Origin of the sequence: Stenotrophomonas sp. GZD-301, from assembly GCF_049310345.1 — a bacterium.
Classification (GTDB): Bacteria; Pseudomonadota; Gammaproteobacteria; order Xanthomonadales; family Xanthomonadaceae; genus Stenotrophomonas.
The window spans coordinates 1-100,985 of record NZ_JBMOWY010000051.1 but is presented as its reverse complement, the minus strand read 5'-3'; the positions used below and the strand labels follow the sequence as shown (position 1 = coordinate 100,985).

Genomic DNA, 100,985 nt, shown 5'->3' with positions numbered 1-100,985 from the left:
CCCCCCCCCCTTCCCCCCCCCCCCCACTACGGGCGCAGCTTGAGCGTCTGCGATTCGTCCAGGCTGCCGTCCGGCTGCAGCACCACGTAGCGTTCTCCGCTGCGATCGAACAGCACCGGGATCGGGTCGCGGAACAGCGGGCGGCGGACGAAGCGCAGCTGCCAGCCGAAGTGCTCCAGCGTCTCCACCGCCTGCCGCTGCTCGGCGGTCAGGCCAGCCCGCAGCTGGGCGGGGTCTGGCGGTTGGCGGCGTTCAGACGTGGTCATCGGGCAGGGCAGGGCGGCAAACGGAATCCACGCTGCTGCAAGCCCCATACCGGCGGCGCGTCGCGGCAGTGCCAGGGCAGGCGGTCACCAGCTGTAGAGCTTCCAGTAGACCGGCGATACGCCGTCCTTGTCGTTGTCCATCCGGCCATCTCCGTTGCGGTCGTACATGTAGTACGCCGGGCCACGCGAGGGCGTTACCTTGACCATGCGCAGCTGGCCGCTGACCCGGTATTCCTCGACGGTATCGCCGTTGTCCAGGGTGCGCTTGGAGATGTCCGCGCCGCTGACATCGACCGGGGGAGTACCCGCGCCGCCGGTGGAGGCGCAGCCAGCCAGTGCGAGCAGGGCAGCCAGCAACAGGATTTTCATGGGCCGTAGGTCCTTGGACAGGGAAGCCCGGATTATGCCCCATGCGTTGTGAGCCCGGTGCCGCGAACCGCGCGGGCCGGGCGCGTAGAATCGTCGCATGAGCCGATTAGTCCTGATTGACGGGTCCAGTTACCTGTATCGCGCGTTCCACGCGCTCCCGCCGCTGACCAACGCGCACGGTGAACCCACCGGCGCGCTGTTCGGCGTGGTCAACATGCTGCGCGCCACGCTGAAGGAGCGCCCCGAGTACGTCGCCTTCGTGGTCGATGCGCCCGGCAAGACCTTCCGCGACGACCTGTATGCCGACTACAAGGCCAACCGCCCGCCGATGCCCGACGACCTGCGCCCGCAGATCGAGCCGATGTGCCGCATCGTCGAAGCGCTTGGCCTGAGCATCCTGCGCATTCCCGGCGTGGAAGCCGACGATGTGATCGGCACGCTGGCGCTGCAGGGCCACCGCGACGGCCTGCAGGTCACCATCTCCACCGGCGACAAGGACTTCGCCCAGCTGGTCCGTCCGGGCATCGAGCTGGTCAACACGATGACCGGCAGCCGCATGGACTCGGACGCGGCGGTGATGGAGAAGTTCGGCGTGCGTGCCGACCAGATCGTCGACCTGCTGGCGCTGATGGGCGACGCCGTCGACAACGTGCCCGGTGTGGACAAGTGCGGCCCCAAGACCGCCGCCAAGTGGCTGGCCGAGTACCAGCACCTGGATGGGGTGATGGCCGCCGCGGCGACCATGAAGGGCAAGATCGGCGAGAACCTGCGCGCGGCGCTTGAGCGCCTGCCGCTCAACCGCGAGCTGGTCACCATCCGCACCGATGTGCCGCTGGACGTCACGCCGCAGACGCTGCCGCTGCGTGATCCGGACGTGCCCGCCCTGGGCGAGCTGTACCTGCGCTACGGCTTCACCCAGGCGCTGAAGGAGCTGGGGGGGCCGGTCCCCGCTCCGGCCGGCGCCACCGACGCCCCGGTGAGCCTGCGCGGCACGGCCGCCGGCTTCGCACGCAACACCCCGGCCGAGGCCGACGCCGCGCTCGATCCGGCGCTGTCGGCACCGGGTGAATACGAGACCGTGCTCACCACCGAGCAGCTCACCGCGTGGGTGGCGCGTGCGGAGGCGGCCGATCTGATCGCCTTCGACACCGAAACCGACGCGCTCGATGCGATGCGCGCCAACCTGGTCGGCATCAGCCTGGCGGTCGAACCCGGCCGGGCGGCCTATATCCCGGTGGGCCACGACTATCCCGGCGCGCCGGCCCAGCTGCCGCGCGAGCAGGTCCTGGCCGCGCTGCGCCCGGTGCTGGAGAACCCGGACAAGAAGAAGCTCGGCCAGCACGGCAAGTACGACCTGCACGTGCTGCGCCGGCATGGCATCGAGGTGCGCGGCTACCACGACGACACCATGCTCGAGAGCTTCGTGCTCAACTCCACCGCCACCCGCCACGACATGGATTCGCTGGCGATGCGCTACCTCGGCTACACCACCATCAAATTCGAGGATGTCGCCGGCAAGGGGGCCAAGCAGATCTCCTTCTCCCAGGTGGGCCTGGACGAAGCCGGCCGCTATGCCGCCGAAGATGCCGACATCACCCTGCGCCTGCACCGCGCGCTGCAGCCGCAGCTGCTGGCGGTGCCGGCGCTGGACAGCGTCTACCGCGATATCGAGATGCCGCTGGTGCCGGTGCTGGCCAGGATCGAAGCCAATGGCGTGCACATCGACATGGCCGAGCTGCGCCGGCAAAGCCAGGACCTCGGCGTGCGCATGCTGGCCGCCCAGCAGAAGGCCACCGAGCTGGCCGGCCACACCTTCAACCTGGATTCGCCCAAGCAGCTGCAGGCCGTGCTGTTCGACGAGCTGAAGCTGCCGGCCCTGGTGAAGACCCCCAAGGGCCAGCCAAGCACCAATGAAGAGGCGCTGGAGGCGATCGCCGAACAGCACGAGCTGCCGCGCGTGATCCTGGAGTACCGCGGGCTGGCCAAGCTGCGCAGCACCTATACCGACAAGCTGCCGGAGATGGTCAATCCCGATACCGGGCGCGTCCACACCAGCTACCACCAGTCCGGTGCGGCCACCGGGCGGTTGTCGTCCTCCGACCCGAACCTGCAGAACATCCCGATCCGCACCGACGACGGCCGCCGCATCCGCCGCGCGTTCGTGGCGCCGCCGGGGCGCACGCTGCTGGCCTGCGACTACTCGCAGATCGAGCTGCGGATCATGGCCCACCTGTCCGAGGACCCGGGCCTGGTACGTGCGTTCGAGCAGGGCGCGGACGTGCATCGCGCCACTGCCGCCGAAGTGTTCGGGCGCGCGCTGGACGAGGTCACCACCAATGAGCGTCGTGCGGCCAAGGCGATCAACTTCGGCCTGATGTACGGCATGAGCGCATTCGGTCTGGCGCGCAACCTGGGCATCGACCGTGGCCAGGCACAGGATTATGTCGCGCTGTACTTCAGCCGCTATCCGGGTGTGCGCGATTTCATGGAGCGCATGCGCCAGCAGGCGCGCGAGCAGGGCTATGTGGAAACCCTGTTCGGGCGGCGGCTGTACCTGAACGACATCAACGCCCGCAACCAGGGCCTGCGCGCCGGCGCTGAACGGGCAGCGATCAATGCGCCGATGCAGGGCACGGCGGCCGACATCATCAAGCGCGCGATGGTGCGGGTGGATGACTGGCTGCAGACCCAGGACGGCCAGGCCCGGATGATCCTGCAGGTACACGATGAACTGGTGTTCGAAACCGAAAGCAGTTTCCTGGAAACCTTGCGTTCCCAGGTCGTCTCGCTGATGTCCTCGGCGGCGGAGCTGCGCGTACCGCTGGTGGTGGACGCCGGCGTCGGCGACAACTGGGATGAGGCGCATTGACGGGTTTTCGGCCGCAAATGGATGAACTCGTTCATTACGTGGCCGGAATCTGACTCTTCGATGAATGTTTCCGTGATGCGGCGAGGATTAATTGGGCCCCTTCACGAACTATCAATGTTCGGGGTGCTTTTATAGACCTCGACAGGCGCAATGCCTGTTGTGGATCTCTCCCATCCCCTGGAGCAGATCTCGGAACGGGGGCTCCTCCCCAAGCGCCCGTTCCCCGGCCCCGCTGACCTCCCCCTGGTCGGCGGGGCTTTTTATTTGGGCCGTTGTCAGCCGCACTGCCGCCCGGGGTGGCCCCTTGTCGCATCTGCCGATTGCCTGCTGCCCGCGCTCTGGCCCATCCTGCCTGCACGTTTCGGGGAGAGTGCAATGAGCGACCTGTTTGCCTTGGCCATGCCGTGGTGGGAATTCATCCTGCGCGCAGTGGTTGTCTATGTGGTGGTGCTGGGCATGGTGCGTCTGTCCGGCAAGCGCGCGCTGGGCCAGATCACCCCCTTCGACGTGCTGCTGATCGTGCTGCTCGGCAATGCGGTACAGAACGCGCTGCTGGGGCAGGACACTTCACTGGGCGGTGGCCTGCTGCTGGCCGCCACGCTGATCCTGATCAACTATTCGGTCGGCTGGCTCAGTACGCGCAGCCGTCGCATCGAAACACTGGTCGAAGGCGAGCCGGTGCTGATCGCACGCGACGGCAAACTGCTGGCCTCGATACTGAAGCGCGAACTGGTGACCCAGGCCGATTTCAACGCGGCGATGCGTCAGCAGGGCTGCAGCGATGTCAGCGAAGTGGAGATGGCACTGCTGGAGATCAACGGCCACATCACCATCGTGCCCAAGGACAAGACGTAACGCCGGGTTGCCGCGTCACACCCAGTCGCGCGGCACCAGGTAATCGGCCAGCCGCGCTTCGTCGCTGCCGCTCTCGGGCTGGAAGCCATACTCCCAGCGCACGCGCGGCGGCAGGCTCATCAGGATGCTCTCGCTGCGCCCGCCACTCTGCAGGCCGAACAGCGTGCCGCGATCGTAGACCAGGTTGAACTCCACGTAGCGGCCACGCCGGTACAGCTGGAACTCGCGTTCGCGCTCGCCATAGACGGCGTTCTTGCGGCGCTCCACCAGCGGCAGGTACGCATCCAGGAAGCCATCGCCGACCGCACGCAGGTAGGCGAAATCGCGCTCGAAGTCGCCATGCAGATCGTCGAAGAACAGGCCGCCGACGCCGCGCGTTTCATTGCGATGGCGCAGGAAGAAGTACTCGTCGCACCAGCGCTTGTGCGCCGCATAGCGCTCATCGCCGTACGGTGCGCACAGGTCGTGCGCGACCTGGTGCCAATGCTGCACGTCTTCATCGAACGGATAGAACGGGGTCAGATCGAAGCCACCGCCGAACCACGAGGCCACTTCCACGCCATCACGCTCGGCGCGGAAGTAGCGCACGTTGGCGTGCGTGGTGGGCAGGTACGGATTGAGCGGGTGGAACACCAGCGATACCCCGGTCGCCCGCCACGAGGCACCGGCCAGCTCCGGCCGGTTGGCCGAGGCCGAGGGCGGCAGGCGGGTGCCGGATACGTCTGAGAAACCGATGCCGGCCTGCTCGAACACCGCGCCATCGCGCAGGATGCGGGTACGGCCACCGCCGCCCTCGGCACGCTGCCAGAGGTCTTCGGTGAACCGCGCGCGGCCGTCGGCGGCCTCGATGGCCGCGCAGATGCGGTCCTGCAGGTCGGTCAGGTAGCTGCGTACGCGTTCGAATTCGTTCATGGCGCGTACTTTACCGCAGCCGCGAGCGGTGCCTGCAGCCGGCCGGCCGCAGGCACCGGGGGCTCAGCGGCCGCCTTTGCGGTTGCGGTTGGACGCCGCGGGCGCATCGCCTGCGTCGGGCGCGGTATCGGTGTCCGTTCCGGTGTCGTCTTCTTCTTCCCGGCTCAGGCGTTCGGCCATCCGTTCCAGGTTGCCCGACAGCTGCAGCATCGCCCAGTTGCGGGTGGCGTGCACATCGCAGGCAACGTGGGTGCCCTTGCCATCGCGCGCGCACACGGCCTGCAGCGCGTCGGGAATGCTCTCATCGCCGGTGTGCTCGTACACGGTGGCCAGGTTCTCGCAGCCTTCGCGCACGCCGGCCGTGCACATCTTCTGGTAGTAGGGCGCCGCCTCGGCCCAGCGATCGCCCAGCGCCAGGCGATGGCCCATCGCGTTGCAGCCCTGCAGGCGGCCAGCATCGCAGCAGGCCTGCGCGCCACGCTCGCTGCCGCCGGTGGGGCAGTCCTGGGTCAGCGGCACCTCGACGAACACCACCGACGCGGCGCATTGGCCGGCCTCGCCTTCGCGGGTGTAATAGGCGTAGCGGTTCCAGGTGTCCACGCCGATCAGGCTGCCGTTGGCGAGCGGCTGCAGCACGAAGTCATCGCCCTTGTCGTGGCGGATGCGGATCTGCCCGTCCTCCAGGCGCGCGCGCAGCTGGCCGGCGAGCGGTATCTGCACCAGCCCACCATCGCCGAAGGCCAGGCTGTCCATCAGCCCGGTGGCGGCCGTGTACTGGCCACAGGGCAGGGACGTGGCGGCGACCGGCAGCATGTCGGCGGCCGTCAGGCCCTGCAGCGGCGCAGCGGCGGTGCAGCTCTCGGGATTGCCGCCCTTGGTGCAGGCCAGCTGCAGTGCATCGCGGGCCGGCAGCCAGCGCCCGGCGGTCCACAGGGCCTGGGCGACGTCCTGGCAGAACGTGCCGGCGGGGTAGGCACGGCACAGCGCGGTCACGTCGTCCAGCGCGGCCGCCGGCAGCGGGGCCGGCTTCTGGCTGCTCAGCAGGATGCCGGCGAATGCCTTGGCCATCGCCATGCTGGCCGCTTCCTTGCAGGCCTCGGCATCGTACTGGCCGCTGTCGGGCCGGCACGCCGCCGGCTCCTGCAGATCCGGATCGTCCTCGGCCACGTCTTCACGGGTAGCGGCCTCGCGCGCCTCGGATTCGTAGCTGGACAGCAGCGCCTTGCAGGCCGCCGGCACGCCTTCCGCGCACCACGGGCGCAGCACGTCGCGGTCGGCCATGCGGATGTCATCCAGGCAGGTGCCGATGCTGGCGCGGCAGCTGTTTTCCGGGAAACGCACGGCCGGTTTGCAGCGCGCCGGCTCGCTGAGCTCGTAGGTGAGGTAGCCCGCCTCGAGGCGGCGGCCGCCGTCGGTGATGTCCGCTTCCAGCACCACCCCGGCATCGGGGTCGGCCATCTTCACCTGCTGGCCCAGGCGCCGCAGCAGATACGGTTCACGCGCCATCCCGGGAATCTGGCGGTACCCCTGGTTGGGGCTTTCGATGACGATCCGGGTGGGATTGTCGATCGCCTGGTAGGTGCCGCATTGCAGGGCGACGGGCGGGGCGGATGCCGGGGCCGCCGACAGCAGCGCCACCGGCGCCGCCAGGCCGGCCAGCGTGGCCAGTACACGAATCAAGGACATGGAAAGTACCTGTACGAAAAAGTGGATCAGGAAGCGGTGTCGGTGCGGCCGCCGGCCGGCAGGCACGCCAGCGCGCCCACACGCCGCCGCCGCTGCGTCACGGGAAGAACCGCGCGCGCACGTCGGCGTGCCACAGCCGCAGCACCAGCCACAGGTGCAGCACGAAGTACACGATCGCCGCCAGCGCGAGCAGGCCGGTCCAGATCGCGCGCTGTACGCGCAACGACGCGCGCAGCGCCTGGATGTCCGGGCTCTGCACGGCGGTGGCCAGTTCGGCCTGCAGGTTCTGCAGGAACAGGTCCAGCAGCCACGGCACCGCGAAATTGAGCAGCGCGGTCAGCACCAGCAGGAACGTGAAACCCACCAGTGCCCAGCGCTGGAAGCGCAGCAGGCCCCAGCAGGCAGCCACGCCGAACAGGCTGAGCAGCAGGGCGGCAGCGGTCAGTGCCTGGGCATGCGCGATGCCCAGCACGACCGGCTCAGGTAGCAGCGGCCACCAGTCGCTCTGCCACATCGCCATCAACGTGGGGACGTCCAGCAGCAGCGGCAGGGCGAGCATCTGCACCGCGAACCACAGGCTGGAGGCGGCGCACACCAGCAGCGACGCCTTGGCCACCGGCACGATGAAGTCGTCGGCGCGCGGTGTACGCAGTGGCAAATGGGGAGGAGGCAATGACATCCGGTGTCCTGGTTGACCAGACCGCGATGTCAGATCGCGGCCACCGCACGTGCGGCCGCGGGCAGGATATGGTCTGCGCTCAATGGTGCCAAGCGGCAATCGTGCGGCGGTACGGGCGCAGTCCAGCGCAGCGCGGCGATCTCGGCGCGTGCCTGCGGCGTTCCCGTGACCCGCACCATCCAGGCGCGGGCGCGAACCCGGCGGCCGGGTTCGTTCACTGCCCAGGCCTCGAACCGCCCCAGCGGCACGGCGCTGCCGGCCTCCAGCAGTACGCCCAGTTCCTCGTGCAGCTCGCGGGCGAGCGCCTCCAGCGGCGCCTCGCCCGGTTCGGGTTTGCCACCGGGCTGGATGAACGTGTCCGAGCCCTGCTTGCGTACCACCAGCACGCGGCCGGCGGTATCGCGGATGACCGCGGCGACGATCTCGATCGGCGCCGCGTCGTGGCTCACTTCAGGTTCTCTTCGAACAGCTTGAGGATGCGCTTGTACTGGTCAAGCCAGGAGTCCGGACGCACGTAGCCGTGGCGTTCCAGCGGGTACGGCGCGATCGTCCAGTTGTCCTTGTGCAGCTCGATCAGCTTCTGGGTCAGATTCACCGAGTCCTGGAAGAACACGTTGTCATCCATCATCCCGTGCGCGATCAGCAGGTGGTCCTGCAGGCCGTCGGCGTACTCGATCGGCGACGACGTGCGGTACGCCTCCGGATCGATGTCGGGGGTGTTGAGGATGTTGGCGGTGTAGCCGTGGTTGTACTGGTGCCAATCGACCACCGGGCGCAGCGCGGCGCCGGCCTTGAACGTGCCCGGCGAGCGGAACAGCGCCATGAAGGTCATGAAGCCGCCGTAGGAGCCGCCGTAGATGCCGGCGTGGTCGCGGTCGCCCTGCTTGGTGTCCACCAGCCAGTCCAGGCCGTCCTTGTAGTCTTCCAGTTCCGGGTGGCCCATGTTGCGGTAGATCGCCGTGCGCCAGTTGCGGCCGTAGCCTTCGCTGCCGCGGTAATCCATGTCCAGCACGATGTAGCCCTTCTGCACCAGCAGGTTGTGGAACATCTGCTCGCGGAAGTAGGCCGGGTAGCGCTGGTGCACGTTCTGCAGGTAGCCGGCACCGTGCACGAACATGGCGATCGGATACTGCTTGCCCGGCTCGGGGGTTTCCGGTCCGTAGTACTTGGCCCAGACCACGCCGGCGCCATGCCTGGACGGCACCTGCACCAGCTTGGGCTGGATCCACTCGCGCGCCTTGAAGGCGGCCGTACGGGTGTCGGTCAGCACCTTGGCCTGGCCGCCGCTGGTGGGCACCACCGCCAGCTGCGCCGGCAGGTAGGCGCCGGAGTAGCGCACCAGCAGCTGCTGGCCGTCCGGGGACAGCGAGAAGTCTTCCACGCCGTTGAGCGACGTCAGCTCACGCACCTGCCGGCTGGCGGTGTCCACTGCACACACTTCGTAGTCGCCGGGCGACTGCTGGTTGCACAGGACGTAGAAGCCGCGGCCGTCGGCGCTGGGCACCGGCATCGAGGTTTCCCACGTGCCGCTGGTCAGCGCCTGCGGCTTGGCCGTGCCCTGCTGCGTGTACAGGTGTGAATAGCCCGATTCCTCGGACAGCAGCCACAGCGTGCGGTTGTCGCCGGACCAGCCGAAATCGTTGAAGCCCCAGTTGATCCAGGCGCTGTCGGTCAGCCGGTGGCGGTTCTCCAGCTTCGCGCTGGCTGCGGAGACGCTGGCGATCCAGCGGTCCTTGTTGTCGTTGGCGCGCAGCATGATGGCCGCCTGCTGGCCATCGGCGCTCCAGCGGATGCCGGGGCTGCCCGGGCCGCCCAGCACTTCCAGCGGGCGATTGCCCTTCAGGGCATCCTTGCCGGCGGCCTTGCGCAGCGCGGCCAGCGGGTCGGTGCCGATGCCGGGCAGGCCGTCCAGCGACAGCGGCTTGACCGTGCCGGCCACTGCGTCGACCAGCCACAGCGCGTGCGGCTCGGGATCGTTGCGGCCCACGCGGGTGCGGGTGTCTTCGAATTCTTCGTAGCCCGATTCGGTGACGTATTTGGGCATCTTGCCGCCGCGGCCTTCATCGAAGCTCTTCGGCTTGGTCACCACGATCAGCGTGCGGGCATCGGGCGACAGCACGCTGTCCACGATCTCCACATCGGCGCCCAGGTACACCGGACCCGGCGCACGGGTGCTGTCGGCGCGGCGCCAGCTTGCTTCCTGCTGCTTGAGCGCCTCGCGCTGCGCGCGGTCGTTGCGCAGCGTGGCCAGGGTGCGCAGCTGCTGGTCGCGCAGCACATCGGCCTTGGGCGCGTCATCGGGGTTCTTCTCCGCCTTCAGGCTGGCCACCTGCTGCACGCCGGCGGCGGCGGTCCAGTGGAACCAGTTCTGGCCGGTGCGCCAGATCACCCCACCGTCGCGGGCGAACGCCACCGCACCGGACTTCTCCGTGCTGCGGGTCAGCTGGGTCAACGCGCCGCTGCGCAGGTCGCGCAGGAACACATCGCCGTTGCGCACGAACACCGCACGCTGGCGCGCGCTGTCGTACACCGGGCTGTCCACGTCCAGCGTGCCGCGCTGGTCGTCGCCGACCTGCACCGCCACGCCACCGGCAATCGGCTGGCGGAAGGTGTCGCGGACCGGGCTGCCGGTGCGCTTGAGCTGGTACTCGACCTGCTGGCTGTTCCAGGACCACCACGCGCTCTCGACCGGCGGCCCGATCCAGTCCGGGTCGGCCATCGCCTGCTCGATGGTGATCGGCGTCGGCGCGGCGTGGGCGGTACCGCCGAGGGCGGCGAGCAGCAGCAGGGACAAGGGCAGCGTTCTGGGCATTGCGGGCGGCACCGTAGAGGAAAACCCGGCAAGCGTAGCAGCCGTCAGGGCCCGCCGAAGCGGCCACAGGTCATGGGGACAGGATCGGAAAAGTCGCGCGTGCGCGGATGCCGGGGATCGGTGACGGGCCGTCGGCGAAGCGCTCGGCGTCACAGTTCGAGCGCAGAGGAAAGTCTGGGTGGATGAATTCTCAAGATTTCATAGAAACATCAATCGCTTATTCAAACTTTTCCTATGGTGCCGCCGCATCCCCTCCGCCCAGAATTCACGCGGTGACGCACGGTGCGGGGTACTCCCGCCCGGCCATCGGATGGCGCAGAGCCTCTGTGCCAACAAGGAGTGGATCGGTCATGGAAGGGATGCATGCGCTGCAGGCTGCACTGGCCGCCGCCGCGCAGGGGCAGTGCCACCTGCGGCTGGATACCCTGTTGGGCGAGCGGCTGGGTGCGGTCGAGGCGTTCAACGGGGTCGAGCAGGTCGATGGGGCGGGCTTCGTGCTGGACGTCGTCGTGCTGTCGCTGGAAGTTGGCCTGCCGCTGGAGCGGTTGTGCGGCACCCCCGCGCTGCTGCAGATGCAGACCACCGGCGCGCCGCGCGCGTTCCACGGCCATGTCACGGCCGTTGAGCGGCTCGGCAGCAACGGTGGTCTGGCGCGCTATCGGCTGCGCCTGCAGCCGTGGCTGGCCTTCCTCGCCCAGCGCGTGGACAGCTACGTGTTCCATGACCGCAGCGTGGTGGAGATCGTCGAGGACGTCTTCGCCGACTATCCCGGGCTGGTGCCGGCCTGGCGCTGGTCGCTGACCGACCGCAGCCAGTACGCCCGCCGCAGCCTGACCACGCAGTACCAGGAGTCGGACCTGGCCTTCCTGCAGCGGCTGCTGGCCGAGGAAGGCATCTACTACTGGTTCGAGCATGCCGGCGACCCCGGCAGCGCACGCCTGGGCGCACACACGCTGGTACTGGCCGATCACCACGATGACGTTCCCCGGCTGGGTACCGTGCGTTACCACCGCCGCGATGCCACCGAACGCAGCGACAGCGTGCAGCACTGGCGCGTGTCGCGGCGCTGGTGTCCTGCCGCCGTGTCACGCAGCAGCTGGGATCACCGCACCGCCACGCTGCGCCACGCGCATGCCGAGGTCCCGTCGGGGGTGTCGGGCATCGGCGAAGACATTGACACCAGCGGCCCGTACGGCTGGCAGGACAACGCCCGCGGTCAGCGCCGCGCGCAGCAGCACCTGGATGCGCTGCGCGTGCGCGCGCACACCATCGAGGGGCAGGGCAGCTGGCGCCAGCTGGTGCCCGGCGCGCAGTTCCAGCTGGGCCAGCATCCGGGCGTGGACGGCGGTACCGCCTTCCTGTGCCTGTCGGTGCAGCACCAGGCCCGCAACAACCTCGAGGCCGACATCCTCGATGCGCTCGAGCAGCAGCTCGGCCCGGTCGCGCAGGCGCCGCTGGCGCTGCCGGTCGCGTTGGCCGGTCTGGCCGCCGCCGCACCCGCGCAGGCGGTGACATCGACCTTCTACGACAACCGTTTCGTGGTGATTCCCGCTGACGTGGTGTATCGCCCGCAGACCGAGGACGGCCACGGCGTGCGCCTGCACCCGCGCCCATCGATCACCGGCACGCTCAGCGCGATCGTGGTCAGCGACGGTGAGCCGCTGCAGTCCGACCGCGACCACCGCATCAAGGTGCAGTTCCCGTGGCAGCGCGGCGGTGCGTCCAGCACCGGCCAGGCGCACCCGGGCGGCGACGACAACGCGCCGGCCAACGGTGGCGCCTGGACCTGGGTGCGGGTGATGACCCCGTGGGCCGGTGACAACTGGGGCGGGGTGGTGCTGCCCCGGCGCGGCCAGGAAGTGCTGGTGGCATTCCTGGAGGGCGACATCGACCGCCCGGTGGTGGTCGGTGCGGTCTACAACGGCCGCGGCCAGAACGAGGCGTCGCACAACCAGGTCGCGAGCGGCGGCGCGCAGGCCACCGGCAATGCCGCCGCCTGGTTCGAAGGCAACGACCACTGCGCGGTGTTCACCGGCTTCAAGAGCCAGGCGCTGGCCGACAGCCAGGGCGGCGCGGGCGGCTACCAGCAGCTGCGCCTGGACGACACGCCGGGGCAGGGCCGTGCGCAGCTGTCCACCACCCAGCATGCGACCACGCTGACCCTGGGGCATCTCAAGGGCGGTGAGGACAACGTGCGCGAGGCCGACCGCGGCTTCGGCGCGGAGCTGTCCAGCCAGGCGTTCGGCGCACTGCGCGCGGGCAAGGGCCTGCTGCTCAGCACCGAAGGCGGCGAGCCGCAGCTGGCGGCCAACCAGGCGATGGCGCAGCTGCAGGAAAGCACCGAGCTGGTGGCCACGCTCAACGAATCGGCCCACAACCAGCAGGCGATGCTGCCGCAGGAACCGAGCGAGCTGCCGGCGCACCAGGCACTGCTGCAGCTGCAGGAAAAACTGGGCGGCATCCAGAGCGGTGGCCCGGCCGGCAGCATCCAGGGCGGTGATGGCGAAGCGCCGGGCTGGGACGCGCCAACGCTGATGGGCAGCGGCGTGGCCGGGGTGATGAGCCTGACCCCAGCCGACCAGGTCTGGGTCAGCGGCACGCAGACCACGCTGGCCAGCGGGGTGGCATTGAACTGGCTGAGCCAGGGCTCGATCACGCTGGCGGTGTCCGGCGGGCTGGTGCTGTACACCGCCGGCAACGAGGCCAAGGCCGACAGCCCCAACACCGAACGCGGCATCGTGCTGCACGCCGCGCAGGGCAAGGTCAGCGCCCGCGCGCACAAGAACGTGGCGCAGCTGGCGGCCAAGACCGCGGTCAAGATCGCCAGCACCGAAGCAGACGTGCTGGTGTCGGCACCGGCCAAGCATGTGCTGGCCACTGCGGCCGGTGCGTACCTGCGCATCGAGGGCGACAACATCGAACTGGGCGCGCCGGGCAAGGTGGACCTGAAGGGGGTGTTGCGGGAGTGGACGGATCCGCAGCTCCTGTCTGACGCGGCCGCGTTGAAGAGCGCGGCCCACAAAGGATGTGAGCCGCACCTGATGTCTGCGCAATCACGCTATGAGGGTACGGCCGATGTTGGATAACGCACTCTGCGAGCAGCTGGTCGCTCTCAATGATCGTGCTGGGGGGAACTGCTATCTATTGATGCAGAACGGACACCAGGAAACAGAGGCGGACACGCGCTTCAATGACCTCGCAGAACAGATCCAGATCTGCTCGATGCCCGTACGGCATCCCGCGCTACCGCCGCGGTTCTCGCCCTACCTGCTCCGCATACGCATGAATGAAGGCATGCCGGCAACGCTGTCTTCCCTGGCCGTTTCAATGGCCCTTGCAGACAAGGCGACGAGCGCACTCAGGCGGGGTGTCGTACAACGCGCCTGCGCGTGGATATGGACGTCGGAAACGGCCGAGCAGCTCTCAGACAACATCGCAAAACGCCTGATATCCCCGTGTGCATCCGCGTACGCCGGGAGACGATGGCTCCGCTACTACGATCCCATGGTCACGGATCTGTTCCTGCAGGCGTGCACGCCGGCGAACCGGGCACATTACTTCGATGGCATCACCCATTGGGCCTTCATCGACAGATGGAAGCGGTTGTCGGTACATACACCAGAAGCTGAAGCGCCCGTCGGTTGTCGAAACGTCAACTGGAGCCCCATCCGTTGCATCGGCGCAGTGAACCAGGCATGGATTCGAGCACGCCTGGAAGCCGTCGATGTTCTACCTGAAGCGTTCGACCTGGCGCTCGACGCGGTCGCCATTGCACATCGGCAGGGCATGACAGAACAGGCGGATCTCGACTTGTTCGCATGGCAGAGCTTTTCCTTGGGGCCACGATTCCATGCACACGACGTTGTGCGGGCGCTGCTCAGCGCTGTGGCGGCGGGCAAGCGCTATGACGAGATGGTCTATCAGATTGACGAGTCGACCTGGCAACGAGTCGCCCGCGAGGCAGGGCTGCATGGCCCCAGGTCAACCGGCTGGGGTGAACGATGAGCCGTCAGCAAGGTTCTCACGGGGGGAGCGCCAGCCCAGAAGTCTCTGATCTCCCCGCAGTCAAAGCCGTCCTACCTGCCGAAGACGACCTGAAAGACGCATGCGATATATGCCGCAGCACCGGCCTGGCGATCCTTCCCGTTCGCTACACCGTCGTTCCCGATGCGTGTCCCGGCGCGGGCCTGGGCATCCTGCGCGGCGGCCGTGCCTGCGCCGAGGCGATTGCGGCGTCAGGCTACACGTATGCCCTCAGAACATTGCGACAAGGCATGCTCTACCTGTTCTATGAACAGGGTGGGCCCTACGGCCCGAGGCATTGGGAAGCCTACTCGGTAGCCGAGAACGGGACGCTCTGGCTCCAGCCGTCCGCATTCACTGCCCGCGCCGTGGAAGGCGCCGGCCTGCCGGCCTGCAGCCGAAGCGCGCACGACCCCATGCGTACCGAGTTCATCACCATCCAGCGCCCCCATCTGTGTGGCACGGTCTGGCTTGCATTCTCCCAGCACGTATGGACACCTGCCACGCTGGATCGATATGCAACGGACGAGAAGCTGCGGGCAGAGCGGATGCAGCCCATCACGCCGGCAACGTGGATTCAATCACCTGCGTCGACCGCGGACTACGCCCCCATCAATGACGCATCGATTCTGTCGAGCATCATGGAGTACAGGCAAACGAAGGACCCGGCGAAAGAGCCCGCCGAGCTTCCGCACCTTGCCGCTCCTCGCGCGATCAGTCGATCCGACGGGACATTCTTCGGGGAGGTGTTGAGGGCCAACGCAACCCGCTATCCGTGGTCGCGACGCACCCGTTGGCGTGACGCCAATGCGACCGATCCCCTTCAGGATCGGTACCAGCTGCTTTGTACGCATAGCAGCAACGGTCGCGTCGCGGAGAACCTGAAAAACTACGCCCCAATGCTGATTGGTCTGTGGGATGCCGTTGGCGTCGTCCACGAGCTCAATGGCTACTGCCACGACGTCATCGGAAACATCGAGCGCTACAAGCAGGAAAGAGCATTGGAGCTGAACGCCGTTGGGCATATCGAGCAGATATGCAGCCTCCTGGAGCTCAATGGCGCCGTACTGTCTGACAACTACGCCAAGGCAAGCCTCGCTGAACTTGAGAGGCTCTATGAAGAGAAGCAATCGAGATCGCGACATGCCACGGGTGGCAGGAAGATGGAGCCCGTTCTCTCTGAAGAGGACAAGAAGCAGTTCATCGATCATCTCTCTCGAGCGCTCCTTCCACTGTATCAACAGGAGGCGCGAAACAAGTGGAACAAGAAGTACTGGCCTCGGATCGATGAGCCTTCATTCAAAGCGTTCAAGGGAAACCTTGAGGGATTCATGGACGCTGCGCTGTCCTGCCTGGAGCCAAGAACAAAGGCGCTTGGGTTGTGGTTGCGCAACGAGCTCTTCCTGGTAACGCTTGAGGACTTTGATGGAACGTCACCGGGCTGTGGCCTGAGGTTCGAAGAGGTTGTGACCGATGCCATCGAGGGGCTTGGCATCAGCAAAGAAGGTCGCAGGATTCTGACCATGCTGTCAGCGAATACGCACGTTACCCAACGAGAGTGCCTCCTATGGCGTGTCATCGCCCAGAACCAGGACGATGCGCGACAAGAACTTGAGCAGACCCTCGCGGAGGCCAACGCACATCGTGATCTCGCTCTCAATGCATCGGGCGCCGCCTGGTTGACATTCGTGTCCGCCACTTCACACCTAAAAAAGTACCTGGACTACTACAGGAAGTTCGAGGCGGTGCAGAAGGAGACAGTGCCGACGACGGCAGCAAGCAGGATCCTCCGGGACAGCGGTGTAGATCGCTTCGTCACCACAGCAGGTGCCTTCATGCTGAACTGCTTCCCGTTGAAAGGCATCCAGGACAAGGCAGGCAATGCAATGGTCCGCTTTGTCTTCTACACCCGGGCGTTGATGAGTGCCGAAGAGGCCTCGGATCTAATCTCCAAGGAAGCCAGTGCCGGCGTCGAGGTCAAGCGGTACTTCCTCGACCGTGTGAATCACTATCGCTCCCAGAAGATCACAAAGGGCACGCCCATGATGTTTGCGCTCCGGGATGTGGAGCGGCATCACGGCACCAGGTTGATGCAACAGCGTTGGAAGGCAGCGGCCGACAGCAGCCGGAACGTTGTCCGCCTCAACACCCTGACGGGCGTTCTGGAGCTGGTGAACTTCATCAACCTCACGCTGAAGGCTGATAAGAGAGCGCGGGACTATGCCACCTTGCTGGCGTCAGGCATGTCGCTCATTGCCGTGTACACCAGCATTTCCGAAGCTGTCAGCAAGGAATTCTATGGCAGTGCGAGCCGGAGTGTTGGCCGGATGAAAGTTGTCGGTGGACTCGCTGGCGGGGCTGGCAGCTTCATCGGCGTTTACTACGATGCAGGCGATGTAGTGAGCGCCTACAGAGGGCAGCGATACGAAGCTGCGACGGCACTTTTCGCAAAGGCATTCGCTGGCGGTGCAATTGGCGGTGCTCAGTTCCTGACTGCACTCGCGTATTCATCGCCTGTGATCAAGCGCGTCGTTGGAAGCAGCGCCGTGACGGTCGCTTTAGACGGAGTAAAAGCAGGCCTGACCGCAGCCGCTTCGAAGGGCTCTGCGTCGGCTCTCGCGTCGCAGTCGATGAAGCGAATCGGAGTATGGATCCTCAGATTGGGTGGCTGGAAAGCGGCAGTGGTGATGGCCGCCATTGAGGGAACCGTGTGGGCACTTAGCCCGAATGATCTCGAACTATGGTGTGAAAAGAATGCGTTCGGGAAGGTTGAAGAGGGATGGCTATTCGGGCTCGGGGCGAGTGGTCCGAAGTTCCGATCCGCAAAAGAGCAGGAGGAAGCATTCATGGCTGCAATGGGGAGCGTTTCGACCAGATCCAGCGAGGGGAAAGCTGCTGATGCATAGGGCGAATCTTGGTTCATTGGAGGTTATCCAAGGAGAAGCAGGTAAAGCAGCGGTTGAAGTCGTACTTGTAAACACGCTCGGCCACAAAGGTGACCGCGAAGGCATGGCCGCTACGGGCGTCATTGCTGCCGCGATGGGATTGAGCGGCGCGGCTGCCTACATGGCGGCGTCTTCGGTGGAGGACATGGAGGAGCCGGTGGCGAAGGTGAGCGTCGAGCTTTCAGGTCAGCCGGTTGAGGGGTTGCTATGGAGATGGCCGTTCAAGGAGGGTGATCAGCTCACAGCCATTGGCAATCGTGTTCCCGGCGGTGGCTTCGTCGCACTTGCGGTAATGAACGAAGCGGAGCGGATAATAGCCCTCTACCCACACGTGAGTGCAGGAAGGCACGCGCATTGGTGGAGAGTGCTGCGGTACTCGCTAGCCATCGGCATCCCGGGGATCGTCCTCACGCTGGCAGTTGTCTGCATCGGACTCGCATCGATGGGTGAGAACGTCTTAAAGGAACTTCCTATGTTGTTGCTGATATCGCTCCCGAGTATCGGAATATGCCTTGGGATTGGCTACAGCCTGGGACGGCGCTTCACGCCCTACACCAGAATGGCCGAGGCCGTGTTCACGGCCATTGGCTGGAACGATGTCAAGTGGGTCAACCTCAGGGCAGACGTCAAGAAGCTAAGAAAGCCAAGTGATCCGCCTACGCTTGGCGACAGCTATTTCAGGTACTGATCGATTCGGAGGAGTGTGCTGGAGATCGAAGCAAGGCTCTCAACAGGAAGCGATTGTTGATGCTCAAGGCGAATCTCTGCTCATTGGATGATATCCATGAAGTGGAACGTAATGCAGCGGTTGAGGACGGACGTGTAAGTACGCTCGGCGGCACAAGTGACCGTGAGGGCGTGGTCGCTACAGGGTTGGTAGCCACCGCTATCGTCTGAGTGGCGCGGCTGCCCCGCATGGCAACCTTTTCAATGGAGGAGTGAGCCGGTGGCCAAGGTGAGCTTTGAGATTTCAGGCCAGCCGGTTGAACGGGTGCTATGGAGATGGTCGTTCAACGAGCGTGGTCGACTCAGAGGCACTCATGTTCCCGAAAGGACTTCGTCGTGCTTGCGGTAACGAACGAGGCAGAACAAATAGTTACCCTGGATATCAAACTGATGGAATCACCAGTTCTACGCAGCCTGCGAAAGAAAGGAGCCGATTGCGGTGTATCTCTTTGAGATGATTTTCTGGAAGGCAAAGCTAGGCGAAGGTGACAGCGATCAAGGGGGCGCGCCACCAGACGAATCCGTCGATGACGCCACTGATCTACGGCAGCGAATCAAGAGAGAGCCGCGCGATGAGTCCGCAGTCTTCGCCGTGAACAGACGCTTCATGGACGTTCAAGGCGCATGGCAGGAAGACAAGCGAGGCGTCATCACCTTTGTCTTCGTCGGCGTCATGTTCGTCCTGCAAGGGCAGTTTCTAGTTGGGATAATCATCCCCGGCGTGCAGCACATGATCTCCGGGATCGGCTATTTTGGTAGGCCGCTTGCTTCAGAGAATTATATTGTATTACCCATGTTCATTCTGATGTGGGCAATGGCAAACATTGTCTTCTTCAGGCTCTGCTGGCGCTGGGTACGATTGGAGCTGTTTGTGCAGCGACGCATCATCGTTCGTTTCAATCGCGTCACTCGTCAAGTGCACATCAACAGACCTACCTCCGCAGGTGGAACGGTCACCCTCCCATGGGATGCCACGATCATGGAGATGACAGGCGGGGAACCAGGCTCCCGCACCGGTGATGGAACGCTCGTCATGGGCTGGCCAGGGGATCACACGGGCGCGGGATTCGACGAGATATGCATGCTTGGTGGCCTCCTTGATGATCAAGGCAGCGCAGAGGCTCTGGGCGAATACATCCGTCGCTACATGGAGGAAGGCCCCGACGCTGTGCCGCAACCCAAACGCTTGCGTGCAACGTTTCCCTGGCCTTGGGATTCCGTGCGCTCCACGTTGAGCTTCCTGCTCCCGTCCTGGCGTACCGGCGACAAGGGTCTCGTGCTGACCTTCGCGCTGCTGCTGTCTCCTCTGCTGCTGCTGCACAGCTTCTGCCACTGGATTTCATTGCTGCTGTGCTGGCCCACCTGGTGGCCACGCATCATCCGCCGCGCCGGCCTGCCCGGGGCGCCACTCCCGGCACTCACAGTGGCCGAGGACTATGGCCCGGAGATCGCGCAGAAGTTGCGGGCATCAGCAATGAAGCTCGCTCAGCCATCTGCTGAAGCCGAGTCTGTGTCTGATGCATAAGGCAAATCTGGGTTCATTGGAGGTTATCCAAGGAGAAGCAGTTAATGCAACGGTTGAGGGCGTACTTGTAAACACGCTCGGCCGCGCAGGTGACCGCGAAGGCATGGCCGCCACGGGTGTGATTGCCGCCGCGATGGGATTGAGCGGCGCGGCTGCCCACATGGCGGCGTCTTCAATGGAAGAGATGGAAGAGCCGGTGGCCAAGGTGAGCTTCGAGCTTTCGGGTCAGCCGGTTGAGGGGTTGCTATGGAGATGGCCGTTCAAAGAGGGTGATCAGCTCACAGCCATTGGCAATCGTGTTCCCGGCGGGGGCTTCGTCGCACTTGCGGTAATGAACGAGGCGGATCGAATCATCACTCTTTATCCCCATGTGAGTGCAGGGCGTCGTGCGCACTGGTGGAGAGTGTTTCGATACTCGTTTGCTGTCGGCGTGCTGGCTGTCTTCATTGGCCTTATCGCCATCTGCATCGCACTCTTCCCAATGGATGACAGCGACGCAAGGCAACTCCTTGTTATGGGGCTCGGATTGATACCGAGCATCGCGATTTTTCTTTGGATTGGCTACAGTCTGGGCCGCCGCTTCACGCCCTACACCAGAATGGCCGAGGCCGTGTTCACGGCGATTGGCTGGAGCGACGTCAAGTGGGTAAATCTCAGGGCAGACGTGAAGAAGCGAAGAATGCCTGGTGACCCGCCTGCGCTTGGCGACAGCTACTTCAGGTACTGATCCCGGCGCAGCCACGCATCATCCGCCGCGCCGGCCTGCCCGGGGCGCCACTACCGGCACTCACAGTGGCCGAAGACTATGGCCCGGACATCGCCAGGAAGCTCCGGGCGTCGGCAATGAAGCCCGCCGCCCCCTCACCCTGAACGCTCCACCAACCCTGAACCCGCCTCCACCTGCGACAAAGTGAAGCAGCGCGTCACCGGGTCGCATGTGCCTTTAACGAATACCGGCCCAGACTGGTGCGGATTCCAGAATGCAGGCGGAGGCGTCAGGTGGACGCGTTGTTGTTGTCGCGGATCCAGTTCGGGTTCGTCATCAGTTTTCATGTGCTGTTCCCGGCCTTCACCATCGGTACGGCCAGTTGGCTGGCGTTCGTGGAATGGCGCTGGCTGCGTACCCGCAACCCGGTGTGGCGCGAGCTGTACTTCTTCTGGCAGAAGATCTTCGCCGTGTCCTTCGGCATGGGCGTGGTCAGCGGCATCGTGATGGCCTTCCAGTTCGGCACGAACTGGCCGCGGCTGAGCGAGGTGGCCGGCAGCGTGATCGGCCCGCTGCTCACCTATGAGGTGCTCACCGCCTTCTTCCTGGAAGCCAGCTTCCTGGGCGTGATGATGTTCGGCTGGGGCCGGGTGTCGCCACGCCTGCACTTCTTCTCGACCTGCATGGTGGCGCTGGGCACGCTGTTCTCCACGTTCTGGATCCTGTCGTCCAACAGCTGGCTGCAGACGCCGGCCGGCTATGAACTGATCGACGGCATCGTGCATCCGCAGGACTGGTGGCAGGTGGTGTTCAATCCCTCCTTCCCGTATCGCCTGGCGCACATGGCGCTGGGGTCGTTCATCACCACCTGCTTCGTGATCGGCGGGGTGGGGGCGTGGTACCTGCGCAAGGGCACCCACGTGGAGGCCGGCCGCACCATGCTGCTGGCGGCGGTGGCGTTCGCCGCGCTGACCGTCCCGGTGCAGATATTCGTCGGCGACATGCATGGCCTGAACACGCTCAAGCACCAGCCGATGAAGATCGCGGCGATGGAAGCACATTGGCACGCCGAAGACGAAGGAAAGGGCGTGCCGCTGGTGGTGTTCGCCCTGCCCAATGAAAAGGCCGAGCGCAACGATTACGAGATCGCGATTCCGCGCCTGGGCAGCCTGATCCTCACCCACTCGATGGACGGCACCTTCGATCCGCTGACGTCGGTGCCGGCCAGCGAGCGTCCGCCGGTGGTGCCGGTGTTCTTCGCGTTCCGGATCATGGTCGGGCTGGGCACGTTGATGCTGGTCCTGGCCTGGGTGTCGGCGTTCCAGTGGTGGCGGGGCCGGCTGCTGCAGTCGCGTTGGCTGATCCGCGGCTGGAACTGGATGCTGCCCAGCGGTTTCATCGCGCTGCTGTCGGGGTGGTTCGTGACCGAAATGGGCCGCCAACCCTGGGTGGTGTATGGCGTGCTGCGCACCGCCGACGCGGTCGGGCCGCAGAGCGTGTGGATGACCGCGCTGTCGCTGGGGGTTTACGTGGTGGGCTACGCGTTCGTGTTCGGCTGGGGCATCTGGTACCTGGTCAAGATCATCCGTACCGGGCCCAAGCCGCATGATCCGGCACCGGCGCTGGACGCCGGCAGCCATACCCCGGCACGGCCGCTGTCGGCCGCCGACGAACCGCTGGAGGAGCGCTGACATGGAGATGACGACGTGGCTGCCGGTGGCGTGGTTCGCGGTGATCGGCTTTGGCGTGCTGATGTACGTGGTGCTGGACGGCTTCGTGCTCGGCATCGGCATCCTGGCGCCGATGGCCGAGGATGAGGAACAGCTGGACGTGATGATGAATACCGCCGCGCCGATCTGGGACGGCAACGAGACCTGGCTGGTGCTGGGCGGGGCAGGGCTGATGGCGGCGTTCCCCAAGGCGTACGCGGCGATGCTGTCGGCGCTGTACCTGCCGGTGCTGCTGCTGGTGGTGGCGCTGGTGTTCCGCGGGGTGGCGTTCGAGTTCCGGTTCAAGGCACACCGTTCGCGCCGGTTGTGGAGCGTGGCCTTCGGGCTGGGCTCGTTGCTGGCGGCCTTCGCGCAGGGAGTGATCCTGGGCGCGCTGGTGCAGGGCCTGCAGGTGGTGGACGGGCGCTATGTGGGCGGTGCGTTCGGCTGGTTCAGTCCGTTCTCGATGCTGACCGGGGCGGCGGTGGTGTTCGGTTACGCGCTGCTGGGCAGCACCTGGCTGATCCTCAAGACCGAAGGCCGCGAGCAGGCCTTCGCGCGCACCCTGACCCGGCCGCTGGTGGTGGCGGTGATCGTGTTCATGGGGCTGGTCAGCGCCTGGCTGCCGTTCCTGGATTCGCGCCTGATGGCGCGCTGGTTCAGCGATGGCAATTTCTGGTGGCTGTCGCCGGTGCCCCTGCTGACCCTGGGCGTAGCGGTGGCGCTGTGGCGCAGCGCGATGCACCCGCGCCGCGACCTGCCGCCGTTCCTGCTGACGCTGGGGCTGTTCGTGTTGGGCTTCATCGGGCTGGTGCTGGGCATGTGGCCGTACCTGCTGCCGCGCAGCATGACCCTGTGGCAGGCGGCCGCACCGGCATCGTCGCTGGGCTTCAGCCTGGTCGGGCTGGTGGTGCTGCTGCCGGTGATCCTGGGCTACACCGCGTGGTCGTACCGGGTGTTCCGCGGCAAGGTGACCGCCGATGCGGGCTATCACTGACCGGGTGGCCGCGCCGCGTGCGCGGCGCTACCCGTGCAGGCCTTCGATCTCGACCAGCAGTTCGGCCCGGCACACCTCGGCGTGGAGCACCACGAACGCGGGCGCTGCCGGCAGGGCGGCCAGCTGCGCAGCCACCGCGTCCATGTCGCTGGCATTGCGCACGTAGACTTTCAGCAGCGAGGTGCTGCCCAGCGCCGGCGACAATGTCGGCCGCTGGCCACGTGCGGTATCCACGAGGCTTTGCAGGTTGGTCAGGGTTTCAGCGAGCTGTTCAGCCAGCGCGCCGGTGTGCTGCGAGGCATGCCCGATGATCGCAGCGGTGCCGGACTGCAGCAGTGGCAGGCCGGTCGATGGCGGTGGCAGCAGGGCCCGCGCGAAGCTCGGCGACTGTGGCCCGTACTGGCGCGGGTAGCGGAACGCGCTGACCTGGCGGGGGTTTTCCAGCGGCACCCCGGGTTCGCGGGCGGACAGCCAGTACACCTGCAGCCGGCGCACGCCGTCGACGCGGCCGATGCAGGTGGCGGCGGGCAGGGCGGCTTCGTCCAGCGCCTGCAGGCCGTCGACGCGGCCGACGCAGAAGCGCCGGTAGCGTTCCTGATCGCCGTCGCCTTCGGTGACGGCATCAAGGTAGTTCCAGGTACGCAGCAGATGGGGATACGCGCCCTGTGCGAGGAAGGCGCTCATCCGGGCGTAAGCCTGCTCGGTGGCGGCGGCGATATCGCCGTCCACTTCGTCGATCTCCAGCGCGCCGAACTGCACCTCCCCGTTGTGCGACCAGCGCACCCCGCTGGTGCGACCGTGGTGGACCGGGTGGGCGCTGCGCCAGATCTCGATGCGGGCCGGGCCCTGCTGGGCCAGGGGTATCTGAAGCCAGCGCGGGTCGTCGGTCGGCGTGGGCAGGGTGCCGAAGCCGAACACGACCAGCGTCTGTGGATCGGCGAGGGCATTGTCGCGGTCGGCGGCCGGCGCGTAACGGGCATCGAACAACGCGGGGCCGGGCGGGGGGAACGCGTGCGCCGGCGGGGGTGCGTTGTCGGGGGTGGTGCTCATTTCAGATTGTGAAAGCTGCCAGTGCCAAGGCTGTCATGATAGCGTGCGCTCCTTTCCCGGCGCCGCCAAACGGTGCCTGACGATGTCGATGACAGGCGCGGAACGGCTGCAGTGGGGGAGCCGGAACGCGTCGCCGCCAAGGCTCGTACCCTTTTTGTGCCCATCGACAGTTGGCGGGAATGATTGAGTTTTCAGTAGTGGATTGGTCGGCCTGGGCCCCGGGTCTGACCGCGAAGGCGGATTGGCAGGCATGGGCGCAGGCGCCAACGCTGCCGGTGGGCGATGACACGCCGGCGCTGGCCGAAGTGCCGGCCATGCAGCGCCGGCGCATCGAGCGTCTGGGGCGCATGGCGATCCAGGCCGCCTGCTGGTGCGAACAGCCCGAGGACGCCGGCCAGGTGCCGCTGGTGTTCGCCTCGCGCCACGGCGATGTCGCCCGCTCGATGGAACTGCTCGATACCCTGACCGCCGACGCCGGCCTGTCGCCGACCGCGTTCGGTCTGTCGGTGCACAACGCGATCGCTGCGCTGTATTCGATTGCCCGCGGCCATCGCGGCAACTACCTGGCCCTGGCGGCCGGGCGGGCCACGGTGGAAGCCGCCTGCCTGGAAGCCTTCGGGTTGCTGGCCGATGGCGCGCCGGAGGTGCGGGTGATCGTGTACGAATCCCCGTTGCCCCCCATCTACGCCGACTTCCGCGACGAACCGGACCCGTACTTCGCCTGGTGCTGGCGGCTGCAGGCCGCCGATCGCCCGGGCACGCGGGTGTCGCTGGACTGGGCTGGCGCGACGGGCGACGACGCGCCGGCCGGTGGCCTGCCGCACAGCCTGGAGGCGTTGCGGTTCCTGCTCTCCGGCCAGCCGACCCTGGGCCTGCAGGTCGACGGGCAGGCCTGGCAGTGGCGGCGCCGTGACTGAGGCCCGGGGCAGCCGGCTCGACCATGCCTGGCGGGTGCTGGGTACGGGGCTGAGCTTTGCGGTGTTTGGCATCGGCGGGCTGGTGCTCGGCGGGGTGCTGTTCCCGCTGCTGTTCCTGGTCCGCGACCCGGTCCGGCGGCGGACCCTGGCCCGGCGGCTGGTGCAGCTGAGCTTTGCCAGCCACGTCGGCCTGATGCACCGGCTGGGGGTGATGACCTATGAGATCCAGGGCGGCGAGCGCCTGCAGCGCAACGGGCTGCTGATCCTGGCCAACCACCCGACCCTGATCGACGTGGTGCTGCTGATCGCCCAGCTGCCCAACGCGGACTGCGTGGTCAAGCAGGCGGTGGCCCGCAACCCGTTCATGCGTGGCCCGGTGCGCGCGGCCGGCTATGTGTCCAATGACGACGGCGCCGGCCTGATCGACGACTGCATCGCTGCGGTGCAGGCCGGCGGCAACCTGGTGATCTTCCCGGAAGGCACGCGCAGCGTGCCGGGGCAGCCGCCGCGGCTGCAGCGCGGGGCGGCCAATATCGCGGTCCGGGGCGGGCTGGACATCACCCCGGTCCGGATCACCTGTACCCCGCCTACCCTGACCAAGGGTCAGAAATGGTATCGTGTACCGTCACGGCGCTTTCACGTTCAGCTGGAAGTCGGGGAGGATCTCCCGATCGCGCCCTTTCTGACGGGTACCGGCGACACGCCCAGGGGGGATGCCCTGGCGGCCAGGCGCGTGACCGACCACCTTGCCCACTACTTCGACTTCGCTGGAGACAAGACCCGTGCAGGCACTTGAGCACGAGATCAAGGAATTGATCATTTCATCGCTTTCATTGGAAGACATCGCTCCCGAAGATATCGACCCGGTCGCCCCCCTGTTCGTCGAGGGATTGGGCCTGGATTCGATCGACGCGCTTGAACTTGGATTGGCCCTGCAGAAAAAGTACGGTGTCAGCCTGTCGGCCGATTCGGAAGAGACCCGTCGCCATTTCTCCAGTGTGCGTGCGCTGAGCGAGTTCGTCGCCGCACGCCAGTCGCTGTAACGGCGCCAGGATTTACCCATGACCAAGAACGAACTTTTCGATCGCATCGTCAAGATCCTCAAGGACAGCTTTGAGATCGAGCCGGCGCGCATCACGCCCGAGGCGCGTCTGTACGACGACCTGGACATCGACAGCATCGACGCCGTGGACCTGATCGTGCAGCTCAAGCCGCTGCTCGGCCGCAACCTGCAGCCGGAGGCATTCAAGTCGGTGCGTACGGTGCAGGACATCGTGGATGTGGTTCACGGGCTGCTGCCCGGGCAAGCGGCCGCCTGACGGCGGCGGCAGACGGCAGACATGGTCCGGGTGCGCGTTGCGGCGTTTGCGTTGCTGTCGCTGGCGTACCCGCTGGTGGTCTACCTGTCGCTGGGGCATTTCGAGCCACGCTGGTTGTCGCTGCTGCTGTTCGCGCTCGCGGCCCTGCGCGCCCTGACCACCCGGCAGCCGGTGTGGTGGGTGGCGGCGCTGGGCACCGGCGTGCTGGCCCTGGTGGCCACGGCCTTCAACCAGTCGCTGCCGCTGAAGCTCTACCCGGCGCTGGTGAACGCGGTGATGCTGGTTATCTTCGCCACCAGCCTGCGCTTCCCGCCGAGTGCGGTGGAGCGGCTGGCGCGGCTGAGCGAGCCGGAACTGCCACCGTTCGCAGTGGTCTATACCCGCCACGTCACCCAGGTCTGGTGTGGCTTTTTCATTCTCAACGGGGGCCTTGCCCTGGTGACGGCGCTGTGGGCGTCCGACCAGGTCTGGGCGTTGTACAACGGATTGTTGGCGTACGTGATGATGGGTGTCCTGTTTGCCGGGGAATGGCTGGTGCGTCGGCGGGTGAAGGCGGCGCACGGTCATGGCTGAGTGGATCGCACTGGATCGGCTGGCGGTGGCGCCACAGCCGGGCCGCGCCGTGGGCGTGGTAGACGCCGGCGTGCTCGACCACCCCACCTTCGTGGGCCAGGTACAGCGCTGGCAGCAGGCGTTCGCTCAGGCGCCGGGCCGCGACTGGGCGCTGTACTTCGATGACACGCTGGCCTTCGCTGCGGCCCTGTTCGGTGCCTGGCATGCCGGCAAGCGGGTGTTCCTGGGCGGCGACAACCTGCCCGCCACGCTGGACGGGCTGAGCCCGCGCGTGGCCGGGTTCGCCGGCGACGTGCCGGACCGATACGCCCCGCTGCACCCGGCCGATGTCAGCCTGTCCCCGACGCCGTTGGCGCCGCTGGACGAGGACGCGCTGGAGCTGGTGGTGTTCACCTCCGGCAGCACCGGCGCGCCCACGGCCATTGCCAAGCGCATGCGCCAGCTCACCCGTGAGGTCGATGCGCTGCAGGCCGCGTTCGGGCAACAGCTCGATGGCGCGCAGATCCACGGCACCGTGTCGCACCAGCACATCTACGGTCTGCTGTTCCGCGTGCTGTGGCCGTTGGCGGCCGGCCGTGTGATCCAGCCGCGCCGGTTCTTCCATGAAGACCTGGTCAGTGCGCTGGCCGCGCAGGATTCGGTGCTGGTGGCCACCCCGGCGCACCTCAAGCGCCTGCCGGAGCAACTGGACTGGTCCTCGCTGAACGGACGGCTGCGGGCGGTGTTCTCGTCCGGCGGGCCGCTGCCCGCCGAGGCCGCCTTGCAGGTGCGCGCGCTGCTCAGCGTGGCGCCTACGGAGGTGTTCGGCAGCAGCGAGACCGGCGGCATTGCCTGGCGCCGCTGGAGCGCTGAGCAGCCGCAATGGCACCCCCTGCCGGGCGTGGCCTGGCGGATCCAGGATGGCTGTCTGGCGGTGTCCTCGCCGCACCTGGACGCCGCCGGCTGGTGGCAGACCCAGGACCGTGTCGCGGCCGATGAAGGGGACAGCTTCCGCCTGCTTGGCCGTGCCGACCGCATCGTCAAGATCGAGGAACGCCGGGTCTCGCTGGACGCCCTGGAGCAGGCGCTGCGCGACCACCCGATGGTGCAGGACGTGCGCGTGCTGGTGCTGCCAGGTGCGCGCGACCAGCTCGCCGCCGTGGTGGTGCCGCGGCAGACCGGCGCCGGGCAATGGTCCGATGGGGAGCGCCGCCGCCTGGCGCAGCAGCTCGGCACGGCGCTGGCCGGCAGCCACGACGCGGTCACGCGGCCACGTCGCTGGCGCTTCGTCGAGGAACTGCCGTTCAACGCGCAGGGCAAGGTCACGGCGGCCGCGCTGGCGGCGTTGTTCCGGCCGCTGATGCCGGCCGCGGAGTGGCTGCAGCGGGATGCCGATGCGGCCATGCTGCGCCTGCCGCTGGAGCCGGACCTGGTCGCCTTCGACGGCCACTTCCCGCAGGCGAAGATCCTGCCGGGCGTGATCCAGCTCGACTGGGCGATCCATTACGGGCGCGCGGCCTTCACGATGCCGCCGCGCTTCCTGCGCATGGATGCGCTCAAATTCCAGCACGTGGCGAGGCCGGGCGACTGCCTGCAGCTCGCACTGGCCTGGGATGCCGCCAAGGCGACGCTGGGCTTCCGCTACACCTCCGACCACGGCGTGCACGCCAGCGGCAGGGTGGTCTTCGGCGATGCATGACCCTGCCGGCAGCACCGCTGCGGCGGCCTTCGTGCCGCTGGTGGTGATCCCCGTCTACGACCATGCCGGCGCGATCGGCGCGGTGGTGCAGGGCGTGCTCGCCAGTGGCGCGCCGTGCCTGCTGGTGGACGATGGCTCGCATGCACCGTGTGCGCAGGTGCTCGATGCGCTGGTGCAGGCGCATGCGCCGGCGGTGACGCTGCTGCGCCTGGCAGAGAACCAGGGCAAGGGTGGGGCGATGCTGGCCGGCTTCGCCGAGGCGGCGCGGCAGGGGTACACCCACGTGCTGCAGATCGATGCCGATGGCCAGCACGACACCGTCGACATCCCCCGCTTCCTGGCGTTGTCGCAGCAGCACCCGCAGACGGTGATCTGCGGCACGCCGGCCTACGATGCCAGCGTGCCCAAGGCCCGCCTGTACGGCCGCTACGCCACCCACATCTGGGTGTGGATCAATACCCTGTCGCTGCATCTGCGCGATTCGATGTGTGGCTTCCGCGTGTACCCGCTGCCGCCGGTGACCCGGCTGGCCGCCGAGGAAACCATCGGCCGCCGCATGGATTTCGACAGCGAGATCCTGGTGCGGCTGTTCTGGCGCGGGGTGGCGGTGATCAACCTGCCCACGCGGGTCACCTACCCCAGCGACGGGGTCTCGCATTTCGACGTCTGGCGCGACAACGTGCGCATCAGCTGCATGCATACCCGGTTGTTCTTCGGCATGCTGCGCCGCGCGCCGCGCCTGCTGTGGCGCCGCGCCTCCGGCCCGCGCGCATGACCGCACCGACCGCCACGCCGCACTGGGCCGATCTCGGCGAGAGCACCTCCGCAGCCGGGGTGCTGTTCCTGTGCTGGGTGCACCGCTGGTTAGGGCGCTGGCCGTTCCGCCTGTGCGTGTATCCGGTGGTGCTGTGCCACTGGCTGACCAACGGCGTGGCACGGCGTGCGTCGCTGCAGTACCTGCAGCGCCTGCAGGCCCATACCGGCGTGTTCGGGCGCAGGCCAGGGGCGTGGCAGAGCCTGAAGCACTTCGCGCTGTTTGCCGACACGCTGCTGGACAAGCTGCTCGGGCTTGGCGGGCGCTATCCGCCCGACCGCATCCACCTGCAGCGCGACCTGATGCTGGAGAAGATCGCGCGCCGCGAGGGAGGGGTGATCCTCACCGCGCACATCGGCTGCCTGGAGTTGTGCCAGGTGCTGGCCGAACAGGTCCCCGGTTTCCGCATCACCGTGCTGGTGCACACCGCGCACGCGCAGCGTTTCAATCGCCTGATGCAGCGGCTGGATCCGCTGGCGTCGGTGGAGCTGATGCAGGTCACCGACATGGGTCCGGCCACGGCCGTGGAGCTGCAGCGCCGCGTGGAAGACGGCGGTTTTGTCGCGATCGTCGGCGATCGTGTGCCGCTGCGCGGCGGTCGTACCGTACCGGCACCCTTCCTGGGCCACATCGCACAGTTCCCGATCGGCGCCTATGTGCTTGCCGCTGCGCTGGCCTGCCCGGTGTACAGCATGGCCTGCCTGCACGAAGGCCGCGGCTACCGCGTGCGCTTTGAACACTTCAGTGATCGCATCGTGCTGCCGCGCGGCTCGCGCGATGCGGCGCTGACCGAACAGGCGCAGCATTTCGCCCGGTGGCTCGAAGTTCAGGTCACCCAGGCACCCTTGGACTGGTTCAATTTCTTCCCCTTCTGGGATCAGGCATCGCATGGCAAGTAAGGCCCACCCCGATCAGGCAACCCCCCTCCGCTTCGGCGATGCGCCGCTGACCATCGAAGACGTGGTCGCGCTGTCGCAGCGCCGGGCCACGGCGGTCGTCTCCGACGACCCGGACTTCACCGCGCGCATCCAGCGCGGTGCCGATTTCCTCGACCGCCTGCTGCGCGAGGACGGCGTCATCTACGGGGTGACCACCGGCTACGGCGATTCGTGCACGGTCAATATTCCGCCGGCGCTGGTGGCCGAGCTGCCGCACCACCTGTTCACCTATCACGGCTGCGGCCTGGGTCGGTTCCTGGACGCGCAGGAGACGCGCGCGGTGATCGCCGCGCGCCTGGCCTCGCTGGTGCGCGGCATGTCCGGGGTCAGCCACCCGCTGCTGCAGGGCCTGGCCACGCTGCTGCGCCACGACGTGCTGCCGTTGATTCCGGCCGAAGGCTCGGTCGGTGCCAGTGGCGACCTGACCCCGCTGTCGTACGTGGCCGCCGTGCTGTGCGGCGAGCGCGAAGTGATGTACCAGGGCACGCGCCGCGCGGCGGCCGAGGTACTGGCCGAGATCGGCATGGCGCCGCTGCGCCTGCGCCCGAAGGAAGGCCTGGCGATCATGAACGGCACTGCGGTGATGACCGCGCTGGCCTGCCTGGCCTTCGATCGCGCCGACTACCTGACCCGGCTGGCCACGCGCCTGACCGCGTTCAACGTGCTGGCCAGCGACGGCAACGCGCATCACTTCGACGAGATGCTGTTTGCCGCCAAGCCGCATCCGGGCCAGATGCAGATCGCCGCGCGCCTGCGCGAGGACCTGCACAGCGACCGCCCGCCGCGCAATGAGCAGCGCCTGCAGGACCGGTACTCGCTGCGCTGCGCGCCGCACGTGATCGGCGTGGTGCAGGACGCGCTGCCGTTCCTGCGCCAGCTGATCGAAACCGAACTCAACAGCGCCAACGACAACCCGCTGATCGATGCCGACGGCGAGCGCATCCTGCATGGCGGCCACTTCTATGGCGGCCATATCGCCTTTGCGATGGATGCGCTGAAGAACACCATTGCCAATCTGGCCGACCTGCTGGACCGGCAGATGGCGCTGGTGGTGGACGCGCGTTTCAACCACGGCCTGCCGGCCAACCTGTCGGCCGCCACCGGCGAACGCGCGGCGATCAACCACGGCTTGAAGGCGCTGCAGATCAGCGTCTCGGCGTGGACCGCCGAAGCGCTGAAGCAGACCATGCCGGCCTCGGTGTTCTCGCGTTCGACCGAATGCCACAACCAGGACAAAGTGAGCATGGGCACCATCGCCGCACGCGACTGCCTGCGCGTGATCGAGCTGACCGAACAGGTCGTGGCCGCGCTGCTGATCACGGCCCGCCAGGGCGTGGCACTGCGCCAGCGGGTGGGCATGAACGCCACGCTGCACGGCGCGCTCGACGCGATGTACCAGGACCTCTGCGCGCGCATCGCGCTGGTGGACGAGGACCGCGCGCTGGACGGTGAACTGCGCGGCCTGCTCGAGGACATCCGCGCACAGCGCTGGGAGCTGTATGGCCAGCAATGACCTGACCTGGGAAGTGACGCTGTCGCCGGCCTTCCACGACTGCGATCCGATGCACGTGGTGTGGCACGGCAACTACTTCAAGTACTTCGAGATCGCGCGCTGCGCGCTGCTGCAGCGCTACGACTACGACTACCCGCAGATGCGCGATTCCGGCTACCTGTGGCCGGTGGTCGACGCGCGCGTGAAGTTCATCCGCCCGCTGCTGTACGGCCAGGCGCTGCGCGTGCGCGCCACCATCACCGAATGGGAGAACCGCTTGAAGATCGCCTACGAGATCCTCGATGCGGACACCGGCACCGTACTGACCCGCGCGCACACCATCCAGGTGGCGGTCGATGCGGCCACCAATGAAATGCTGTACCTGTGCCCGCGCGTGCTGTGGGACCGTCTGGGAGTGGAAGCGCCATGAACCGTCTGCTGCGCACGCTGGTCGTGCTGATGTCGTTGCTCGTGGCGGTACCGGTGCTGGCTGCGCCGCCGGCCGACGTGGACCTGGTCAAACAGCGCGTGGCCAAGGTCGAGGTGCTGCGCGGTGAGTTCACCCAGGAGAAGCAGGTTGCCGGGTTCAAAAACCCGCTGCGCTCGCAGGGCCGGTTCGTGCTGGCGCAGGATCACGGGGTGATCTGGACCACGCTCAAGCCGTTCCCTTCCGAGGTCGTGGTTACCCGTGACCGCATCCTCAGCCGCCAGCATGACGGCAGCAGCCGGGTCGAGCTGGACGGTCGCCAGCAGCCGGCGATGCGGTCGGTGAACGCGATCATGTTCGCCCTGATGAGCGGCGACGCGCAGGCCTTGTCGGCGCAGTTCACGGTCAAGGTGCAGGCGTTGCCGGACAACGGCTGGACCATGCAGCTGAGTCCGCGCTCGGCCATGCTCGGCAAGGTGTTCACCGCACTGAAACTGAGCGGAGACCGCTACGTGCGCGAGGTCGAGATCACCGAGGCCAACCAGGACGTCACCCGGATCCATTTCGCCGGCATGCGCGACACCCCGGCGCAGCTGAGCGCGGACGAGGGTGGCCGGTTTGAATGACGCGTTGAACAGCGGCCGCCTGCAGCGTGTCTGGCGCTGGCTGGCCATCGCCTGGCTGCTGGTGCTGGTCGGGCTGGGTGTGCAGCAGTGGCAGCTGTGGAAGAGCGCGCCGCGGATCGATACCGACATCCTCGCGCTGCTGCCGCAGGACGCGCACGACCGGTTGCTGTCCGATGTCACCCGGCGCATCGCCGATGCCAACGCGCGGCAGATCGTGGTGCTGCTCGGCAGCACCGACGCGACGCGGACCAAGGCGGCCGAAGCGGCCTTCCGCCGTACCCTGGACGACAGCGCGGCGGGCAAGGCCCTGCTGCGCGAGAGCGGGTCGATCGAGGGCTGGTTCGATCAGGCGCGCGCGTTCTACGCTCCCTACCGCGACCGTCTGCTGACGACCGGGCAGCGCGAGCGCCTGCAGTCCGAGCCGGTTGACGGTCTGGCGGCGTCGGCGCTGGCCGCGCTGTACGGTCCGATGGGCGCGCCGCGCCTGACCGAGTGGCGCCAGGACCCGTTGTCGCTGTGGCCGCAGTGGTGGCAGGAGCGCGCGCTGGGCTCCGGGCTGCAGATGGGCGATGACGGCCTGCTCGAGGCCGATGGAAAGCACTGGTCGATCGTGCAGTACGACACGGTGGGGTCGGCGTTCCAGCTCGATGGCGAGCGCCATATCGATGTCCTGCTCGACCAGGCGGCCGAGGCGGCGGGCAAGCAGGCACCGGGCCTGGAGGTGCTGCGCGCCGGCGTACCGCTGCATGCCGAAGCCGCCGCCGTGCAGGCCAACCGCGAGATCAACACGATCGGCTGGGGTTCGCTGGCCGCCGTGCTGCTGCTGGTATGGCTGGCCTTCCGCTCGCTGCGCCCGATCCTGCTGGTGGGTGCGTCGCTGCTGATCGGCTGCGGCGTGGCGCTGGCGGTGACGGTGCTGGTGTTCGGCAAGGTGCACGTGCTCACCCTGGTGTTCGGCGCCTCGCTGGTCGGCGTGGCCGAGGACTACGGCATCCACTGGTTCGCTTCGCGCCAGGCCGAGCCGGCCGATCGCCGCTGGCGCCTGTTGCGGCACCTGCTGCCGGGCCTGTGGCTGGCCCTGCTGACCAGCGCGCTGGCCTATCTGGCGCTGGGTCTGGCCCCGTTCCCCGGCCTGCGCCAGATGGCGCTGTTCTCGGTGGTGGGCCTGGCGGCGGCGTTCCTGACCGTGATTTTCTGGTTCCCGTGGCTGGATGGCGGCGAGATCCGCCCCACCGGTTTCTCGCGGTGGCTGGGCAACACGCTCGACCGCTGGCCCCGCCTGCACGGGCGGCGGCCGGTGACCCTGTTCCTCGGCGCGGCGGCGCTGCTGTCGGCAATCGGCATCGCCCGGCTGGACAGCAATGACGACCTGCGCAGCCTGCAGTCTTCCCCCCCGGACCTGATCGCCCAGCAGATCCGCATCAGCCAGATGCTGGGCATGCCCAGCCCGGCGCAGTTCTTCCTGGTGCAGGGCGACAGCGCCGAGCAGGTTCTGCAGCGCGAGGAAGCGCTGGTGGATCGCCTGCGCGGCCTGGCGGCCGACCGGCAGATCGGCGGCTACCGCGCGATCAGCGACTGGTTGCCGTCGGTGCAGCGGCAGCACGCCGATGCCGCGCTGACCGCCACGGTTGAACCGCAGGTGCTGGCGCAGGTGGGCGAGGCGGTGGGCGAGCCGCTGGCACGGCCGGGCTATGCCAGTGCCGACCTCGACGCGGCGGCGTTCCTGGCCTCGCCGGCGGCGATGCCGTTCCGCCATTTGTGGCTGGGCAAGGTCGGTGGCGGACTGGCCTCGGTGGTGATGGTCGACGACCTGTCGCGTGCCGATGCGTTGACCCTGCTCGAAGCGCAGGCCAAGGGCATCGACGGCGTGCGCTGGGTCGATCGCACCGCCGATTTCTCCACGCTGCTCAAGCACTACCGCAAGCTGATGAGCGGACTGCTGCTGGTCGGCATCGTGCTGGTGTTTGCCGTGCTGTACTGGCGTTACCGCGCGCAGGCCTGGCGCGTGTTCGCGCCGACGCTGGTGGCCGGTGCGCTGACGCTCGGCCTGCTCGGCCTGTTCGGTCAGCCGTTGCAGCTGTTCAACGTGCTCGCGCTGATGCTGCTGCTGGGCATGGGCATCGACTACGGCATCTTCCTGATCGAACACCGCGGCGATGCCAGTGCATGGCTGGCCGTGTGCGTGGGCGCGGCCAGCACCTGGCTGTCGTTCGGCCTGCTCGGCCTGTCGGCGACCCCGGCGCTGCGCGCGTTCGGTCTTACCCTCCTGTTCGGCATCGGTCTGGTCTGGATGATTTCCCCGCTGTTCCGGCCGCCTCCGCACGACGCACCGCACTGAGCACCTGCGCCGTTCCCCCTATTCGTGATCAAGGATGTATCGATGAACCCGCAACTCGAAACCACCGACGTACTGGTGATCGGCGCCGGCCCGGCCGGCTCTGTTGCTGCCGCCATGCTGCGCAAGCAGGGCCGCCAGGTGCTGATGCTGGAGCGCCAGCAGTTCCCGCGCTTCTCCATCGGCGAAAGCCTGCTGCCGCAGAGCATGGAGTACATCGAGGCGGCGGGACTGCTGCAGGACGTGGTCCAGGCCGGCTTCCAGTACAAGAACGGCGCCGCCTTCGTGCGCGGCGAGGCCACCACCGAGTTCGACTTCCGCGACAAGTTCTCGCCGGGTTGGGGCACCACCTACCAGGTGCAGCGCGCCGATTTCGATGACGTGCTGGCGCGCGGTGCCGAGCGCATGGGCGCCACGCTGCGTTTCGGCGATGAAGTGCTGGCGGTGGAACCGGGCCGGCCGGCACGCGTGCAGGTGCGCCGACCGGACGGCAGCGAGTACACCATCGAGGCCGGCTTCATCCTCGACGCGAGCGGCTTCGCGCGGCTGCTGCCACGCCTGCTGAAGCTGGAGTCGCCGTCCAACTTCCCGGTCCGCGGCGCGATCTTCTGCCACGTGCGCGACCATATTCCGGCCGACGCCGGCTTCGACCGCAACAAGATCCTGATCACCACCCATCCCGAGCATGTGGACGTGTGGTACTGGACGATTCCGTTCTCCAACGGCTGCTGCTCGCTGGGCGTGGTGGCCGAGCCGAGCTTCTTCGAGCGCTATTCCGGCAGCGATCTCGACAAGCTGCAGGCCATTGTCGGCGAAGACCCCAATCTGACCCGACTGCTGAAGAACGCCGAGTGGGCGGTGCTGCCGGTGCGCACCATCACCGGCTACTCGGCCAACGTCTCTTCGCTGTGGGGCGAGGGCTATGCGCTGCTCGGCAACGCCGGCGAGTTCCTCGACCCGGTGTTCTCCTCGGGTGTGACCATCGCCTTCAAGTCGGCGCAGCTGGCCAGCGATTGCCTGGCACGCGAGCATGCCGGCGAGACCGTGGACTGGGAACAGGAGTTCGCCATTCCGCTGCGCGCCGGTGTGAAGACCTTCCGACGCTTCGTCGAGGCCTGGTATGCCGGTGGCTTCCAGAAAATCATCTACCATCCGACGCAGCAGCCCGCCGTGCGCCGCATGATCTCCTCGATCCTGGCCGGCTATGCGTGGGACACCAACAACCCGTACGTGGCCGATGCTACCGGCCGCCGCCTGCGGGTGCTGGAGGAACTGTGCAGCGCCTGATCGTCGCCCTGCTGCTGTGCGTGCTGCTGGCCGCGTGCGCCAGCACGCGCATGCCCGCGCCGCTGGCGCAGTTGCCGGTGCTGCAGTTGGCGCCGTCGGCGCTGCCGCAGCCGCTGCAGCTGCAGCAGCGCCTGCAGTTCCGCTTCGGCAGCCATGAGCGCGATCTGGACGCGCTGCTGGAAGCGGATGGTGAGCAGGTGCGGTTGGCGGTACAGGCGATGGGCCAGACCGGGGTGCGCATGGTGTGGGATGGCAACACGCTGACGCAGACGCGGGCCCCGTGGCTGCCGGCGCAGGTGCGCGGCGAACGCGTGCTGGACGACCTGCAGTTCGCGCTGTGGCCGGCCGGCGCGATCCGCGCCGCCCTGCCGCCCGGCTGGACGCTGATCGAGTCCGACGGCAGCCGCCGCCTGGAGCAGGACGGCCATGCCTGGCTGGTGCTGGAGCCGCTGGGGCCGGGCCGGCAGCGCCTGCGCAACCTGGCCGAAGGCTACGAACTGGTGATCGAATCGTTGGACATGGAACAGACACAGCCGTGAGCAGCCCTGCCATCTATCTGAACGAACTGGGCGTGGTCTGCGCGTTGGGCGCCGACCGCGCGCAGGTGCGCGACGGCCTGTTCGCCGACCAGCCCGGCGGCCTGCGCGATACCGATGCGGTGATCGCCGGGCGCACGCTGGCGCTCGGCGAAGTGGCCACGCCGCTGCCGGATCTGTCGGCCCTGCCGGTGGCGCTGCGTGGGCGCAACAACGCCCTGCTGGAAGCGGCCCTGCAGCAGATCCGCGGCGGCGTCGACGCCGCGATCGCGCGGTACGGCGCGGCGCGCGTGGCGGTGATTGTCGGCACCAGCACCTCGGGTATCGGCGAGTCGGAGAACGCGTTGCGCACGCAGCGCGACCACGGCCACTGGCCGGACGACTTCCATTACGCGCAGCAGGAAATGGGCACCGCCGCGCGCTATGTGCGGACGCGCATCGGCAGCGAGGGCCCGGCCTGGACGATCTCCACCGCGTGCTCGTCCAGTGCCAAGGCGTTGATGTCGGCCGCGCGGCTGCTGCGCGCCGGCGTGGTCGACGCCGTGGTCGCCGGTGGCGCCGACTCGATGTGCCGCTTCACCGTGGCCGGTTTCAGCGCGCTGGAATCGGTCTCGGCCACGCGCTGCAACCCGTTCTCGGCCAACCGCAACGGCATCAACATCGGCGAAGGCGCGGCGTTGTTCCTGATGACCCGCGAGACCGGTCCGGTGGAGCTGTCCGGCTGGGGCGAGTCCTCCGATGCGCACCACATGTCGGCACCGGACCCGCAGGCGCGCGGCGCGATCGACGCCATGCAGCAGGCGCTGGCGCGGGCCGGGCTCGCCGCCGCGCAGATCGACTACGTGAACCTGCATGGCACCGCCACCGGTCACAACGATGCGATGGAAAGCCAGGCGGTGGCCGCCGTACTGGGCACGCACGTACCGGCCAGTTCCACCAAGCCGCTGACCGGGCACACCCTGGGGGCGTCCGGCGCGATCGAGGCGGCACTGTGCTGGATGGTGCTGGCCGACAACCCGCAGCAGCAGTTGCCCACCCACTGGTGGGACGGGCAGGCCGATGCCGCGCTGCCGGCATTGGCGCTGGTGGCGCCTGGCACCCGCGCGGCGTTGCCGCCGCAGCATGTGCTCAGCCATTCGTTCGCCTTCGGCGGCAGCAATGCCGTGCTGGCCCTGGCGCGGAGGTGAGCATGCAGCTGCCCTGCGATATCGATGATGTGCTGCCGCACCGCGACAGCATGCGCTTGATCGACCGCCTGCTGGACTGGCAGGACTCCTCGGTCGTGGTCGAGGTGGATGTGCCGTCGCACGGCCTGTTCGCCACCCCCGACGGGGTGCCGGCCTGGGTTGGCGTGGAGTACATGGCCCAGGCAATTGCCGCCTGGGCGGGTGCGAAGGCACGCCAGGCCGGCGGCGTACCGTCCATCGGCTTCCTGCTGGGCACGCGGCGCTACACCGCGCACCAGCCCTTCTTCGCTGCGGGCAGTTGCCTGCGGGTAGAGGCGCATTGCGAGCTGATGGGCGAAAATGGCCTGGGCATGTTCGCCTGCCGGATCCTGGCAGGCGATACCGAATTGGCGGTCGCCAACGTGTCCGTGTTCGAACCACGCGATGCGATGGCTTATCTGGAGAGTGGACAGGCATGACTGGAAATCTGACCGTGCTGGTGACCGGCGCCAGCCGGGGCATCGGCCGTGCCGTGGCGCTGCGGATGGCGCGCGACGGCTTCGACGTGGTGGTGCATTGCCGCAGCCGTATCGAGGACGCGCAGGCGGTGGTCGCCGACATCCAGGCACTCGGGCGCCAGGCGCGCGTGCTGATGTTCGATGTCTCCGACCGCGACGCCGCGCGCGCAGCGCTGGAGGCGGACGTGGAGGCCCACGGCGCCTGTTACGGGGTGGTGTGCAACGCCGGCATCGCCCGCGACGGCGCCTTCCCGGCGATGCCGGCCGAGGACTGGGATGCCGTGGTGCATACCAACCTGGACAGCTTCTACAACGTGCTGCATCCGCTGGTGATGCCGATGGTGCGGCGGCGCAGGCCGGGCCGCATCGTCACCCTGTCCTCGGTGTCGGGGCTGGTCGGCAACCGCGGGCAGACCAACTACAGCGCGGCCAAGGCCGGCATCATCGGTGCCACCAAGGCGCTGGCGCTGGAACTGGCCAGCCGCGCGATCACCGTCAACTGCGTGGCACCGGGCCTGATCGAGACCGAGATGGTGAACCAGGAGGTGGTCGAGCATGCGCTCAAGCTCATCCCTGCCGGACGCCTGGGCCAGCCCGAGGAAGTCGCGGCGGCCGTCTCGTTCCTGATGTCCGAATCGGCCGGCTACATCACCCGCCAGGTGATCTCGGTCAATGGAGGGATGGTCTGATGGGCCGCATCGATCGTCGCGTGGTGGTCACCGGTGCCGCCGCGCTCAGCCCGCTGGGCCATGACTGGGCCAGCATCCGCGAGCGCCTGCACGCCCGCGTCAACGCGGTGCGCTACATCCCCGAGTGGGAAGTGTTCGACGGCCTCAACACCCGTCTGGCCGCGCCGGTGCAGGACTACGACCTGCCGCCGAACTACAACCGCAAAACCACCCGCAGCATGGGCAAGGTCGCGGTGATGTCGGTGCGCGCCACCGAGCTGGCGCTGGAATCGGCCGGTCTGCTCGGCCACCCGGTCCTGCGCAGCGGCATGGCCGGCGTGGCCTATGGCTCGTCGTCCGGCAGCCACGAGGCGACCGCCGAGTTCGGCCGGATGCTCCACGAGCACACCACCGAAGGCATCAGCGCCACCACCTACCTGAAGATGATGAGCCACACCTCGCCGGTCAACATCGGCGTGTTCTTCGGCTTGTCCGGCCGCGTCTACACCACCTCCAGCGCCTGTACGTCCGGCAGCCAGGGCGTGGGCGCCGGCTATGAAGCGATCCGCAGCGGCAAGCAGCTGGTGATGGTCACCGGCGGCGCCGAGCAGCTCGACGCCACCGCCGCGGCGGTGTTCGACACCCTGTTCGCCACCAGCGTGCGCAACGATGCCCCGCAGACCACGCCCAGCCCGTTCGACGCGCACCGCGACGGCCTGGTGCTGGGCGAGGGCGCCGGTACGCTGATCCTGGAAGAGCTCGAGCATGCGCGCGCGCGCGGCGCGACGATCCTGGCCGAGGTGGTCGGCTACGGCACCAACAGCGATGGCCAGCACGTCACCCAGCCCAGCGCCGACACGATGGCCCAGGCGATGCGCCTGGCACTGGAGGACGCGGGCCTGGAGCCGGCGCAGATCGGCTACGTCAACGCGCACGGCACCGCCACCGACCACGGCGACATCGCCGAAACCCAGGCCACCGCGCAGGTGTTCGGGCCGGCCGGCGTGCCGATCAGCTCGCTCAAGAGCTACGTCGGCCACATGCTGGGTGCCTGCGGTGCGTTCGAAGCGTGGCTGAGCATCGAGATGATGCGTGAAGGCTGGTTCGCGCCCACCCTGAACCTGACCGAGGTCGATCCGCGCTGCGGCGCGCTCGACTACATCCGGGGCGAAGGCCGCACCCTGCACACCGATTACGTCATGAGCAACAACTTCGCCTTCGGCGGCATCAACACCTCGTTGATCTTCCGTCGCTGGGCCGAATCCTGATCCACCGCGGCCCGCCACCGGGCCGCGCATCGCTTACCATCCCGCGCCACACCAACAAGGAGTTCGTTGAATGCGTCGTTTTGCCCTGATCGCCACCGCTGCCCTGCTTGCCGTATCGAGCGCCGCCTCGGCCCGCGACACCCGCGTGGAGCAGTCCCTGCACGACCTGATCAATTCCGATGAAGCCCGCAATGCCGGTATCGATGGCAGCGTGCGCTTCTTCCTGGCCGGCGAGAAGGTCAGCGTCCAGCAGCGCCTGGGTGAAGATGTGACCAACAAAAAGACCAACGCCGCCAACAAGAGCGACGCCGACGCCTGCCGTTGGGTTGCCCTGTCGGCGCTGCGCGCCCTGCAGGACGGCGCCAAGTCGCGCGGTGCCAATGCCGTGGTGGACATCGTCAGCTACTACAAGAAGAACGAGTTCAAGAGCAGCACCAACTACGAGTGCTATGCCGGCACCCTGATGGCCGGTGTTGCCTTGAAGGGCACCTACGCCAAGGTCAAGTAAGCGCAGGACCCCGCTGCCAGCGCCGTTTCGGTGGCGCTGGCAGCTACCCCAGCCAGCCCACGCCCGGTCCGTGTCGCCCTCCGGAACTGAACGGGTCCGCGACATTGATGAACCTGAATCTGCCGCGCGCCGGAAAACCGTCGCCCGGACACCGCAGCAGCTTTCGCCCTTGCGCGGTTTCATCCACAATCATCCCACTCACTCCCAGGGCAAAGCCCCGCGGGCATGCAAGCCTACGTCTATAAAAGCCAACGCAAGCAGGACACCTACGTCTACCTCGCCGTCCGCGATGACTTCAGCGCCGTTCCCGACGCACTGAAGGCCACGCTGGCGCCGTTCGCATTCGTCCTGGAAGTTGCCCTTACTCCCGACCGTCGCCTTGCCCTGGCTGATGCCGGGCAGGTGCGCGCGAACCTGGCCGAGCGCGGCTTCCACCTGCAGATGCCGCCCCCGCCGGTCGCGCCGGTGCGGGTACCGCGCCGCGATGACCCACGATGACTGACCTTCCGCGCTCCCGCGCCAGTGCCATCGCAGTCGCCGTCGGCGCCCTGCTGGCGCTGGCGGCGGTGCTCGGCGGCGTGCCCGGCGCGCTTGCGGCCGTTCTGGCCCAGCCGGCGTTCGCCCTCGGTGTGTCCTGGTGGCGCCGCACACGTGCCGTGCCGGCCCTGCCGGTTCTGCTGCGCCGCGATCTGCCCGCGCTGCTCGCCCTCTGGCTGCCCGGCCCGCTGCTGCTGGCCGCGCTGGTCGCCTGGCCGCTGGCCGCCCTGCATGACAGCGGCAGCCTCGGCGCGGTGCTGGGGTTGAGCGTGGCGGTCAGCGCCGCGCTGCTCGGTGTCTGGCGCACCTGGCCGGTGTGGAACGATATCGAACGCAGCGAAGGCAGCCTGGCGCGCCACTGGCAGACCCTCGCCGGTCGCGACCTCACGGCGTGGCGCGGCCTGGCCGTGGCGGCCGTGGTCGTCGCGGTCTGCGCGCTGATCGTTCTGCCCGCATGGCCGGGCCTGGTCCCGGACGACGCGCGCTGGCCGCTGGCCGTGGCCACGCTGCTGCTGTCGCCGTTGGCCCACCTGCTGCTGCAGACCGTGCAGCCCGCCGCCGCCCTGTCAGACGCCGCTTCGCGCTCGCCGGACGCCAGCACCGATGCCGACCTGCTGGCCGACAGCGCGCAGCCGCCGGGTCCGCTGGAACCGCTCGGCCAGCATGAACGCCTGCCGGCGCTGTACGACGCGGCGCGCAGCGGCCGCGTGGATCGCGCCCTGCAGCTGCTGCAGGCCGGCGCCGACCCCCACGGCCTGCCCGATCCGCAGTGGCGCGACCAGCGCAGTCTGGCCGTGCTGGCCGCCGTGCTGCCCGACCTGCGCCTGCTGCGCGAGCTCATCGCCCGCGGGGTGGACCTCAACGCCGCGCCGCGCGGGATGACGCCCCTGCTGGCGGCCACCCGCGACAGCTGGCACGGGCGGCCCGAAGCGGTGATGACCCTGCTCGCCAACGGCGCCGATTCGCGCGCGGCCGACACCGACGGCAACACCCCCCTTCACCACGCCGCACGCAGCTCCGACCCGGGCGTGGCCGCGCTGCTGCGCGATGCCGCCGCCGAAGTGGATGCGCTCAACCTGGACGGCTGGTCGCCGCTGGCAGTGGCCTGCCAGGTCGGCAACTGGCGGCTGGCGCGGTTCCTGCTCGAACGCGGCGCCAAGACCGAACCGGCCGACGGCACCCCCGTTCTGCTGGCTGCGGCCGGCACCGAGGAAGACGATCCGGCCGGCGTGCAGCTGCTGCTCAAGCACAAGGCCCGCGCCGACGCGCGTGACCGCCAGCGGCGCAGCGCGCTGCACGAAGCGGCCCTGGCCGGCCATGTGGACATCATCGATGTCCTGCTCGCCGCCGGCGCCAACCTGGAAGCGCGCGACGCCCTTGCCCGGACCCCGTGGCTGGAAGCCGCCCGCGGCGGCCGTGCCGCCGTGGTCGAACACCTGCTGCCGCACCATCCCGATCTCAACGCCGTGGACGGCGAAGGCCGCAATGCAGTGCTGCTGGCGTGCATGGCCGATACCGTGTCGCCGTTGCTGGTCCGCCGCCTGCTGGACCTCGGCATTCCCGCCGACGCGACCGACCCGCAGGGCCGCCGCGCGGTGGACATCGCCGCGGGTGCCGGCCGCTGGGCAATCGTGTCGTTGCTGGATCCGGCCTATCCGCTGCCGGCCGCGGTCAGCGATGGCCTGAGCGCCGGCGGCGATGCCGACCCCACCGCGAACACACTGCCGGACCGCCCCCCGCTGGACCTGCTGCGCGAAGCGCTGGGCTTCGGCAACGTGGAGGGCCTGCCGGCGCTCGCGCGCCTGTGCGGCGCCGACGAACTGGGCGCCCTGCTGCACGATGGCGAGCTGGCGCTGGACCCGCATGCGGTGGATTGGCTGCTCCAGCACGGTGCCGCCCCGGAGGTGCTCGACGCCTGTGGCGACACGCCCATGTTTGCGCTGCTCGCACGCGGCATCGATGCCGTGCCGGCGTTGCAGGTTCTGCTGCGCCACGGCCTGTCGCCGGCCGGTCGCGGCGGCCTGGCGCGCCTGCTCAGCGCCTGCGCACAGCATGACCATGCGTCGCGCGGGCTGGAGCAGCTCGCGCTGGAACTGCTGGAACGCGGTGCCGATCCCTTCGCCGCGTCGCCGGCCGGCGATCCGCCGCTGTCGCTCGCGGTCCGGTTGGGCTGGCTGCGCCTGCAGCACGCGCTGCTGGCGCTGGGCGTGGACCGCGAAGCCCGCGACAGCCACGGCATGACCGCCCTGCACCTGGCGACCGCGCTGGCCCGCGAAGGGTCGATCAAGCTGCTGGTGCAGCAGGGCGCATCGCCGGAAGCGCGGGCAGCGGACGGACAGACGCCGCTCGGCGTGGCCTTGTCCATCGGTCGCCGCGATCTGGCCGACTGGCTCGACTGGCGTGTGTGGCCGCTGCCGCGCCGCGCGCTGCGCGACGGCGACCTGCCCGCCGCGGCGATGGCCGGCGATGCCGATGCCGTGCGCCGCCTGATCGACCTGGGCTTCGCCGTGGACGTGGTCGACGCACAGGGCTGCACCGCGCTGCTGCGCGCGTCCGGCGGCGGCCACCTGGCGGTGGTCGACCTGCTGCTGGCGCGTGGCGCCAATCCGCAGCACGCCGCCGCGAGCGGCGCTACGCCGTTGTCGGCAGCGGTCAGCATGCGTCAGATCGAGATCGTCTCGGCGCTGCTCGATGCCGGTGCCGAACTGGAATACCGCCTGCCGGGCGGGGTGACCGTGCTGATGCTGGCCTCGGCGCTGGGCCTGCCGGATATCGTGGCGCGGCTGCTCACGGCCGGTGCCAACGTGCATGCCGGTGATGCCCAGCAACTCGGGCCGCTGCATTGCGCGGCGCTGTACGGCTTCAGTGCGCGCGACCGTTCGCGCCTGCTGGCGCTGCTGGATACGCTGCTGCTGGCCGGTGCCGAACCGGACCAGGCGGCAGCCGGCTCGGTGACGCCGCTGCTGCTGCTGCTCGGCGCCCGCGCCGAACCGGGCACCGCCTGCGACGAGCAGGTGGTGCTGGCCGCCGTCGAGCGCCTGCTCGATGAGGACGTGTCGCTGGACGTGCGCGATCCGCGTGGGTTTGGCCCGCTGCACCTGGCCGCGCTGCATGGCCTGCCGTTGCTCGTGCAGCGGTTGCTGCGTGCCGGTGCCGATCCCGACGTGCGCGACGCGCTGAACCGCAGCCCGCGCGAGATCGCGGTGATGCGCGGCTTCATCGATGTAGCCGGCGAGTTCGAACCGCTGGTGCCGGGCGTGTCGTCGATGGCCCGGTTCCTGCGCGACAACGGCTGACGCCGTCGCGACCGGTCAGTCGCGCCGGTCGCTGTCGGGTGTGCGGTCGCGTTCCGCATCCGCTTCGAACAGATGCATCAGGTCCGCGCGCGCATCGCGCGAGGTCTGGATCACCGCCGCCTCGTCGTCGTACACCAGGTACTGGTCGCGCAGCAGTTTCTCGTCGTGCTCGCGGAACCGCTGCACGTGGCTGCGCGCGGTGTCGGCCGGAATGCCCAGTGCGATCAGCATGCGTTCGCTGAGTTCCAGGCTGGTGCCGAACACCTCGCGGAACGGCTCGGCCGACATGTCCATCAACCGCCACGCATGCTGGCGGTTGCGTGCCCGCACCAGCACCACGGCATTGGGATACATGCGTCGGATCAGACGGGTGGCGCGCATGTTCGCGTCCGGATCGTCCAGGGTCACCACGTAGACGCGGATGAACTCACCGCCGGCCGCGCGCAGCATCTCCGGCCGGGTCGGGTCGCCGTAGTAGAGCTTGTTGCCGAACCGCCGCAGGTCCGAGACCGTGTCGGGGTTGGATTCCAGTGCCACGAACGGGATCTTCTGCGCGGTCAGCAGACGTGCCACGACCTGGCCGAAGCGGCCCATGCCGGCGATCATCACCTGCGGCTGGCTGCCTTCGGTGTCCACCGTATCGGCTGGCCGCGCGCTCGCCTTGGGCCCATCGTCGCGGCCGAGCAGGCGCAGCAGCGCGATCATCAGCAGCGGCGTGATCGCCATCGACAGACCGACGATTGCCACCAGCCGGTCGTGGTTGGCATTGCCCAGCAGGTTCGCGCGCTGCGCTTCGTTGAACACCACGAAGGCGAACTCGCCGCCCAGCCACAGCACACTGCCCAGCAGCACCGCGTGCCGCGTACGCAGCTTGGCCAGCTTGCCGATGGTGAACAGCAGGCCGAACTTCACCACCAGCAGGATGGCCACGCCGGCTGCGATCATCGCCGGCTCGGCAACGATCCGGTCCAGGTCGATGCCCATGCCCACTGCGATGAAGAACAGGCCCAGCAGCAGTCCCTTGAACGGCTCGATCTGCGATTCCAGTTCGTGCCGGAACTCCGAATCGGACAGCAGCACGCCGGCCAGGAAGGCACCCAGGCTGGGGCTCAGCCCGGCTTCCTGCATGAACCACGCCGTGCCCAGCACCACCAGCAGCGCCATCGCGGTGAATACTTCCGGGCTGCGGGTGCGCGCGATGATGTTGAACAGCCGGCGCAGCACCGGGCGCCCGCACAGGATCACCACCGCCAGCGCACCCAGCGCCACGGCCACGTCGCTCCACTGCAGGGTGTCGTTGCGGGCCCCGCCGAGCAGCGGAATGGCGGCCAGCAGCGGAATGGCGATGAGGTCCTGGAACAGCAGGATCGCAAAGCCCAGGCGGCCGTAATCGCTGTTGATCGCCTTGTGCTCGGACAGCAGCTGCAGCCCCACCGCGGTGGACGACAACGCCAGCGCGATCCCCACGATCAACGCGCTCTTCCACTGGAAGTGGTCGAGCAGCAGCAGGCCGCCGAGCACCAGCGCGCTCAGCGCAACCTGCAGGGCACCGGCCCCGAACACCGAGCGCCGCATCACCTTCAGCCGGGCCGGGGACAGTTCCAGGCCGATCACGAACAGCAGCATCACCACGCCGATCTCGGCCGCGCTCAGGATGCGGTCGGCGTCCTGCACGAAGCCCAGCCCGTCCGGGCCAAGCACGACACCGGCGGCCAGATAGCCCAGCACGGCGCCCAGCCCCAGTTTCTTGAACACCGGCACGGCGATCACCGCCGCCAGCAGCAGCACCAGGGCCAGCTCGAGCGCGCCGCTATGCATGGAAGGACCTGCTCATGACATCGATGACCCGGGTGGTTCAGGGAACACGCGGTGGTGAATCCTGGCGGTGGTGAATCCTGGCCGTGAGGGAACCGGGCCCACCGCCATTATGCGACGCACGCGCGACGGCAACGACAATGCCGCCGCAACGGCCCGCCGCCGCCGGGTTGACCTCGCCGCCGGGGAGGTCCAGACTGCCCGCCGCTGCTGGCGCGTCCGCGCTGTCGGCAGTACACCCATCCGGAGTCCCCAACCCATGTCCAGCGACAGTAGAAGTCGACCTTGCTCGACGCCAGCGATGGCTACCGCCTGACACGGGTCGGTTCGCCAGCGTTGGCGTTGCGCAATGCGACCCCGACAGGCGAATACGATGAACCAGAAAGACCTGCTGCGCCCGGTGGCTGATGCCGCCTCCCTGAGCGCGCCCCTCGAAGCCTTCAACACCGCCGATGCGGTGGAATTCCTCAACACCCTCGAGCTGTCGCGCGCCGCCGACACGCTGGCGGCGCTGCCGTTGCCGCGTGCGGTGAAGATGCTCGAGCAGCCCGAGCTCAACCGCAGCGGCGATCTGGTCGCGGCGATGCCGGTGGCCCGTGCCGCCGCGCTGCTCGGGCTGATGGCCGACGACCGCGCCACCGACATCGTCCATGAACTGGACGCCGACGACCGCGCCCGCCTGATCCCGCTGCTTTCGCCGGAATCGCGCCAGTCGATCCAGCAGCTGCTCAGCTACCCGGCGCATACGGCCGGTGCGTTGATGACCACCGAGTTCGTCAGCGTGCCCTCTGACTGGACCGTGGGCCGCACCCTGCAGCACATCCGCGACGTCGAACGCACCCGCGAAACCGTCTACGCCATCTACGTGCTGGACCCGCAGACGCGCGTGCTGGTGCAGGTGGTGACCATGCGCCGGCTGATCACCGGCCTGCCCGACGAACCCATTCTGGACGTGGCGCAGGTCAATCCGCCGGTCAGCGTGGATGCCATGCTCGACCAGGAGGAGGTCGCGCAGCTGATCCGCCGTCACGACCTGCTCGCCATCCCCGTGGTGGATGCGCAGCGCCACGTGCTCGGCATCGTCACCGTGGACGACATCCTCGACGCGCTGATCGAGGAGTCCACCGAAGACGTGCACAAGTTTGGCGGCATGGAGGCACTGGAAAAGCCGTACATGCAGATCGGCTTCTTCGAGATGCTGCGCAAGCGTGCCGGCTGGCTCAGCGTGCTGTTCCTCGGCGAAATGCTCACTGCCAGCGCCATGCAGCACTACGAGGACGAACTGGCCCGCGCCGTGGTGCTGACCCTGTTCATTCCACTGATCATGAGCTCCGGCGGCAATTCCGGCTCGCAGGCCACCTCGCTGCTGATCCGCAGCCTGGCCCTGCGCGAGCTGCGCCTGCGCGACTGGTGGCGGGTGGCGCTGCGCGAGATTCCCACCGGCGTCACCCTCGGCGCCATCCTTGGCGTGCTGGCCATCATCCGCATCGTGAGCTGGCAGCTGCTGGGCCTGCACGACTACGGCGAGCACTGGAAGCTGCTGGCGCTGACCATCGGCGCGGCGCTGGTCGGCATCGTCACCTTCGGCTCGCTGTCCGGGTCGATGCTGCCCTTCATCCTCAAGCGGCTCGGTTTCGACCCGGCCAGCGCATCGGCGCCGTTCGTGGCCACGCTGGTCGATGTGACCGGCCTGGTGATCTATTTCAGCATCGCCGCGATGATCCTGAGCGGAACGCTGCTGTAACCGCCACGACACGCAGGCGCCGGGTCCACGCCCGGCGCCTGCCATTGCGCCAGATCATCCCCACATCGCCGGCGCCCGTGTACCGTGTACCCACGTGTCCCGGTGACAGTTCGACCTCATGAGCACCTACCACCTGCAATCCGTGTTCCGCCCGCAGTCGGTCGCCGTGATCGGCGGCAGCCCGCGCGAGCGTTCCGCCGGCCGCGCCGTGATGCGCAACCTGCGCGCCACTGGTTTCCCCGGCAAAGTCGCGTGGATCAACCCGCGTTACAGCGACATCGACGGCATCCGCACCGTCAAGCGGCTCAAGGACCTCGACTGGGTGCCCGAACTGGTGGTGATCACCGCGCCGGCCAGCATCGTGCCGCAGGTGGTGGCCACGGCCGCCGAGCGCGGCGTCGCCGCCGCCATCATTCTTACCGCCAACCTCGGCCAGGGCCCCGGCTCGCTCGCCGCACAGGTGGAAGCGGCCGCGCGCGCCAAGGGCCTGCGCATCCTCGGTCCCCACTGTCTGGGCGTGATCGCGCCGCATGCGCGCCTCAATGCCAGCATCGCCGCCCACTTTCCGCAGGCCGGCGATCTGGCGCTGATCTCCGAGTCCAGCGCCATCGCCGCGGCGCTGGTGGAGTGGGGCGTGGCGCGCTCGGTCGGCTTCTCGGCCGTGGTCTCGCTCGGTGACACCCTGGATGTCGACTTCGGCGACCTGCTCGATTACTTCGCCACCGACTACCGCACCCGCGCCATCCTGCTCTACGTGGAGCACATCCGCGACGCGCGCAAGTTCATGTCGGCCGCGCGTGCGGCCGCGCGCGCCAAACCCGTGGTGGTGGTGAAGTCCGGCCGCCACATCCGCATCGACCCCGATGCCGACACCCATGTGCAGGCGCTGGCCAGCACCGATGCCGTGTACGGGGCCGCCTTCAACCGCGCCGGCCTGCTGCGGGTGAGCGCGCTGGACGAACTGTTCACCGCCGCCGAAACCCTGGGCCGGCTCGGCACCTTCCCCGGTCGCCGGCTGGCCATCCTCAGCAACGGTGGCGGGGTAGGGCGGTTGGCGGTGGACCAGCTGCTGGCGCTGCGCGGCAGCCTGGCCGAGCTGTCCCCGGCCACCGTCGCCCAGCTCGACGCGGTGCTGCCCGAGGGCTGGTCGCGCGGCAATCCGGTGGACATCGTGGTCGACGCCGACGGCGAGCGCTACGCGGCGGCCATCGAGGCACTGATGTCCGACACCGAGAACGATGCGGTGCTGGTGGTCAACGTGCCCACCGCCTTCACTTCCTCGGCCGATGCCGCGCAGGCGCTTACCCGCACCCTGGGCCTGCGCCCGCGTCACCACCGCGACAAGCCCGTGTTCGCGGTCTGGCTGGGCAACGACGACCGGGCCACCGCCACGCTCAATGCCGCGCGGGTGCCCACCTATCCCACCGAAGCAGAAGCCGTGCGCGGCTTCCAGCACCTGGTGCGCTACCGCGACGCGCAGGCCGCGCTGATGGAAACGCCACCCAGCCTGCCCGAGGATTTCGTGGTGGACACCGCCGCAGCGCGGGCGCTGGTGGACGCCGCGCTTGCCGCCGGGCAGCAGTGGCTCGATCCGATCGCCACCCACCAGCTGCTCACCGCCTACGGCATTCCGTCCGCGCCGGTGATGCAGGCGCGCGACGCGCACGAGGCGATGGACCTGGCCCAGCCACTGCTGGAACAGGGCGCCACCGTGGCGGTGAAGGTGTTCTCCGCCGACATCCCGCACAAATCCGATGTCGACGGCGTACGCCTCAACCTGGGCACCCTGCAGTCGGTGCACGCGGCGGCCACGTCGATCCTGGAGCGCGCCCATCGCCTGCGCCCGCAGGCGCGCATCGACGGCGTGCTGGTGCAGCCCACCATCGTGCGGCCGAAGGCGCGCGAGCTGATCGCCGGCATCGCCGACGATCCCACGTTCGGCCCGGTGGTGGTGTTCGGCCGGGGCGGCACCGCCGTGGAGGTCATCGACGACAAGGCCCTGGCGCTGCCGCCGCTGGACCTGCGGCTGTCGCATGAACTGATCGGCCGCACCCGGGTGTCGCGCATCCTCAAGGCGTACCGCGACGTACCGGCGGCCGACGAACGCGCGGTGGCGCTGGTGCTGGTCAAGCTGGCGCAGCTGGCGGCCGACATCCCCGAGATCCGCACGCTGGACATCAACCCGTTGCTGGCCGACCGCGACGGCGTGATCGCGCTGGACGCGCGCGTGGCCATCGCGCCGTCGCGCAAACTGCACAAGGGGCGTGGTCACCCGCGCTTTGCGGTGTTCCCGTATCCCAAGGAGTGGGAGCGCACCATTACCCTGTCCGATGGGGCGCCCGCCTTCGTGCGGCCGGTGCGGCCCGAAGATGACGCGCTGTTCCGCGCGTTCTTCGCCCGCGTCACCGACGACGACCTGCGGCTGCGTTTCTTCCAGTCGGTCAAGCACTTCAGCCATGAATTCATCGCGCGCCTGACCCAGCTCGACTACGCGCGCTCCATCGCCCTGGTCGCCATCGATCCGCGCAGCGGCGACATGCTCGGCGCAGTGCGGCTGCATGCCGATGCCGATTACGACCGTGGCGAGTACGGCATCCTGATCCGCTCGGATCTCAAGGGCCACGGCATCGGCTGGCGGCTGATGACGATCATGATCGAGTACGCCCAGTGGCTGGGCCTGAACATCGTCGAAGGCCAGGTGCTGCGCGAGAACAGCACCATGCTGGCGATGTGCCAGAGCCTGGGCTTCAAGACCCGGCTGGACCCGGACGATTCCACGGTGATGGTGGTGACGCTGCCGGTGCAGGGTGTACAGGTACCCCAGGTACCGGTGTGAGCATCGCCCGGCAGCATCGAAACGGCCGCTTCTACTGGAACTGGAATTCCTCGATCACCTTGCTGCACGCGTTGTCCAGCTCCACACTGAACGACTTGCGTTCATTCCTGCCCAGCGGATCTGCAAGATCGTCCTTGTGCAGGACGGCGAAGCCGCGGCCACCGACCAACGGTGGCGATGTGGACACCAGATAATCCGCCGGTGTCCACGTCCGCGTACGCCGGACGTATGCGTCCACAACGCGTACGCACTCCGGGTACTTCTGTGCCGCCAGAATATTGGCCTTTACCATCTCAGGCAGTGTCTGCAGCGCATCCTTGTCCGAGGCGTTGCACGCAGGGGGCAGGCAGGCGAGGACAAGGCACAGCGCGATCATGGGTACGTTGGACATCATTCACCTCACCGGACAGGTAGCTGAACATAAGTCGTGCAGACGCGAGCCGGAAGCAAGGCATCGCTCGTAGATCAGGCACAAGCGACAATACCGCGATGACCGACCGCATCCCCCTGCTGCTGCTCCCTGGCCTGCTCAACGACGCTGAACTCTGGCGCGGGCAGATCGCCGCGCTGTCCGACATCGCCGACTGCACGGTGGGCGACCAGACCCGTGGCGAGACGATGCAGGCGGTGGTGGACGACGTACTGGCACAGGCGCCGGACCGCTTCGCCCTGGCCGGGTTTTCGCTGGGCGGCTTCGTGGCCCAGCAGATCCTGCGTACCGCGCCGGAGCGGGTGCTGCGTCTGGCCCTGATCGACACCTCGATCCATGCCGATTCACCGGAACGCGCCGCCCAGCGCCGGTCGCAGCGCGCCAGCGTGCGCCTGCCCGGCACCTTCCACGGCTTCGGCGACACACTGATGCGCAGCTACATCGATGCCTCGCGGCTGGACGACTACGTGCTGGTGCAGCGCGTGCGCGACATGACCGCGCGGCTGGGGGCGGCGGTATTCCTGCGCCAAAGCGCGCTGGACCGCGTCGATGGCCACGACGTGCTGGCTGGCTATCGTGATCCGCTGCTGATCGTGTGCGGCGCCAACGACCGCATCACGCCATTGGCCATCAGCGAGGAAATGCATGCCCTGGTGCCAGGCTCCACCCTGGTGGTGGTGCCCGCGTGCGGCCACCTGGCGCCAATGGAACAGCCGGATGAAGTGAGCGGGGCGCTGCGCAGCTGGTTGCTGCACTAGCGCTGCCGGTCAATCCCAGGCCGGTGCGATCCCCTCGGGGTTGGCCAGGCGCTGGCCACGGTCCAGCGTGGCGATCTGCGCCATGTCCGCGTCGTCCAGGCGCAGGTCGGCCGCCAGCAGGTTGCTGGCCAGGTTCTCGCGCCGGGTGGAGGAGGGGATCACCGCGTAGCCCTGCTGCAGGGCCCAGGCCAGCGCGACCTGGGCCGGGGTGGCCTGGTGGCGGTCGGCAATGGCCTGGATCACCGGGTCCTTCAGCACCTCGCCGTAGGCCAGGCTCATGTAGGCGGTGACATGAATGCCCTGGTCCTTCAGGAAGGCGATCAACGCGCGGTTCTGCAGGTAGGGGTGCACTTCGATCTGGTTGGTGGCGATGGCGTCGGCACCCAGGATTCCGATCGCCTGGCGGGTCTGCGCGATGGTGAAGTTGGAGATGCCGATCTGCCGGGTCAGGCCCAGCGCCTTCGCCTCGGCCAGCGCGCCCAGGTATTCGTCCATCGGCACCGCGTCCTTGGGCGAGGGCCAATGGATCAGGGTCAGCTCGACGTGGTCGGTGCGCAGCTTGCGCAGGCTGTCGCGCAGGCTCTCCAGCAATGCGTCGTGGGCGAAGTTGGCGATCCAGATCTTGGTGGTGAGGAACAGATCATCGCGGGGCACGCCGGCGTCGGCGATGGCCTGGCCCACCTCGGCTTCGTTGTCGTAGATCTGCGCGGTATCGATGGCGCGGTAGCCCACCTCGAGCGCGTTGCGGACCGAGTCGATGACGGTCTGGCCCTTCAGGCGGAACGTGCCGAGGCCGAATGCGGGAATGCTCATGGAAACTCCTTCATGGGGGTGCGGTGCAGGCTACGCCGTGCACCGTTAAATGAAGCGCAGCAGACGGTGCGTCCGCTGCGCGAATGATCAATGCGCGGTGACGGCGATGCCGTCGGCACGGTCGGCGACACCGTCACGGCGGTCCAGGCGGCCGCTCAGCGCGGTCAGGCCGAAGGCGCCCAGCACCACCAGCGCACCCAGCCACGGGGTGTGCATCAGGCCGAGGTGATCGACCACCAGGCCGCCGAGCGAGGCACCCAGGGCGATGCCGACGTTGAACGCGGCGATGTTCAGGCCCGAGGCGACGTCGGCCGCCTGCGGGGCGAAGCGTTGCGCCTGCTTCACCACGTACACCTGCAGCCCCGGCACGTTGCCGAAAGCCACCGCGCCCAGCGCCAGCACGGTCAGCAGCACCAGCCAGGTGTTGTAGGCGGTGAAGGTCAGCACGAACAGCACGGCGGCCAGCAGGGCGAAGATCAGCTTCAGCGCCGGAATCGGCCCGCGACGGTCGGCCAGGCGGCCGCCCCACAGGTTGCCGATCGCCACTGACACGCCGTACACCAGCAGCACGCCGCTGACCGCATTGGCCGAGAAGCCGGTGACGTCCTGCAGGATCGAGGCCAGGTAGGTGAACGACAGGAAGGTGCCGCCGTAGCCCAGCGCGGTGATCGCATACACCAGCAGCAGGCGCGGCTGGGCCAGCACCGACAGCTGCTGGCCGAACGTGGCCGGCTCACTGCGCTGCAGGTTGCGCGGCACGAACAGCAGGCTGCCGATCAAGGCGATCACGCCCAGCGCCGCCACGGCCAGGAAGGTGGCGCGCCAGCCCAGATGCTGGCCGATGAAGGTGCCCAGCGGCACGCCGGTGACCAGGGCGACGGTCAGGCCGGTGAACATGATCGCGATCGCGCTGGCGGCCTTTTCCTTGGGCACCACCGAAGTGGCGATGATCGAGCCGATCGAGAAGAACACGCCGTGCGCCAGGCCGGTGAGCACGCGCGCCACGATCAGCGACCCATAGCCGGGCGCCATCCAGGCGATCACGTTGCCCAGGGTGAACAGCACCATCAGCGCCACCAGCAGGGTCTTGCGCGGCACCCGGCCGGTGAGGGCGGTCAGCACCGGCGCGCCGACCGCCACGCCCAGGGCGTACAGCGAGACCAGCAGGCCGGCCGAGGGCAGGGACACGCCGAGGTCGGCGGCGATGGTCGGGATCAACCCGACGATGACGAATTCGGTGGTGCCGATGGCGTACGCACCAAGCGTGAGCGCCAGCAGGGCCAGGGGGATGCCACGGGACATGGTGGACTACCGGTGGGAAGAGAGGCTGCGCAGTCTGCGCGCCGCACTCGTGCCGAAAAAGCGGTCTTCACGCCAATGACTATTGCCTGGTGGTCAATAATGGGCCACGTCCCTTGAATGCCGTCCGATGAAAACCACCCTCGACGAAATGCAGGCCTTCATCGCGGTGATCGACAGCGGCTCGATCACCGCCGCTGCCGAACAGCTGGCGCAGACGCCGTCCGGGGTCAGCCGTGCGCTGGGGCGGTTGGAAGAGAAGCTCGGCACCACCCTGCTGACCCGGACCACCCGGCGCCTGCAGCTCACCGAGGAAGGCGAGGCATTCCTGGCCCAGGCCCGCGCCATCGTCGCCTCGGTGGAAGCGGCTGAAGAGCAGATCGCCGCGCGTCGCGAGCGTCCGGCCGGGCGGTTGCGGGTGGATGCGGCAATGCCCTTCGTGCTGCACGTGATCACCCCGCTGGTCGCCGGCTATCGCGCGCGCTACCCGGAGGTGGCGCTGGAACTCAACAGCAGCGAGCGCTACATCGACCTGCTGGAACGCCGCACCGATGTCGCCATCCGGATCGGGCCGCTGGCCGATTCCACCCTGCATGCGCGCCCGCTGGCGCACAGCCGGCTGCGGGTGCTGGCCAGCCCGGCCTATCTGCAGCAGCACGGCACGCCGGCCCGCGTGGCCGACCTGCAGGCGCACACACTGCTGGGCTTCAACGAACCGGACTCGCTCAACCACTGGCCGTTGCCGGGCGACACCGACGCGCTGCTGCACGTGCGGCCGGCGGTGGCGGTGTCCAGTGGCGAAACCCTGCGCCGGCTGGCGCTGGAAGGCGTGGGCATCGTCTGCCTGTCCGACTTCATGACCCACCGCGACCGCACCGCAGGAACGCTGGTGCAGGTGCTGCCGACGCTCACGGTGGAAGTGCGCCAACCCATCCATGCGGTGTACTACCGCAACACCGCCGTGTCGGCGCGGATCAGCTCCTTCCTCGACCACCTGGCCGCCGCGATGATCGGCCCCCCCTACGCGTAGTGCCGGCCGCTGGCCGGCAACTCAGCGGTGCCCGCCGGCAACACCGTGGTGCCGGCCAACACCCCCCCCCTGGTCCGCCGTCGCCGGCACGCGCGTGCCGGCCGCGCTCCGGACGTCCAGCACGAACACGTCCACCGCCGCGTTCAACGCGACCGCCTGCTCTTCCATGCTGCGCGCCGCCGCCGATGCTTCCTCCACCAGGGCCGCGTTCTGCTGGGTCGCTTCGTCCATGTGCACCACGGTCTGGTTGACCTGCTCGATGCCGGCCGACTGCTCCTGCGACGCGGCCGAGATCTCGGCCATGATGTCGGTCACCCGCTGCACGCCGCCCACGATCTCCTGCATGGTCTGGCCTGCCTCGCGCACCAGGCGGGCACCGGTGGCGACGTCCTCGACCGAGGCGTCGATCAGGCCCTTGATCTCCTTTGCGGCGGCCGCCGAGCGCTGCGCCAGGGTGCGCACTTCGCTGGCCACCACCGCAAAGCCACGGCCCTGGTCGCCGGCACGTGCGGCTTCCACGGCGGCATTGAGCGCCAGGATGTTGGTCTGGAAGGCGATCCCGTCGATGACGCTGATGATGTCGGCGATGCGGCGCGACGAGGTTTCGATGACGCCCATCGTGACCACCACCTGGCCCACCACGTCACCGCCCTGGCTGGCCACGCCGTGCGCGCCGATCGCCAGCTGGTTGGCCTGGCGTGCGTGCTCGGCGTTCTGGCGCACGGTGGAGGTCAGCTCCTCCATCGAGGCGGCGGTTTCCTCCAGGTTCGCGGCCTGCTGCTCGGTGCGCTGGGACAGGTCGTTGTTGCCGGCGGCGATCTCGCCGGCGGCGGTCTGGATGGCCTGCGCGGCCTGCTTGATGTCGCCGACGATGCCGGTGAGCTGGCCGCTGGTACGCGCCACGTCGTCGCGCATGCGCGCGAACACGCCGTGGAAGTCGCCGTGCATGCGCGCGCTGAGATCGCCGCGTGCGATCGCCTGCAGCACCGCCGAGACCTGGCCCAGATCGTGTTCGGTGGTCTGCATCAGCTGGTTCAGGCCGGCCACCATCTCGCGGAAATCGTGCGCGTAGCGCGCTTCATCGCCGCGTTGGCTGAAGTCGCCCGCGGCGGCGGCCAGGGCCAGACGCTTGATCTCGGCGTTGATCGCGCCGAGATTGGCCTTGGCCGTGTCCAGCGCCTGGGTGATCACGGCCTTCTCGCCGGGCAGCCGTTCCATGTCCAGCGCCAGGTCGCCCACCGCATAGCGCCCCATGATCTCGATCGCGCGCAGCTTGACCTGGATATGCGCATCGACCAGCGCGTTGGCGTCGCGCACCATCTGCCCATAGCCGCCGGGGAAGGCGCGATCATCCATGCGATAGCTGATCTGGCCGGCGTCGTGGCGTTCGGCCATCGTCGCCTGGGCGGCCAGCACGTCCTTCAACGTGCGGGTGACCGCGCTCATGGCCTGGCCGAGACGGCCGATCTCATCGCCGCTGCGCACCTGCACGGTGTGCTCCAGGTCGCCGCGTGCCACCGCACGCGCGGCCGCCTCCACCGCCAGCACCGGCGCGATCACCGCGCGGCGCAGCCACACGGCCAGCAGTCCCATCAGCACCAGTGCGGCCAGCGCGGTGAGCAGCGCGCATACCACCAGCGTGCGTCGGGCCTGTTCCGAGCGCGCCTGCACCGCGCGGTCGGCCACCACCGCGGTGCGCTCGCCCAGCGCATCCAGGGTGGCGCCGAGCGCGCGGTCCTTGCCACGCACCAGCGCATCACCCTCCAGCGGGCTGTAGCCGCTGGCGGCAAACGCCTCCAGCGCGCCGTGGTAGGCCTGCTGGAGGGCCGTGTGCTGGGCCAGGAACGTGCCGGCCAGGCGCGCGGTGTCCGCATCGTCGGCACCGGCCAACGCCTGCGCCAGGGCCTGCGCCTTGTGGCCCTGGGCATCGAAGGCGGCTAGGTGGCGTTCGCGCAGCGCAGCGTCGCTGCCTCGGATCAGCACGTTCTTCCACTCCTGCACCTGCAGGCGGAACTCGCGTTGCAGGGTTTCGGCTTGCGCATTGCGCGCCACCTGCGGGGGCACCTCGGTGGACAGGTTCAGCCAGGCCGAGCCGAGCCCGGCCAGCGCGCAGACAACAACGATGAACAGGCCAAGCGACAGCGCGCCCAGCAACTTGAACTGCAGGCTCAGGGCGCGCGCGGGCGCGGCGGACAGCGTGGGCATGGGACGTGAGAAGTGAGGGAGGGCGATGCGGTATCGGACCCTCGCTTCATCTTCTGAAGTGGGAGGTACGTCACGCTTCCCGTTCCATTCAAAGATGTGAAATCTTTGTGACATCTCCCCAGGTCCACTCACTGGAACAACAGCACTGGACAGGCTGCCAATATGTAACTAATGTAGTTACATGAAATCCAGCAACCAGTTCTCCGACGCGCTGCACGTGATGGCCCATCTGGTCGGGCAGGACGGCCCGCGCACCTCCGAACAGCTGGCCACCTGCCTGCCCACCCACCCCGTGGTGATCCGGCGTCTGCTGGCAGCCCTGCAGAAGGGGGGCCTGGTCAGCAACGTGCGCGGTCACGGCGGCGGCAGCCAGCTGGCGCGCGACCCGGCCAGCATCACCCTGCACGACGTCTATGTCGCGGTCGGTGCGCCGCCGCTGCTGCACACCGGTGCACGCGAAGGCGGCCGTGGCTGCCCGGTGCAGCAGGTGGTCAACGCGGCGCTGGACGAAAGCTACCGGCAAGCCCAGGCGCTGCTCGAAACGCGTCTGCGCGCCACCACCCTGGACACGCTCGGCGCGGCCTTCGCCCGCCATCTGGCCCACCATGCAGCAGGAGTTCCCCATGACGTTTGATGCCGTGATCGTAGGGGGCAGTTTTGCCGGCCTGTCCGCTGCGCTGATGCTCGCGCGTGCCCGCCGCGAGGTGCTGGTGATCGACAGCGGCCTGCCGCGCAACCGTTTCGCCGCGCACTCCCACGGCGTCCTCGGCCTGGATGGCATCGCCGGCAGCGAGCTGCTGCGGCAGGCCAAGGCGCAGCTGCTGGACTACCCGACCGTACGCTGGCTCAGCGACACGGTGGATACCGCCTCACGCACTGCCGACGGCTTCGTCGTGCATACGGCCGGTGGCGAGACCTGGGCCGCGCGCAAGCTGCTGCTGGCCACCGGCATCCGCGATGAACTGCCCGCGCTGCCCGGGCTGGCCGAGCGCTGGGGTCACAGCGTTCTGCATTGCCCGTACTGCCACGGTTACGAGATTGGCGGCGGTGCGATCGGCCTGCTGGGCGGGCATCCGATGTCCAGCATGATGGCCGGGCTGCTCGCCGAGTGGGGTCAGGTGACCCTGTTCGCGCACGGCATGACGCTGGACGAGGAGGACGCGGCTCGTTTGCAGCGGCGCGGTGTCACCGTCGAGTACGCGCAGGTCGTCGGGCTGGAAGGCGAGGCCCCGCAGCTCAGCGCCGCGGTACTGGCCGACGGCCGCCGCATCGACCTGCGCGCGCTGTTCGTGGCGGCCCGACAGCACATGGGCGCGCCGCTGGTCGAACACCTCGGCTGCGCGCTGGATGAAAGTCCGCTCGGCGTGCTGGTGCGCGTGGACGCGCAGAAGCAGACCACGGTGCCCGGCGTCTACGCCGCCGGCGATGCCACCGTGGTCGGCAACATCACCCTGGCCAAGGCCGAAGGGGTGCGCGCGGGCATCAGCCTGCACCACGCGCTGGTGGCCGAGGACAGCGCGGTCATCCCTTGATGCACACCACCTGGCGCAGGGTGTGCACCACCTCCACCAGGTCGCGCTGCGCCGCCATCACCGCATCGATCGACTTGTAGGCGGCCGGCGATTCGTCGATGACCGCCGCGTCCTTGCGGCACTCCACATGCGCGGTGGCCTGGCGATGCTGCGCCAGCGTGATCTGCTGCCGCGCCGCCGTCCGGCTCAGCACGCGTCCGGCACCGTGGCTGCAGCTGTGGAAACTCTCCGCATTGCCCTTGCCACGCACGATGTAGCTGCAGTCCCCCATGCTGCCGGGAATGATCCCCAGCTCACCTGCGCGCGCGCTGACCGCGCCCTTGCGGGTGATCAGCAGTGGCTCGCCACCGTGGGTCTCGCGCTGCACGTAGTTGTGGTGGCAGTTCACCGCCAGCGCCTCCAGCTGGAACTTCGGCAGGCGCCTGCGCATCTCGGCCAGTACCCTCGCCATCATCGCCTCGCGGTTCTCGCGGGCGTAGTCCTGCGCCCACGAAACCGCCTCCACGTAGTCGTCGAACAGCGCTTCGCCTTCCATGAAGAACGCCAGGTCCTTGTCCGGCACGTGGAAGCCAAGTACCCGCCGGGCCAGCTGCTCACGCGCCTGCTCGATGAAGTACGTGCCGATCAGGTTGCCGGTGCCGCGAGAGCCACTGTGCAGCATCACCCACACCGCGCCGGTTTCATCCAGGCAGATCTCGATGAAGTGGTTGCCGCCGCCCAGCGTGCCGATCTGGCTCTCCAGCTTGTCGGTGCGGATGCGCCGATGACGCTGCTTGATCGCGTCCAGCCGCGTCACCAGGCCGGAGCGTTCGAACCGGGTGCGGATGCTGTCCGGCAGCTGCCGGTGTTCACCGCCACGCCCGTTGCCGACCGGCACGCTGCGCTCGATGCTGCTGCGCAGCTGGGCCAGGTTGTCGGGCAGGTCCTCGGCGCGCAGGGTGGTGCGCACCGCGGCCATGCCGCAGCCGATGTCCACGCCGACTGCAGCGGGGATGATCGCGCCGCGGGTCGGGATCACCGACCCGACCGTGGCGCCCTTGCCAACGTGCACGTCGGGCATCACCGCCACCCACGGGCCAACGAACGGTATCGCAGCGATGTTGGCCAGCTGCTCGCGGGCCAACGCGTCCACCGGTACGCCGCGCACCCAGCCCTTGATCGGGGTGGTGCTGCCTTCGGCGTGCAGCAATTCAAATGTGTGTTGCATGTTCATGGGTCATTCCCTTGGCTTCATCGTCACCAGCTGCTTCAGCACGCCATCCAGGCCGCCGAACACGGTGAGCGTGTCGATCTTCGCGGTGACCTTTTCCAGCGTCTCCAGCTCCTTGAGCCGCATCAGCACCGGGCTGTCCTCGATCAGCCGGGCGGTGTTGAGCAGCGAACGGGTGGCGTTGGCCTCTTCGCGGCGGCGCACCACATTGGCCTGCGCTTCCTTCTCGGCCTGCACCACGGCGTTGAAGATCTCGCGCATGTCGCCAGGCAGGATCACATCCTTGACGCCGACACCGAGCACCTCGGTACCCAGGCCCGCCACTTGTGCACGCACACGCATCAGGATCTCGGCATCCAGCGCGGCCTTGTCGGCCAGCAGCTCGTCCAGCGAACGTGCGGACACCGCCTGGCGCAACGCGAACTGCAGCTCGCGATAGACCTGCTCGCCGACCTTGGCCACCCCGGTACGTGCGGCCACCGGGTCGACCACGCGGGTGCTGGCCGACAGGTTCACCCGCAGCGAGACCTTGTCGCGGGTCAGCAGCTCCTGGCCACCCACCTCGACGGCCTGCAGGCGCAGGTCCACCACATCCACCACCACGCTGCTCTGCAGGCTCCAGAACGACACCGGGCCGGGGCCCAGCGTGCGCGCCAGCTGGCCATCGATGAACACCAGCGCGGCGTGCTGCTCCGGCACATGCGTGGTCACCGTGTAGCGCGACAGCAGGCCGATCTGGCGCAGCCGCAGTACGATGTCGGCCGGCACCACGGGTACCGCCTCCAGCGGCAGCGTCTCCACCCGCACCGGCACCAGCCCACGCCAGTAAAGCTGGCGTGCGTCCGGCGGCAGCACATCGCACAGACGGTCCTGGCCGTACACCAGGCCGATCTCGCGCGGGCCGATGTCGGCCAGCACGAAGGCCTGCTGGAGATCCGCGTCGTGACGGGCCATCAGCAGCTCGGCATCGTTGCCGGCGTAGCGCGGCGTGCGGATGTCGTGCAGCACGACCTCACGCTCGCCGCGCGGATCGAACCAGCGGTGGGTGCCGGGGCCGAGCACGGCCTCGAACTGACGGTTGCGATACACCAGGCCGCGCTCGCTTTCGCCGATCACGACCTTCCTGGTCCAGAACATGGGCAGTCTCCTGTGGGCTCTGGTGGTGGCATCCGGTGTGTCGACCGCGCGCCGCCCGGATACCGGCCACGACGCGCGGGGTGCCCCCACGGGGGCAGAAGAAGGTGGGAGCCCCGCGACACCAGCGGCGCGGAGCCAGGGCGCTGTCGGCGGCGTGCCGCGACGCACGCCACCACGGCTGGCATGGCGGAGCGTCGGGTCGTTGCGCGTCCAGGGCGCTGGCCCGGCGGCGGAAGCGTTGCCCGGCCACCGCACCGCGATGCAATGCGGTGCCGCGACAGAGCGGGGGATCCCGATTGGGCTTGCGCCCGGTTGCAACGGTCTGGAGCGGGATTCGAACCCGCAACACGCAGGGCGAACCTGCGGCTCTACCGATGAGCCATCCAATGACATGCCGGAATCGAACCGACCTGCGCGGCCTTCGCCGCTGCCCGCACCAGCAGGCCGATGTCGCGTCGGTGTCGATCATCCCGGCATACGCCACGACACGGTCGCGCGCACCAGGCAGGCGGAGAACCTGCACCGTTGAGATAATCGATCAAATCGACGCATCAATATCGGATAAACCGATATCAATATGTCATGCACATAATCACCCGTCGCCCGTGCCCCACACCAGGGCACAGCGCTTTCGCGCCTCTCAGCGACACGTCCTTGTGGTCAGGCAGTCCTTGCCCGGGTGTGGACGATGGGGGAATACGGCATGGTGATCCTGTGTTGAAGCGATGCCCGCGCAAACGAAAACGCCCCCGGATGCAGCATCCGAGGGCGTTGGCATGCCTCGGAGATCGGGGACCGATCTCCGTGCAGGGAAGATCAGTCGATGGCCAGCGTCAGTGCCTTGCCCGCGCAATCGCACGGACGCAGCGCGTGGGTCGCGCTTGGCAGTCGGTCGGCGATGGCGGAGAAACAACGGTGCATGACGGGCTCGGTTGAAGGGAAGGGATGCCGCACGCTGCGGCGATGGGCGCGAACATTACCGGGGTTTCAATCGGTGTGCAAGCGATTATTGAAACTATTTTATTATCCAGCATATTCCCGTGCGCGTCGGGCGCCTGCCGGAACTGAAACAGCCGCCTCGCGGCGGCTGTTTCATCACGGTGCCACGGCGGGCGTCAGTCCTCGGCGCTGGCCGCATCGAGCTGCGCGATATCCTGCGCGGACAGTGTCACCTGCGCGGCTGCCAGCACGTCCTTGAGTTGTTCGACGCTGGTGGCACTGACGATCGGCGCGGTGATGCCCGGGCGTGCGATCAGCCAGGCCAGCGCCACCTGCGATGCGCTGGCGCCGTGCGTGGCGGCGATGTCGTCCAGCGCGGTGAGAATGCGCAGGCCGCGCGGATTGAGGTACTTGTCGACCACGCTGCGGCCGCGCGCGCTGCTCTTGGCCGCATCGTCGGCATGCCGGTATTTGCCGCTGAGGAAACCACTGGCCAGCGAGTAGTAGCTGATCACGCCGATCTGCTGCTCGCGCACCAGCGGTTCCAGCTCGGCTTCATAGCCGGCACGGTCGTACAGGTTGTACTCCGGCTGCAGCGTTTCATAGCGCGGCAGCGTGTAGTCGGCCGATACCGCCAGCGCATCGCGCAGCCGCGACGCGCTGTAGTTGGAGGCGCCGATGGCGCGCACCTTGCCCTGGTCGATCAGCCGGCCGAACGCGGCCAGGGTGGTCTCCAGCGGCGTGGATTCGTCGTCTTCGTGGGCCTGGTAGAGATCGATCACATCGGTCTGCAGCCGCCGCAGCGAATCCTCCACGGCCGCGGCGATGTTGTCGGCCGACAGGCCGGGCCGCTCGGCCCACTTGGCCACTTTGGTGGCCAGCACCACCTGGTCACGCTTGCCGCTGCGCGTGAACCAGCGGCCGAGGATGGTTTCCGATTCGCCGCCGGCATTGCCCGGCACCCACGCCGAGTACGCATCGGCGGTATCGACCAGATTGAAGCCGGCATCGACGAACGCATCCAGCAACGCGAACGAGGTCTTCTCGTCGGCGCTCCAGCCGAATACGTTGCCGCCGAAGGCGATGGGGTGGACCGAAAGGCCGGAGCGGCCAAGTTCGCGCGATGCAGTCATGGGCGATGTCATCCTTCTGAAAGCCAGAGCGACAGGATAAGTCGATGCTGATGACCGCGTTGCGGCAGCAGACACAAAACAGTGTTCCGCCGTGCTGCATCGCACTAACGTTTTGTGAACACCTGGGGCGCCTTGGCTGCTAGTCTCGCCGCAACCCGCCGCCAGGAAACCGCCGATGAAAACCCGTTCGCTGACCACTGCCTGCCTGTTCACCCTGTCCACGCTGCTGCTGTCCGCACCGGCGCTGGCGACCAAGCCGGCCGGCCCCAACGCGCAGATCGCGATCACCCCGGCCGTGCAGACCGCCGTGCAGGGCAGCTGGCGTGATCCGGCCAACGTCAAGCGCGATCCGTGGCGCCACCCGGCGCAGACGCTGTCGTTCTTCAACGTGGCACCGGGCAGTACCGTCATCGAGATCACCCCGGGTGGCGGCTGGTATTCGGAGATCCTGGCCCCGCTGCTGCGCGACAACGGCACCTACGTGGCGGCGGTGGTGGATCCGATGGCCGTCGCCGAAGGCCGTGGCCGCGATTACCAGCAGCGCAGTCGCGATGGCCTGGAGAAGAAGTTTGCCGGCAACGCCGCGCTGTACGACAAGACCCGCGTGGTGGCCTACAACCCGGATGCGCCGCAGTTTGGCCCCGCCAATTCGGCCGACGTGGTGCTGACCTTCCGCAACGTGCACAACTGGCGCAGTGCCAACCAGGCTGAAGGCATGTTCAAGGGCTTCTACAGTGTGCTCAAGCCCGGCGGCGTGCTGGGCGTGGTTGAACACCGCGCCAAGGCCGACGTGCCGGCCGATGACAAGAGCGGCTACGTCGGGCAGAAGCAGGTGATCGCAATGGCCGAGGCCGCCGGCTTCACGCTGGCCGGCAGCAGCGAGATCAATGCGAACCCGCGCGACACCAAGGACCATCCGAACGGCGTGTGGACGTTGCCGCCGTCCAACAACCACGCGGCGGCCGACGCGGCGAAGTACCAGGCCATCGGCGAAAGCGACCGCATGACCCTGCGCTTCGTCAAACCCGCCAAGTAACCGACCGGGCCGGCCGCGCGCCGGCAACGCGTCGCACGGCCCCGGGGGATGGGACAATGTCCCGTCCCCCGTTGTCTTCTCCACCATGCTGATCGCCTTCAACAAACCGTTCAACGTGCTGTGCCAGTTCACCGACCGCAGCCAGCCGCCGCGCGCGACGCTGGCCGGGTTCGGGCTGCCGCCGGACGTGTATGCCGCCGGTCGCCTGGACTACGACAGCGAAGGCCTGCTGCTGCTCACCGATGATGGCGGCCTGGCGCATACCCTCACCGATCCGCGCCACAAGGCCGACAAGACCTATTGGGTGCAGGTTGAAGGCACTGTCACCGATGCGCAGCTGCAGGCGCTGCGTGCGGGCGTGCAGCTCAACGACGGGCCCACGTTGCCGGCCGGGGTGGAATCCCTGGAACCGCCGCCGACGCTATGGCCGCGTACGCCGCCGGTGCGGTTCCGCAAGACGGTGCCCGATGCGTGGCTGGCGATCACCCTGCGCGAGGGGCGCAACCGCCAGGTGCGGCGGATGACCGCTGCGGTCGGCCTGCCCACGCTGCGGCTGGTACGGGTGGCGATGGGCGCACACGCGCTGGATGGCCTGCAACCCGGGCAATGGCGGCGGATCGACTGAGACGCGGCGGGAGATGATCCAAAAAGAAACCGCCGGCAGTGCCGGCGGTTCCGATGTCACGCAGATGTCGCCGCGCGATCAGGCATCGCTGCCGATGTCGCTGTGCTCGTCCACCACGGTGTCATTGCGGCGGTTGCGTGCGCTGATGCGCTGCGCCTGGCCGTTGACCACGCCACCGTTGGCGAGTTTCTTCTTCTGCTGCTTGCGGTACAGCGCGTAGCCCAGCAGGCCGACACCGACGGCGGCGGCGGCGATGGTCACGGCCGGGTTGCGGCGTACCACCTTGGCGGCCACCTTGCTGCCGGTCTTGACCGCACCCAGCGCGGCGCCGGTCTTGATCCAGTCGGTAGCCTGCGGGCCGAAGTGGCGCAGGTTGGTACCGGCATGCTTGAGGCCGTCGCCGGCACTGCTGGCCAGGTCCAGGGCGCGCTCGAGGGCGCGGTCGGTAATCACGGTCAATCTGCTCATGGGGGGTCCTTTGCCTCGGTTCCTGTCCAGTGTCGCGCGTGGGCCGTGTAGGGCGTGTTATCCGCTCCGCACAGCCGGATCACGACTGTAGCGGCTTGCGTGCAGCGATGTCGCCGCACCCGCAGGGCCGGTCAGCCGCCAGCCATGAATGCGCACGGCGCGTTACGCCCGGCCTCACGTGCCGCGCGGTTTGGCCCGATGCGTGGCGGTGGCCGTCCACGGGTCGTCCGGCCACGGATGCTTGGGGTAGCGCCCCTTCATCTCCTTCTTCACCTCGGCATAGGTGTTGGCCCAGAAGTTGCGCAGGTCCTGGGTCACCTGCAGCGGTCGCCCACCGGGCGACAGCAGGTGCAGGGTCAGTGCGACGCGGTTGTCGGCAATGCGCGGCGTGTCGGCCAGGCCGAACAGCTCCTGCAGCTTCACCGCCAGCACCGGCGCCTGCGGGGTGCTGCCGTCGGCGTCGACGGCGTAGTGGATCGCGCGCTCCATGCCCGAGGGCACGGTCATGCGCAGCGGCGCGTGGCGATCAACCAGCTGGCGCTGCGCCCACGGCAGTGCCGACTTCAGGGCGTCGCCGAGGGTGGCTTCGTCCAGCGCGTCCAGCCGGGTCCGGCCGGCGAACGCCGGCGTCAGCCAGCGCGGCAACGTGGCCATCAGCGCGGCGTCGGAAACGTCGGGCAGCTCCAGCGCCGGCATCCAGCTGCGCAGGCCCAGCACGCGGGCCTGCCACTGGCGCAGGCCGTCAGTCCACGGCAACGCCGCCAGGCCGAGTTCGGCCACCGCCTCGGTCAGCGCCTGCGCGGCCAGCGCCGGATCCACGCGGCCGGCCGAACGGCTGTCGAGCACAATGCGGTCGAAGCGGGTTTCGCGGCGCGCGACCAGCGCCCGCTTGTCGGCGTCCCAGCGCACCACGTCTTCCTGCCTGAACCGCTCGGGGAAATCGCGGCGCAGGCGGTTCTCATCGACCGGTGCCGCACGCAGCAGCAATGCATCGCGCGCCTCGTAGCGCAGCTCCACCGCCACCAGCCACGGTTCGCCGCGCAGGTCGCTGGGATCGAACAGGCGCGCACTGCGCCCGTTGGCGAGCAGGTAGCGCAGCGGATCGGTGGGGTGACGCGCAGCGATGCGGTCGGGGAATGCGTGCGCCAGCAGATCGCCGAGGCGGTGCGCCTCGACCGAGGTGGGGGGCAACGTGTCGCAGCGCAGCCGGCGCCGCCACTGTTTGCTGGCCGCATCGATGGTGGCCAGCGCGCCGCGGTTGGCGTCGTGCGGTGCGCGCCCCTGCCGGAAGGCGGCCAGCGCACGCCAGCGTGCGGCCAGTGCATCGCCGCCCTGGCGCAGCGGGTCGCGTGCTTCCACCAGCGCGGCCAGGTCGCAGGCCAGTGCCTGCTCCTCGCCGTTGCCGGCGGCCAACAGCATTGCGGCCAGCCGTGGATGCGTACCCAGCGCCAGCATGCGCCGGCCGGGTGCGGTGAGCGCGCCGCTGTCGCTGATCGCGCCGAGCCGCTGCAGCAGCTCGCGCGCGGCGGCCAGCGCGCCCACCGGCGGCGCATCGACGAAGCGCAGGTCGTCGCTGCCCCAGGCGGCCAGCTCCAGCGCCAGCGAGGCCAGTTCGACCTGGGCGATCTCCGGCCGCCGCTGCGCTTCGAGCCGCTGCGACTGCGGCCACAGCCGCCACGCCCATCCTTCCGCGACACGTCCGGCGCGTCCGGCGCGCTGATCGGCCGAGGCCTGCGCGATGCTGACCACATCCAGGCGCGCGAAGCCGCTGTTGGGATCGTAGCGGGGCTCGCGCGCCAGGCCGGCATCGATCACCACGCGCACGCCGGGCAGGGTCACCGACGATTCGGCCACATTGGTCGCCAGCACCACGCGGCGCTGACCGTGCGGATCGGGCTGCAGCACGCGGCTCTGCTGTTCCACCGGCAGCTCGCCGTGCAGCGGCAGTACCTGCACCGCCGACGCCAGCGCCTGCTCGAGCGCGGCCTGCGTGCGGGCAATCTCGCGCTGCCCGGGCAGGAACACCAGCACATCGCCAGGATGCTCGGCCAGCGCCTGTTCCACCGCGCGCCGGGCCTGCGCCTCCAGCGCTTCGTCGCGGCGGGCGGGGAAATGGCTGATCGCCACCGGGAAGCTGCGCCCTTCGCTGCTCAGGCGCGGCGCGTCGAGGAACTGCGCCAGCCGCTCGCCATCCAGCGTCGCCGACATCACCACAATGCGCAGGTCCTCGCGCAGCTGCGCCTGCACATCCAGCGCCAGCGCCAGGCCGAGATCGGCGGCGAGGTGGCGCTCGTGGAACTCGTCGAACAGCACCGCGCCGATGCCTTCCAGCATCGGATCGTCCTGCAGCATGCGGGTCAGGATGCCTTCGGTGACCACCTCCACCCGGGTGCGTGCGGACACCTTGTTCTCGAACCGGATGCGGTAGCCCACCGTTCCGCCGACCTCTTCGCCGCGCTGGCGCGCCATGAACTGCGCGGCACTGCGCGCGGCCACCCGGCGCGGCTCGAGCATGATGATCTTCCGGCCCTGCAGCCACGGCGCGTCCAGCAGCGCCAGCGGCACCTGGGTGGTCTTGCCTGCGCCGGGTGGCGCTTCCAGCACCAGGCGCGTGTGCGCCTCCAGTTCGTTCAGGACCTGGGGCAGCAGTGCGGCAATCGGGAAAATCGGGGTGCTCATCGCAGTAGGATACGGCGTCCGCACCGCTGCGCATTGCCAGCGCGCGGCCGGCGTGGTTCCCTGTGCCGCCCCGGAACCACGGTAGATCTGGATGCTCGGTGTTGTACGCGTGCTGCTGGTGCTGGTCTCGTGCGCGGTCGCGTCGTTTGCCACGTTCGCCGAGGAACCGGTGGATGCCGGCGCACCGCTGAACGCGCCGTACGACGGCAATCACTGGGCCATGCTGGTGCGCGCCCGGATCGAGGCGCGCTATCTGCCGGTGGGGTTGAGCGATGACGCCGCGATCCGGCGCGCGGTGGCCGACGGCACGCTGCGCGAGGCGGTGTATCCGAGCGTGCAGCTGGACGACGACGTCGCCTACCTCATGACCAACGTGCTGACCGGCAGCACCCTGGACCGCCGCAGGAACCTCCTGGCGTTGTGCCGGCAGGCCGACGGCTTCCAGTTGCTGCTCGACGACGCCGACCGCTGCGGCAACGACGGAGCACGCCACCTGCGTTTCGTGCAGGACGCATCCGGCGGGATGGTCTGCGCGGCCTGCGCCTCGCTGGGCCTGCCAACGCACTGGGAGCGCCATGACCGGCCCGCGCGCTGTCCGCTGCCGGCATGGGACCGGGCCGCCGCACAGCGCCAGTTCGACGTCTGGCAGCAGCGCTTCGCGCAGGACATGCAGCCGTACCTGCACGCTGCCAGTGACGCCCTTTGGCAGGCGCAGGTGGACGCTGGCCGGTCCGTGGACGCCACGGTAGTGCCGGCATCGCGCGCCAGTGCCGCGCTGATGGCGATGAGCACCGCGCCCGAGGCATTTGCCGACACCCTGGACGTGCCCGGCGAGCGGCGCAGCGATCTGCTGGCCCACCTGCTGACCCTGCTGCGCACGGCCACGGTCATCGGGCGCGGTGGCCTCTATCCCGAACCGGAGCCCGCGCTGGAGGCGACCTGTGCGCAGGTGTGGTACCTGCAGCTGCCGGGCACGGCCGGCCTGACGCCGGTGCCCGGCGATGACCGCTTCGTCCGCGGCGACGCGCCGTTCATCACCGTGCAGCAGCACGGCGGGCAGCTGCGGCTGGCCGGTCTGTCGCGGGAACTGGTGGAGGTTCTGCTGGCACCCGCGCGGGCTGACTGAGTCCGCGCGGCGAGCCGCTACAATGGCGGGGTTTCCCGTCCCGCAGCAGCCCCATGCATCTGATCGATATCGGCGCCAACCTCACCCACGACTCCTTCGACCGCGACCGCGACGCCGTGCTGGCGCGCGCCCGTGACGCCGGGGTGGTGCAGATGGTGATCACCGGCGCCAGCCGCGAGCATTCGCCGATGGCCCTGGACCTGGCACGCCAGCATCCCGGTTTCCTGTATGCCACCGCCGGCGTGCACCCGCACCACGCGGTGGAATACACCGACGAATGCGATGCGGAGATGCGCGCGCTGCATGCGCATGCCGAGGTGGTGGCCGTGGGCGAGTGCGGACTGGATTACTTCCGTGACTTCGCCCCGCGCCCGGCCCAGCACCGCGCCTTCGAGCGTCAGCTGCAGCTGGCGGCCGACGTGGTTGCTGCCGATGGGGCGCGCAAGCCGCTGTTCCTGCACCAGCGCGATGCGCACGCCGATTTCATGGCGCAGATGAAGAACTTTGACGGCCAACTGGGCGCGGCGGTGGTGCACTGCTTCACCGGCGAGCGCCAGGAACTGTTCGACTACCTGGACCAGGACTGGTACATCGGCATCACCGGCTGGTTGTGCGATGAACGTCGTGGCGGCCACCTGCGCGAGCTGGTGAAGCACATCCCGGCCAACCGCCTGATGATCGAAACCGACGCGCCGTACCTGCTGCCGCGCTCGCTCAAGCCGATGCCGAAGGACCGCCGCAACGAGCCGATGTTCCTGTCGCACATCGTCGAGGAGCTGGCGCGTGATCGGGGCGAAGACGTGGAGACCACGGCCGCCCATGCGACGGCGGCCACGCGCGCGTTCTTCCGCCTGCCTGACGTGGCCTGAGGCCCCGCGGTCGTGGGCTACCGGTGGCCGTCGCCGTTTGCCCAGGCGTCGGCCAGACCGTCGCGATACGTCGCGAATGTCGGCTGCCATTGCAGCGCCTCCCGCGTGCTGCGGCTGTCGATGCGCTTGTTGCTGGCGTAGAAGCGGCGCAGCGAGGCGGGGACGGCCGGGTCATCCCAGGCCTGCGCGGCGGGCAGCGGCAGGCCACTGAGCAACGCGGCATGGGCCAGCACGTCCTGCGGCGGGGCCGGTTCATCGTCGGCGGGCAGATACAGCGCGTGCCCCTGTGGGCGTCGCATCGCCGCCAGCACCACACCGGCCAGATCCTCCACATGCAGCCGGTTGAATACCAGCCCGGGCCGTACCACGTGCCGGGCCTTGCCCTGTGCCAGCTGCACCAGCGCGTTGCGCCCTCGACCGTACAGGGCGGGCAGGCGGAACACCGCCGAGGCGATGCCGCGTGCCTGCGCGAACGCGCGCCACTGCCGTTCGGCCTGCAGACGCCTCAGCGCGGTCGCGTCGGTGGCATCGGCCACGGCGTTCAGATCTATCCAGCCACCGTCCCGGTCGGCGTATACGGCGGTGGAGGAGAGGTAGCCCACCCAGCGCAGTGCAGGTGCATCCTGCAGCGCCTCGCCGAGCAGACGCAGCGCCGGGTCGCCCGCATCCTCCGGCGGCACGCTGCATACGATCGCGTCCGCGCGCCGGATCGCCGCGCGCAGCGCCTCATCGACCGGCATGCCGTCGGCCAGCCGATACCGCGTCAGCCCGTCATCGGCGGCCGTGCCGGGGTCACGCACGGTGCCGCTGCACGCGATGCCCTGGGCCTGCAGCAGGGCGGCCAGGTGCCGCCCGCTGTAGCCCATGCCCAGCACCAGCACGCGCGCCGGCGCGGCGGTGTCCATGCTCAGGCGTCGCGCTGGCGCTGGTAGGCCTGCAGGTGCGCGTAGGCCACCGCCAGCAGCGGTGCCGACTGCCCGGCGGCGCGCGCGCGGGCCAGCATGTCGCCCACGATCTGCCCGGCCTCCACCTGCCGGCCGGCCTCCAGGTCACGCAGCATCGAGGCCTTGAGCGTTGACCCGGCCTGGGTGGTGGCACCCAGCGCCGCGTCGCGGGCCTTGTCCGGAATCGGCTCGCCGGCCGCGTCGGCCACGGCCAGGCATTCGTCGTACAGGCCGCGCACGATCGCTGCGCCATCGTCGGTAGCCACGATCGTGCCGACATCGGCGCGCATCAGGCAGGTAGATGCCGCCAACGTGGTCAGGAAGGTGTACTTGATCCACTGCTCCTGGCCGATGGCATCGCTGGCCACGTGATCCACGTTGGCCTGCACGCAGGCGGCCGCCAGGGCCAGCACGCGCGCGCTGCTGCCGGTGCCGTCGCGCTCGCCGAAGGTGAGCTTGGCCGGGGGCGCCAGGTGCAGGACCGCCCCGTCGTCGGCCTTGGTCGCGCTGATGAAGCACAGCCCGCCCAGCACCGCATCGCGGCCGAAGCGGGCATCCAGCGCGGCGTAGTGGCGCAGCCCGTTGAGGATCGGCAGCACCGTGGTGCGCGAGGACATCGCCGGCGCGATGGCGTCGATCGAACTGTCCAGGTCGTAGGCCTTGCAGCTGAGCAGCACCAGATCGAACGGCTGCGCCGCCGCCAGCGCGGGCAGCGCCTCGGCAGTGACGTGCCGCACCGGGAACGCCGCGTCGCCGAGTGGGCTGCGGATGACCAGGCCGTCGCGGTCGAGCTGCGCCGCGCGTGCCGGGCGCACCAGGAACGTCACGTCCACGCCGGCCTGGGCCAGCCGGCCGCCGAAGTAACCGCCGGTACCACCGGCGCCCAATACCAGAATGCGCATCGTCACTGTTCCTTGTTTTCGAGAGCCGGCCAGCGGCCGGCACTACGTGTGCTTTGGAGCCGGCCAGCGGCCGGCACTACCTGTGCTTTGGGGCCGGCCAGCGGCCGGCGCTACGTCAGCTGCGCATGCCGACGCCACGGCGCAGCAGCCACAGGGCCAGGGCGGTCAGGGCCACCACGAAGCCGATCATCAGCGCGTAGGCCACCCACAGCGGTACGTCGCTGGTGCCCAGCAGGCCGTAGCGGAATGCGTTGACCATGTAGAAGATCGGGTTGGCATGGGTGGCCGCTTCGGCCCACGTCGGCAGCAGCTTCACCGAGTAGAACACGCCGCCCAGGTAGGTCAGCGGGGTCAGGATGAAGGTCGGCACGATCGCCACGTCGTCGAACTTCTTGGCGTACACGGCATTGATGAAGCCGGCCAGCGAGAAGATCGTCGCCCCCAGCAGCACCGTGGTCAGCGTCACCAGCGGATGCGGAATGCGCACCGGGGTGAAGAACATGGCGATGATCAGCACGATGACGCCGACCATCAGGCCGCGCAGTACCGCACCGGACACGTAGCCCCACAGGATCACCCAGTTCGGCATCGGGCTGACCAGCAGTTCTTCCACGTGTCGGCCGAACTTGGCACCGAAGAACGACGAGCTGATGTTGCCGTAGCTGTTCTGGATCACGCTCATCATCACCAGGCCCGGCACGATGAACTGCATGTAGCTGTAGCCGCCCATCTCGCCCACGCGCGAACCGATCAGGTTGCCGAAGATCAGGAAGTACAGGGTCATGGTGATCGCCGGCGGCACCAGGGTCTGGCCCCAGATGCGCAGGATGCGCGCCACTTCACGGCGCACGATGGTCATCAGCGCGATGCGGTTGCGCTGGCCGTCGGTCAGGACGGGGGTGGGGGTGCTGCTCATGCCACGTTCTCCTGGTTGCCGGTGAGGCGCACGAACAGCTCCTCCAGGCGGTTGCTCTTGGTCCGCATCGAGCGCACCCGGATACCGGCCGCGTTCAAGGTTTCAAACACCCGGTTGAGGTCCATCGCGCGCGGCATGTCCACGTCCAGCGTGTGGCCGTCGGTGGCGATCAGGGTGGCGCCGTCGATCACCGGCAGCTGCGCGGGCAGCGTGCCGTCGATGTCGAACAGGAAGCCTTCCACGTCCAGCTTGGCCAGCAGCTCGCGCATCGGGCCCTGGGTGACGATCTGGCCGTGGTTGATGATGGCCAGGTTGCGGCACAGGTGCTCGGCTTCTTCTAGGTAGTGCGTGGTGAGGATGATCGTGGTGCCGGCGGCGTTGATCTCCTTGAGCACGCGCCACATGTCGCGACGGATCTCGATGTCCACACCGGCGGTCGGCTCATCCAGAATCAGCAGGCGCGGGCGCGTCATCATCGCGCGGGCGATCATCAGCCGGCGCTTCATGCCACCGGACAGCGTGCGGCTCATCACCTGCGCCTTCTCCCACAGGTGGGCGCGCTTGAGCTCTTCCTCGGCCATCTTCTCGGCCTCGGCGCGGGCCACGCCGTAGAAACCGGCGTAGTTCACCAGGATGTCGAAGGGCTTCTCGAACAGGTTGAAGTTGATCTCCTGGGGCACCAGGCCGATCAGCCGCATGGTGGCGCTGCGGGCGCGCACCAGGTCGCTGCCGAACACCTCGACCCGGCCCTCGCTGAGATTCACCAGCGAGCTGATGATGCCGATCAGGGTCGACTTGCCGGCGCCGTTGGGGCCCAGCAGCGCAAAGAAGTCGCCCGGGGCGACGTCCAGCGAAACGCCTTTCAGCGCCTGGGTGCCGTTGTCGTACGTTTTGCGGAGGTCGCGCACCCGCAGGGCGGGGGCGGTCGTGGACGCGGGAGTGTTCTGGGAAGCCAAGCTCTTGCCTTCGCGCCCAGGGGCGGCGCTGGATAGGGGCGGGGAGCGGCTATTATAGAAGGCCCCGAGGGCTTGCCCCGGCTACACACTGTCCCGAACACGTGCCTGTTCAATTTCCTCTCAAATTGGTCGACCGGCGGATGCTGGCGCCCACCGTCGGCCACTACCAGTTCCTGCGCGATGACGGCCAGCCGCTGGATTTCCAGCCCGGCCAGTTCATCCAGGTCCACTTCGAGTACGCCGATGGCACTGCCACCAAGCGCAGCTACTCGCTGGCGACCATTCATGACCATGCCCTCGGCGCCGGCGACGCGGTCGATATCGCCGTCAGTTTCGTCCCCGGCGGGGCCGCCACGGCCCTGTTCGAGGGCCTGGATATCGGCGGCCATGTGACCGCCAGCGGTCCGTTCGGGCGGTTCTGCCTGATGCCGGGCGACCACAACGCCCGCTACCTGCTGATCGCCACCGGCACCGGGGTCACCCCGTACCGCTCGATGCTGCCCCTGCTGGCCACCGCCATGCGCGAGCGCGGCGTGGAGGTGGTGCTGCTGCAGGGCGCGCGGACCCCCACCGAACTGCTCTACAGCGACGACTTCTACGCGTTCGCGGCCGCCCACCCGGGCTTCCGCTACGTGCCGTGCCTGTCGCGCGAGCTGCCGGAGAACCCGCATCCGGATGTCCGCCACGGCTACGTCCAGCAGCACATGGTCGAGTTCGCGCCGAACCCGGCCACCGACATCGCCTACCTGTGCGGCAACCCGGACATGGTCGATGCCACGTTCGAGGCCCTGAAAGAGGCCGGCCTGCCGACCCCGCAGGTGCGCCGCGAGAAGTACGTCAGCAGCAAGTAACACCCGGGCCAAACGGGCGTGCCGGCCGCTGGCCGGCACCTGCCCCAACCGGCGCCCTGCCGGCCGCGGCTGCCGCAGGAAATCCCGCCAGACTCCCCCTGAACGTGTGGGATGCGGCCGCCCAAGCGGAGGCGATCGTGGGCGCCCGGGAAGTGGACCACGACGGGAAGCTCACCGGGACATTCGTCGAGACTGCCTGCTACCCCGGCCGCGCGTGATCCGGCGGAATGGATCAGATCCCCGGGTTGACACGCAGCAGGCGCCCGGATGTGTCGTAAATGTAGGTCCTGTCGAATCCAATCCCGTATATGCAGCGGCCCTCGTGGGCAGAGGGAACGAGGGCCATTACGGTCCAGGTAATGTCGTCCTTCGACACGAAAAAGTCGCACGCGCTGCCGCTTTCCACGCAATAGTTCCTGGAGTCCCTACGCACGGCTTGCAGAATTGCATCTGCTTCCGTCGCATTGGTTTCGTGGAAGCGTACCTCGCCGCCACACTGGACCTCAGGTTGCGGCTCCGAGCATCCGGAAAGCAGAACTGCAGCTGCGAGCAGCATGGACGTTGTCATCATTCGTTTCATGGGCGGGATCCATCCTTTCCGTGTGTTTTCTTCCGTACCTTGGGAAGGTAGCCCAAAGCGGTCACGCCCCTCAGGGCTGGGCGGTCAGCGATACCATCTTCGATATCGAACGCCCGCGCCAGCACGTCACGTCACGGCGCGGACGCCAGGCGCGGGACCTGGACCTGACCGGCGCGCTGCGCGTTGAGACGGTGTACCCGGCGTCGGCCGCCGGCCAACCACGCTAAGATGCGCGCGCCGCTCTGGCGCGCGAGGCTGCATGACCCTGGATTTTCCTACCGTCGCCGTCATCGGGTACCTGCTGTGCGTGGGCATCGCGATCGGGTTCTCACTGTTGCTGCTGGTGCTGCGCGGCCAGCCGGTGCTGCGTCTGTGGATGCTGAGTCTGTGGCTGCTGGCGGTGAGCGTCACCCTGTTGGGGCTGCGCGCGCAGTTGCCGCAGGTGCCGGCGATTCTGCTCGGCAACGCGACCATCGCCGCTGCCGGCGTGCTGATGCTGTGCGGGGTGGCGCGCCATCTCGACTACCGGCTGCCGCTCTGGCAGCCGCTGGCGCTGGCGGCGCTGTTCATGGCCGGCATCGCCGTGTTTCTCATCCCGTTTCCCAACCTGGCCATCCGGCTGGACGTGTTCAGCCTGTTCGCGGTGCTGCTCAATGGCTGGATGGTGAGGCTGCTGCTGCGGTACGCGCCCACGGCCCAGCGCACCAGTTGCCGCCTGGCCGCCGCCGTGTTCGCCGCCGAAGGGGCGGTGTATCTGGTCCGGTTGTTCCTGCCGGTGGCGCCCGACGCGGGCGAGGACATCCTGCGCACCGGCTCGCCGATGTTCCTGACCTACATCGCGGGCGTGATGCTGGAGCTGGCCCGCTGTTTCGCGCTGGTCCTGCTGCTGGTCGAGCGGATGCTGGTCGACCTGCGCCGGGTGGCGCGCACCGACGGGCTGACCGGCCTGCTCAACCGCAGCGCGGTGCTGGCCGATGGCGGAGCGCTGCTGGCGGCATGCCGGCAGCAGCAACGGCCGCTGGCGTTGCTGCTGCTGGATGTGGACCACTTCAAACAGATCAATGACCGCTGGGGCCATCTGGCCGGCGATGAGGTGCTGTGCAACTTCGCCGGGGTGCTGGCCGCCGCCGTGGCAGACCGGCCGCATCTGCTGGGGCGCTATGGCGGCGAGGAGTTCGTGCTGCTGCTGCCCGATGCCACGCCCCCACAGGCGCTGGCGTGGGCCGACCAGCTGCGCGGCCGGCTGCAGGCGGCGCCGGCCCGGGTGGGCAGCACGGCGGTGCCGGTCACCACCAGCATCGGGGTGGCGGCCGACACCGGCCAGGGCGATCTGGCCGGGCTGCTGGCCGCCGCCGACGCTGCGCTCTACCAGGCCAAGGCCGACGGGCGCGACCGGGCCGTCGGTGCCCGGGCCGACGCGGAGGCATGCCCTGTGGCCGTCGCCGCCGGCGCGGCGTCCGTGTAAGTTGAGTCACATCCGCCGCGCGGGTTCGTCGTGGTGGCATGACTTTCAACAAGGGGAAGCAGGGAAGATGTCCAGGAAACAGTTGAGGCTGGCCGGGGTGCTGGCCGTGGCCTTGTGCGCCGGCTGCAATGCGCCCGCGCCGGAAACCGCGTCGGACGGCACCGGCGCCAGCCGTAGTTACGGCACGCTCGCGTTCAAGCCCTGCACGCTGACCAGCGCGCAGGCCAGTGCCAATGTCGAAGCCCAGTGCGCGACGTTGCAGGTACCGGAGAATCCGGCGGCGCCCGACGGCCGCAGGATCGGTGTGCACATCGCCTGGCTGGAAGTCGGCAACCAGGGGGCGGGCAAGGCGGACCCGGTGTTCTTCCTTGCCGGTGGTCCCGGCCAGGCCGCCACCGAAGTGGCCGCACCGATCAACCAGGCCCTGCGCGAGGTGCGCAAGCAGCGCGACATCTTCCTGATCGACCAGCGTGGCACCGGCAAATCCAATCCGTTGACCTGCCTGGGTGCGGACGGCAAGGAACTGCCGCTGGACGAAAACGCGCCCCCCACCACGGCGCTGATCGCCGAGTACGCGCAGCGCTGCGCTGCATCGCTCAAGGACCGTGCGGACACGCGCTTCTACACCACCACCGAGGCCATCGGCGATCTCGACGCCGTGCGCGCCGCGCTGGGCGTGGACAAGGTCAACCTGGTCGGCGGTTCCTACGGCACGCGTGTCGCCCAGCATTACGCCGCGCGCTACCCGCAGCACACCCGCACCGTGGTGATCGACGGCGTGGCGCCCAACGACCTGGTGGTCGGTGGCGACTTCGCCAACACCTTCGAAGACGCCATCGCGCTGCAGTCGGCGCAGTGCCGCAAGGATGCCGCCTGCGCCAAGCGCTTCCCGGTGGATACCCGCACCCAGCTGCGCAACGTGATGACCACGCTGGCCACTGCGCCGGTCCAGGTGGAGTACCGCGATCCGGGCACCGCAGAGGTCAAGACCGACGTGCTGACCGCCGACACCGTCACCGGGCTGGCCTTCGCTTTCTCGTACATGCCCGAGCTGTCTTCGCTGCTGCCGGTGGTGCTGGACGAGGCGGGGCACGGCCGCTATGCGCCGCTGATGTCGCTCAGCCGGCTGGCCGGGCGCAGCCTCGGCGTGCAGATGAACCGCGGCATGCAGTGGTCGGTGATCTGCGCCGAAGACGCCGACCGTTACCAGGAACCGGCGGCCTCTGATCGCCTGCTGGGCCCGGATGTGTCGCGGATGTTCTTCGCGGCCTGCCCGGTATGGAACGTGGGCAGCCGCCCGAAGGACTTCACCGCGCCGTTCGCCTCGCCGCTGCCGGTGCTGCTGCTGTCGGGCCAGTTCGATCCGGTCACGCCGCCGCGCTACGCCGAACAGGTGCTCAAGCAGCTGCCCAACGGTCGCCACCTGCTCGCCAAGGGCCAGGGCCACGGCACCATCAACGCCGGTTGCATGCCGCGCCTGCTGGGCCAGTTCGTGGACAGCGCCGATGCCAAGGCGCTTGACGCCAGCTGCCTGGACGCACTGAGCCCGGTGCCGGCCTTCACTTCGTTCAACGGATGGGAACCATGATCGTCGCCGACAACCTGCACAAGGCCTTCAAGACCAAGACCGGCCTGATCAAGGCCGTCGAGAACGTCGGCTTCCAGGCCACAGACGGCCGCATCACCGGCCTGCTCGGCCCCAACGGTGCCGGCAAGACCACCACCATGCGCATGCTGTACACGCTGATGACGCCCGACCAGGGCCGGGTGATGGTCGATGGCATCGATGCGGCCAAGGACCCGGTGGCCGTGCGCCGCCAGCTGGGCGTGCTGCCCGATGCGCGGGGTGTCTACAAGCGTCTGACCGCGCGCGAGAACATCGCCTACTTCGGCCAGCTGCACGGCATGAGCGCCGCGCAGATCCGCGACCGCACCAAGGTGCTGTCGCAGGCGCTGGACATGGAAGACATCCTGGACCGCCAGACCGACGGTTTTTCGCAGGGCCAGCGCACCAAGACCGCCATCGCGCGCGCGCTGGTGCACGACCCCCGCAACGTCATCCTCGACGAACCCACCAACGGGCTGGACGTGATGACCACCCGGGCACTGCGCGGATTCCTGCGCGGGCTGCGCGAAGAGGGCCGCTGCGTGATCTTCTCCAGCCACATCATGCAGGAGGTGGCCGCACTCTGCGACCACATCGTGATCATCGCCAAGGGCACGGTCATGGCGGCCGGCAGCGCCGATGAGCTGCGCGCACAGACCGGGGAAACCAACCTGGAAGATGCCTTCGTGAAGGCGATCGGTTCGGAAGAGGGGTTGCACGCATGAGTTCGTTCGCTACGTTGTGGATCGTGATGCGCAAGGAACTGCGCGACCTCTCGCGTGACCGTCGCACGCTCGCGCTGACCCTGCTGCTGGGGCCGCTGCTGTATCCGCTGCTGTTCCTGGGGATGGGCAAGCTGGCCGAAAGCCGGGTCAAATCGCAGATCGACAAGCCGCTGGAGATCGCCACGATCGGGGCCGAGCACGCGCCGAATCTGGTGCGCTTCCTGGCGTCCCAAGGGCTCAACACGGTGGCGGCACCGCAGGACCTGACCACCGCCATCCGCGACCAGAAGATCGACGTCGCCCTGCGCATCTCGCCCGGGTTCGCCAAGGACTGGCAGGAAGGCCGCCCGGCGCTGGTGGAGATCGTCAAGGACAGCACGCGCCGCGCTGCGGACATTCCCAGCTCGCGTCTGGAAGCCGCATTGGGCGGGTACAGCCAGCAGGTGGGTGCGTTGCGCCTGCTCGCCCGCGGCATCGATGCCCAGGTTGCGCGGCCGCTGGACATCGCCACCCAGGACATGGCCACGGCCGAAGCCAAGCGTGGCCTGCTGCTGTCCGTGCTGCTGCCGCTGCTGCTGATCATCACCTCGTTCCTGGGCGGCGCCTACCTGGTGATGGACACCACCGCCGGTGAGCGCGAGCGGCAGTCGCTGGAGCCGTTGCTGGCCACGCCGGCGTCGCGCAGCGCCATCGTCAGCGGCAAGATCACCGCTGCGTGCGCGGTGGGCATGGCCTCGCTGCTGCTCACGCTGCTTGCCTTCAAGCTCAGCGCGCAGCTGTCCACCACCGGCCCCGGACGCCAGCTCAACATGGGCTTCCTGCCGATGATGCAGATGCTGCTGATCATGACGCCGATGCTGTTCATCGGCACCTCGCTGCTGACCTTCCTCTCGGCGGCCGCCAAGAGCATGAAGGAAGCGCAGAGCCACATGACCTGGTTGATGCTGCTGCCGATGCTGCCCAGCTATGCGTTGATGGTGTACCCGCTGAAGAGCGAGCTGTGGCAGTTCGCCGTGCCGTTCCTGGCGCAGAACCAGATGCTGCTCAAGATCATCCGCCACGAGACCATCAGTGCGCAGATGTGGGGCGTGTACCTGGCCGCCGGCTTCGGTCTGGCCGCCGTGCTCTGGTTCGCCGCCGTACGTCGCTACCACCAGGAGCGGCTGGCGATCTCGGGCTGATCGCGATGGGCTGGATGATCTTGTAATAGGCAGCGGCGATTCAAATCGCGAGCTATCCTTAAAATCGCAATCGTTGAACTGTGACGTCCTCGAACGGATGTCGGGTCTGGCTCTACTCTGCCAGGCGTGTCGTTCCTAGCCTTGGACGACGCCATCGACACTGCCCTTTCATGGACCTGGATTCCCCCGCCGCCGCCCCTGTCGCGCTGTGGCATCGCGTGTTTCTTGCGCAGACCCACGCGCTGATCGATCCGCGCCACGTAGCCCCGGCCCAGTTCGCCGACCTTCCCACCCACGTACTTCAGCCGGAAGGGCTGGCAGGACGCGCGCGCCATCCGCCGCTGCTGGTCACGCTGGAGGCGCTCGCGTGGGACCGCCGGCTGCAGCTGCTCGATCAGGCTGACGCGCATCTGCGCGAGTACGGCCGCCCGCTGTTCTGCGCGCTGCTGGCCTGCGACGATGCTCCCGCCGCCCGCAGTCACCTGCAGCGCGTGATGCGCCTTGTGCAGCCCGGCGTGGGACCGCACTGGCTGCGTCTGCACGATGCCGGCGTGTTCCGTCACCTGCGCTGGCTGTTGACGCCCGCGCAGATGGCCTGCGTGATGGGTCCGGTGGCAACGTGGCTCTGGCATGAGCCGGTGAGCGTCACTTGGCGCGCACAGGCCCGCCCGGCGGTGCCGCCCTCGCCAAGCGTGCTGCTGCAGCCGGGCCAATGGCTGGATCTGGCCCAGGTGGGCGTACTCAACCGCTGCCTGCGTGATCTGGCCGACGCCGGCGAAGGCGCGGGGGAGGGCGGGGTGCGTGCGTTGCTGGACGGCATCCGCGAGGCCCGCACCGCGGGCCTGCACGACCCGGCCGACCTGCGGCAGTACGCCTGCCAGCGCCTGCGCCACGGCAGCGGCTTCCAGCAGCGCCCGGAGGTGCGGCAGCGCCTGGCCCACGTGCGGGGGCGGGGCATGTCCTATGTCATGGCGTGCCAGTACGAACGTCGCGCCACCCTCGGGACGGCCGCATGACCGACCCGGTGAACGACCCCGCCTACTGCCCGAACTGCATCACCTTCGGCTTTCCCATCCTGCTGTCGCGCTACGCGGTGGCGCGCGCCGACCAGGACGTCCGGCGGCCCGCACCAGCGCTGGTGGCACCGTTCGGGGCCGGTGTGCAGGACATCGCCCTGCCGGCCGCCGATGCGCGCTACACCCTCCGCCTGCTGCGTGGCGGCTACGTCTATGCCTACAACGAAGCGCGCGACGAGTGGCTGGCCTGGCAGGTCAACGAACACGGGGACCTGTCCGCGTTCGACATCCGCGATGCCACCCCGCCGCCGCAGAGCGATGACACGCCGGCGCGCTGTTCGCGGCATGGCAGTGCCCTGTTCGCCAAATGCATCGTCGTTCCGGATGCCGCGTTCGGCACCGCGCTGTGGGTGGCGTTCAGCACTGCACCGTGGACGCAGCGGGTCTGGCAGCGGCACCGGGATGCGCGCTATCGCGCCCGCACCATGCGACGTATCGATGTCGGCCGATGGGCCGCATCGGCCACCGCACAACCGCATGTTGCCGCCCTGCACCAGGCAGTGGACCAGGTGGCCGAGTTCCACGCCGCAGCGGCCGACCGGCCGCGCTCGCACACGCCGGACGTGACCAACCTGCCGACCGTCAACGTGCTGCCCGGCGCCAAGACGCTGGAGCACAGCCTGTGCGCGCCCGATCAATACTCGCGCGCGCAGATCGATCTGCTGAGCGCGCAGGCCCGCCTGGCGGGGCGGCAGGTCACCCCCGGGCATCCACTGGCCGTGGCCCCGGCGCTGGTGGCGCTGGACGACCCGGTCGGCATCATCGCCGACCTAAACCAGCTTGCCATCGCCCGGATACTGGAATGGGAGAACGAACCCGAGCGGCAGGAAAAGCGCCAATCGGCCGCCGCCATCGCCGCGCTGCAGGCGGCGATCGGCCAGGGTGCGCTCGAAGACGAAGCGCACCGGCGTGGACGCAACGCCCGCCTGGGCAGGGGCGTGGTGACCGTGCTGGGTGGCAGGACCGGGTCGGATCAGCTGGCCCGGCCCCTGCCCACCTGGACCAACGACGTGTTCGCGGTACAGGACGAAGCGGAGGTTCTCCAGTTCGGGCAGGCCTCGTGGAAGAAGTACCGCAGGCACCTTCGCGACGACGACGGACACGCACGGTGGCTCACGCAGACCTACGCCGTGGAGCAGCAGGCGTTCTACGAGAAGAACATCGCGGCGCTCGACGATGCCTACATCGCCTGGCTGTCCGCCACGGCCTTCAGGCAGCATATGACCGGCCATTTCGACAGCGCCAACACCACCAGCGGTGTGCTCTACCAGGAAGTGGTCACCACGCTGCTGCGCGATGCGACCTCGCGCGGCAAGGTCTTCCAGTACGTGCTGGACTGCCTCACCCACGGCGATCCGCTCGACCCCGACGCCATCGTGCTGCGCGCCCAGATGTGGAACCAGGACGGGTTGATCGCGGTATGGAAGGACACCTTGTCCGATACCTCCACCGCACCCGGCGCGCGCGACTGGCTGGTGGCGGCCAATGGATTGTCCAACGCCCTCAAGGGTCTGCTGGATGCCGAAACGGACGCCAAGCTCGGCGGTATGTTCCAAGGCACGGCACGGCTGGTGGAACAGCTCTCCGGCCCGATGTCGCGCATCATCGGCACGGAGATCGGCAGCCTGGTCGCCCAGGACGTCGGTAGGCTGCCCGCTCGCTGGCAGGTAGGGCTGCTCACTGCGCTGGCGCAGTCCGCCTCACCCGGGACCGAGCTGGTCGATCTGGTCGGGCACACCACGCCCAAACGGGCGCGCAAGGCGTTGGCAATGCGCCTGGCAGCCCATGCAGGCCTCAACAGCGCGCAGCAGGCCGCCGCGGCGGCCGCCGAAGTGATTGAAACCACCGACGTCGACATCCGTGATGGCAGGTTCCGGTTCGGCATGGTCGCGCTGGTGGACGCCGATCGGCTGCGGCTGTTCAAGGCGCTCAACGCCAAGGCGGTCATCACCGGTCCTGGGCGCCAGGCCGAGCTGATGCGCACCCTGACCGTGCTGGACCTGCACGACGCGATGCGCGCAAGTCTGTCCAACCTGGGCAGCACCTCGCTCGGTTACGGCATGGCAGGTCTGGTCCTGGCATCGGCCAGCCTGGGCCAGCTCCACAAACAGTTCGCCACCGCGACCGCTGACACGCGCGGGATGCTCGCGGCCAACTTCAGTGCAGGCGTGGCGGCGCTGCTGGGTGATGCAGCGATGGTCATGGGGGAGGTCGGCACCAAGCTGCCGTGGTTCTCGCAGAAGCTCGCCGAACCGATGGGCCGGTGGATGTTCAGGGCTGACACGAAGGCAGCAGTGGTGAAGGCGGGTGGGCGTTGGTTGAGTGGTGTGGCGGGTGTGGTGTTGGGTGCACTCACGTTCGCAGATGGTTACAGGGATGCGAAACTCAACAGGGCATATGGAATCAGCATGATGGGGTTGGGATTTGTAGGCGCGTTGGCTTCTGCACTGATGATGTCCGGCTACGGAATACCGGTCGCAATCATTCTGCTGATCGTGGTTGCCATCGTCACCGTGGTGGTTGCGTGGTTCAAACCTGACGGCGTACAGCGCTGGTTGGATAAGACCATGCATTTCGGAGGGAACAAGACAGGGTGTTTTGCTGATCTGGAATCGCAGAACGCGGCGCTTAGAGCATTGAGGGCAGATCAAGGTGCTTAGTGGATGGCAGCCTCCCTTCAAATACGGCCGGAGCATCTCCAACGTTGAAGCGTTGGCAGAGCTGAATCCTTCAGGAGAGGAGCGAGCAGTACCTGACGACGCCGTCGGTTTGGTCAAATTCAACTCCGTCTACATCGAGTTTGTTGACCGCACGTTCAAGATCAAAGGAATGGCCCCGACGCTCATTCAGCTGGTGGTGTCGCTGGGGATTCTCGTGGGGTTGGTGGCCGTTGCCGAGCTCGTGATCACGATGCATGAAGAGATGACGGAGAGCCTTCTCTCGTTGCTGTTCCCTTTCGTCGCTGGCATAGGGGGGTGGTGGCTGTTCTGGACGCTGCACTTGAGAAAGGACCTTTTCCAGTACACCCACTACCCGGTTCGCTTCAACCGCGTCACCCGCAAGGTCTACTTCTTCCGCCACAACGGTCCCGGTGGCGTGGTCGTCGTGCCCTGGGGCTCGCCGAATGCGTTCTTCCACATCGGCCGTGGCGGGCAGGACCCCGGCCTGCGCGACCTGCGCTGCCATCTGCTCGACCGCCACCGGCAGGTGCAGCAGACCTTCACCATTGGCCACTTCTGGAATCACAACGACGATATCCGCGAGCAGTGGGCGTTGATCTGCCGCTATATGCGGGACGGGCCGGAACACTGTTTCGACGATCCGCTGGACCGGGTGATCACCCTCTCGCCGAAGGGCACGCTGCGCAACTGCTGGATGCTGGTGTGCCTGATGATGGGCACCACGCTGTTCCCGCTGCGCTGCACGCTGCTGTTTCCCATCTATGGCGCGTTGACGCTCAGCCGCTGGCTCACGTTCAAGACCTGCCGTGCACCGGTGTTTCCGCCAGAGCTGGAGGCCGAGTGCGCGATTGCACCGGATGACCCCCATGCATTGCCGGAGCCGCGCTTCATGGCTGAGTTTGCCAGCGATCCGGCCATCTACGCACGGGCGCAGCAGCGGCATCGGGAGCGGATGCTGTGGCGGTGAAGGCAGGGCGGCGCGCGCCGACCGGGCGCAGCGCAGACGTCACGCCCTGAAACAAAAAAGCCCGGCGTGTGCCGGGCTTCTTCAGAAATGCCGCGTGCTGCTCAACCGCCTTCGGGGGCGAAGGCCAGCGTACGGCGGGTGGTGACCGGCGCGCCGACCGGTTCGAACTTCCAGCGCTTCACCGCGTTGAGTGCCTCGCGATCGAACACGCGCGCAGGGTTGGCACGCAGCACGCGGGCGTTGGTTACCGAGCCGTCGGTGCCGACGGTGATTTCCACCAGCACCTCGCCCGAGGTACCCGAGCGCAACGCGTCGGCCGGGTAGCGCGGTGCCGGGGTGCTGACCGGGCGCAGGCTCGGCGAGGCGGCCGGGGTAGCGCGCGCGGCCGCGGCCTGTTGGGCGGCGGCCTGCTGCTGGCGCTGTTCGGCCTCGCGGCGCGCGGCGGCCTGGCGCTCGGCATCCTGGCGGTCGGTGTCGCGGCGGGCGGCTTCCTGCTGGGCGGCAATCTGGCGCGCCGCCTCGGCTTCGCCGGCCTGCTGCTGGGCCTGGCGCTGCTGCTCGACCAGCTGCTTGGCGCGGGTTTCGGCGTCCTTTTTGACCTTGTCGGTCTCTTCCTGGGTGCGCTTGAGCGCGGTCTGCATGCCGCCGGTGATGCCCTGCTTCAGGCGCGGCAGCGCCGGTGCGGTGGTATCGACCTTCTCGATCAGTGCGACCAGGCGCTGGGCTTCGTTGAAGTCCTCGCGGGTGAGGTTCTGTTCGGCCGCGATCAGCGTGTAGGGCAGCAGGTCGGTCAGCGCGCTTTTCACCGACGCATCGTCCGGGGTCTTGTCGCGCAGCGCCAGGTAGTACTCCATCGCGTTGTCGCCGGCCGGGGCGTACATGCGGTTCTCGCGCAGCGCCTTGCTGGCCAGTTCGCGCAGCTCTTCGGTGCCCAGCGACTGCACCTTGGCGGAGACGGCCGGCGCGGCAGGTGCCGCAGCGGCACCGGTGGCGGCGGGCGTGGCCGGCGCGTCGGCGGGTTTCGGTTCGTCCTTGCCCGAGCAGGCGGCCAGCGCCAGCAGCAGGGTGACCGGCGCGAGCAGGCGCGCCTTGGCAAACGTGGTGACGTGCGACATCCAACTTCCCCTTGAATACGACGGTACGTAAGACCTGAAGCGGTCAGGCCGGCCGACGCCCCTGGACGTTTCCCGGCGTCCACGGCGCTGCTGCAGGTGTGCAATCTAGCATCACCGGCGCGACGCAGGGGCCGGGCCGGTGGGACCAGCCGGCATCGTCGCCGATGCCGGCCGGAGGGCGCAACGTCAGTGCGCGTGGGCCTTGGACGACGGACCGGACATCAGTTTGTCGGTCCAGGCGATGCCGATCGCCGAGAGGATGAACACGCAGTGGATGATGGTCTGCCAGAGCACGCCGGCGCTGGTCATCGAGCTGCACTTGCTGGCGCCGATGTTGGAGGCGGCCGCGTTCATCAGTTCCGGCGGGCACAGCGGCAGGCCGTCCAGCGCGCCGGCGGCGATGAAGGTCTTGAGCAGGTGGATCGAGGAGATGCCGATGATCGACAGGGCCAGCTTGACCTTGAGCACGCTGGCGTTGACGTGGCTCAGCCACTCCGGCTGGTCGGGATGGCCTTCCAGGCCCAGGCGCGACACGAAGGTCTCGTAACCGCCCACGATCACCATCACCAGCAGGTTGGAGATCATCACCACGTCGATCAGACCGAGCACGATCAGCATGATCTGCTGCTCGCCCAGGCTGTTGGCGTCGTGGATGAGGTGCCACAGTTCCTTGCCGAACAGGAATACGTAGACGCACTGGGCCAGGATCAGCCCCAGGTACAGCGGCAGCTGCAGCCAGCGCGAGGCGAAGATCAGGGAGGACATGGGGCTGAGGCGGCGGGGCGGGGAAGGGGACATGCTGGAATGCTGCGTTGCGGGAGAGGCGGCAGCGTACCGGGCCGGATTGACCCTGCCAACCCAACTCACGCACTACACTCGGCCTTCGCCTTCGCCGAGCCCACGACATGATCGACCTGTACTACTGGCCTACCCCGAACGGCCACAAAGTCACGCTGATGCTGGAAGAAACCGGCCTGCCGTACCAGGTCAAACCCGTCAACATCGGCGCCGGCGACCAGTTCAAACCCGACTTCCTGGCCATTTCTCCCAACAACAAGATGCCGGCGCTGGTCGACCACCAGCCGACCGACGGCGGTGCGCCGCAGAGCGTGTTCGAATCCGGCGCCATCCTGCTGTACCTGGCCGAGAAGACCGGCAGCTTCCTGCCCGCCGACAGCCGCGGCCGCGTGGCGGTGCTGGAATGGCTGTTCTGGCAGATGGCCGGGCTGGGCCCGATGAGCGGGCAGATGGGCCACTTCAATGTCTACGCGCCCGAGCGCATCCCCTACGCGGTCGAGCGCTACAACAACGAGGTGCGCCGCCTGCACGGGGTGATGGACAAGCGTCTGGCCGCCAGCGCCTACCTGGGCGGGGACAGCTACAGCATCGCCGACATGGCCAGCTACCCCTGGATCGGCGCGTACGACGCGCTGCCGGTGGACTTCGCCGCCTTCCCCCACCTCAAGCGCTGGCACGACGCCATCGCCGCGCGCCCGGCCACCCAGCGTGCCTACGCGCTGCGTGCGCAGGTCAATCCCGATGCCGGCAAACCGCTGGGCGAGGAAGAGCGCAGACACCTGTTCGGCCCGCGTTGAGGCCCGATCGCGGCGCGCGCGGGTCCAAGGTCATGCTGCCTTCCCGCGCCGGCTTGGTTAGGATGAAGCGTTCCCTGCCGCGTGCGCGCGGCGGGGAGTCGCCCAGACGCTGCCGGAACCCTCCATGCGCCACCTGTTTGCTTCGCTCGCCCTGATGCTCGCCACGACCTCGCTCGCCCACGCCGAAAAACTCACGCTGGAGGCCATCACCGGTCCGCTGCCGCTGTCTGGCCCGACCCTGATGAAGCCCAAGGTGGCCCCGGACGGGTCGCGCGTCAGCTTCCTGCGTGGCAAGGATGCCGACCGCAACCAGCTGGACCTGTGGGCCTACGACATCGCCAGCGGGCAGACCCGCCTGCTGGTGGACTCCAAGGTGGTGCTGCCCGGCACCGAGACCCTCAGCGACGCCGAGAAGGCCCGCCGCGAGCGCCAGCGCATCGCCGCGATGACCGGCATCGTCGATTACCAGTGGTCGCCGGACGCACGCACGCTGCTGTTCCCGCTCGGCGGTGAGCTCTACCTGTACGACCTGGGCAAGCAGGGCCAGGCGGCCGTGCGCCAGCTCACCCACGGCGAGGGCTTCGCCACCGACGCCAAGCTCTCGCCGAAGGGCGGCTTCGTCAGCTTCGTGCGCGCCCGCAACCTGTGGGTGATCGACCTGGCCAGCGGCCGCCAGATCCAGCTCACCCGCGACGGCAGCGACACCATCGGCAACGGCGTGGCCGAGTTCGTCGCCGATGAAGAGATGGATCGCCACACCGGTTACTGGTGGGCGCCGGACGACTCGGCGATCGCCTTCGCACGCATCGACGAAAGCCCGGTGCCGGTGCAGAAGCGCTACGAGATGTACGCCGACCGCACCGAGATGATCGAGCAGCGCTACCCGGCCGCCGGCGACCACAACGTCACCGTGACGCTGGCCGTGATCGCACCGCAGGCCGATGCCGCGCCGCGCTGGATCGACTTGGGCCGCAACCCCGACATCTACCTGGCCCGCGTCGACTGGCGCGATCCGCAACGCCTCACCTTCCAGCGCCAATCGCGCGACCAGAAGACCCTGGAGCTGATCCAGGCCGATCTGGCCAGCGGTCGCCAGCACACGCTGGTCACCGAAACCTCGCGCACCTGGGTACCGCTGCACAACGACCTGCGCTTCCTCAAGCAGGGCGGCTTCCTGTGGTCCTCCGAACGCAGTGGCTTCGAACACCTGTACCGCGTGTCCGAGGATGGCAGGACGGTCACCGCGCTGACCAGCGGGCCGTGGCCGGTCGATGAACTGCTGGCCGTGGACGAGGAGGCCGGCAAGGCCTATTTCCGTGCCGGCATCGACTCCTCCCGCGAGAGCCAGCTCTATGCCGTGCCGCTGCAGGGCGGCGCACCGCAGCGCCTGTCGCAGGCCCCGGGCATGCACAGCGCCAGCTTCGCGCGCAACGCCAGCGTGTACGTGGACAGCTGGTCCAACACCACCACCCCGCCGCAGATCGGGCTGTTCCGCGCCAATGGCGAGAAGATCGCCACCCTGGTCGAGAATGACCTGTCCGACCCGGCCCATCCCTACGCGCGCTACCTGGATGCGCAGCGCCCGGTCGAGTTCGGCACGCTCACCGCCGCCGACAACCGCACCCCGCTGCACTACAGCCTGATCAAGCCGACCGGCTTCGACCCCGCCAAGCGCTACCCGGTGGTGGTGTACGTGTACGGCGGGCCGGCCAGCCAGACCGTCACCGACAGCTGGCCCGGTCGTGGCGACCACCTGTTCAACCAGTACCTGGCCCAGCAGGGCTATGTGGTGTTCTCGCTGGACAACCGCGGCACCCCGCGCCGCGGCCGCGATTTCGGCGGCGCGCTGTACGGCGTGCAGGGCACGGTGGAAGTGGACGACCAGCTGCGCGGCGTGGCCTGGCTGAAGCAGCAGCCCTGGGTGGACCCGGCGCGCATCGGCGTGCAGGGCTGGTCCAACGGCGGCTACATGACCCTGATGCTGCTGGCCAAGGCATCCGACACATACGCCTGTGGCGTGGCGGGCGCACCGGTCACCGACTGGGGCCTGTACGACACCCACTACACCGAGCGCTACATGAACCTGCCCGGCAACAATGCCAAGGGCTACGAGGAGGCCCGCGTGCTGGCGCACATCGACGGCCTGCGCTCGCGCCTGCTGTTGATCCACGGCATGGCCGACGACAACGTGCTGTTCACCAACGCCACCGTGCTGATGAGCGCGCTGCAGAAGCGGGGCCAGCCGTTCGAGCTGATGACCTATCCCGGCGCCAAGCACGGCCTGTCGGGCAGCAACGCGCTGCACCGCTACCGCCTGGCCGAGGATTTCCTGGGGCGCTGCCTGGCGCCCTGATCGCGTTGTCCCGCCACCGGCTCGACAAGGAGTACGCCGATGACACCGTCGCCCCCGATTCCCCCCGCCACCGCACGACGCGGCTGGTGGGCGCGCCACTGGCGCTGGGCCATGCCCGCGCTGGTTCTGCTGGTGCTACTGGGCGGCGTGCTGGCGGCCGGGTTCGCGGTGGACCGCTGGTCGCAGTGGAGCCGCGGCAGCGAACCTTACGTGGAGGCGATGCGGCGCGCGCGCTGCAGCATCGAACTGGCGCAGGTGCTGGGCGAGCCGATCGACGACGGCTACCTGCCGGTGGGCACGTTGCAGCAGGGCAGCGATGGCAGCGGCCGGGCCGACCTGGTGCTGAAGGTGCGTGGGCCGCAGGCGCACGGCGATCTGTTCCTGGCCGGCCGGCGGCAGCAGGCGGAGTGGGACTATCCGGTGATGTATGTGCTGACCGGCGACACCCACACCATCGACCTGACGGCGCTGGACGACGCCGAGGCCGTCACCCGCTGCGAGCTGGCCGACTGCCGGGCGCAGGGCGAGTGTCCACCCGCGCCGGCGCTGCCGCCCTCGGTGCCGGTGCAGGCGCTGGAGGCCTGAGCGGCGCATGACCTCCGGCCGATTGCCGCCCGTGCCCTGAGTGCGTAGGGTCGCAGGCATCTCTTCGCTGGAGTTCCCGCATGAAGCCGCTCGTCCTTGCCGTTGCGCTGGCCCTCTCCGTTCCCGCCGCCCTGAGTGCGCCGCCGGCCCTGGCCGCCACGCCGGCTGCCGGAAAGGCACCCGCCAGCCCGGCCTGGGTGGCCCGCAGCAACGCGCTGGCGCAGATCCTGCTCGATGCGCAGGGCCCGTTCCAGCCGGAGGAGACCGGCTTCTTCGGCGTACCGGGTTACGACGACAAGGTGGCCGATTTCGGTCCGGACAACGGCGCGCGCTACCGGGCGGCAATGGCCAAGGCGCGCACCGAGCTGCAGGGCAAGCTGGCCACCGAACGCGACCCCAACGTGCGCCAGGACCTGGCGATCATGATTGCTGCGGCCACCCAGAACATTGAAGGCAGCGAGCTCAACGACAAGTATCTGCTGCCGTGGACGGACACGCCGCAGACGGTGTTCAGCGGCCTCAACCTGCTGCTGTCCGACCAGGTGCCGGCCGAGCGCCGCGCCAAGGCGCTGGACCGCCTCAAGCGGTACGCCGGCCTGGCGCCGGGCAGCCAGCCGGTCACCACGCTGTCGCGCCAGCGCTATGAAGAGCGCCTGGCCGACACGTCCCTGCTGCAGCCGACGAAGATCGAGGTCGAGCAGTCGCTGGCCAACGTGGACACCTACATCAGCGGCATCGAGCAGCTGTTCGGAAAGTACAAGGTGGCCGGCGCCGACGAGGCGTTGAAGACCATCGCCACGCAGCTGCGCGAGTACCGCGACTGGACACGCAGCGAGGTGCTGCCCAAGGCACGTACCGATACCCGCCTGCCGGCGCCGCTGTACGCCTTCCAGCTCAAGCGCGTCGGCATCGACATCGCCCCGGCGCTGCTGATGCAGCGTGCGCAGCTGGAGTTCATGGAAACCCGTTCGGCGATGCGCCAGCTGGCGCCGCTGGTGGTGCAGGCCAAGGGCCTGAAGGTGACCGACCCGACCGACCCGGTCGCGGTGGTGCGCGCGCTCAAGGGCGACAAGATCGCCGATGACCAGCTGGAGCACCATTACCGTGGCGTGATCGATGCCATCGACCCGATCATCCGTCGCGAGAAGATCGTCGATGTGCCGCAGCGGCCGATGCAGATGCGGCTGGGGTCGGCGGCCGAGAGCGCCGCCTCGCCGGCGCCGCACTTCCTGCCCGCACCGCTGGTCGGCAACACCGGTCAGCAGGGCACCTTCGTGCTGCCGCTGGGCAATCCCGCGGCCGGCGACAAGGCGGCACAGTACGACGACTTCAACTTCGGCTCGGCCGCATGGACGCTGAGCGCGCACGAAGGCCGGCCTGGTCACGAACTGCAGTTCACCGCGATGGTCGAGCGCGGCATTTCGCTGGCGCGCACCATGTTCGCGTTCAATTCGGTCAACGTCGAAGGCTGGGCGCTGTATGCCGAAGCGGAGATGGTGCCGTACGAACCGCTGGACGGGCAGCTCATCGCCCTGCAGTTCCGCCTGCTGCGCGCCGCGCGCGCGATGCTCGATCCGATGCTCAACCTGGGGCTCACCGATCGCGCCAACGCCGAACGCGTGCTGATCGACGAGGTGGGGCTGTCCAAGGCGATGGCCACCCAGGAACTGGATCGCTATACCGTGCGTGCGCCCGGCCAGGCCGGCAGCTATTTCTACGGCTACACGCGGATCCTGGAGCTGCGCATGCAGACCGAACTGGCGCTGGGCAGCCGCTTCGACCGGTTGGCGTTCAACAACTTCCTGCTCGATCAGGGCCTGTTGCCGCCGGACCAGCTCGCCGAGGCGGTCAACGAAGTCTTCGTGCCGAAGTACAAAACCGATAAACGCTGAGGCGCCCGGTAGTGGGGGGGGGGGGGGGGGGGGGGGGGGGGGGGGGGGGGGGGGGGGGGGGGGGGGGGGGGGGGGGAGAGGGAGGCTCCCCACCCCCCCCCCCCCCCCCCCCCCCCCCCCCCCCCCCACTACCGGTTACGCGTCTGGAACACAGCCCCCTGAGTCAGGGGGCGGCCGCGCAGCGGCGCAGCAAAGCGTGGGGCGTCAGCGCGCATGCGCTGGCGCGACGGGATTGGGTACCCAGATGGCCACGCCGGCCGCGCGCTTCTGCGTGGTCGGAATGCCGATGCCCACGCCGCCGCCCACGTGCGAGCCGTAGCTGCCCGCGCCCACCGACATGCCTACCGGCGAGCCGCTGGAGCCCACGCCCATCAGGATCACCCCGTTGGCGCCGAGGGCGGCCGCTTCGCGCTTGAGTCGCATGACCGCCGCGTCGGTCTGGCCCTGCGTACCGAAACCGACCGCGCTGGACGACTCCAGCTGGGCGATTTCGACCGACCCGGCCGGTGGCGTCGAATAGATCTGCACGGTGGCCGGGTCGACCGGCGCGCGCGCCTGGCCCAGCATCACCTTGGAGGTACTGGCGCAGCCGGCCACGGTCAGCAGCAGGCCCAGCAGTGCGATGGATCGGATGTTCATGGCATCACCCCTGATGGTATGGGCCGGTCGGCCTGTGGCGCGATCATCGGGGCTGGCGACTGAATCGGTGCCAACCTCTCATCTTCACGCTAGCACTGTCCGGGTGAGGCCGCCGCAACGGCGTACCGATCCGGCCGGCGCACGCGCGCATGCCTGCCTTTAGGCTATGGTGGGCCAGGCCACCACTACAAGGAATCGCGGCATGGGATTGATCAGTCTGTTGTGGGGCATCCTCGCATTGCTGTGGATGATCCTGGCGCTGATTCCGCTGCTGGGCTGGGGCAACTGGTTCCTGATTCCCTTCGCTGCGGTGGGGGCGATCATCGCCGCCATCGGCATCCTGTTCACGCATCCGAGCAAGCGCGGCCGGGCCTGGGCCGGGCTGGTCCTGAACGGCATCGTGGTCGTCGTGGCGATCCTGCGGCTGGGTCTGGGCGGCGGCATCGTCTGAGCCGGGTCCGCGTCGCCTGCGCCGGTGCGACAGACGGTCGCACCGTCATGGGCCCCGGCGCGCATCGGCGTAGAATGCCCCCTGCCGCCCTGGCTGCTGCCGGCGGCGCTACGCCCGTCCGGGCGCTTTTCCTGCACCGATGATCATTCGCCCTCGTCCCCACGGCTGGCAACTGCTGTACATCCTGCGCGGCTCCATCGTTCCGGCGGTGGCGCCCAAGGTGCTGGCGATCCTGTTGCTGGCGGTCGCTGCGGCCACGCTGGCCGAGGTGTGGCATCCGCCCGGCATCGAACGCGTCTCGGTGGCCCCGTTCACCCTGCTCGGCCTGGTGCTGTCGATCTTCCTCAGCTTCCGCAACAACGCCTGTTTCGAGCGGTGGTGGGAAGGACGCAAGCTGTGGGGCCAGCTGGTCTATGAATCGCGCAGCCTGGCGCGCCTGTGCACCGCGCTGCTGGCCGACGACGCGCCGCGCCGCGACCGTATCTGCCGCCTGTGCATCGGCTTCGCCCATGCGCTGGCCGCCAGACTGCGCGGGCGCGATGTCGCGCTGGCTGCGCTGCCCTGGGTAGCCGAGGCTGACCAGGCGCGCTTCGGCGAGCGCCTGAACGCGCCCGACCAGCTGCTGGCGATGATCGCCGCCGACCTGGCCGAACCGCTGCGCGCCGGCCGCCTCGACCCGATCCTGTACGCCCAGTTCGAGACCCGCCTGCACGCGATGTCGAGCATCCAGGCCGGCTGCGAGCGCATCCTGTCCACGCCGCTGCCGTTTGCCTACACGCTGCTGCTGCACCGCTGCGCGTGGATGTTCTGCGTGCTGCTGCCGTTCGGCCTGGCCAGTTCGCTGGGCTGGGCCACGCCAGTGGTGTCGGCGGTGCTGGCCTATGCCTTCTTCGGCCTGGACCAGCTCGGCGAGGAGATGGAAGAGCCGTTCGGGCTGGAGCCCAACGACCTGCCGCTGGATGCGCTGGTGCGCACCATCGAAATCGACCTGCTCGACAGCCTCGGCGTGCAGCCGCTGCCCGAGCCGCTGCAACCGCGGCAGTACCTGCTGCAGTAACCCCGCATTCCGCCCCGGAGCACTTCATGGCCCACCCCGACTATCGCCCCCGCCGCATGCGTCACGACGAATTCTCGCGCCGGCTGATGCGCGAGAACACGCTGACCACCGACGACCTGATCTACCCGGTGTTCGTGCACGAACTGGACGGCCGCGCGCCGGTGGCATCGATGCCGGGCGTGGAGCGCCTGTCCATCGACGAACTGCTCAAGGTTGCCGAAGAAGCGCTGGAGCTGGGCATCCCGGTGATCGACCTGTTCCCGGTGATCGACCCGGCCGGCAAGTCGCTGGATGCCGCCGCCGCGTGGGACGACAACGGCCTGGCGCAGCGCGCCATCCGTGCGCTGAAATCGCGTTTCCCGGAGCTGGGCGTGATGACCGACATCGCCCTGGACCCGTACACCACCCACGGCCAGGACGGGATCATCGACGGCAACGGCTACGTGCTCAACGACATCACCGTCGAGGCGCTGGTCAGGCAGTCGCTGTCGCATGCCGCGGCAGGCGTGGACATCGTGTCGCCGTCGGACATGATGGACGGCCGCATCGGCGCCATCCGCCGCGCGCTGGATGCCGACAACCATGTCAACGTGCGCATCATGGCCTACTCGGCCAAGTACGCCTCGGCGTTCTACGGCCCGTTCCGCGACGCGGTGGGCAGCTCGGCCAGCCTCGGCAAGGCCGACAAGAAGACCTACCAGATGGACCCGGCCAACGGCGACGAGGCGATGCGCGAGATCGCGCTGGACCTGGAAGAGGGCGCGGACATGGTGATGGTCAAGCCGGGCATGCCGTACCTGGATCTGGTGCGCCGGGTGAAGCAGCAGTTCGGCGTGCCGACCTTCGCTTACCAGGTCAGCGGCGAGTACGCGATGATGAAAGCAGCGTTCGCCAACGGCTGGCTGGACGAGCGCGCCTGCGTGCTCGAATCGCTGATCGGCTTCAAGCGGGCCGGCGCCGATGGCGTGCTGACCTATTTCGCCCCGCAAGTGGCGCGTTGGCTGCGCGAACGCTGACAATACGCGCCAACACGCGAACAGGACGACGATGATGCAGACGATGGGGTGGGTGCAGTGGGTCACCTGGGGCACGGGCGTACTCGCCTTTGCGGTGGTGATCGGTCTGGTGATCCGCGGCGTGGTCCGGGCCGCACGGCGCGCGCCGGAACAGCCGTCCGCCGCCGCCCGGCTGGCGCGCGAGGCCAACCTTCCACCGAACGTACAGGCCGAACTGGCCGCGCTGAACCAGCGCAAGGACAACGGCGAGATCAGCGAACCCGAGTACGAACAGCAGCGCGCCGCGCTGTTGCGCGCGTATTGATCAATGCGCACCCGTAGCGCCGGGCTCTGCCCGGCCGCGTGGCGATTACCCGCAGCCGGGCACTGATGGCGCCCGCAACCGATACAGATCCAACCCGCCGGCCTTCGGCGACCGCGCCTGGCCCGCCACCACCATCTCACTGGGCTTGGACGCATCCACCACGGGCGCGCCGGTCTGGCCGTCGGCGGTGTTGAACGACAGCGTCAGCGGCACCGCCGCCTGGCCGTGATCGCAACCCACCAGCCACACCTGCGCGTGGCCATCGGCCACGCGGGTGATGGCCAGCGCGCCGTCGTTGCCCAGCCAGTCGCCGCCCAGTTCGTCGGCGGGGCCGTTGAGCGGGGCCGGCAACGCCGTCACCGCAGCGAAACCGTCGGCGTCCACCGCCGCCTGGAACAGATCGAACCCGCCGCGGGTGCCGGCGCCATCGCGCGCAAACAGCAGCACCTGCCCATCCGGGCGCAGCGCCGGGCGGCGCTCGTTGGCCCGGGTGTTGACCGTGGCCGGCAGCGCCATCACCGGCCCGACGCTGCCGTCGGCGTGCACCGCCACGCGGTACAGGTCAACCCCGCCGCGACCGCCGGGGCGGTTGGAGGCGAAGTACAGCCAGCGCCCGTCGTGGCTGAAGTACGGGTCGGTTTCATCGCTGCCGGTGTTGAGCGCCAGCGGCGTGGGGTCCTGCCAGCGCCCGTCGCGCAGCACCGCCTGCCAGAGGTCCCAGCCCCCGGCGCCACCGCTGCGGTCGGACGCCCAGACAATGCGCTGCCCGTCCGGGGCGATGGTGGCCTGGGCCTCGTTGGCCTTGGTCGAGACCACGCCCATGCCTTCGATGCCGAACTCGGAAAGCGCCATCGCGCCCGGTACGAAGAGTAAACTCAGGCTCAGCGCGAGCAGTGACAAGGGAGTGCGCATCGTCGCTTCCGTTGGGGTTTGCGTTCCAATCCAGGCCCGGAGTTTAAGACACCCATGACCGCCCGTTACGCCGTATTCGGCCAGCCCATCGCCCATTCGCAGTCGCCGCACATCCATGCCGCCTTCGCGCGCCAGGAAGGCATCGCGCTGGACTACCGCGCCATCGAGGCGTCGCCGGCCGCGTTCACCGCCGCGCTGGAGGCGTTCGCCGCCGATGGTGGCGTGGGCGCCAACATCACCGCCCCGCTCAAGGAAGCGGCGTTCGCGCTGTGCAAAACCTTCACCTCGCGCGCCAAGCTGGCCGGCTCGGTCAACACGCTGCTGCGCAAGGGCGATTACTGGCACGGCGACACCACCGACGGCGTGGGCCTGGTCCGCGACCTCACCGAACGCCATGAGCTGGACCTGCGTGGCCGCCGCGTGCTGCTGCTCGGTGCCGGCGGCTCGGCGCGCAGCGTGGCGCCGGCCCTGCTGGATGCCGGCATCCGCGAGCTGGTGGTGGTGAACCGCACCACCGAGCGCGCCGATGCCCTGGTCGATGCGATCGGCGAGCCGGGGCGTGCGCTGAGCCGCTACTGGGACGACCTGCGCGACCTGGGCGACTTCGAGCTGATCGTCAACGCCACCTCGGCCGGCCGCGACCGCGAGGCGAAGTTCGAGCTGCCGCTGTCGCTGGTCAACAGCATGACCACCGCGGTTGACCTCAATTACGGCGACGCCGCCATCGCCTTCCTGGCCTGGGCGCGTGCGGCGCAGTGCCGCAACACCGTCGATGGCCTGGGCATGCTGGTGGAGCAGGCCGCAGCCAGCTTCCAGCAGTGGCACGAGGTGCGCCCGCAGACCGACGCCGTGTATGCCGAGCTGCGCACCACGCTGGCGCCGCTGGCCGGGCAGGACTGACCGGACATGGATGCCGGGATGTTGATGTCGATGCTGAGCGTGGTGGGCGTACGCCTGCCGATTCTGATCGCGCTGGGCGTGGCCCTGGTGTGGGTGGTGGACAGCCCGCGCGGCGCGGTCCGCACCGTGGCGCTGTCCGGCTTGGGCGTCCTGGCGGCCACCTGCATGCTCGGCATGGTGGTGTCGCTGCTGCCGCGGTGGTGGGTAGAGCAGAACCAGTACGAGAACCTGCAGTCGCTCAGCCTGTGGCTGGGCGTCGCCCACTTCGGCCTGTCGCTGGCCGAGGCGTTCGGCCTGGTGCTGGTGATCTGGGCGATGACCCGCGCGCTGCGCCAGCGCGGCACGGTCGGCTGACCCTGCGTGCGCGGCGCCGCCGGGTCTGCCGGCGTGCGCCGCGTCGCGGAACTGAACCAATGCCGGCCACGGCCATGCCGTGGGCATGAGAAAATACCTGCCATGATTCAGGCAGGACCCTCCCGGCGTGACCGAAAAAGTTGAAGCCCCGCGCGCGCTGAACGACGAGCTCAAAACCGTCATCCGCGATGCCTACGCCAAGCTGCAGGCCAATACTCCCGGCTTCAGCACCCGGCGTTCGCAGAGCCAGATGATCGGCGTGGTCTCGCGTGCGCTGTCGCACAGCGGCGGCGTTGGCGTGGTCGAAGCGCCCACCGGCGTGGGCAAGTCGCTGGGCTACCTGACCGCCGGCGTGCCGATCGCACTGGCCACGAAGAAGAAGCTGGTGATCAGCACCGGCACCGTGGCGCTGCAGTCGCAGCTGTTCGAGCGCGACATTCCCAATTTCCTCAAGGCCACCGGCATCGAAGCCACAGTGGCGCTGGCCAAGGGCCGCACCCGCTATCTGTGCACGCGCAACGCCGCTGAGGCGCATGGCGATGGCGCGCAGGAAGGCATGTTCGAGGACGAGCAGCCGCTGTTCGATCGCCCGCTGGCACCGATCGAGATGGATCTGGCGCAGTCGCTGAGCAAGGCCTTCCTCGAAGGTCGCTGGAACGGTGACCTGGACAACGCGCCGGAGACGATCAGCAACACCCTGCGCTCGCGCATCACCACGCCGGCGTCGGGATGCGCCGGGCGCAAGTGCGCCTACTCGGCGCAGTGCGCGGTGCTGCGCTCGCGCAACACGGTGCGTGAGGCGCAGATCGTGGTCACCAACCACGCGCTGCTGTTGTCGGCGCTGTCGATCGGCGAGAGCGACAACGGCCAGCCGCTGATCGCCCCGCCCGGCGACATGCTGCTGGTGCTCGACGAAGGCCATCACATCGGCAATGTCGCCATCGACCAGGGTGCGGCCAGCCTGGCGATGGACGAAATGGCCAAGCGCACCGGCCGGCTGCAGATCGTGATCGCGGCGGCCTACCGCGCCGTGGACAAGGACAAGCTGGGCAACCTGCTGCCCAACGAAGCAATCGAGGTGGCGGCGCGCGTCAGCAAGCAGCTCAAGGCCTTCCGCGACGTGGTCGGACGCAGCTGGCATCCCGATCCGTCGGCGCAGGAGCCGATGTGGCGCGCACCCAACGGGCGCCTGCCGGATATCTGGATGGCCGACATCGAGGCGCTCGCCGACGACACGCGCGCGCTGTTCAACTGGGCCCATGCCGCGCATGCGCAGGTGGCCAAGGGCAAACCCGAGGATGCCGCGCGCGAGCGCCTGCAGCGCACCCTCGGGATGGCGCTGGAAATGATCGAGCAGCAGCACAACCTGTGGGCGGCCTGGCGCCGCGAGGACAAGGAGGGCCAGCCGCCGACCGCGCGCTGGGTCACCCTGTCGCGCGACGGCGACCTGATCCTGCACGGCTCGCCGGTATCGGCGGCCAACGTGCTGCGCAAGCTGCTGTGGGACGAGGTGGATTCGGTGGTGATGACCTCGGCCACGCTCACCGGCGGCGGCGACTTCCAGGCCCTGGCGATCGACAACGGCATCCCGGCCGAGGCCGAGATGGTCTCGCTGGCCTCGCCGTTCGACCTGCCCAACCAGGCTGAGCTGATCGTGCCGGCGTTCCCGGTGACCCCGGATGACAAGGAAGGTCACCCCAAGGAAGTCGCCAAGTACCTGGTCAAGGAGCTGGACTGGGACAAGGGCAGCATCGTGCTGTTCACCTCGCGCTGGAAGATGGAAAAGGTCGCCGAGCTGATGCCGGCCGCCGAGCGCAAGCGGGTGCTGGTGCAGGGCGAAACGGCCAAGCAGAAAATGATCGACGAGCACCTGCGGCGTACCTCCGCCGGGGAGGGCTCGGTGTTGTTCGGGCTGAACTCGTTCGGCGAAGGCCTGGATCTGCCCGGCGAGGCGTGCACCACCGTGGTGATCACCCAGGTGCCGTTCGCGGTGCCGACCGACCCGCAGACGTCCACGCTCGGCGAGTGGTTCGAGAGCCGCGGCCTGAACGCCTTCAACCTGATCGCGATCCCGCACGCGCTGCGCACGTTGACCCAGTTCGCCGGCCGCCTGATCCGTACCTCCACCGACACCGGCCGCGTGATCATCCTCGACTCGCGGCTGCTGACCCGTCGTTACGGCAAGCGCATCATCGACGCGCTGCCGCCCTTCAAACGGATCATCGGGTAACGGGGACCGCGTAGTG

88 protein-coding genes and 1 tRNA gene are annotated in these 100,985 nt (G+C 68.5%); 61 read left to right on the top strand and 28 right to left on the bottom strand.

Features of this window, described 5'->3' with window-relative positions:
* Positions 1 to 26 precede the first annotated feature (26 nt).
* On the bottom strand, positions 27 to 266 hold the full coding sequence (locus ACO6VK_RS14455; protein ID WP_422508273.1) for a hypothetical protein: 240 nt from the start codon (positions 264 to 266) through the stop codon (positions 27 to 29).
* Positions 267 to 350: 84 nt separating this feature from the next.
* A complete protein-coding gene (locus ACO6VK_RS14450; RefSeq protein ID WP_422508271.1) occupies positions 351 to 635 on the bottom strand; it encodes a DUF2782 domain-containing protein in 285 nt (94 codons plus the stop codon).
* 97 nt (positions 636 to 732) lie between these two features.
* Here ACO6VK_RS14450 and polA point away from each other — a divergent pair, with 97 nt between their 5' ends.
* Both polA and ACO6VK_RS14440 read left to right on the top strand, forming a co-directional pair.
* Entirely contained in the window at positions 733 to 3,504 is a 2,772-nt protein-coding gene (polA, locus tag ACO6VK_RS14445) for a DNA polymerase I (protein WP_422508269.1), read from the top strand.
* Between the two features lie 375 nt (positions 3,505 to 3,879).
* Positions 3,880 to 4,359: a DUF421 domain-containing protein gene (locus ACO6VK_RS14440; RefSeq protein ID WP_422508267.1), complete on the top strand. Its 480-nt coding sequence runs from the start codon at positions 3,880 to 3,882 to the stop codon at positions 4,357 to 4,359.
* Between the two features lie 15 nt (positions 4,360 to 4,374).
* Here the strand turns inward: ACO6VK_RS14440 and hemF are convergent, their stop codons facing one another.
* The 5 genes from hemF to ACO6VK_RS14415 form a co-directional block, all read right to left on the bottom strand.
* A complete protein-coding gene (gene hemF / locus ACO6VK_RS14435) occupies positions 4,375 to 5,271 on the bottom strand; it encodes an oxygen-dependent coproporphyrinogen oxidase (RefSeq protein ID WP_422508265.1) in 897 nt (298 codons plus the stop codon).
* A gap of 63 nt (positions 5,272 to 5,334) precedes the next feature.
* On the bottom strand, positions 5,335 to 6,957 hold the full coding sequence (locus ACO6VK_RS14430; RefSeq protein WP_422508263.1) for a hypothetical protein: 1,623 nt from the start codon (positions 6,955 to 6,957) through the stop codon (positions 5,335 to 5,337).
* Between the two features lie 97 nt (positions 6,958 to 7,054).
* Entirely contained in the window at positions 7,055 to 7,636 is a 582-nt protein-coding gene (locus tag ACO6VK_RS14425; RefSeq protein ID WP_422508261.1) for a hypothetical protein, read from the bottom strand.
* A gap of 29 nt (positions 7,637 to 7,665) precedes the next feature.
* The gene (locus ACO6VK_RS14420; RefSeq protein WP_422508259.1) at positions 7,666 to 8,085 is read right to left on the bottom strand and encodes an NUDIX hydrolase; all 420 of its coding nucleotides are present in this window, start codon (positions 8,083 to 8,085) and stop codon (positions 7,666 to 7,668) included.
* Positions 8,082 to 10,448 carry a prolyl oligopeptidase family serine peptidase gene (locus tag ACO6VK_RS14415; RefSeq protein ID WP_422508257.1) on the bottom strand — a complete coding sequence of 789 codons (2,367 nt, stop codon included), beginning with the start codon at positions 10,446 to 10,448 and terminating at the stop codon, positions 8,082 to 8,084. The genes ACO6VK_RS14420 and ACO6VK_RS14415 overlap by 4 nt, the downstream gene beginning before the upstream one ends.
* A 350-nt stretch (positions 10,449 to 10,798) precedes the next feature.
* On the opposite strand from ACO6VK_RS14415, the gene ACO6VK_RS14410 reads away from it, so the two are divergent.
* The 9 genes from ACO6VK_RS14410 to cydB all read left to right on the top strand — a co-directional run bounded on the left by ACO6VK_RS14410 (position 10,799) and on the right by cydB (position 23,079).
* Positions 10,799 to 13,534, top strand: a complete 2,736-nt coding sequence (locus ACO6VK_RS14410) for a type VI secretion system Vgr family protein (RefSeq protein WP_422508255.1) — start codon at positions 10,799 to 10,801, stop codon at positions 13,532 to 13,534.
* Positions 13,524 to 14,453 carry a hypothetical protein gene (locus ACO6VK_RS14405; protein ID WP_422508253.1) on the top strand — a complete coding sequence of 310 codons (930 nt, stop codon included), beginning with the start codon at positions 13,524 to 13,526 and terminating at the stop codon, positions 14,451 to 14,453. Before ACO6VK_RS14410 ends, ACO6VK_RS14405 begins: the two co-directional genes overlap by 11 nt.
* Positions 14,450 to 17,377: a T6SS effector BTH_I2691 family protein gene (locus tag ACO6VK_RS14400; RefSeq protein ID WP_422508251.1), complete on the top strand. Its 2,928-nt coding sequence runs from the start codon at positions 14,450 to 14,452 to the stop codon at positions 17,375 to 17,377. The genes ACO6VK_RS14405 and ACO6VK_RS14400 overlap by 4 nt, the downstream gene beginning before the upstream one ends.
* A complete protein-coding gene (locus tag ACO6VK_RS14395) occupies positions 17,370 to 18,104 on the top strand; it encodes a putative type VI secretion system effector (RefSeq protein WP_422508249.1) in 735 nt (244 codons plus the stop codon). Before ACO6VK_RS14400 ends, ACO6VK_RS14395 begins: the two co-directional genes overlap by 8 nt.
* A gap of 59 nt (positions 18,105 to 18,163) precedes the next feature.
* Positions 18,164 to 18,313 carry a hypothetical protein gene (locus ACO6VK_RS14390; protein WP_422508247.1) on the top strand — a complete coding sequence of 50 codons (150 nt, stop codon included), beginning with the start codon at positions 18,164 to 18,166 and terminating at the stop codon, positions 18,311 to 18,313.
* Between the two features lie 268 nt (positions 18,314 to 18,581).
* Positions 18,582 to 19,667 (top strand): hypothetical protein, encoded by a 1,086-nt coding sequence (locus ACO6VK_RS14385; protein WP_422508245.1) that lies wholly within the window; start codon positions 18,582 to 18,584, stop codon positions 19,665 to 19,667.
* The gene (locus ACO6VK_RS14380) at positions 19,660 to 20,394 is read left to right on the top strand and encodes a putative type VI secretion system effector (protein ID WP_422508243.1); all 735 of its coding nucleotides are present in this window, start codon (positions 19,660 to 19,662) and stop codon (positions 20,392 to 20,394) included. The genes ACO6VK_RS14385 and ACO6VK_RS14380 overlap by 8 nt, the downstream gene beginning before the upstream one ends.
* Before the next feature lie 272 nt (positions 20,395 to 20,666).
* Complete coding sequence (locus ACO6VK_RS14375; RefSeq protein WP_422508241.1) at positions 20,667 to 22,064, top strand: cytochrome ubiquinol oxidase subunit I; 1,398 nt, start codon at positions 20,667 to 20,669, stop codon at positions 22,062 to 22,064.
* A gap of 1 nt (position 22,065) precedes the next feature.
* Positions 22,066 to 23,079, top strand: coding sequence for a cytochrome d ubiquinol oxidase subunit II (gene cydB / locus ACO6VK_RS14370; RefSeq protein ID WP_422508239.1), 1,014 nt, complete (start codon positions 22,066 to 22,068; stop codon positions 23,077 to 23,079).
* A 27-nt stretch (positions 23,080 to 23,106) separates the two neighbouring features.
* Here cydB and ACO6VK_RS14365 read toward each other — a convergent pair whose 3' ends face one another.
* Entirely contained in the window at positions 23,107 to 24,129 is a 1,023-nt protein-coding gene (locus ACO6VK_RS14365; RefSeq protein WP_422508237.1) for a pteridine-dependent deoxygenase, read from the bottom strand.
* 179 nt (positions 24,130 to 24,308) lie between these two features.
* Here ACO6VK_RS14365 and ACO6VK_RS14360 point away from each other — a divergent pair, with 179 nt between their 5' ends.
* From ACO6VK_RS14360 to ACO6VK_RS14260, 21 genes are all read left to right on the top strand, one after another.
* Positions 24,309 to 25,046, top strand: coding sequence for a beta-ketoacyl synthase chain length factor (locus ACO6VK_RS14360; RefSeq protein ID WP_422508235.1), 738 nt, complete (start codon positions 24,309 to 24,311; stop codon positions 25,044 to 25,046).
* Positions 25,039 to 25,842 (top strand): lysophospholipid acyltransferase family protein, encoded by an 804-nt coding sequence (locus ACO6VK_RS14355; protein WP_422508233.1) that lies wholly within the window; start codon positions 25,039 to 25,041, stop codon positions 25,840 to 25,842. Before ACO6VK_RS14360 ends, ACO6VK_RS14355 begins: the two co-directional genes overlap by 8 nt.
* A complete protein-coding gene (locus tag ACO6VK_RS14350) occupies positions 25,829 to 26,089 on the top strand; it encodes a phosphopantetheine-binding protein (RefSeq protein ID WP_411852586.1) in 261 nt (86 codons plus the stop codon). Before ACO6VK_RS14355 ends, ACO6VK_RS14350 begins: the two co-directional genes overlap by 14 nt.
* An 18-nt stretch (positions 26,090 to 26,107) precedes the next feature.
* Positions 26,108 to 26,365 (top strand): acyl carrier protein, encoded by a 258-nt coding sequence (locus ACO6VK_RS14345; protein WP_422508231.1) that lies wholly within the window; start codon positions 26,108 to 26,110, stop codon positions 26,363 to 26,365.
* Between the two features lie 21 nt (positions 26,366 to 26,386).
* Positions 26,387 to 26,938: a hypothetical protein gene (locus ACO6VK_RS14340; protein ID WP_422508229.1), complete on the top strand. Its 552-nt coding sequence runs from the start codon at positions 26,387 to 26,389 to the stop codon at positions 26,936 to 26,938.
* A complete protein-coding gene (locus ACO6VK_RS14335; protein ID WP_422508227.1) occupies positions 26,931 to 28,616 on the top strand; it encodes an AMP-binding protein in 1,686 nt (561 codons plus the stop codon). The genes ACO6VK_RS14340 and ACO6VK_RS14335 overlap by 8 nt, the downstream gene beginning before the upstream one ends.
* Positions 28,609 to 29,391, top strand: coding sequence for a glycosyltransferase family 2 protein (locus tag ACO6VK_RS14330; protein WP_422508225.1), 783 nt, complete (start codon positions 28,609 to 28,611; stop codon positions 29,389 to 29,391). The genes ACO6VK_RS14335 and ACO6VK_RS14330 overlap by 8 nt, the downstream gene beginning before the upstream one ends.
* Complete coding sequence (locus ACO6VK_RS14325) at positions 29,388 to 30,329, top strand: acyltransferase (protein ID WP_422508223.1); 942 nt, start codon at positions 29,388 to 29,390, stop codon at positions 30,327 to 30,329. The genes ACO6VK_RS14330 and ACO6VK_RS14325 overlap by 4 nt, the downstream gene beginning before the upstream one ends.
* Complete coding sequence (locus ACO6VK_RS14320; RefSeq protein ID WP_422508221.1) at positions 30,319 to 31,881, top strand: HAL/PAL/TAL family ammonia-lyase; 1,563 nt, start codon at positions 30,319 to 30,321, stop codon at positions 31,879 to 31,881. The genes ACO6VK_RS14325 and ACO6VK_RS14320 overlap by 11 nt, the downstream gene beginning before the upstream one ends.
* A complete protein-coding gene (locus tag ACO6VK_RS14315) occupies positions 31,868 to 32,290 on the top strand; it encodes an acyl-CoA thioesterase (RefSeq protein ID WP_422508219.1) in 423 nt (140 codons plus the stop codon). Before ACO6VK_RS14320 ends, ACO6VK_RS14315 begins: the two co-directional genes overlap by 14 nt.
* Positions 32,287 to 32,913, top strand: a complete 627-nt coding sequence (locus ACO6VK_RS14310) for a LolA family protein (protein ID WP_422508217.1) — start codon at positions 32,287 to 32,289, stop codon at positions 32,911 to 32,913. Before ACO6VK_RS14315 ends, ACO6VK_RS14310 begins: the two co-directional genes overlap by 4 nt.
* Entirely contained in the window at positions 32,906 to 35,251 is a 2,346-nt protein-coding gene (locus ACO6VK_RS14305; protein ID WP_422508215.1) for an MMPL family transporter, read from the top strand. Before ACO6VK_RS14310 ends, ACO6VK_RS14305 begins: the two co-directional genes overlap by 8 nt.
* Before the next feature lie 42 nt (positions 35,252 to 35,293).
* On the top strand, positions 35,294 to 36,535 hold the full coding sequence (locus ACO6VK_RS14300) for an NAD(P)/FAD-dependent oxidoreductase (protein WP_422508213.1): 1,242 nt from the start codon (positions 35,294 to 35,296) through the stop codon (positions 36,533 to 36,535).
* A complete protein-coding gene (locus ACO6VK_RS14295) occupies positions 36,523 to 37,074 on the top strand; it encodes a DUF3261 domain-containing protein (protein ID WP_422508211.1) in 552 nt (183 codons plus the stop codon). The genes ACO6VK_RS14300 and ACO6VK_RS14295 overlap by 13 nt, the downstream gene beginning before the upstream one ends.
* The gene (locus ACO6VK_RS14290; RefSeq protein WP_422508209.1) at positions 37,071 to 38,258 is read left to right on the top strand and encodes a beta-ketoacyl-ACP synthase; all 1,188 of its coding nucleotides are present in this window, start codon (positions 37,071 to 37,073) and stop codon (positions 38,256 to 38,258) included. The genes ACO6VK_RS14295 and ACO6VK_RS14290 overlap by 4 nt, the downstream gene beginning before the upstream one ends.
* Positions 38,259 to 38,260: 2 nt before the next feature.
* Positions 38,261 to 38,716 (top strand): hypothetical protein, encoded by a 456-nt coding sequence (locus tag ACO6VK_RS14285; protein WP_422508207.1) that lies wholly within the window; start codon positions 38,261 to 38,263, stop codon positions 38,714 to 38,716.
* Entirely contained in the window at positions 38,713 to 39,444 is a 732-nt protein-coding gene (fabG, locus tag ACO6VK_RS14280) for a 3-oxoacyl-ACP reductase FabG (protein ID WP_422508205.1), read from the top strand. Before ACO6VK_RS14285 ends, fabG begins: the two co-directional genes overlap by 4 nt.
* Positions 39,444 to 40,691 (top strand): beta-ketoacyl-ACP synthase, encoded by a 1,248-nt coding sequence (locus tag ACO6VK_RS14275; RefSeq protein ID WP_422508203.1) that lies wholly within the window; start codon positions 39,444 to 39,446, stop codon positions 40,689 to 40,691. The genes fabG and ACO6VK_RS14275 overlap by 1 nt, the downstream gene beginning before the upstream one ends.
* A 70-nt stretch (positions 40,692 to 40,761) precedes the next feature.
* Positions 40,762 to 41,199: an excinuclease ATPase subunit gene (locus ACO6VK_RS14270; protein WP_411852570.1), complete on the top strand. Its 438-nt coding sequence runs from the start codon at positions 40,762 to 40,764 to the stop codon at positions 41,197 to 41,199.
* Positions 41,200 to 41,424: 225 nt separating this feature from the next.
* Positions 41,425 to 41,697 (top strand): YcgL domain-containing protein, encoded by a 273-nt coding sequence (locus ACO6VK_RS14265; protein ID WP_422508201.1) that lies wholly within the window; start codon positions 41,425 to 41,427, stop codon positions 41,695 to 41,697.
* The gene (locus ACO6VK_RS14260; RefSeq protein WP_422508199.1) at positions 41,694 to 45,032 is read left to right on the top strand and encodes an ankyrin repeat domain-containing protein; all 3,339 of its coding nucleotides are present in this window, start codon (positions 41,694 to 41,696) and stop codon (positions 45,030 to 45,032) included. Before ACO6VK_RS14265 ends, ACO6VK_RS14260 begins: the two co-directional genes overlap by 4 nt.
* Before the next feature lie 15 nt (positions 45,033 to 45,047).
* On the opposite strand, the gene ACO6VK_RS14255 is transcribed toward ACO6VK_RS14260, so the two are convergent.
* Positions 45,048 to 46,850 (bottom strand): monovalent cation:proton antiporter-2 (CPA2) family protein, encoded by a 1,803-nt coding sequence (locus ACO6VK_RS14255; protein ID WP_422508197.1) that lies wholly within the window; start codon positions 46,848 to 46,850, stop codon positions 45,048 to 45,050.
* A 370-nt stretch (positions 46,851 to 47,220) separates the two neighbouring features.
* Between ACO6VK_RS14255 and mgtE the strand changes: the two genes are divergently transcribed.
* On the top strand, positions 47,221 to 48,591 hold the full coding sequence (gene mgtE / locus ACO6VK_RS14250) for a magnesium transporter (protein WP_422508195.1): 1,371 nt from the start codon (positions 47,221 to 47,223) through the stop codon (positions 48,589 to 48,591).
* Positions 48,592 to 48,709: 118 nt separating this feature from the next.
* Positions 48,710 to 51,427: a bifunctional acetate--CoA ligase family protein/GNAT family N-acetyltransferase gene (locus ACO6VK_RS14245; protein ID WP_422508193.1), complete on the top strand. Its 2,718-nt coding sequence runs from the start codon at positions 48,710 to 48,712 to the stop codon at positions 51,425 to 51,427.
* Positions 51,428 to 51,458: 31 nt separating this feature from the next.
* Here the strand turns inward: ACO6VK_RS14245 and ACO6VK_RS14240 are convergent, their stop codons facing one another.
* A complete protein-coding gene (locus ACO6VK_RS14240; RefSeq protein ID WP_422508191.1) occupies positions 51,459 to 51,821 on the bottom strand; it encodes a hypothetical protein in 363 nt (120 codons plus the stop codon).
* 95 nt (positions 51,822 to 51,916) lie between these two features.
* On the opposite strand from ACO6VK_RS14240, the gene ACO6VK_RS14235 reads away from it, so the two are divergent.
* Positions 51,917 to 52,615, top strand: coding sequence for an alpha/beta fold hydrolase (locus ACO6VK_RS14235; RefSeq protein ID WP_422508189.1), 699 nt, complete (start codon positions 51,917 to 51,919; stop codon positions 52,613 to 52,615).
* Between the two features lie 9 nt (positions 52,616 to 52,624).
* Here ACO6VK_RS14235 and dkgB read toward each other — a convergent pair whose 3' ends face one another.
* Together dkgB and ACO6VK_RS14225 are read right to left on the bottom strand one after the other, a co-directional pair.
* Positions 52,625 to 53,428 carry a 2,5-didehydrogluconate reductase DkgB gene (gene dkgB / locus ACO6VK_RS14230; RefSeq protein ID WP_422508187.1) on the bottom strand — a complete coding sequence of 268 codons (804 nt, stop codon included), beginning with the start codon at positions 53,426 to 53,428 and terminating at the stop codon, positions 52,625 to 52,627.
* An 87-nt stretch (positions 53,429 to 53,515) separates the two neighbouring features.
* The gene (locus ACO6VK_RS14225; RefSeq protein ID WP_422508186.1) at positions 53,516 to 54,730 is read right to left on the bottom strand and encodes an MFS transporter; all 1,215 of its coding nucleotides are present in this window, start codon (positions 54,728 to 54,730) and stop codon (positions 53,516 to 53,518) included.
* Between the two features lie 127 nt (positions 54,731 to 54,857).
* Here ACO6VK_RS14225 and ACO6VK_RS14220 point away from each other — a divergent pair, with 127 nt between their 5' ends.
* Positions 54,858 to 55,757, top strand: coding sequence for a LysR substrate-binding domain-containing protein (locus ACO6VK_RS14220; protein ID WP_422508184.1), 900 nt, complete (start codon positions 54,858 to 54,860; stop codon positions 55,755 to 55,757).
* Positions 55,758 to 55,778: 21 nt separating this feature from the next.
* Here ACO6VK_RS14220 and ACO6VK_RS14215 read toward each other — a convergent pair whose 3' ends face one another.
* Positions 55,779 to 57,962: a methyl-accepting chemotaxis protein gene (locus tag ACO6VK_RS14215; RefSeq protein WP_422508182.1), complete on the bottom strand. Its 2,184-nt coding sequence runs from the start codon at positions 57,960 to 57,962 to the stop codon at positions 55,779 to 55,781.
* Positions 57,963 to 58,143: 181 nt separating this feature from the next.
* On the opposite strand from ACO6VK_RS14215, the gene ACO6VK_RS14210 reads away from it, so the two are divergent.
* Together ACO6VK_RS14210 and ACO6VK_RS14205 are read left to right on the top strand one after the other, a co-directional pair.
* A complete protein-coding gene (locus tag ACO6VK_RS14210; protein ID WP_422508180.1) occupies positions 58,144 to 58,596 on the top strand; it encodes an Rrf2 family transcriptional regulator in 453 nt (150 codons plus the stop codon).
* Positions 58,586 to 59,494, top strand: a complete 909-nt coding sequence (locus tag ACO6VK_RS14205; protein WP_422508178.1) for an NAD(P)/FAD-dependent oxidoreductase — start codon at positions 58,586 to 58,588, stop codon at positions 59,492 to 59,494. The genes ACO6VK_RS14210 and ACO6VK_RS14205 overlap by 11 nt, the downstream gene beginning before the upstream one ends.
* On the opposite strand, the gene ACO6VK_RS14200 is transcribed toward ACO6VK_RS14205, so the two are convergent.
* The 4 genes from ACO6VK_RS14200 to ACO6VK_RS14185 all read right to left on the bottom strand — a co-directional run bounded on the left by ACO6VK_RS14200 (position 59,484) and on the right by ACO6VK_RS14185 (position 63,913).
* Positions 59,484 to 60,707, bottom strand: a complete 1,224-nt coding sequence (locus ACO6VK_RS14200) for an RtcB family protein (protein ID WP_422508176.1) — start codon at positions 60,705 to 60,707, stop codon at positions 59,484 to 59,486. The two genes, ACO6VK_RS14205 and ACO6VK_RS14200, sit on opposite strands and share 11 nt — an antisense overlap.
* A 3-nt stretch (positions 60,708 to 60,710) precedes the next feature.
* Positions 60,711 to 61,841, bottom strand: a complete 1,131-nt coding sequence (locus ACO6VK_RS14195; RefSeq protein ID WP_422508174.1) for a slipin family protein — start codon at positions 61,839 to 61,841, stop codon at positions 60,711 to 60,713.
* A gap of 319 nt (positions 61,842 to 62,160) precedes the next feature.
* Positions 62,161 to 62,232: transfer RNA gene (locus ACO6VK_RS14190), tRNA-Arg, on the bottom strand.
* Between the two features lie 724 nt (positions 62,233 to 62,956).
* Entirely contained in the window at positions 62,957 to 63,913 is a 957-nt protein-coding gene (locus tag ACO6VK_RS14185; RefSeq protein WP_422508172.1) for an aldo/keto reductase, read from the bottom strand.
* Positions 63,914 to 64,088: 175 nt separating this feature from the next.
* Here ACO6VK_RS14185 and ACO6VK_RS14180 point away from each other — a divergent pair, with 175 nt between their 5' ends.
* Together ACO6VK_RS14180 and ACO6VK_RS14175 are read left to right on the top strand one after the other, a co-directional pair.
* Positions 64,089 to 64,949 (top strand): class I SAM-dependent methyltransferase, encoded by an 861-nt coding sequence (locus ACO6VK_RS14180; RefSeq protein WP_422508170.1) that lies wholly within the window; start codon positions 64,089 to 64,091, stop codon positions 64,947 to 64,949.
* Positions 64,950 to 65,034: 85 nt separating this feature from the next.
* Positions 65,035 to 65,574: a pseudouridine synthase gene (locus tag ACO6VK_RS14175; RefSeq protein WP_422508168.1), complete on the top strand. Its 540-nt coding sequence runs from the start codon at positions 65,035 to 65,037 to the stop codon at positions 65,572 to 65,574.
* A 78-nt stretch (positions 65,575 to 65,652) separates the two neighbouring features.
* Here ACO6VK_RS14175 and ACO6VK_RS14170 read toward each other — a convergent pair whose 3' ends face one another.
* Together ACO6VK_RS14170 and hrpB are read right to left on the bottom strand one after the other, a co-directional pair.
* Positions 65,653 to 66,042 (bottom strand): hypothetical protein, encoded by a 390-nt coding sequence (locus ACO6VK_RS14170; RefSeq protein ID WP_411852552.1) that lies wholly within the window; start codon positions 66,040 to 66,042, stop codon positions 65,653 to 65,655.
* A 174-nt stretch (positions 66,043 to 66,216) separates the two neighbouring features.
* Positions 66,217 to 68,721 (bottom strand): ATP-dependent helicase HrpB, encoded by a 2,505-nt coding sequence (gene hrpB / locus ACO6VK_RS14165; RefSeq protein WP_422508166.1) that lies wholly within the window; start codon positions 68,719 to 68,721, stop codon positions 66,217 to 66,219.
* 91 nt (positions 68,722 to 68,812) lie between these two features.
* On the opposite strand from hrpB, the gene ACO6VK_RS14160 reads away from it, so the two are divergent.
* On the top strand, positions 68,813 to 69,847 hold the full coding sequence (locus ACO6VK_RS14160; RefSeq protein WP_422508164.1) for a hypothetical protein: 1,035 nt from the start codon (positions 68,813 to 68,815) through the stop codon (positions 69,845 to 69,847).
* Positions 69,848 to 69,900: 53 nt separating this feature from the next.
* Positions 69,901 to 70,716, top strand: a complete 816-nt coding sequence (locus ACO6VK_RS14155; protein WP_422508162.1) for a TatD family hydrolase — start codon at positions 69,901 to 69,903, stop codon at positions 70,714 to 70,716.
* Between the two features lie 17 nt (positions 70,717 to 70,733).
* Here ACO6VK_RS14155 and ACO6VK_RS14150 read toward each other — a convergent pair whose 3' ends face one another.
* The 4 genes from ACO6VK_RS14150 to ACO6VK_RS14135 form a co-directional block, all read right to left on the bottom strand.
* The gene (locus tag ACO6VK_RS14150) at positions 70,734 to 71,621 is read right to left on the bottom strand and encodes an NAD-dependent epimerase/dehydratase family protein (protein ID WP_422508160.1); all 888 of its coding nucleotides are present in this window, start codon (positions 71,619 to 71,621) and stop codon (positions 70,734 to 70,736) included.
* Positions 71,622 to 71,623: 2 nt separating this feature from the next.
* Complete coding sequence (panE, locus tag ACO6VK_RS14145; protein ID WP_422508158.1) at positions 71,624 to 72,562, bottom strand: 2-dehydropantoate 2-reductase; 939 nt, start codon at positions 72,560 to 72,562, stop codon at positions 71,624 to 71,626.
* Positions 72,563 to 72,677: 115 nt separating this feature from the next.
* Entirely contained in the window at positions 72,678 to 73,478 is an 801-nt protein-coding gene (locus ACO6VK_RS14140) for an ABC transporter permease (RefSeq protein WP_422508156.1), read from the bottom strand.
* On the bottom strand, positions 73,475 to 74,434 hold the full coding sequence (locus tag ACO6VK_RS14135) for an ABC transporter ATP-binding protein (RefSeq protein WP_422508154.1): 960 nt from the start codon (positions 74,432 to 74,434) through the stop codon (positions 73,475 to 73,477). Before ACO6VK_RS14135 ends, ACO6VK_RS14140 begins: the two co-directional genes overlap by 4 nt.
* Positions 74,435 to 74,535: 101 nt before the next feature.
* Between ACO6VK_RS14135 and ACO6VK_RS14130 the strand changes: the two genes are divergently transcribed.
* Positions 74,536 to 75,285, top strand: a complete 750-nt coding sequence (locus tag ACO6VK_RS14130; RefSeq protein ID WP_422508152.1) for a ferredoxin--NADP reductase — start codon at positions 74,536 to 74,538, stop codon at positions 75,283 to 75,285.
* Between the two features lie 232 nt (positions 75,286 to 75,517).
* Here ACO6VK_RS14130 and ACO6VK_RS14125 read toward each other — a convergent pair whose 3' ends face one another.
* Positions 75,518 to 75,865, bottom strand: coding sequence for a hypothetical protein (locus ACO6VK_RS14125; protein WP_422508150.1), 348 nt, complete (start codon positions 75,863 to 75,865; stop codon positions 75,518 to 75,520).
* A gap of 259 nt (positions 75,866 to 76,124) precedes the next feature.
* Here ACO6VK_RS14125 and ACO6VK_RS14120 point away from each other — a divergent pair, with 259 nt between their 5' ends.
* The 7 genes from ACO6VK_RS14120 (at position 76,125) to ACO6VK_RS14090 (ending at position 85,566) form a co-directional block, all read left to right on the top strand.
* Entirely contained in the window at positions 76,125 to 77,330 is a 1,206-nt protein-coding gene (locus ACO6VK_RS14120; RefSeq protein ID WP_422508148.1) for a diguanylate cyclase, read from the top strand.
* A 67-nt stretch (positions 77,331 to 77,397) separates the two neighbouring features.
* Positions 77,398 to 78,918 (top strand): alpha/beta hydrolase, encoded by a 1,521-nt coding sequence (locus ACO6VK_RS14115; RefSeq protein ID WP_422508146.1) that lies wholly within the window; start codon positions 77,398 to 77,400, stop codon positions 78,916 to 78,918.
* Positions 78,915 to 79,661 carry an ATP-binding cassette domain-containing protein gene (locus tag ACO6VK_RS14110; RefSeq protein WP_422508144.1) on the top strand — a complete coding sequence of 249 codons (747 nt, stop codon included), beginning with the start codon at positions 78,915 to 78,917 and terminating at the stop codon, positions 79,659 to 79,661. The genes ACO6VK_RS14115 and ACO6VK_RS14110 overlap by 4 nt, the downstream gene beginning before the upstream one ends.
* Entirely contained in the window at positions 79,658 to 80,842 is a 1,185-nt protein-coding gene (locus ACO6VK_RS14105; RefSeq protein WP_422508142.1) for an ABC transporter permease, read from the top strand. Before ACO6VK_RS14110 ends, ACO6VK_RS14105 begins: the two co-directional genes overlap by 4 nt.
* Before the next feature lie 170 nt (positions 80,843 to 81,012).
* Positions 81,013 to 81,858 (top strand): hypothetical protein, encoded by an 846-nt coding sequence (locus ACO6VK_RS14100; protein WP_422508140.1) that lies wholly within the window; start codon positions 81,013 to 81,015, stop codon positions 81,856 to 81,858.
* The gene (locus ACO6VK_RS14095; RefSeq protein ID WP_422508138.1) at positions 81,855 to 84,578 is read left to right on the top strand and encodes a T6SS effector BTH_I2691 family protein; all 2,724 of its coding nucleotides are present in this window, start codon (positions 81,855 to 81,857) and stop codon (positions 84,576 to 84,578) included. Before ACO6VK_RS14100 ends, ACO6VK_RS14095 begins: the two co-directional genes overlap by 4 nt.
* Positions 84,579 to 84,630: 52 nt before the next feature.
* Positions 84,631 to 85,566, top strand: a complete 936-nt coding sequence (locus ACO6VK_RS14090; protein ID WP_422508136.1) for a DUF6708 domain-containing protein — start codon at positions 84,631 to 84,633, stop codon at positions 85,564 to 85,566.
* A 101-nt stretch (positions 85,567 to 85,667) separates the two neighbouring features.
* On the opposite strand, the gene ACO6VK_RS14085 is transcribed toward ACO6VK_RS14090, so the two are convergent.
* On the bottom strand, positions 85,668 to 86,681 hold the full coding sequence (locus tag ACO6VK_RS14085; protein WP_422508134.1) for an energy transducer TonB: 1,014 nt from the start codon (positions 86,679 to 86,681) through the stop codon (positions 85,668 to 85,670).
* 186 nt (positions 86,682 to 86,867) lie between these two features.
* The gene (locus tag ACO6VK_RS14080; protein ID WP_422508132.1) at positions 86,868 to 87,479 is read right to left on the bottom strand and encodes a TIGR00645 family protein; all 612 of its coding nucleotides are present in this window, start codon (positions 87,477 to 87,479) and stop codon (positions 86,868 to 86,870) included.
* Between the two features lie 107 nt (positions 87,480 to 87,586).
* Here ACO6VK_RS14080 and ACO6VK_RS14075 point away from each other — a divergent pair, with 107 nt between their 5' ends.
* The 4 genes from ACO6VK_RS14075 to ACO6VK_RS14060 all read left to right on the top strand — a co-directional run bounded on the left by ACO6VK_RS14075 (position 87,587) and on the right by ACO6VK_RS14060 (position 93,106).
* On the top strand, positions 87,587 to 88,276 hold the full coding sequence (locus ACO6VK_RS14075; protein WP_422508130.1) for a glutathione S-transferase N-terminal domain-containing protein: 690 nt from the start codon (positions 87,587 to 87,589) through the stop codon (positions 88,274 to 88,276).
* A gap of 124 nt (positions 88,277 to 88,400) precedes the next feature.
* Positions 88,401 to 90,629, top strand: coding sequence for a DPP IV N-terminal domain-containing protein (locus ACO6VK_RS14070; protein WP_422508128.1), 2,229 nt, complete (start codon positions 88,401 to 88,403; stop codon positions 90,627 to 90,629).
* Between the two features lie 39 nt (positions 90,630 to 90,668).
* Positions 90,669 to 91,214 carry a cytochrome c oxidase assembly factor Coa1 family protein gene (locus tag ACO6VK_RS14065; RefSeq protein WP_422508126.1) on the top strand — a complete coding sequence of 182 codons (546 nt, stop codon included), beginning with the start codon at positions 90,669 to 90,671 and terminating at the stop codon, positions 91,212 to 91,214.
* Positions 91,215 to 91,294: 80 nt separating this feature from the next.
* Positions 91,295 to 93,106, top strand: a complete 1,812-nt coding sequence (locus ACO6VK_RS14060; RefSeq protein ID WP_422508124.1) for a DUF885 domain-containing protein — start codon at positions 91,295 to 91,297, stop codon at positions 93,104 to 93,106.
* 204 nt (positions 93,107 to 93,310) lie between these two features.
* On the opposite strand, the gene ACO6VK_RS14055 is transcribed toward ACO6VK_RS14060, so the two are convergent.
* A complete protein-coding gene (locus tag ACO6VK_RS14055; RefSeq protein WP_422508122.1) occupies positions 93,311 to 93,745 on the bottom strand; it encodes a hypothetical protein in 435 nt (144 codons plus the stop codon).
* A gap of 202 nt (positions 93,746 to 93,947) precedes the next feature.
* Between ACO6VK_RS14055 and ACO6VK_RS14050 the strand changes: the two genes are divergently transcribed.
* From ACO6VK_RS14050 to ACO6VK_RS14035, 4 genes are all read left to right on the top strand, one after another.
* Entirely contained in the window at positions 93,948 to 94,196 is a 249-nt protein-coding gene (locus tag ACO6VK_RS14050; RefSeq protein WP_017354360.1) for a hypothetical protein, read from the top strand.
* 139 nt (positions 94,197 to 94,335) lie between these two features.
* A complete protein-coding gene (locus ACO6VK_RS14045) occupies positions 94,336 to 95,253 on the top strand; it encodes a bestrophin family protein (protein ID WP_422508120.1) in 918 nt (305 codons plus the stop codon).
* Between the two features lie 26 nt (positions 95,254 to 95,279).
* Positions 95,280 to 96,269 (top strand): porphobilinogen synthase, encoded by a 990-nt coding sequence (hemB, locus tag ACO6VK_RS14040; RefSeq protein ID WP_017354362.1) that lies wholly within the window; start codon positions 95,280 to 95,282, stop codon positions 96,267 to 96,269.
* A gap of 31 nt (positions 96,270 to 96,300) precedes the next feature.
* On the top strand, positions 96,301 to 96,573 hold the full coding sequence (locus ACO6VK_RS14035; protein WP_422508117.1) for a gas vesicle protein GvpG: 273 nt from the start codon (positions 96,301 to 96,303) through the stop codon (positions 96,571 to 96,573).
* 45 nt (positions 96,574 to 96,618) lie between these two features.
* Here the strand turns inward: ACO6VK_RS14035 and ACO6VK_RS14030 are convergent, their stop codons facing one another.
* A complete protein-coding gene (locus ACO6VK_RS14030) occupies positions 96,619 to 97,485 on the bottom strand; it encodes a TolB-like protein (protein ID WP_422508115.1) in 867 nt (288 codons plus the stop codon).
* Positions 97,486 to 97,539: 54 nt separating this feature from the next.
* Here ACO6VK_RS14030 and aroE point away from each other — a divergent pair, with 54 nt between their 5' ends.
* The 3 genes from aroE to dinG all read left to right on the top strand — a co-directional run bounded on the left by aroE (position 97,540) and on the right by dinG (position 100,969).
* The gene (gene aroE, locus ACO6VK_RS14025; RefSeq protein WP_411852514.1) at positions 97,540 to 98,385 is read left to right on the top strand and encodes a shikimate dehydrogenase; all 846 of its coding nucleotides are present in this window, start codon (positions 97,540 to 97,542) and stop codon (positions 98,383 to 98,385) included.
* Positions 98,386 to 98,403: 18 nt separating this feature from the next.
* A complete protein-coding gene (locus tag ACO6VK_RS14020; RefSeq protein ID WP_422508113.1) occupies positions 98,404 to 98,739 on the top strand; it encodes a hypothetical protein in 336 nt (111 codons plus the stop codon).
* Between the two features lie 127 nt (positions 98,740 to 98,866).
* Positions 98,867 to 100,969: an ATP-dependent DNA helicase DinG gene (dinG, locus tag ACO6VK_RS14015; RefSeq protein WP_422508111.1), complete on the top strand. Its 2,103-nt coding sequence runs from the start codon at positions 98,867 to 98,869 to the stop codon at positions 100,967 to 100,969.
* The last annotated feature ends 16 nt before the right edge of the window (positions 100,970 to 100,985 follow it).

Coding starts and splice junctions, on each gene's coding strand:
- ACO6VK_RS14455 (WP_422508273.1), bottom strand. CDS start 266: ATGACCACGTCTGAACGCCGCCAACCGCCAGACCCCGCCCAGCTGCGG.
- ACO6VK_RS14450 (WP_422508271.1), bottom strand. CDS start 635: ATGAAAATCCTGTTGCTGGCTGCCCTGCTCGCACTGGCTGGCTGCGCC.
- polA (WP_422508269.1), top strand. CDS start 733: ATGAGCCGATTAGTCCTGATTGACGGGTCCAGTTACCTGTATCGCGCG.
- ACO6VK_RS14440 (WP_422508267.1), top strand. CDS start 3,880: ATGAGCGACCTGTTTGCCTTGGCCATGCCGTGGTGGGAATTCATCCTG.
- hemF (WP_422508265.1), bottom strand. CDS start 5,271: ATGAACGAATTCGAACGCGTACGCAGCTACCTGACCGACCTGCAGGAC.
- ACO6VK_RS14430 (WP_422508263.1), bottom strand. CDS start 6,957: ATGTCCTTGATTCGTGTACTGGCCACGCTGGCCGGCCTGGCGGCGCCG.
- ACO6VK_RS14425 (WP_422508261.1), bottom strand. CDS start 7,636: ATGTCATTGCCTCCTCCCCATTTGCCACTGCGTACACCGCGCGCCGAC.
- ACO6VK_RS14415 (WP_422508257.1), bottom strand. CDS start 10,448: ATGCCCAGAACGCTGCCCTTGTCCCTGCTGCTGCTCGCCGCCCTCGGC.
- ACO6VK_RS14410 (WP_422508255.1), top strand. CDS start 10,799: ATGGAAGGGATGCATGCGCTGCAGGCTGCACTGGCCGCCGCCGCGCAG.
- ACO6VK_RS14405 (WP_422508253.1), top strand. CDS start 13,524: ATGTTGGATAACGCACTCTGCGAGCAGCTGGTCGCTCTCAATGATCGT.
- ACO6VK_RS14400 (WP_422508251.1), top strand. CDS start 14,450: ATGAGCCGTCAGCAAGGTTCTCACGGGGGGAGCGCCAGCCCAGAAGTC.
- ACO6VK_RS14395 (WP_422508249.1), top strand. CDS start 17,370: ATGCATAGGGCGAATCTTGGTTCATTGGAGGTTATCCAAGGAGAAGCA.
- ACO6VK_RS14390 (WP_422508247.1), top strand. CDS start 18,164: ATGCTCAAGGCGAATCTCTGCTCATTGGATGATATCCATGAAGTGGAA.
- ACO6VK_RS14380 (WP_422508243.1), top strand. CDS start 19,660: ATGCATAAGGCAAATCTGGGTTCATTGGAGGTTATCCAAGGAGAAGCA.
- cydB (WP_422508239.1), top strand. CDS start 22,066: ATGGAGATGACGACGTGGCTGCCGGTGGCGTGGTTCGCGGTGATCGGC.
- ACO6VK_RS14365 (WP_422508237.1), bottom strand. CDS start 24,129: ATGAGCACCACCCCCGACAACGCACCCCCGCCGGCGCACGCGTTCCCC.
- ACO6VK_RS14360 (WP_422508235.1), top strand. CDS start 24,309: ATGATTGAGTTTTCAGTAGTGGATTGGTCGGCCTGGGCCCCGGGTCTG.
- ACO6VK_RS14345 (WP_422508231.1), top strand. CDS start 26,108: ATGACCAAGAACGAACTTTTCGATCGCATCGTCAAGATCCTCAAGGAC.
- ACO6VK_RS14340 (WP_422508229.1), top strand. CDS start 26,387: ATGGTCCGGGTGCGCGTTGCGGCGTTTGCGTTGCTGTCGCTGGCGTAC.
- ACO6VK_RS14335 (WP_422508227.1), top strand. CDS start 26,931: ATGGCTGAGTGGATCGCACTGGATCGGCTGGCGGTGGCGCCACAGCCG.
- ACO6VK_RS14330 (WP_422508225.1), top strand. CDS start 28,609: ATGCATGACCCTGCCGGCAGCACCGCTGCGGCGGCCTTCGTGCCGCTG.
- ACO6VK_RS14325 (WP_422508223.1), top strand. CDS start 29,388: ATGACCGCACCGACCGCCACGCCGCACTGGGCCGATCTCGGCGAGAGC.
- ACO6VK_RS14320 (WP_422508221.1), top strand. CDS start 30,319: ATGGCAAGTAAGGCCCACCCCGATCAGGCAACCCCCCTCCGCTTCGGC.
- ACO6VK_RS14315 (WP_422508219.1), top strand. CDS start 31,868: ATGGCCAGCAATGACCTGACCTGGGAAGTGACGCTGTCGCCGGCCTTC.
- ACO6VK_RS14310 (WP_422508217.1), top strand. CDS start 32,287: ATGAACCGTCTGCTGCGCACGCTGGTCGTGCTGATGTCGTTGCTCGTG.
- ACO6VK_RS14300 (WP_422508213.1), top strand. CDS start 35,294: ATGAACCCGCAACTCGAAACCACCGACGTACTGGTGATCGGCGCCGGC.
- ACO6VK_RS14285 (WP_422508207.1), top strand. CDS start 38,261: ATGCAGCTGCCCTGCGATATCGATGATGTGCTGCCGCACCGCGACAGC.
- fabG (WP_422508205.1), top strand. CDS start 38,713: ATGACTGGAAATCTGACCGTGCTGGTGACCGGCGCCAGCCGGGGCATC.
- ACO6VK_RS14275 (WP_422508203.1), top strand. CDS start 39,444: ATGGGCCGCATCGATCGTCGCGTGGTGGTCACCGGTGCCGCCGCGCTC.
- ACO6VK_RS14270 (WP_411852570.1), top strand. CDS start 40,762: ATGCGTCGTTTTGCCCTGATCGCCACCGCTGCCCTGCTTGCCGTATCG.
- ACO6VK_RS14265 (WP_422508201.1), top strand. CDS start 41,425: ATGCAAGCCTACGTCTATAAAAGCCAACGCAAGCAGGACACCTACGTC.
- ACO6VK_RS14260 (WP_422508199.1), top strand. CDS start 41,694: ATGACTGACCTTCCGCGCTCCCGCGCCAGTGCCATCGCAGTCGCCGTC.
- ACO6VK_RS14255 (WP_422508197.1), bottom strand. CDS start 46,850: ATGCATAGCGGCGCGCTCGAGCTGGCCCTGGTGCTGCTGCTGGCGGCG.
- mgtE (WP_422508195.1), top strand. CDS start 47,221: ATGAACCAGAAAGACCTGCTGCGCCCGGTGGCTGATGCCGCCTCCCTG.
- ACO6VK_RS14245 (WP_422508193.1), top strand. CDS start 48,710: ATGAGCACCTACCACCTGCAATCCGTGTTCCGCCCGCAGTCGGTCGCC.
- ACO6VK_RS14240 (WP_422508191.1), bottom strand. CDS start 51,821: ATGATGTCCAACGTACCCATGATCGCGCTGTGCCTTGTCCTCGCCTGC.
- ACO6VK_RS14235 (WP_422508189.1), top strand. CDS start 51,917: ATGACCGACCGCATCCCCCTGCTGCTGCTCCCTGGCCTGCTCAACGAC.
- dkgB (WP_422508187.1), bottom strand. CDS start 53,428: ATGAGCATTCCCGCATTCGGCCTCGGCACGTTCCGCCTGAAGGGCCAG.
- ACO6VK_RS14225 (WP_422508186.1), bottom strand. CDS start 54,730: ATGTCCCGTGGCATCCCCCTGGCCCTGCTGGCGCTCACGCTTGGTGCG.
- ACO6VK_RS14220 (WP_422508184.1), top strand. CDS start 54,858: ATGAAAACCACCCTCGACGAAATGCAGGCCTTCATCGCGGTGATCGAC.
- ACO6VK_RS14215 (WP_422508182.1), bottom strand. CDS start 57,962: ATGCCCACGCTGTCCGCCGCGCCCGCGCGCGCCCTGAGCCTGCAGTTC.
- ACO6VK_RS14210 (WP_422508180.1), top strand. CDS start 58,144: ATGAAATCCAGCAACCAGTTCTCCGACGCGCTGCACGTGATGGCCCAT.
- ACO6VK_RS14205 (WP_422508178.1), top strand. CDS start 58,586: ATGACGTTTGATGCCGTGATCGTAGGGGGCAGTTTTGCCGGCCTGTCC.
- ACO6VK_RS14200 (WP_422508176.1), bottom strand. CDS start 60,707: ATGAACATGCAACACACATTTGAATTGCTGCACGCCGAAGGCAGCACC.
- ACO6VK_RS14195 (WP_422508174.1), bottom strand. CDS start 61,841: ATGTTCTGGACCAGGAAGGTCGTGATCGGCGAAAGCGAGCGCGGCCTG.
- ACO6VK_RS14185 (WP_422508172.1), bottom strand. CDS start 63,913: ATGACTGCATCGCGCGAACTTGGCCGCTCCGGCCTTTCGGTCCACCCC.
- ACO6VK_RS14180 (WP_422508170.1), top strand. CDS start 64,089: ATGAAAACCCGTTCGCTGACCACTGCCTGCCTGTTCACCCTGTCCACG.
- ACO6VK_RS14175 (WP_422508168.1), top strand. CDS start 65,035: ATGCTGATCGCCTTCAACAAACCGTTCAACGTGCTGTGCCAGTTCACC.
- ACO6VK_RS14170 (WP_411852552.1), bottom strand. CDS start 66,042: ATGAGCAGATTGACCGTGATTACCGACCGCGCCCTCGAGCGCGCCCTG.
- hrpB (WP_422508166.1), bottom strand. CDS start 68,721: ATGAGCACCCCGATTTTCCCGATTGCCGCACTGCTGCCCCAGGTCCTG.
- ACO6VK_RS14160 (WP_422508164.1), top strand. CDS start 68,813: ATGCTCGGTGTTGTACGCGTGCTGCTGGTGCTGGTCTCGTGCGCGGTC.
- ACO6VK_RS14155 (WP_422508162.1), top strand. CDS start 69,901: ATGCATCTGATCGATATCGGCGCCAACCTCACCCACGACTCCTTCGAC.
- ACO6VK_RS14150 (WP_422508160.1), bottom strand. CDS start 71,621: ATGGACACCGCCGCGCCGGCGCGCGTGCTGGTGCTGGGCATGGGCTAC.
- panE (WP_422508158.1), bottom strand. CDS start 72,562: ATGCGCATTCTGGTATTGGGCGCCGGTGGTACCGGCGGTTACTTCGGC.
- ACO6VK_RS14140 (WP_422508156.1), bottom strand. CDS start 73,478: ATGAGCAGCACCCCCACCCCCGTCCTGACCGACGGCCAGCGCAACCGC.
- ACO6VK_RS14125 (WP_422508150.1), bottom strand. CDS start 75,865: ATGAAACGAATGATGACAACGTCCATGCTGCTCGCAGCTGCAGTTCTG.
- ACO6VK_RS14120 (WP_422508148.1), top strand. CDS start 76,125: ATGACCCTGGATTTTCCTACCGTCGCCGTCATCGGGTACCTGCTGTGC.
- ACO6VK_RS14115 (WP_422508146.1), top strand. CDS start 77,398: ATGTCCAGGAAACAGTTGAGGCTGGCCGGGGTGCTGGCCGTGGCCTTG.
- ACO6VK_RS14110 (WP_422508144.1), top strand. CDS start 78,915: ATGATCGTCGCCGACAACCTGCACAAGGCCTTCAAGACCAAGACCGGC.
- ACO6VK_RS14105 (WP_422508142.1), top strand. CDS start 79,658: ATGAGTTCGTTCGCTACGTTGTGGATCGTGATGCGCAAGGAACTGCGC.
- ACO6VK_RS14100 (WP_422508140.1), top strand. CDS start 81,013: ATGGACCTGGATTCCCCCGCCGCCGCCCCTGTCGCGCTGTGGCATCGC.
- ACO6VK_RS14095 (WP_422508138.1), top strand. CDS start 81,855: ATGACCGACCCGGTGAACGACCCCGCCTACTGCCCGAACTGCATCACC.
- ACO6VK_RS14085 (WP_422508134.1), bottom strand. CDS start 86,681: ATGTCGCACGTCACCACGTTTGCCAAGGCGCGCCTGCTCGCGCCGGTC.
- ACO6VK_RS14080 (WP_422508132.1), bottom strand. CDS start 87,479: ATGTCCCCTTCCCCGCCCCGCCGCCTCAGCCCCATGTCCTCCCTGATC.
- ACO6VK_RS14075 (WP_422508130.1), top strand. CDS start 87,587: ATGATCGACCTGTACTACTGGCCTACCCCGAACGGCCACAAAGTCACG.
- ACO6VK_RS14070 (WP_422508128.1), top strand. CDS start 88,401: ATGCGCCACCTGTTTGCTTCGCTCGCCCTGATGCTCGCCACGACCTCG.
- ACO6VK_RS14065 (WP_422508126.1), top strand. CDS start 90,669: ATGACACCGTCGCCCCCGATTCCCCCCGCCACCGCACGACGCGGCTGG.
- ACO6VK_RS14060 (WP_422508124.1), top strand. CDS start 91,295: ATGAAGCCGCTCGTCCTTGCCGTTGCGCTGGCCCTCTCCGTTCCCGCC.
- ACO6VK_RS14055 (WP_422508122.1), bottom strand. CDS start 93,745: ATGAACATCCGATCCATCGCACTGCTGGGCCTGCTGCTGACCGTGGCC.
- ACO6VK_RS14050 (WP_017354360.1), top strand. CDS start 93,948: ATGGGATTGATCAGTCTGTTGTGGGGCATCCTCGCATTGCTGTGGATG.
- ACO6VK_RS14045 (WP_422508120.1), top strand. CDS start 94,336: ATGATCATTCGCCCTCGTCCCCACGGCTGGCAACTGCTGTACATCCTG.
- hemB (WP_017354362.1), top strand. CDS start 95,280: ATGGCCCACCCCGACTATCGCCCCCGCCGCATGCGTCACGACGAATTC.
- ACO6VK_RS14035 (WP_422508117.1), top strand. CDS start 96,301: ATGATGCAGACGATGGGGTGGGTGCAGTGGGTCACCTGGGGCACGGGC.
- ACO6VK_RS14030 (WP_422508115.1), bottom strand. CDS start 97,485: ATGCGCACTCCCTTGTCACTGCTCGCGCTGAGCCTGAGTTTACTCTTC.
- aroE (WP_411852514.1), top strand. CDS start 97,540: ATGACCGCCCGTTACGCCGTATTCGGCCAGCCCATCGCCCATTCGCAG.
- ACO6VK_RS14020 (WP_422508113.1), top strand. CDS start 98,404: ATGTTGATGTCGATGCTGAGCGTGGTGGGCGTACGCCTGCCGATTCTG.